The sequence below is a fragment of the Microvirga ossetica genome, from assembly GCF_002741015.1.
Classification (GTDB): Bacteria; Pseudomonadota; Alphaproteobacteria; order Rhizobiales; family Beijerinckiaceae; genus Microvirga; species Microvirga ossetica.
The window spans coordinates 222,844-335,260 of sequence record NZ_CP016616.1 but is presented as its reverse complement, the minus strand read 5'-3'; the positions used below and the strand labels follow the sequence as shown (position 1 = coordinate 335,260).

Below are 112,417 nucleotides of genomic sequence, written 5' to 3'. Positions count from 1 at the left end.
ACACGCTCTTCAGCGACGAGGACGAGGGCGGAGAGAAAGCCGGCAAGGGCGAGTAACGCTCCCTTAAGCGTCTCGTTGCTTGCATGAAATGCACGGCCGCGGATTCGCGCGGCCGAATTGGAGCAGTGAGACAATGAGAGATCCGGTATCGCTCTTTAACAATACGCTCGTCCCGATGGTGGTTGAGCAGTCGAACCGCGGTGAGCGCGCATTCGACATCTATTCGCGCCTCTTGCGCGAACGGATCATCTTCCTCACGGGCCCTGTCGAAGACTACTCGGCCTCGCTGATCGTGGCACAGCTCCTGTTCCTCGAGGCCGAGAACCCCAAGAAGGAAATCTCCTTCTATATCAACTCGCCCGGCGGCGTCGTGACCTCCGGCCTGTCGATCTACGACACCATGCAGTTCATCCGCTGCCCGGTCTCCACCCTGTGCGTCGGACAGGCCGCCTCCATGGGCTCCCTGCTGCTGACCGCCGGCGAGAAGGGCATGCGCTTCGCCCTCCCGAACGCCCGCATCATGGTCCACCAGCCCTCCGGCGGGTATCAGGGCCAGGTTACGGACATCATGATCCACGCCCGCGAGAGCGAGGCCCTCAAGCGCCGGCTGAACGAGATCTACGTCCAGCACACCGGCCAGCCCTACGAGGCGGTCGACAGGGCTCTGGAGCGCGACAACTTCATGACCGCCGAGGCCGCTCTGGAATTCGGGCTGATCGACCAGGTCATCGCCAAGCGTCCCGAGCCTGCCGCCCCTCCGGCCTAACCCTTAAAACCTGGGGACAAATTCCTCCCGGGTGCGTCTTTTTGCCGAGTAACCCCGTTTCTATTGATCACGCGCTCGCAGCGTGATTGCATATGGATTCGGGAGACGAGGCGATTTGGACGATCAATTCTTAGCGACGGAACATTTTGTTAGCTCTGTCGCTCATAATTTAAAGGTGCTGGGCCGGTACAGGCCGCCCCGGCACGAATTGGAGATGTGATAATGACCAAGGCTGGCGGCAACGACTCCAAGAGTACGCTGTACTGCTCCTTTTGCGGCAAGAGCCAGCACGAGGTTCGCAAGCTGATCGCTGGCCCGACGGTTTTCATCTGCGATGAATGCGTCGAGCTGTGCATGGACATCATCCGCGAGGAGTCGAAATCGTCTCTCGTGAAGTCCCGCGACGGGGTACCCACTCCGAAGGAGATCAGCCGCGTTCTGGATGACTACGTGATCGGCCAGGAGCACGCCAAGAAGGTGCTCTCGGTGGCGGTCCACAACCATTACAAGCGTCTGGCCCACGCGACGAAGCACAACGACGTCGAACTGGCCAAGTCCAACATCCTGCTGATCGGTCCCACCGGCTCGGGCAAGACCCTGCTCGCCCAGACCCTCGCCCGGATCCTCGACGTTCCCTTCACCATGGCCGACGCGACTACCCTTACGGAAGCAGGCTATGTGGGCGAGGACGTGGAGAACATCATCCTCAAGCTGCTCCAGGCCTCCGACTACAATGTCGAGCGGGCGCAGCGCGGCATCGTCTACATCGACGAGATCGACAAGATCTCCCGCAAGTCGGACAACCCCTCGATCACCCGCGACGTGTCGGGCGAGGGCGTGCAGCAGGCGCTCCTCAAGATCATGGAAGGCACCGTTGCCTCCGTGCCTCCCCAGGGCGGCCGCAAGCATCCGCAGCAGGAGTTCCTGCAGGTCGACACCACCAACATCCTGTTCATCTGCGGCGGCGCGTTCGCCGGGCTGGAGCGGATCATCGCCGGCCGCGGCAAGGGTACGTCCATCGGCTTCGGCGCCAGCGTGAGCTCGCCTGACGATCGCCGGACGGGCGAGATCTTCCGCGAGGTCGAGCCCGAGGATCTGTTGAAGTTCGGTCTCATCCCCGAGTTCGTCGGCCGCCTGCCGGTCCTGGCGACCCTGGAAGACCTCGATGTCGACGCCCTGAAGACCATTCTGCAGGAGCCGAAGAATGCCCTGGTGAAGCAGTACCAGCGCCTCTTCGAGATGGAAAACGTGCAGCTGACGTTCCAGGACGAGGCCTTGACCCTCATCGCCAAGAAGGCGATCGAGCGCAAGACGGGCGCCCGCGGCCTGCGTTCCATCATGGAAGGCATCCTGCTGGAGACCATGTACGACCTGCCGGGCCTCGATTCCGTCGAGCAGGTGGTGATCGGGTCAGAGGTGGTGGAGGGCAAGGCGAAGCCCCTCTTCATCCACGGCGAGCGCAGCGAACAGGCGGCGAGCGCCAGCGCCTGACGGGGGGCGGGGGCCTCCCATGAACCGTTACCGTTGCGGGCAATTGTCTTGAAACGATTGGCCCGCAACGCCACATTATCTCTTGCGCCGGCGCTATCCGCTCATTGTCAGAGGGAGAGGGCCCGGTGTACCGGATGCAGCCATAAAAAAAGCCTGAGCATTCCGGTTATCCGTCCGACATTCAGCTCATCCGAGGGGATCGCCGGACGCAGTGAAAAGGATGTCGTCTCATGACACAATCGAAGCCACGTCAGCCTGTCGTTCCAGGCTCGACCGGAACCTATGCGGTTCTGCCTCTGCGCGACATTGTTGTCTTTCCGCATATGATCGTGCCGCTCTTCGTCGGCCGCGAAAAGTCGATCCGCGCGCTCGAGGAGGTGGTCAAGGGGGACCGTCACATTCTTCTGGCAACCCAGATCGATGCGACGGATGACGATCCGGCAACGGATGCAATCTACAAGGTCGGCACCCTGGCCAACGTGCTCCAGCTGCTCAAGCTGCCCGACGGCACCGTGAAGGTGCTGGTCGAAGGCGCGAGCCGCGCCGAGGTCAAGGCCTATACCCGCACGGACGAATATTACGAAGCGGAAGCCGAGGCATTGCCCGATTCCCTCGGCGATCAGGTCGAGGCCGAGGCGCTCGCCCGCTCCGTCGTGTCCGAGTTCGAAAACTACGTGAAGCTCAACAAGAAGGTGTCGCCTGAGGTCGTGACCGCGGTGACCCAGATCGACGAGCCCGCGAAGCTCGCCGACACCATCGCTTCGCATCTCGCCATCAAGATCGCCGACAAGCAGGCGATCCTCGAGACCGCCACCGTCGCTCAGCGCCTGGAGAAGGTGCTCGGCCTGATGGAGAGCGAGATTTCCGTTCTCCAGGTCGAGAAGCGGATCCGCACCCGCGTGAAGCGTCAGATGGAGAAGACGCAGCGCGAGTACTACCTCAACGAGCAGATGAAGGCGATCCAGAAGGAGCTCGGCGACGACGAAGGCCGCGACGAGCTTGCCGAGCTCGAGGAGAAGATCGAGAAGACCAAGTTCACGAAGGAAGCCCGCGAAAAGGCGCTCGGCGAGCTGAAGAAGCTGCGTCAGATGTCGCCCATGTCGGCGGAAGCAACCGTCGTGCGCAACTATCTCGACTGGCTGCTCGGCATTCCGTGGAACCGCCGCTCGAAGATGAAGAAGGACCTCAAGGCCGCTCAGGATCTGCTCGATTCGGATCATTACGGCCTCGACAAGGTCAAGGAGCGCATCGTCGAGTACCTCGCCGTGCAGCAGCGCGCCAACAAGCTCACGGGCCCGATCCTGTGCCTCGTCGGTCCTCCCGGCGTGGGCAAGACCTCGCTCGGCAAGTCGATCGCCAAGGCCACGGGCCGCGAGTTCGTGCGCATGTCGCTCGGCGGCGTGCGCGACGAGTCGGAGATCCGCGGACATCGGCGGACCTATATCGGCTCCATGCCGGGCAAGATCATCCAGTCGATGCGCAAGGCCAAGACCTCCAACCCGCTCATCCTGCTCGACGAGATCGACAAGATGGGCATGGACTTCCGCGGCGACCCGTCGGCGGCCCTGCTCGAGGTTCTCGACCCGGAGCAGAACAACACGTTCAACGACCATTACCTGGAAGTCGATTACGACCTCTCCAACGTGATGTTCGTGACGACGGCGAACACGCTGAACATCCCGGGACCGCTCCTCGACCGTATGGAAGTGATCCGCATCGCGGGTTACACCGAGGAGGAGAAGGCCGAGATCGCCCGCACCCACCTGATCCCGTCGTCCATGAAGAAGCATGGTCTGGCGGAGAAGGAGTGGAAGATTGGCGACGAGGCCCTGCTCATGCTGATCAGGCGCTACACCCGCGAGGCGGGCGTGCGTAACCTGGAGCGCGAGCTTGCCAACCTCATCCGCAAGGCCGTGAAGGAGATCCTGATCTCCAAGGTCAAGGCGGTCGAGGTCACGACCGAGAACCTGCCCGAGTTCCTGGGCCCGCCGCGCTACCGCTACGGCGAAGCCGAAACCGAGGACATGGTCGGTGCGGTCACGGGCCTGGCCTGGACCGAGGTCGGCGGCGAGCTTCTCACCATCGAAGGCATCATGATGCCGGGCAAGGGCAAGATGACCGTCACGGGCAACCTGCGTGACGTCATGAAGGAATCGATCTCGGCTGCGGCGTCCTATGTCCGCTCCCGGGCCCTCGATTTCGGCGTCGAGCCGCCCATGTTTGACCGCCGCGACATCCACGTGCACGTGCCGGAAGGCGCGACGCCGAAGGACGGTCCGTCGGCCGGCATCGCCATGGCGACCGCCATCGTCTCCGTCATCACGGCTATCCCGGTTCGCCGCGATATCGCCATGACGGGCGAGGTGACGCTGCGGGGCAGGGTGCTTCCCATCGGTGGTCTCAAGGAGAAGCTCCTGGCGGCTCTGCGCGGTGGCATCAAGAAGGTGCTGATCCCCGAGGAGAACGCCAAGGATCTTGCCGATATCCCGGCCAGCGTGAAGAACGGCATGGAAATCGTGCCGGTCTCCATGATGGATCAGGTGCTCCAGCATGCCCTCATCCGGATGCCGGAGCGGATCGAATGGGATGAATCCGCGATGCTCAAGGACCCTAAGGCCAGCGTCGAGGACGACTCGGCCGGCGTGGTCGCCCATTGAGGCTTTAAAGGTCTAACCTAACGTCACGGCCCCCGAATGCGAATTCGGGGGCTTCTTTTTTGCAACGAAAATCAAAAAAACGCCTCATTTCAGCCACTTCAGGGCTTGCTTACGGACAAGCTTTGGGCCAAACGACGTCCCTGAAACGGTGGACCATTGCTTTTGCGTCCCCGTGATCACTGGAGGACATGACTATGAATAAAGGCGAGCTCGTTGCGGCCGTCGCCGATAAGGTGGGCCTCTCGCGTGGCCAGGCCGGTGAAGCGGTCGACGCCGCCATCGAGGCGATCACCGGCGCCCTGAAGAAGGGCGACGAGGTGAAGATCGTCGGTTTCGGCACCTTCGTGGTGACCAACCGCGCTGCCGGCGAGGCGCGCAACCCGCGCACCGGCGAGAAGGTGAAGGTCCCCGCGTCCAAGACCCCGAAGTTCCGCGCTGGCGCGGGCCTGAAGGACGCCGTCAACGCGAAGTAACCGCTTTTCGGGCGGTTCGAAGACCCTGAGGCATCGGACCTCGCCGTTAAGTGGATTCCACTTTCGGCCCGGATGCTTTAGCAAAGAGGGCCGACGACGCTTGCGTTGTTGGCCTTCTCTTTTTATGTCAGGCCCACCGGGCGGTTAGCTCAGCTGGTAGAGCATCGGTTTTACACACCGCAGGTCGGGGGTTCGATCCCCTCACCGCCCACCATTTCTCTTCTCATAATCGCTTGCCCGTCCTTCAAAGGGCTGCCTTCCAGTTGTTTCCGGGTTGGAACGCCGCACCCTGTCCGATGAACCATCGAGACTTGCCCCGGGTTAGCATACCTCCCTCCAAGGATTGCCCCAGAAACCTAAGCCCGCTCCAGCCTTGACTGGGGTGGGCATTTCGTCTTTGAAGCTCCGATGCCGATGGAGGCTTTACCTTTGTAGGCCCCGAGGTCGCTTCTAGTGCGGAATGCCGCAAATGATCTCATTTTCGCTAGGCCACTCGCAAATGAAGCAACTGCCTCTCCTGCAATAGTGTGCGCCCTCGCACCGCATTATGTCATGAAATTACGTAACTCTAGTTAGCATTAGTATAACAATATCCAACAGAGGGGCGCATCAAAGTTGGCGAACTTAAGGTTCGCATTCTCAGTGGAGGATTTCAGATGGCCGTCATTCGAGTTGAAAACAAGAAGAGCGAAGACGCGTTCGGGACCAAAGGTAACGATACTATATATGGAGACAATCGCTGGAACGGCCTCTGGGGTGAAGGCGGCAATGACCGGATCTTTGGCGGCGGTGGCGACGACTTTCTTTCTGGAGGGACCGGTCGCGACACTCTCACGAGTGGAGCAGGCTTCGACAGGTTCGTTTTTGATGCAAATCCCGACAACGCGAACGTCGACGTCATTACAGATTACAATAAGAAGTATGACTCGATTCTCTTAGCGGATTCTATCTTCAAGGGTACCGGCAAAACCAATGACTGGATGAAGGCAAGCGCTTTCTGGCAGGGCGCGAAGGCGCACGACAGTAATGATCGCATCATTTACAACCCCAAGAACGGTATTGTTTATTATTATTCCGATGGGAGCGGCGCGAAGGAAGCCGTTCCGGTCGTCAAATTGGGAGCAGGGCGGAAGATGTCTGCCGCAGACTTCTTCATTGCCGATCTTTAATCCTCTTTCGCGAGGTTGTACGTGAAGCGAGGCATCCACTTTCTGAGCTTAACGTTAGGCAGCCCCTCGATAGGGGCTGTTTATCGCTCAAACCGAATTTCAGGGTTGCGCGACCGGCCTTAAAAAGTTAGAGCATCCAAGCCTTTCGGCAGTCGGAGCGTAGCGCAGCCCGGTTAGCGCACTAGTCTGGGGGACTAGGGGTCGGAGGTTCAAATCCTCTCGCTCCGACCATTAAACCTCTTTGAGAAATCAAGAGTTCTAGCAGACCCGGCCTGCTTTCGCAGGATTCCGATGATCTGATCTTCCGTAAAATCGCGAGCGCTTCATAATCCGTCCTTGCAGAAGGCCGGATTCCACCTGCGCATGGAGAAAATCTCAGGGGCGGATCGATGATCGATCGCTTCTTGACTGTGAGTTGTGCTCTCGCTGATGATCCAGCCTGTCCTCACCTCGACCGGAGCCTCCACGTTCTAAATGCGAGTTTTGAGAAGCCTAGCGAGTAAGGTAGGAACGGAATGACTCTGCATCAGCACATACAGAAACACTGGAAGACCGCTGCCATTCTCGTCGTGGCCGGCATTCTAGCCTATAGCGTCTCCTACTTCTGGTGATGCGACGATTGCCTCATTCCGCTAGGTTGGATGTCTGACGAAGGCGTGAAGAGCCCACGGCAGGACAGGTTGGGGAGAGAAGTGATGTCCAGACCACCAGGCGGAAGGCGTCCGAGCGATCCGATGAAGGCTGCCGAGGCCGTTTTCAGGAAGCCAGCGGCGAAGCCCGTCGAGGGACCGCCAAAAGCTGCCGCGATCCCAGGCGTGAAGGAGACCGTCGCCCTGCGCATCGACCAGGATGTGCTCGAGTTCTTCCAGGAGGGTGGACCGGGGTGGCAGGACCGCATCAATGCCGCTCTCAGGAAAGCCGCCGGCAAATCCAATGACTGAGATCTGGCAGCTACGCTGAAACCCGATCTGCTCGAGCGGGTTGGCTCACCAACGGACAAGGGGAATGGCGGGCAAACGGAGCCTCGCCGTGGCGATCGAAGATCAACATTTCCGGGGGCTGCGGCTCCCCAATACTCTTGAACTCCCGCCAAGCCATACTGCCTCGATGGTCGGGCATTTTCTGAAGGGGATGTATGCCGATGTCCTCAAGGAGGAGCATCCCCGCCACCTGGCGATGCTGCTGGAGAAGCTCGAGGACGCCGAACGCACCTCGATGAAGGCGAGCGCGCGGTGAAGCTTCGTCATCATGCGTGATTTTGGGGATAAAGCACACTCCGCCATCTGGAACCGTTTGAGGATGGGTCGGAGACGCCATCGGCGCCCGGGAGAAGAATAGGTCTCCCGCCCCATGCTCCTACGACGCAGCGTCCTGACGCCGCCAGGCGTCGACGTCGTCCAGAGATACGTTCGAGCCGCACAGCACGAGGCCGATCACGCTGTCTTCCGGCAAGGACGGCGCGATTCTCTGGGCCGCGGTGAGGACGCAGGCTGCCGCCGGCTCGCAGAGCAGCTTCTCGGTCTGAAGAATCCAGCTCAGGTCCGCAATCGCCGGTTCGTCCTCGACGAGAACGATTTCCTTGAGGAAAAGCTTCGCGGCGGCGAGCGTCCGGTGCGTGGCAAACGGGGCGCCCAGTGTGCGGGCGATCGAAGTCGGCCGGATCGTGACCGGCCGGTCGGCCTTGAGGGCTTCCGTCATGGTCTGCGCGCCCGTGGTCTCGACGCCGTACACGGTCAGGGACGGACGCTTGGCCTTGAGAGCGGATGCTACGCCCGACATGAACCCGCCGCCGCCGATGGACACGAAGACGTGGGTGAGGTCGGGAATGTCGTCCAGGAACTCGAGCCCGAGCGTGCCGTGTCCGGCGATGATCGCCGGATCGTCGTAGGGGTGGACGAAGAGCCGGCCGCGGTTCTGGTATTCCTCCGCCTTCGCGAAGGCTTCCGAAGCATCGTCGCAGAGCTCCACCCGGGCGCCGTATTTCGTGGTCAGCTCAATGTTGAACCGGGGCGTCACCTTCGGCATCAGCACGAGCGCATCGAGGCCGAGGGTTCCGGCGACCCGCCCGACCGCGATGGCGTGATTGCCGCCCGAGACGGTGACGAGGCCGCGCCCGCGCTCTTCTTCGCTGAGCGTCAGCACCTTGTTGAAGACGCCGCGGACCTTGAACGATCCCGCGAGCTGCAGCGCCTCCATCTTCAGCGCCGTGCGCCGACCGAGACGCGCCGAGACTTCCGTGCTCTCGAAGGCGGGCGTCCGCCTGATGCGTCCGGCGACGCGGTCGCGGGCCGCTTCGATGTCAGAGAGCGTCACGTCAAAGGCAGTCATGGTGATGTCCATTCGGCTGAGGCTTTGCATTCGAAAGTAAGACGGTTTCCGATACGGAAGTTTGCCGGTCTCGACCTTCTAGCGCGTTGGGCGAGGTACGTCGTTATCTGCGGTCGATCATGATGGTGCGCGGTCTGCTCCGTCAACGGGTGCGATCGGATAGGACGCCGATAAAACAGCTTGACCGCAGGTTCGATGGGATCGGATGCTCGGGCGCAACCAAGGAGAAGACCTCGATGTCCCTGTCCCCCCGCGAAATGCTCGCGCGTCTGATTGCCTTCCCGAGCGTTTCGACCAGCAGCAATCTCGATATCATCGGGTTCTGCCAGGAGTGGCTGCAAAGCCAGGGAGTCGAGAGCCGGCTCGTCATGAGCCCCGAGGGCGACAAGGCCAATCTCTACGCCACCATCGGGCCGCAGGTCGAAGGCGGAATCGTGCTGTCCGGCCACACGGACGTGGTGCCGGTGGAAGGCCAGAACTGGTCGACCGATCCCTGGACGCTCACGGAGAAGAACGGCCGCCTCTACGGCCGCGGTACGGCCGACATGAAAGGCTTCGACGCTCTCGTCCTGGCGCTGGTGCCCGAGATGGTGCGGGCGCCGCTCAAGCGGCCGGTTCACATCGCCCTGTCCTACGACGAGGAGATCGCCTGCCGGGGCGCACCCTCGATGGTGCGCGAGATGGCGGGTTCGGTCCCGACCCCATCCGCCGTGATCGTCGGCGAGCCGACCCGTCATGCGGTCGTCACGGGCCACAAGGCCTCGGTGCAGCTGCGCACGCAGGTGACAGGGTATGCCGTTCATTCGAGCCGAATCGACCGGGGCGTGAGCGCGGTCATGAATGCCGCCCGCCTTATCGCCTGGCACGACGACGTGATGGAGGAGAACCGTCGCCGGGCCGATCTCAACGATCCTTTTGAGCCGCCCTATACGACGCTGCATTGCGGCGTGGTTGCGGGCGGCAGCGCCGCCAATGTGGTCTCGTCCTCGGCGTGGTTTTCCACCGACATCCGGGCCATCCCGACCGAGAGCCCACTCGACTACGTGGAGCGCTACAAGGCCTATATCCGCGATATCGTCGAGCCGCGGATGAAGGCGATCGCGCCTGAGACCGGGGTTGCGGTCGAGCTGGTCGCCGAGGTTCCGGGACTCAGGCCGGAAACGGAGGGCGCCGCCGAGCGCCTGATGCGGCGGATCACCGGCGACAACGGGACACATGTGGTCGCCTACGGCACGGAGGCCGGCCTGTTCCAGCGGGTCGGCTGGTCGACCGTGGTCTGCGGGCCGGGGGACATCGCCCAGGCGCATCAGCCGGACGAATATCTCGAGATCGGCGAATTCGAAGCCGGCGAGCGGGTCCTGCGCCGGCTGATCGGGGATCTCTGTGCCTAATTGCTGAGCAAGTTGGCCCAAGTCGGGGCTGGACCGTCGGCCACTTTCCTGCCTAACTTCATGCCCGGCGGAAGGAACGCGGCAATGATCCGGGCTTCCGAGAAGAAAGAACACCGCGCACAGACGTGGGCTTCCAGAGGAGAAAGACACAGATGACCATCCGTTCGAAATTTCTTGTCGCGACGGTTGCGACGCTCATGGCCGGCGCCGCCGTACCGGCGATGGCCGTGACCCTGCGCTATGCCAACCAGGGCGACCTCAAATCGCTCGATCCCTATACCCTCAACGAGACCACCACGATCGCCCATCACGGGCACGTCTTTGAGGGCCTGACGAAGCGTGGCAAGGATCTTGCCATCGAGCCCGGTCTCGCCGAGCGCTGGGAAATCAGCGAAGACGGCATGACTTGGCGCCTCTTCCTGCGCAAGAACGTGAAGTTCCACAACGGCAACCCGTTCAACGCCGACGACGTGATCTTCTCGGCCACCCGCGTGCGGGCTCCGGGGTCGAACTTCCAGACCCGCGTTCCGAGCGGTTCCGAATGGGTGAAGGTCGACGACTACACCGTCGACGTGAAGCTGAAGTCGCCGAACCCGATCATGAATGCCCAGTGGGATACCTGGTACATCATGGACAAGGAATGGTCGGAGGCAAACAACAGCGTCGCGCCGACGCCGGCCGCCGCGACGACCCCGAGCTTCTCCTCCCTGAACGCCAACGGCACCGGCCCGTTCAAGATCGAAAGCCACCAGCCGGGGGTGAAGACCGTCTTCAAGCCCAACAAGGATTGGTGGGGCAAGGTCGAACATAACCTCGACGAGATCGTGTTCACCCCGATCGCATCCGATGCCACCCGCGTCGCAGCATTGCTCTCCGGCGAAGTGGACGTGATCGAGCCGGTTCCGCTGCAAGACGTCCAGCGCGTCAACGGCACGGCGAATGCCAAGGTGCTGGCAGGCCCCGAGCTACGCACGATCTTCCTCGGCTTCGACCAGACCCGCGACGAGCTTCTGTTCTCGAACGTGAAGGGCAAGAACCCGTTCAAGGACAAGCGCGTGCGCGAGGCTTTCTACAAGGCCATCGATATCGAGACCATCAAGTCCCGAGTCATGCGCGGCATGTCCACGCCGGCGGCTTTGATGATTGCGCCGCAGCTCTTCAGCCGCGCAGGTGATTTCGTGCGTCCGAAATACGACGTCGACGGAGCCAAGAAGCTCCTGGCCGATGCGGGTTACCCGAACGGCTTCGAGGTCGGAATGGACTGCCCGAACGACCGCTACGTCAATGACGAGGCGATCTGTCAGGCCGTGGTCGGCATGCTCGCCCGCGCCGGCGTCAAAGTGAACCTGATGGCGCAGCCGAAGGCCCAGTACTTCGGCAAGGTGCTGAAATCGGGCAATTACAACACCTCGTTCTACCTGCTGGGCTGGACGCCGGGCACCTTCGACAGCCACAACGTGCTGTTCGATATCGAAGGCTGCCGCAACGACCCCAATTCGTCGCGCGGCGAGTCGAACCTCGGCAATTTCTGCAACAAGCAGCATGACGAGCTGACCGACAAGATCCTGGTCGAGAGCAACAAGGAAAAGCGCGACCAGATGATCAAGGAAGCCTTCCAGACCACCTTCGACGAGTACGGCTATATCCCGCTGCACCAGCAGGCTCTTGCCTGGGGCGTCTCCAACAAGGTGACGATGGTCCAGCGCGCCGACAACCAGGTGCTCTTCTACTGGGCGCAGAAGAAGGAATAGTCCGCGCCTGATCGCTCGTCCCGGGCAGTTCTCTGCCCGGGACAATTTTTTCGAACGTCGCGGGCTGCATGGTGCATCCGCGGCGAAGCGATCAAGAGATTGTGCATGTTCGCTTTCATCATCCGACGAGCCCTCCAGGCCATCGGCGTTCTTCTGGCCGTCGGGATCATTTCCTTTGCGATGTTCCGCTTTGCCGGCGATCCGGTTAACCAGATCGTCTCCCTCGATACCCCCGCTGCCGAGCGCGAGCAGGTGCGTCGCTCCCTCGGTCTCGACGACCCCGTCCCCGTGCAGTTCGCGCGCTATCTCGTGCAGGCCGCCCAGGGCAATTTCGGCATCTCCTATCAGTTCCGGCAGCCCGTTTCGGATCTTCTGGCGGAGCGCATGCCGGCCACTCTCGAGCTCGCCATCTGCGCCACGCTCTTCGCCACCGGATTCGGCGTGCTGATGGGGGTCTATTCCGGCCTGAAACGCGACAGTGCGCTCGCGAAGCTCTTTCAGACCATCTCGCTGATCGGCATCTCGCTCCCGACCTTTCTGATCGGCATTCTGCTGATCTATCTGTTCTCAGTCACGCTCGGCTGGCTCCCGTCCTTCGGCCGCGGCGACACCGTGCGCCTCGGCTGGTGGACGACCGGTCTTCTCACCGTATCGGGCCTCAAGGCGCTGATCATGCCCTCCGTGACGCTCGGCCTGTTCCAGATGACGCTGATCATGCGTCTCGTGCGCGCCGAGATGCTCGAAGTGCTGCGCACGGATTACATCAAGTTCGCGCGGGCGAGGGGGCTCACCACCCGCGCCGTCCATTTCCGGCACGCGCTCAAGAACACGCTGGTCCCGGTCATCACGGTCGTCGGTCTGCAGTTCGGTTCGGTGATCGCGTTTGCCATCATCACCGAGACCGTGTTCCAGTGGCCCGGCATGGGTCTGCTCTTCGTCCAGGCCGTGCAGAACGTCGATATCCCGATCATGGCGGCCTACCTCATGCTGGTCGCGCTGATCTTCGTCGTGATCAATCTCGCCGTCGACATCCTCTACACGATCGTCGATCCCCGTCTGAGAACGTCCATCCGGCAGCCGGCCTGAGGAGGGGAACATGGCAGAAGCAATCGAAGCGGTGCAGGCCTCCCAACCGACGACCTGGGGCGGCCGGTTCCTCGACAGCGACGTCTGGGCGAGCTTCAAGCGATCCAAGCTAACCATGGCCGCGGCCTTCCTGACCGCAATGTTCATGGCGGCGGCGGTCCTGGCCGGCCTTCTCTCACCGCAGGATCCGTTCGATCCCGCGCAGCTCGAGCTGATGAACAGCCGCCTGCCGCCGATCTGGGACGCGGAAGGCCAGATGCCCTTCATGCTCGGCACCGACGAGCAGGGCCGCGACATCTTCTCGGCCATTCTCTACGGTCTGCGGATCTCGCTCGCCGTCGGCTTCCTCGGGGTCGCCTTCTCGGCGACCCTCGGCATCACGCTCGGCCTGATCGCCGGCTATGTCGGCGGCAGCGTCGATGCGGTCATCATGCGCATCGCCGACGTGCAGCTGACCTTTCCGGCGATCCTGATCGCGCTTCTCGTCGACGGCGTGGTCAAGTCCGTGCTCGGCGGCCAGCTCGACGGCGCGACGACGCTCTCTGTGCTCGTCTTCTCCATCGGCCTGAGCTTCTGGGTGCAATATGCGCGCACCGTGCGCGGCTCGGTGATGGTGGAGAAGAACAAGGATTACATCGCCGCAGCCCGCCTCATCGGCCTGCCGGCGCCGGTCATCATGTTCCGGCACGTCCTGCCCAATGTGCTCGGACCCGTGCTCGTCATCGCCACCATCAACCTGGCGCTGGCGATCATCACCGAGGCGACCCTGTCCTTCCTCGGCACCGGCATGCCGGAGACCATGCCGTCGCTCGGCACACTGATCCGCATCGGCAACAACTACCTGTTCTCCGGCGAATGGTGGATCGTCGCCTTCCCGGGCATCGCGCTGGCGCTCCTCGTGCTCGCCATCAACCTCGTCGGCGACTGGCTGCGCGACGCGCTCAATCCGAAGCTGCGATGAGAGAGAAAACTGTCATGACAGAACCAGTCCTCTCCGTCCGGGACCTGCGCGTCGAGTTCGTCACGCGGCGCGGGATTCTGAAGGCCATCGACGGTATCTCCTTCGACATCGCCAAGGGCGAGGTGCTCGGCGTCGTGGGCGAATCCGGTGCCGGCAAGTCCGTAACGGGTTCGGCGGTGATCGGCCTCATCGATCCGCCCGGGCGGATCGCCGGTGGCGAGATCAGGCTGTCGGGACGTCGCATCGACAACCTGCCGCCGGACGAGATGCGAAAGGTGCGCGGCAAGCGCATCGGCATGATCTTCCAGGACCCGCTGACCAGCCTCAATCCGCTGTTCCGGATCAGCGAGCAGCTGATCGAGACCATCCGCACCCATACTGGTCTTTCCGCCTCGGGCGCCCGCAAGCGCGCCATCGAACTTCTGACCGAAGTTGGCATTCCCGCGCCGGAGAGGCGCATCGACAGCTATCCGCACGAGTTCTCCGGCGGCATGCGCCAGCGCGTGGTGATCGCATTGGCCTTGTGCGCCGAGCCGGAGCTCATCATTGCCGACGAGCCGACGACGGCGCTCGACGTCTCGGTGCAGGCGCAGATCATCGCGCTCCTGAAACGGCTCGGACGCGAGCACGGAACGGCGATCATGCTGGTCACCCACGACATGGGCGTTATCGCCGAGACCGCGGACAGGGTGGCCGTGATGTATGCCGGCCGCATCGCGGAAATCGGGCCCGTGCGCGACGTGGTGCAGAACCCGCTGCACCCTTACGCCAAGGGCCTCATGGGCGCGATTCCTTCGCTCGAAAGCGATGCGGCGCGCCTCGTGCAGATCCCGGGCTCCATGCCGCGCCTGTCTGCCATTCCGCCCGGCTGCGCCTTCAACCCGCGCTGCCCTTATGTCTTCGACCGCTGCCGCGTCGAGCGGCCGGAACCGGTCCAGCGCAGCGAGCATCGCGTCGCCTGCCATCTTTACGATCAATCCAACGTCCGGTCGGAGGCCGTCGCGTGACCGAGCGTCCTTTTGTCGAAGTCAAAGACCTGCGCCGCGTCTTCGACGTCTCCAAGCCATGGCTCAACAGGGTGCTGGAAGGCGGCGAGAAGCAGTATCTGAAGGCGGTCGATGGCGTATCCTTCGCCATCGACAGGGGCGAGACCTTCGCGCTCGTGGGCGAATCCGGCTCCGGCAAGTCGACGGTGGCGCGCATGGTGGTCGGTCTGCTGCCGCCCTCCGGCGGTGAGGTGTCGATCGACGGCGTGTCGATGTCGAGCAGGGCCGATATCACTGAGCGCCAGCGCCTCAGGCGGCGCATCCAGATGATCTTCCAGGATCCCTACGCGAGTCTCAATCCGCGCTGGCAGGTGGACCGCATCGTCGCCGAGCCGATCCGCGCCTTCCGCCTGATCGACGGCGAGAAGGACATCACCGCCCGCGTCGGCGAATTGCTGTCGCTGGTCGGCCTGCATCCGGCGGACGGCAAGAAGTATCCGCACGAGTTCTCCGGCGGTCAGCGCCAGCGCATCGCCATCGCCCGCGCGCTTGCGTCCAACGCGGAGTTCATCGTCTGCGACGAGCCGACCTCGGCCCTCGACGTCTCCGTGCAGGCGCAGATCCTGAACCTGATGCGCGATTTGCAGGACCGGCTCGGCCTGACCTATCTGTTCATCAGCCACAACCTCGCCGTGGTGCGCCACATGGCGAGCCGCATCGGCGTGATGTATCTCGGCCGGATCGTCGAGATCTCCCACGGCCGCGAGCTTTTCGCGCAGCCCAAGCACCCCTATACCCGCATGCTCCTCGATGCGGTGCCGGACGTGGGCATGACCGGTCGCCAGCGCATCCCCGTGAAGGGCGAGATCCCGAACCCGATCAATCCGCCCACCGGCTGCACCTTCAACCCGCGCTGTCCTTTCGCGAACGATCGCTGCCGGGCCGAAATTCCGCCGCTGATCGGGGGAGTGGCCTGCCACGCCATCCACGAAGGGCGCCTGTCGATCGACGCGGCGCCCTGACCGGGCATCCTTTGCTTCGTGAGGTGCCTCTTGACCAAGCGTGCAATCGTTCCGCCGGAATTTCGGGCTGCGGCCGAGCAATTGAAGATGTCTCCGGCCATCGTATCCGGCGACCACGTTTTCCTGACCGGGGTCACGGGAAGCGATGCGCAGGGGCATATGCCAGGTGACCCCGAAACTCAGATCAGAAACGCTTTCGAGAAGATCGGCTTGGTCCTGCGCGCGGGCGGCCTGACGTTTCGGTCGGTTGTCGAAATGACGACCTATCATGTCGGGTTGCGCGATCATTTCGACCTGTTCGATGCAATCCGCCTCGAATGCTTCAGCGAGCCTTACCCGGCCTGGACGGCCGTCGAGGTCGCCGGTCTGAGGCGCGAGGGCGCCATTGTCGAGATCCGTGTCATCGCCAGCAACGATCCCGGTGGGTGATCCGTCGACATCTCGGCAGTGGCGGAATCTCACCGCATCATCTCAAGCATGTGTCTTCGAGACCTTTTAGCTACCACGTTTGCGCAGTTTCCCGCCGGTGAAGGCTGCGCCATGATTGGACGTGCCTCGCGCAGATCACCCATGGCTGAATAGCGCGCTCGCCTACGGTAAGGTCTGGTGAATGCTCAATGAGCCCCGCGGTCGGCTGGCATACCTGGATGGAATGCGCGGTGTCGCCATTCTGTTGGTTTTGCTCTTTCATGCTTTCGCACGATGGCCTGACCTGGTGCCGTACGGTGAGCAGTATCAAAGCGTGCCCTTGTTCAGGGTTGGGTTCATCGGCGTAAATCTGTTCTTTATCATTTCCGGATTCGTCATCCTGATGACGCTGGAAAAGTGCGCATCTTTCAAAATATTCTTCGCCCGCAGATGGCTACGGCTCTTCCCGGCGATGCTCATCTGTTCAGCTATCATATTTGCAACCGCGCCGCTTTTCCCTGAGCGTCCTCTTGGCCAACCGATGTGGCGGGACCTGCTGCCGGGGATGACGTTCATTGATCCGGCAATCTGGCAAAAACTCATCGGTGGAAACCAAGGTGCGCTGGAAGGTGCGTTCTGGTCGCTTTACGTAGAAATGAAGTTTTATGTTGTTTTTGGATTGATCTACTTCGTGCTTGGACGAGCCATCGCCGTCTGGGGTTTGATCATCCTCTTCGTGCTTAGCATTGCGACTCATCTTTTGACCGGTTCTTCGTCATTGCTGGTAGTCTTGGGAAAAGGACTTGGGCTCCTCGGCGCTGAATATTATGGATGGTTTGCGGCCGGTGCGCTGTTCTTCCTCTATGTCAGGGATAAGCGGTTGGTCTGGCTCGTCAGCGGGCTGGGCTTGGGCTTTGCGAGCGCGGCCGAAATGGGCGGTATCGAAACTCAGATCGCAGCGGTGCTCGTAACGGTCCTCTTTGCGGCGGCTTTGGTCAGCGACTCGGTACAATCCGTGTTGAGCTGGAAGTGGCTGCTAATCGTAGGCTTCGCGAGCTACCCGTTATATCTCCTTCATGAAAACGTTATGATTGCGACGATTATTAAGCTCGGCGTCGCCGCGCCCTCTCTGCCGATGTTTCTCTATCCAATCCTGCCGATTGCCGCTCTGACGATGCTGGCATGGATTGTTGCCGCGCATCTGGAGCCGCGGCTTAAGAGAGGACTGCGACAGGCCTTTCGTCCCCGTGAGACCATGACCGCGTGAACCGGACAAGGGGTTGCAGTACTTCGCCAAACGCTACCGCGTTCCAAATATCTTGCCAGTGCCCATGAATAGTTGACTCGGTCAACAATATGCCTGACTCTGGTCCGCCAGGGAGGCGCCGATGTCTCACATGCCGCAGCTGCCGACGGACGACGAGATCGAGCAAGTCCGTCGCTTTAACCGCTTCTATACTCGCCAGATCGGATTGCTGAGCGAAGGGCTTCTCGAAAGCGAGTTCTCGCTCACCGAAGCGCGGGTGCTCTACGAGCTGGCGCATCGCGGCCCCGTCATCGCCGCCGATCTCGGGCGCGATCTCGGGCTCGACGCGGGCTATCTCAGCCGTCTCCTGAAACGCTTTTCAACGCGCGGCCTGATCGAGCGCATGGCCCTCGAAGGGGATCGGCGTCAGGCGCTGCTGTTGCTGACCGATGCGGGACATGAAGCTTTCGCACCGCTGAACCAGGCGTCCGCCGCACAGGTCGCATCGATGCTGTCGGACCTGTCCATCGGCGAGCGGCGGAAGCTGATGCGGGCCATGCAGATTGTGCAGAATCTGATCGGCGATACGCCGGAGCCGGCAATCCCCTACATCCTGCGCTCTCACCAGATTGGCGACATCGGCTGGATCGCGCGCCGTCAGGGGCTGCTCTACGCCCAGGAATACGGTTGGGACGAGACCTTCGAGGCGCTTGTCGCCGAGATCGCCGCCGCCTTCGTCAAGAATTTCGACCCGCAATGGGAGCGCTGCTGGATCGCCGAGCGGGAAGGGGAGGTCGTCGGCAGCGTCTTCATCGTGCATCACTCGGACGAGATCGCGAAGCTGCGCCTGCTCTATGTCGAGCCGTCGGCGCGGGGGCTCGGTATCGGCGGCCGCCTCGTCGACGAGTGCATCGCATTCGCGCGCGCGAAGAGCTACAGGACTCTGACCCTGTGGACCAACGACGTGCTCGTAGCGGCGCGCAAGATCTATCAGGCGGCGGGGTTCCGGCTGGTGAAGGAAGAAGCGCACCGTTCCTTCGGCAAGGATCTCATCGGCCAGACCTGGGATCTCGACCTTTGAGGCGGCAGGAAACCCTCGCATTGGCGGCCGCGGCGGCAACCGGGATCCAGGTCGGCGCGGCGCTGGTGGCGACGCGCTTCGTGGTCAATGACATCGGCCCGGCTTCCCTGGCCTTCCTGCGCTATGCGGTTGCCGTTCTCTGCCTGATCTCGCCATTGCTGATGAGCGCGCGGACGCGGTTCGCCCCGCGCGACCTGGTTGTCGTGATAGCCCTGGGGATCGTCCAGTTCGGCATTCTCATCGCGCTGCTCAATCTCGGGCTCCACTTCATCTCGTCCACCCGTGCCGCGCTGCTGTTCGCTACGTTCCCGCTGATGACCATGGTCATCGCAGCTCTTCTCGGTCGTGAGAATCTGACCGGCACGAAGGCCGCCGGAGTTATGCTGACCATCGTCGGCGTCGCCGTCGCGCTGGGAGAGCGGCTGTTGACGGAGAGCGCGTCAGGCGAATGGCTCGGCGCCGTCCTAGTGCTGACGGCCGCGCTTTGCGGCGCCGTCTGCTCCGTGCTCTACCGACCTTATCTGGCACGCTATCCCACCCTGCCGGTCGGCTTCTGGGCGATGCTTTCATCGGTAGGGTTTCTCTCAGGCCTCGCGGGGATGGAAGGTCTCTTCACGGAGCCGCCGCGCCTCGATCCGAAGGGTTGGACCGTCGTTATCTGCATCGGCCTGTCGAGCGGCATCGCCTATGTCCTCTGGCTTTGGGCGCTCAAGCATGCGTCACCGACGCGGGTGACCGTTTTCCTGTCCCTTAGCCCCGTGACGGCGGCGCTCCTCGGCGTCTGGATTCTCGGCGAGCCCTTTACACTCGGCGTGTTGCTGGGACTGGCCGGCGTCGTCGGCGGATTATGGCTCGCCACGCGGTCTACGCCGGATCCGGCACGATGAGGGCCGCGTTCGAGCTCTGTTCTGAAAGTGTTTAAGCAATATTTGACATAACAAGACAGGCGTTCTCTAGGGTTATTAAAGATCTGAAGTCTCGATGAAATGGTCTCGCACCATGTTCATTTGGCATCAATACCTTATATTTTCACGATTTGAAGCTTGGCGGTCCATAAGCTTTGCTTTTGACCGTCCGACAATCACAACCTTGTGTGGTGAAATTACGTTGGGAAACGATCAGCACTGACCGCGTTTAGCCTCTGTCCGCGTGGTGATGAGCCATGTCGAAATAACGCACAGGAGGCATCCATGAAAAAGCTCGCGATTTTTGCCGGCGCCGGTCTAATGGCTTTCGGCATCATTGGCACCGCATCGGCTCAGCCATCGCCCATTTCCGGTACTCCCGGCTCTCTCTTCCCGGACGCCGCTCCGCATGAGATCCGTTACTTCAACGGTGTGCCCTGCCGGACGATCCTGGACCCAAGTAACCGGAATTCGCGCATTCCTATTGCGTGCGCCGGCCAGGTCAGCGGAATGGTAGGACCCGTTACCGGCAGCGACGTCGTAACGACAGGCAGCATCGGTCCCGCTCCGGTCGGCCCGATGATGGTTGCTCCGGCTCCGGGTCTAGCGGCGGATCCCTATGCCGCTCCGCATGAGATCCGTTATTTCAACGGCGTGCCGTGCCGGACGATCCTCGACCCGAACACCCGGACTACGCGCATTCCGCTTGCCTGCGCCCAGTAAGCGCCGGCTGCGTGAAAGGGCGCGGGTCTGACGACCCGCGCTTTTTTTATGACCCAAGTCCCACGAAGATTAGCGCCGCATACCTATTCCGCCGCCTGTCGCAACGGCAGGAAGCCGATGGGCTGACGCTGCGGGCCCGTCTGCTTCAAGGTCCGCACCATATCCTCATATTCCCGCTCCATCTCGGGCGTGACCGATGGCCGGGTCTCCCGCAGAGCCTGCTCGAAATGCGCCATGGTGACGTTCTGTGCATCGAGCGACTCCCGAAGCGCGAGGAGGCCGGCCCGGCGGGTCAGATCCTCGAGGTCGGCTCCCGTGAACCGGCTTGTCCGCTCCGCGATCATATCGAGATCGACGTCGGGTGCGAGCGGCATGGACTTGGTATGGATGCCGAGGATGTGCCGGCGGCCGAGAGCGTCGGGAACCGGCACGTAGATCAGTTCGTCGAAGCGGCCGGGCCGGAGGAGGGCGGGATCGATCAGGTTCGGCCTGTTGGTCGCTGCCAGGACCACGACGCCCTGCAGTTCCTCAAGGCCGTCCATCTCGGCCAGGATCGTGTTGACCACCCGTTCGGTCACGGCTGGCTCGCCGAGACCACCGCCGCGGATGGGAGCAAGGGAATCGATCTCGTCGATGAATATCACCGTCGGGGCGACCTGCCGGGCGCGGGCGAAAAGGCGGGAGACCTGCTGCTCGGATTCGCCATACCATTTTGACAGGAGGTCGGAGGATTTCGTCGCGACGAAATTGGCCTGCGCCTCGCGGGCGACGGCCTTGGCGAGCAGGGTCTTGCCGGTTCCGGGCGGCCCGAAAAGCAGGAAGCCCTTGGCCGGGCGGATGCCGAGGCGGCTGAAGGATTCCGGGCTCTTGAGCGGAAGCTCCACCCCCTCACGCAGGCGCGTGCGCGCTTCCTCGACGCCGCCGATATCGTCCCAGGTCACGTTCGGCACCTGGATCATGATCTCGCGCAGGGCCGAAGGCTGGACGCGCTTCATGGCATTGAGAAAGTCCTGCCGCGTGACCTGAAGACTCTCGAGCACGTTCGACGGAATGCCGTCTCGAAGGTTGATGCCTGGAAGGACCCTGCGGAGGGAGTCCATTGCCGCCTCGCGGGCGAGAGCGGCCAAATCCGCGCCGACGAAGCCGTAAGTCGTGCGCGCGATATCGTCCAGGCTCACATCCTCCGCCAGCGGCATGCCGCGGGTGTGGATGGCAAGGATCTCCCGGCGTCCCGGTTCGTCCGGTACGCCGATGACGATCTCCCGGTCGAAGCGGCCTGGCCTTCGGAGAGCTTCGTCGATGGCGTCGCGCCGGTTGGTCGCCCCGATCACCACGATGTTCTGGCGCGGTTCCAACCCGTCCATGAGGGTCAGGAGCTGCGCCACGATGCGCCGTTCGACCTCGCCTTTCGTCTCCTCGCGTTTCGGCGCGATGCTGTCGATCTCGTCGATGAAGATGATCGCCGGGGCGTTCTGTTGCGCTTCCTGGAACACCTGCCGCAGACGCTGTTCGGATTCGCCGTAGTGCTGGCCCATGATCTCGGGACCGGCGATGTGGAAGAACTGCGCCTCCGTCTCGTTGGCGACCGCCCGTGCCAGCCGGGTCTTGCCGGTGCCCGGAGGGCCATAGAGCAGCACACCCTTCGGCGGGTCGATGCCAAGGCGCTGGAAGAGCTCTGGATGGCGCAGCGGCAGCTCGACCATCTCACGCACCTGATCGACGGTGCTGCCGAGGCCGCCGATGTCGTCATAGGTCACATCGGCCCGGCGCGCCTCCCGCGGCTCCTCGAACTGCGGGCGCAGCTCGATCTCGGTCTCTGCCGTCAGATGAACGATGCCACGCGGCTGGGTCGAGACCACGACGAGGCGGATCTCCTGCAGGCCGTAGGCCGGGATGTTGAGAAAGCCGCGCATCTCCTCCGGCACTCTCGGATCGGCGGAGCGCTGCGAATAGACAGAGGTGGAAATCACGTCACCCGCCGTCACCGGGCGCTGATGGAAGGTGCGCTTCAGGGCATCGCCGGAACCCTGAAGACGCAGGCCCTTCTGAGCAGGCGCGAGCACGACCCGCGTCGCGGGGCGAACCTCGGCTCGCTTCACCTCCACATGATCGCCGCTGCCGACCCCGGCATTGACGCGCTGCAGGCCGTCGAGGCGGATGATGTTGAGCCCCTCGTCCTCCGGATAGGGCGTGACGGCGATGGCGGTGGTGTGACGCTTGCCGACGATCTCGATCGCCTGGCCTTCCTGCATGCCGATCTCGGCCAGCGCCTGACGGCTGATGCGCGCGATGCCCCGGCCCGAATCGTCAGGCCTGGCATTCGCGACCTGAAGACGTACGCTCTGCCCTTCCTCTGCCATGGCTCATGTCCCCTTGTTCGAACGGACGATCGTGCGATGGCAGGTAAGGGGGAAGAGGCTTGGAACTCACGTCTTCCAGATGCCACGCATCGAGGGCTTCGCAGGCTGCATCAGGCAGCGAAACTGCAGGGCAAACGCAAGATGACTCGAATTGTTGCAGGTGGCCCCGGGGGAGAGGTCCGTCGTCTAGGACGAGATCCCCCTCGGCGATGCCCAGAGCCTCCTGAGCGAAGCCTCCACGTCGTCTCCGTCGTCGGGCCCACCGAGCAACGCTCGCGGTGTGGGCAGGAAGGGAGCGATGGTGGGAAGCTTGGGCGATGCATCGGCCTCGTCCGCCTTGGAATCGGCTGACGGGGGATCGATCAGTTCCCAGCTGTCGAAGAGATCCATCGATGAGTGGCCGGGCAGATTCGGGCCGAGATAGGGGACGATCTCGATCCAGGGGCGGCCGCTCGGCCGGGCAACGACCTTGGTCACGCGCCCGAAGAAGCTCGTGAGGGGGCAGCGGACGAAGTCGCCGGGAATGGGCATGCGCGCCTTCTCGAATTCCAGGGCCGTCTCGGCTTCCTCGAGCTCGGACCTGAGCCGGGCCACGCGCTCCACCAGCTCGGCAACGCGTTTAGTACAGGAATTGTCATGCTCGTGCTTGAGCGCCGAGACCAGCGACAGGCTGTTATCCGAACCGATATCCGTCACCGACAATGCCCTCATCCGGGCTCCTCCATCCGTTCATTCGATTGTGGTGCGTCTGGCTCAGAGAGCAAGGCGCCCAGATGGCGCAGATGGAACTCAACCTCGGTTCAAGAGGGTTATTGGAAGGGACGAGCTTGAGAATTGGAGGAGGTATGGGTCCGACGAGCCTCTGGAGGATGTGTTTGGCGGGCCTCGTGGCTGTCGCTGCGATCCCCGTTGCCATGGCGCAGGAGCCGACACCGCCTTTGCCTCCGCCCCGGCCGGATCGCCTACCCGCTTCTGTTTCCGAACCCCGGGCGGAGAAGCCGCTGCCGAACGAAAGCGTTGCCGCCCGAAAGGTCGACCCGGAAAAGGAACGGGCCGAGGAGGCATGTCTCGGCCGCTTGAAACAGCTCGGACTGAAATTCGAGAGCCGCCCTCCGGTGCAGGAGAAAAGCTGTGGGATCGAGAACCCCGTGCTTGTCTCAGGCTTGCCGAACGGCGTCGGCGTGGCGCCTGCATCGCTCATGGGCTGCCCCGCGGCGGAAGGCATTTCCCGCTGGATGGGGGAAGTGGTCACCCCCGAAGCGGAGCGTCAGTTGCAGAGCGCGCCGACCAGGCTTCTCATCGGCACGTCCTACGAGTGCCGGGACCAGCGCAACGGCGAGAAGCTGAGCGAGCACGCCTTCGGCAACGGGCTCGACGTGATGGGGCTCGAATTCGCGAAGCGGGCGCCGGTGACGATCGGCAAGCACGGGGAGAATTCGCCAGAGGCCACTTTCGAGATGGCCATTCGCAAAGGCGCCTGTCCGATCTTCAACACGGTGCTGGGGCCGGGATCCGACGCTGCCCATGGCGATCATCTGCATCTCGATCTGCGGCAGCGAAAGGGCGATTATCGGATCTGCCAATAGGCCCTGCTGGAACAGGCGAGCCGCCACGGCTTTGTCGTGCATGACTTTATCCTGCATGACCTTGCTTCCGGAGACTTCCATGAAAATTGTTGCGTACGCCGTTCTCGGGCTCGTCGGGCTCACGGGCTCCGTTCTTGCCGAAGGCCCGAAATTGGACCTGGACTCCGTGAATGGAGCGACCTGGCCGGCGAAGGGCGGCAAGAGCAAGGAGATCGACCCGGTTCTCGTCAAGGCGCAGGTCCTGCTCGACCGGGCGCGCTTCTCGCCGGGCGTGATCGACGGTCATGACGGCGACAACCTGAAGAACGCAATCAAGGCCTTCGAGAAGGCGCACGATCTCAAACCTGACGGCGCTCTCGACGAGGCGGTCTGGGCGAAGCTCAATGAGATCTCCGCCAACCCGGTGCTGGTCGAATACAAGATCGCGGCCGAGGATGTGAAAGGCCCCTTCTTCGAGATCCCAGACAAGATGGAGGATCAGGCAAAGCTCGATCGGCTCGGCTATTCAGGCCTGGAGGAACTGCTGGCCGAGAAGTTCCACATGGATGTAGACCTGCTCAAGGCGCTCAATTCCGGCAAGCCCCTCGACAAGGCCGGCTCATCCATCCTCGTCGCGAATGTCGCTGGCGAGGCCGATCAAGCTAAGAAAAAGGAAAAGGTGGCCAAGATCGAGATCGTCAAGAGCGAGCACGTCCTGCGTGCGCTGGACAAGGATGGCAAGGTGATCGCGGTGTATCCGGCCTCCATCGGCAGCGATGAGAAGCCCGCTCCCGATGGAAACCACACGGTGCGCGCGGTCGCGGCGAACCCGAGCTACACCTACAACCCGGACTACGCTTTCAAGGGCGTGAAGGCCAAGGAGAAGTTCGAAATCAAGCCTGGACCGAACAACCCGGTCGGCAGCACATGGATCGACCTGTCGGTGGAGACCTTCGGCATCCATGGCACGCCCGCGCCCGAGAAGGTCGGCAAGGCCTATTCGCAGGGCTGCGTGCGGTTGACGAACTGGGATGTGGAAGAATTGTCGAAGATGGTGGAGAAGGGGACGCCGGTTGCCTTCATGGAATGAACGAGCGTCCCCGATCCGAAAGGGTCAGTCGTCGTTGGCGGAGCTCAGCTGATCGGGCCGCATGCCCTCGTCCACTTCGGAATCGTGCGCCCTGACAAGCCATTCCAGTTGGTCCTGCACGAAGTCGGGATCGCTGTGGAAGCGCATGGCGCAGGCTACCAGGAAGATCGCAATTTCCGGCAGTTCCTTCTCGCCCAGATCCGGAAGAACCAGCTCGAGCTCGGTCATGTTGCCGGAGGTCAGGATGGCGGCCTCATCGGGAGGGATGACCGTGCCGATTTCAGAATCTTGAGCCATTGAGCCGATCGAAGCCTTTCGCGTGAGAGAAGTTCATTGGGTTTCAGGAACGGCGGTACGCAACCACCGCACTGCCGTTGTTCTAAGGCGAGACCCGTCGAGGTAAAGGCGGGCGTGGGTCCAGACAGAAGAAAGCCCTGCCGCGGGATTGCGGCAGGGCTTTGGATTTGCGGGAAGCGCAGGGCTTACGGATAGGTGCAGACGTAGCGCATTCCGCTATTGGCCATGAAGGTCCCGGTTCCCGGATCGTATGAACGATACTTGCGGGCGCAATAGGCGGCAACCTGCGGGTTGACGACACCGGGAGGCGGAGGAGCGGCCGGCTGAGCCTGGGCCTGACTCGCGATTGCGCCGCCGATCAGGGCGCCGGCCGCAAGCCCGGCAACGCCGGCCGCGACGGCCGCACCATTGTCACGGCGGTAATAATACCCGTCGCGGTAATAGGGGCGGGGAGCATATCCACGACGGTAATAATATTGCGCGTAGCTTTCATTCGGATAAGCCTTCTCGACCTGTGGCAGATAACGGCCCTGGATCGGGCTCGCGACTGCGGGCAATGCGGACAGAAGCACGGCCGCCCCGACCAGAGTCGTTACGAAGTTACGCATATTGGGCTCCTCGTTTGCGGAATGTCGGGCGTCGCGCCCTTCCTGAAGTGGCATGCATTATAGCGTCGCCCGCCAAGCTTGAAAAGCTTGCGACAGGGCGCCGATAGAGGCGGGCGTTAAATCGTCGGGAAACCTCCCGGGTTCTACCGGAGTATCATTGGCGTCCGACGGGAATTACAGCGGATCGCTTCGAGATAACGAATGTCTTTTTGGATAAGTTCGCTCTCGCGATCTCAGCATTGCTTGAACGAAAGTCTTTTCCGCAGAACCTAGCGGGCGGCTTCACTGGAAAGACGGAAAATATCTCAAGGGAAGTCGATACGTCGTTTCCCTCAGCCGGTACTGGATTTTTTGCATGAAATCGCGGAAGGTGACGACGTTCTATTATAATCTGTCGTGAAATAGGAAATCATGCTGCGCTCTGCCGTTCTTTTGTCCTTCTTCGTTTTTGTCGGATTGGGATCGCTGTCCTACGCAGCCGAGCCTTTGCCGCCGGCAAAGGGGCCGGTGATCCTGACGATTTCGGGAAAGATCGAGCAGACGAACAGCACCGCGGGCGCGCAGTTCGACAAGGAGATGCTCGAAGCTATCGGTCGCGCATCCATCACCACCCGCTCGGAAGTGTCGGACGTTCCGCAGGTCTTCGACGGCGTCCCGCTGCGGGCGGTCCTGGATCGGGTAGGGGCGAAAGGCAAAGCGATGAGAGCCACTGCCTTGAACGATTATGTCAGCATGGTCCCGTTGGAGGACCTGCAGTTCGAGCCCATCATTGCAATGCGAGTCGATAATCGTTTGCTGACGGTTCGCGACAAGGGGCCCCTGTGGATCGTCTATCCGAGAGATGCCCACAAAGTCCTTCAGGACACACGTTACGATGCTCGATGGGTCTGGCAGCTCAGTAAGCTGAACATCGAATAGTCATGAGACTGAACCTGCATAGCTACAAGGCTGCCCTCGTCACGCTGGCCGCAATGGCCAGCCTGATCGTCTGCCTCGGGTTTACGGTCGCGCGGCTGTTCGAGTTGGAACGCGAGTTCCGGATGGACAGGACGTACAGCAATCATTGGTACGTCACACAGGCGCAGTTCGAGGCCGCGATTTTCGCCGAAAGCCTCGCGCGGGCCGCTGCGCACGATACCTTTGCCAACCCGGAGCAGGCTCCGTCCTTTCGCGCCGACATCCTGATCAGCCGTCTGGCGATTCTTCTGGAGGGGCCACAGGGCCTACTGATGCAGCAGCTCGGGTTCGAATCGGATCTCAAGCACGCCTATCTTCAGTTGACGATGGCGGATACCGTCCTCCAGGACAGCATCGATAGCCAGGCCACGATGCAGCTGCGGGAGCAGATACGGGAACTTGCCTACAAGCTCAGGGATGCCGCCAACAGGATCGTCTGGCTGAGCCGCGAAGAGTCCGTCACAAAACGCTCCAGTTATCTGCAGGTCGTTTTCGAGAGCTTCGCCTATCTCTCGGGTATCGTGCTCTGCGCCGCCTTCCTGATGGTGCGGCTTTTCAAGGGCGTTCAGGAGGCAAGCCAGGCCAAGCAGCTGCTCAAGCAGGAGCAGGAGCTGTCCGATCTCGTGATCAGCAACATCAGCAACCAGGGCATCGTCATGTTCGACGGCCAGCTGAGATGCCTGCTCTGGAACCCGGGCATGGAGGACCTTCTCACCATCAAGCCCGATCAGGCGGTTGGCCTGCGGATGCAGGATCTGGACCGGCTTTTCGCGAAGGACGACGTTGTCGGAGCGCTGACCCAGGCGACGGATGGAACGAGTTCGATCCTCGAAGACGAATCGATTTCCTCTGACGGGCATGAGCGCTGCCTGGAAATCAACTGTTTCCCCGTCTTCATGGCGGAACGCAAGCTCGGCATCGCCTTCATCCGCGACGTGACCGAGCAATGGCTTGCCCGCAAGCAGGCGGAGCGACAGAACTTCGACCTGGAGATCAAGGTCCTGCAGAGAACGGCCGCCCTGCGCCAGGCCGAGCGCCGGCTGATCGCCGCCATCAATTCCGCCTCCGAAGGTTTCGCGGCCTTCGATTGGACGGGCAAGCTGCTTTTCGCCAACGACCAGATCTGGGCGGCAGCTCCCGTTTCCCTGTGGTGCCGGGAGGAGATGAGCCTCACCGCGTTCCTGCAGTGCTTTGCCATGTGCGAAGGCGCGGACCGGCGGCTCGTCAACGCTCAATCCCCCTTCGAAGAGCTCGAGTTCGACCTCCTGATGAAGAAGGATACGTGGTCGCGACTCTCCCTGACGAAAGCCGATGGCGCCACGATCTTCGTGCGCCTGACGGACATCACCGGCTACAAGCAGGTAGCGAGGGCTCTCGAATCGGCGCTCGCGCGCGAGCGCGAAACGACGAATGCCTATCGCAGCTTCGTCTCGATGGTATCGCATCAGTTCAGGACGCCGCTGGCGATCCTGGATTCGAGCGCCCAGCGCATCCTTCGCCGCGGCCAGGCCATGACGCAGGACGAGCTCGTCACCCGCATTCAGAAGATCCGCAATGCCGGAACCCGGCTGACGCGGCTCGTGGACAGCGTTTTGAACGCCGCCAAACTGGATGCGGGAACGATCGAGCTCAATCCGGCCTCCTACAATCTCGTCGATCTGGTGATGGATATCTGCGAGCGGCAGAAGGAAGTCAGCGCACAAGCCGATATCCGTTTCGAGGTTCCGGATCTTCCGGTCCGCGTTTACTGCGACGGCATGCTCATCGAACAGGTTGTCGTCAATCTTTTGTCGAATGCCATCAAGTATTCGGGCAATACACCTGTGGTCGAGATCAAGATTTGGATGGACGGCTCGCGGCCTTTCTGCTCTGTACGCGACTGGGGTATCGGAATTCCAGCCGATGAATTGCCGAAGATCTTCGACAGGTTCTATCGCGCACGCACGGCGTCTGGCATCGCCGGAACGGGGATCGGGTTAAACTTCGCCCAAAGGATCATGCATCTGCATGGGGGTGAAATTCAGGTTGAGAGCTACGAGGCTGCCGGCTCCTTGTTCACGTTCGACCTGCCGATCGCCAATGCCGATCAAACGCAACAGGCAGCATGAGTGATTAACTCCCATGACGACAAAAAAACGATTCTTTGCGTCGAAGACGAAGACGATCTGAGGGGCGACATTGCCGAGGAACTGGAGGCTGCGAACTACCGCGTGCTCCAGGCTGCCAATGGCAGCGAGGCACTCAGCCTACTTGAGAAGCACCGTCCCGACCTCGTCCTCTGCGACATCACCATGCCCGGCCTCGGCGGTTACGACGTGCTCAAGGCCTTGCGCGAGCAGGGGACCATGGCAGACGTGCCGTTCATTTTCCTGACGGCCCTGGCCGAGCGGAACGACGTTCTGACCGGCAAGCAGGCCGGCGCCGACGACTATCTCGTCAAGCCGATCGATTACGAGATTCTTCTGGCGACCGTCGCCGCGCGTCTCGATCAGGTGGTCCGCGTCCAGACGAGCGCCGTGCATCGCGCCGAGGAGTCCTGGCAGGAAATTCTCAAGTCCTCGAAGGGACGCACTGTCGATGCCCTTTACAAGGCAACCTTCGCGTTCGACCGGTTCCTGGTCGGCGTGGTGATCGTCGACGAGACCGGGGCAGTCCGCGTCATGAACAAGGAGGCGCAGCGCATCCTGGCCGAAGAGGATGGCTTAAGCGTCGTTCAAGGCATCCTGAAGGGCGCCGCCGTCAAGCAGAACGGCAAGCTCTACTCGGCGGTCGAGAAGGCGTTCGAGGAAGAGGCCCTGGACGAGATCGTCTCGTTCCCGCGCAATTCGGGCGGGCGGCCCTACCTCGTGCTCATTCCGGGCCAGCGCTTTTCCGTGGAGGAACGGCCGGAGGCCGTCGTGCTGCTCGTCATCGATACGGAGCAGCGCGCCAAGGTCTCGGGCGATACTCTGGTCCGGCTCTACAACCTGACGCCCTCAGAGACGCGGGTCGCGCTGATGCTCATCGACGGCAAGCGTCTCGATCAGATCGCCGAGGAGCTTGAGGTCGCCCAGACCACTGTCGTCTTCCACCTGAAGAACCTGTTCCGCAAGACGGATACCAATCGGCAGGCGGATCTGGTGCGGGTGCTGCTGTCGGTGCCGCTGCGCAGCGCCGGCACGTGATTATCGTTAGGTAAACAGGCGTTAAGAACCTGCTCACCATTCCGGCAAAAATGGCCCACGCCCAAGCTTTGCCACAATCCGTTCAGCTTTCAGTGAGGTTTTGAACAGTATATCTCATGACATGAAGAGGAAGGCAGGTTGCCTCCCTCCTGTCGAGGTGACGATCATGAAGATCTTCCGTCTTGTTTCCGGTACCGCCGCGGCTCTCGCCCTGGTCACGGGCCTGGCGGCCGCCCAGCCGGCCGCTGCCCGCGACCGCCTTTCTCCGGGTGCGGCCGTGGCTCTCGGTGCGTTGGGAGGTCTCGCCGTGGGAGCCGCCGTCGGTGCGGCCGTCGCTCAACCTCAGCCGCCCGTGGTCTATCGCGCCCCGCCGCCGCCCCCGCCGCCGGTTTATGTGGAGGAGCGGGCGCCGGTGTATTACGAGCGCCCCGTCCGCGAGGTCTATGTGGAGCGTTGCTCCACCGAGCGCTACCGGGAATGGGTTCCCGGATGGGGCTGGGAGCACCGCAGCCGCCGGGTCTGCCGCTAGTTTCGGAAAGGCCCGCTTCCTGCGGGCCTTTTCTTTCGACAGGTCGGGAAACCTGGATTCCGCGGTTACGTTGACGGCATGACATCTCATGCGAGTCGAACCATGACCAGCACACCCAAAGACCAGCCTGCTTCCGACCAGCCGAAGCTGAATCCCGGTGATCAGGCCGAACCGGGAACGCCCGGAGCCAGTGAGAACATTTGCCCGGAATGCAAGGGCAGCGGCCGCATCGGAGCCGCCCCGTGTCCGATCTGCGGCGGCACGGGCACGATCATCGAAGGGATCGGCGGCGGTTAGAGCATTTTTCGCGAAGTGGCTCCGGTTCGCCGTCAAAAGATGCGGCAAATCAACGAAGAGAGATGATTCCACCCAAGTGCAAACAGATCTACGACTTATCCGGCTTCGCCATCCACCGAACGAGCGGCATGATCGGCACCACCCAGATCAGGCCGAGAACGATATAGGCGACGGTCTGCACCAGCTTGGGCGCCTGCGTGATCCGGCCCTCGGCGATGGCCATCGCGAACAGCGCATAGAAAATGATGAAGGTCAGCATCGCCACTGTCCCGATCAGCTTGCGCGCGCGAATGCCCATGGCGGAAACCCTCGATTGCTTCATAGGACGCTCCGTCGCCGCGGTGCGTCACCGGCATGAATTGCCTCCCAGAGGCACAGCCTCTATGTGACGTCCATATCCCGGGTTCAAGCCCTAATCGACGATGAGAACGAGCATGGCTGTCGCAGCCTCCTCCACCGAGGGCATGCCGCTGGCGCGCGGGCATCGAGCCCGATCCTTGTCCGCTGTCCGCATCTGGATCTACAGCCTTGCCGCCCTGGTCGTGCTGATGGTCGCCGTCGGAGGCGCCACCCGCCTGACCGGCTCCGGCCTCTCGATCACGGAATGGAAGCCCGTGACCGGCGCCATTCCTCCCCTGACCGAGCAGGCCTGGCTCGCCGAGTTCGAGAAGTACCGGCAGATTTCGCAGTACGAGCTGGTCAACAAGGGCATGACCCTGTCCGAGTTCAAGTTCATCTATGGCTGGGAATGGGGCCACCGGCAGCTCGGCCGCCTGATCGGCCTCGTCTTCTTCCTGCCGCTGGTCTGGTTCTGGGCGCGGGGGGCGATCAAGGGCAGGCTGGCTCTGACCCTCCTAGGGATCGGCGCCCTCGGGGGTCTGCAGGGTGCTATCGGCTGGATCATGGTCGCATCAGGGCTCGAGCCAGGCATGACGGCTGTCGCCCCGATCAAGCTCGCCCTGCACCTGACGGTCGCCAGCATCATCCTGGCCTGCCTCGTCTGGGTGGCGGCCGGGCTGAAGGACCGCTCCGAATTCATCGATCGGGAGGTTTCTGCCGGCCATGCTCCGCGCCTCCTCGTCGGGCTGATTCTGTTCCAGATCGCCCTCGGCGGCCTCGTCGCGGGATCGAAGGCCGGCCTGACCTACAACACCTGGCCGCTGATGGATGGCGCTCTCGTCCCGCCGGCTTCGGCTCTCTTCGCCGTCAAGCCGTGGATCGAGAACTTCGTCGACAACGTTGTGCTGGTGCAGTTCAACCATCGTCTCGTGGCCTACGCCATCGTGGCCTTCGCCCTGTGGCATGCCTGGACGATCCGGCGGCAGGCTGCGGCCTCGAAAACCGCGAAGCGGGCAACAGCGATGGCAGGGCTGACGTTGGCGCAGATGGTGCTGGGGATCGCGACGCTGCTGCTCGTCGTGCCGCTCTGGGCGGGATTGGCGCATCAGGTCTTTGCCATGGCGGTGCTTGCGATGGCGGTCGTCCATGCGCGCGTAAGCGCCGTCTGACCAAAAGAAAAGGGCGGCCCCGAGGGCCGCCCCATTCATGACTGCTACAGGCGATTAGCGGATGACCTGGACGACGCGGCGGGTGCCGGGATCGACCAGAACGGGGACGTCGTTGACGACCGTATAGCGATAGTTGCTCACGCCGTACTCGGCGGGAACCTGGTAATACTGCACGCCGGAGGCCGGAAGCGTCGCGCCGACGCGAACCTCTTCCTGATAGCGGTAGGACGGCACGCCCTGGGTCACCACATACTGACGGAATTGCGGCTGCTGCTGATCGGCCAGGCCGCCCACGATAGCGCCCGTCACGCCGCCTACGGCAGCACCGATCGGGCCGCCCACGATGGCGCCGCCGACAGCACCGGTTGCAGCGCCGGCCGCTGCACCACCCGACTGGGCGAAGGCGCCGACCGGGGCGAGGGCGACAAGAACAGCGCCTGCAAACAAGATCTTCTTGGACATGTGTCAGCTCCTAGATTGTGAAGTCTGGGGCTTAACGGCCAAGCAGAACAGTGGTTCCGAGTCTAAAAAACGTTTCAAATCGGGAACTAAACCCCTGTATCGCCAAGCTTGAATAGCTTGAAATGCGCTTGGAATCACAAAGCCTGCATTTCCCATCGGAAGCTCGATCAGCCGGCGCATCGTTCGAAAAAGAGCGGTGAATGCTGCTGAAAACGAAAAATCGCGGTGGGAACAGGGCTTGAATTAGGAAATCAGTACTTGCCCTGCTACAGGTGAACAATATTAAGATGGGATCAACCCTCAAGCGCAGTGCTGCAGGAACAGGCTGATAAGGAGTCAGGCATGAATGTGCTGGTCTTTGCTTCGCGGAAGGGCGGCTCGGGAAAGAGCACGCTCGCTGCTCATCTCGCAAGTTATATTGCCAACCCTTCGCGTCGGACATTGCTGATCGACAACGATCCGCAGGGCTCCCTGTCGCTCTGGCACAAGATCCGCAGCCAGGAATATCTTGGCCTTAGGCACAACGTCCGCAACATCGCCGATGCGATCCGGGACGCGAAGCGCGAAGGCTACGAGTGGGTGCTGGTCGACACGCCTCCGAACAAGTCGTCGATCGTAGCGGAGGCGATCAAGCAGGCAACGCTCGTGATCATTCCCACCCGCGCGAGCCTGTTCGACATTGCGGCCTTGCAGGACACGGTCGCAATCGCGCGTGAGATGCGCAAGCCTTACGCTGCCGTGATCAATGCCGCTCCGGCCAAGCATAGCGATGCCGAGGCTCATGTGGTCGCCGATGCCCGCGGCGCGCTCAACGCGCTCCAGGTTCCCGTCTGGGCCGGCCAGATCACGCATCGTCCCGAACTGACGCTCTCCCTCTCGACGGGCGAAGGCGCGCGGGAATACGATGCGAGTTCACAAGGCGCCGACGAGATCGGACGTCTCTGGACCGCCCTCGAGCGCTCGCTCGCCGCGATCCACAACACCTACAAGAAATCCGGCGCATCGCGCGCGGCGTGAGGTTCGGCTTCATCGCGACATAAAGGGCGGCTCTCAGGCCGCCCTTTTTGCTGTCCGATCGTCTTGCGATAACACTTGCCTGTCATCACCGGGCTTATTGTTCAGCCCGGAGACATGGTCGCCGGGTGTTCGGAGACATGGCCGCCACCTCAAACTGTCATGGATGCGTCTAAAGGAGGCGGTCCATGCCGTGGCAAGAGGTGTCGAAGATGGATCGGCGACGGGAATTCGTTGCGCTCGCCCTGGCGGAGGGGGCCAACCGGCGCGCACTGTGCCGGGGCTTCGGCATTCATCCGAAGACGGGCTACAAATGGCTGAGGCGCTGGGCCGCCGGGGAGGCCCTGGAGGAGCGTTCGCGCCGGCCGCGGCGCAGCCCGCGCCGGACGGATGCGGCGGTTGAGACGCGCATCCTGGCGGTGCGGGATGCCCACCCGGCCTGGGGCGCGCGCAAGATCGCGCGCTGCCTCGAGCGGGAGGGCGTGGCTTCGCCCGCGGTGTCGGTGGTGCATGAGATCCTGCGCCGGAGCGGGCGGATCGTGCCGCCCCGCGGCGGCCCGCCGGCCGGCCTGCGCTTCGAGAAGCCGGCGCCGAACCTGCTGTGGCAGATGGACTTCAAGGGCTGGATCCGGCTCGCCGACGGCAGCCGCTGCCATCCGCTGACCGTCATCGACGACCACTCGCGCTATGCCGTGGTGCTGGCGGCCTGTAGCGACGAGACGGGGGCGACGGTGCGTGCGCATCTGGAGCGGGCGTTCGGCCGCTACGGGCTGCCGCAGGCGGTGTTCGTGGACAACGGCACGCCCTGGGGCGCTGCCGCCGGAGCGCCCTGGACACGCTTCGGCGTCTGGCTGCTGAAGCTGGGCGTGGCGGTGCTGCACAGCCGGCCCTACCACCCGCAGAGCCGGGGCAAGAACGAGCGCTTCCATCGTACGCTCAAGGCCGAGGTCTTCGCCCTGCGCGCGTTTCGCGACCGGACGGCGGTGCAGCATGCGCTCGACGCCTGGCGCCAGACCTACAACCTGGAACGGCCGCATGAGGCGCTGGGCCAGGCGGTGCCGGCCAGCCGCTACCGTCCCAGCGCGCGGGCCCTGCCGGCAAAGCTGCCGGCGGTGCAGTATGCGCAAGGCGAGACCGTGCGGCGGGTCCTGTCCGGCAAGGATTACGTCACCTTCCGCGGACGGCTGTGGAAGGTGCCGACGGCGTTCCGCGGCGAGACGGTCGCGATCCGGCCCCTCGCTGCAGACGGCCGGTTCGGCGTCTTCTTCGCCACCCAGCAGATCGCCAGCATCGACTTGACCGACCGCAAAAGTGGCGCTCATCTCTCCGAACAGGTGACGGCTATCTCTCCAGACTGAACAACAAGGCCGGTGATCCCGATCCGAAGTGCACCGAGCCTCATAAATGCGAGATGGCCGGGACAAGCCCGGCCATGACGTGGTGAACCTTTGAAATGGCAGACGCGAGTTACGCCGCGTCGAGAGCCTGATTGAGATCGTCGATCAGGTCGTCCTTGTCCTCCAGGCCGATGGACAGGCGCACCACTTCCGGGCCGGCGCCGGCCTGGGTCTTCTGCTCGTCGGTGAGCTGGCGGTGCGTGGTGGAGGCAGGGTGGATCACCAGGGAGCGGGTGTCGCCGATATTGGCCAGGTGCGAGAACAGCTTGAGGTTCGACACCAGCTTCACGCCGGCCTCGTAGCCGCCCTTGAGGCCGAAGGTGAACACCGCGCCTGCGCCCTTGGGGCAGTATTGCTTGGCGAGGTTGTGGTAGAGGTCGTCGCGCAGGCCGGGATAGCTGACCCAGGACACCTTGCTGTGGTTCGAGAGATGCTCCGCCACGGCGAGCGTATTGTCCGAGTGGCGCTGCATGCGCAGGGGCAGGGTCTCGATCCCGTTGAGGATGAGGAAGGCGTTGAAGGGCGAGAGCGCCGGTCCGAGATCGCGCAGGCCGAGCACGCGGCAGGCGATGGCGAAGCCGAAATTCCCAAAAGTCTCGCCGAGCACCATGCCGCCGTATTCCGGGCGCGGCTTCGAGAGCATGGGATAGCGGTCGTCTCCCGCGAAGTTAAACGAGCCGCCATCCACGATCACGCCGCCGATGGAATTGCCGTGGCCGCCGAGGAACTTGGTGGCGGAATGGACGATGATGTCGGCGCCGTGCTCGAAGGCCTTGATCAGGTAGGGCGTCGCCATCGTGTTGTCGACGATGAACGGGATGCGGTGCTTCTTGGCGATCGCCGCGATGGCCTGAAGATCGACGATCACGCCGCCGGGATTGGCGATGGATTCGACGAAGATCGCCTTGGTCTTCGGCGTGATGGCGGCCTCGAAGCTCGACGGGTCGTCGGCATTGGCCCAGGCGACGTTCCAGCCGAAATTCTTGTAGGAATGATTGAACTGGTTGATCGAGCCGCCATAAAGCTGCTTGGCGGCGACGAACTCGTCGCCGGGCTGGAGCAGGGTGTGGAACACCAGGAACTCGGCCGCATGGCCAGAGGCCACCGCAAGAGCGGCGGTGCCGCCTTCCAGCGCCGCCACGCGCTCTTCCAGCACGGCGCAGGTCGGGTTGCCGATTCGGGAATAGATGTTGCCGAAGGCCTGCAGGCCGAACAGGGAGGCCGCATGATCCACGTCGTCGAAGACGAAGGACGTGGTCTGGTAGATCGGGGTCGCCCGCGCTCCCGTCGCGGCATCAGGGGCCGCTCCGGCATGGATGGCGAGCGTGTTGAAGCCTGGCAGGCGGTCGGTCATGGCGGGCGTCCTCTCGGAGAAAAAGTGCGTTCTATTTATCGAACGGATCGTTCTTTCGTCAAGGAGGGTGTGCGATTGCTCGCATGTCATCCCCGGCGGCCATAGGCCGGGAAGGGGATCCACGACCAAGCGCAGCGCTATGGATTCCCTTCCCCCTCCGCTACGCTCCGGCCGGGAATGACACTCATCGCATCAAGGCCGGTTGAGGCTGAGTTTCTGAAAACCCTTGCCGGAGAGAACCGGCTTCTTGGAGCTGAGCATCCGCGAGTTCACGCCCTGCCAGGAGATCTCGCCGGAGAGGCGGCCGAACTCGATCTTCGGGCAGCGGTCCATGACGACCCTCAGGCCCTTCGCCTCGGCCATGGCGGCAGCCTCGTCGTTGCGGACGGAGAGCTGCATCCAGAGGACCTTGGGCAGCGGCTCAAGAGCAAGGGCCTCGTCCGTGATAGGACCGGCGGCCTCCGAATTGCGGAAGATCTCGACCATATCGATGGGGAAGGGAACCTCCTTCAGGGAGGCGTAGACCTTCTTGCCCAGCAGCTCGCCTCCGGCGAGGCCGGGATTGATCGGGATCACGTCATAGCCGCGCTCCAGCAGGTACTTGGTGACGATCCAGCTCGGGCGGGCCGGGTTCTGCGAGGCGCCGACCAGCGCGATGGTCTTCACGGTGTTGAGGATGACGCGGATGTATTCGTTCGGATAATTGTCGTGATTCATGTGGGGAACGTATGGGATAGGGCAGGGCAGTTCAATGAGCATCGCATATTCATGGCATCGCACCATCCCATCATGACCCGGGACGAGCTGACGTCCTTCCTCGACCGGGAGTTCCCGCAGATGCATGCGGGCGGCCGCAGCTACTTCGTCGACGAGGTCGGCCCGCTCTCGGCCCGAATGCGGATGGATTATCACGAGCGCCACCTGCGGCCCGGCGGTACGATCTCGGGCCCCGCCATGATGGCCCTGGCGGATCTCGCCCTCTATGCGGCGATTCTCGCCCATGTCGGGCCGGTGGCGCTTGCCGTGACCACGAGCCTCAATTTCAACTTCCTGAGAAAGCCCGAGCCGCGCGCGCTCATTGCCGATTGCCGCCTGCTGAAGCTCGGCAAGCGGCTGGCGGTGGGAGAGGTCTCGATCTTTTCGGAGGGCATTCCGGAGGTGGTCTGTCATGCGACCGGGACCTATTCGATCCCGGATCGCCGCTAGTGCTGCGGCACGGCTCAAGCCTTCGGCGGCACGAGCGCGTCGTCGATCTCGCGCGCCCGGATCGCCGCCGGGCGGTTGCCGATCCGCTTCCAATAAGCCTCGAAGGCGGGGCGCTTTTCCAGGGTGCCGAACATCATGCCCCAGCCGATCTGGGATCCGACATAGACATCCGCCGCCGTGAATCGATCCCCGGCGATGTATTCGGTTTGCGAGACGGCCTGTTCCAGAGCGTTCAGGACATCGTCGATGCTGCCATAGCCGATGGCACGCTGCTTGTCGGTCGGGACCTCGAAGCCGAAGGCCTTGTTGCTCAGCGCGGCCTCCATCGGGCCAGCGGCAAAGAACATCCAGCGATAATAGGTGCCTCGCGAGGAATCTTGAGGCGCCGGTGCGAGGCCAGCCTCGGGAAAGGCATCGGCCAGATAGGCGCAGATGGCGGCGCCCTCGGTGACGACCGTTCCCTTGTGCAGGATCGCGGGCACCTTGCCCATGGGATTGACGGCAAGATAGGCGGGAGCCTTCATCTCTTTACCGAAGCCCAAAACCTCCGTCCGGTAGGCGCAGCCGGTTTCCTCCAGCATCCACCGCACGATGCGGCCGCGCGACATGGGATTGGTGTAGAAGACGAGTTCGTCGGCCATGGGCTTCCTCTCACTGGATGTCGTGAATCGCTGGGACGATACACGATGATCGTGCCGCCCGGCGACTCGGGATCCGGGCCAGCGTTCAGATCACGAAGAAGTCCGTGGCCTTGAGGACGGGCTTGTTGGTGAGCGTGGCAAATTTGACCTGCGCCATCTTTCCGGTGCCGTCGGCATCGTAGAAGAGCGCGCCCGTTTTCTTGTCGTAGACGATGCGGTCGTTCGCATCATGGGCCGCCTTGCCGGCATGGAAGAACCCGGCCTTCATCGCAGCGGGCTTCATCGGGGTTCCGCCCTTGCCGAGCGCCTTGAAGATCGCGTTGTCCAGGTGGATCGAATCGTCCCTCGCATTGAAGTCGATGATCGTATCGATATTGGTCGATCGGTTCGGCGTCGTGTCGAAGACGAAGATGTCCCGTTCCTTGCCGCCGCTGAGTCGGTCGAGGCCGAGGCCGCCCTTGAGCTAGTCGTTGCCCGATGCGCCGGACAGCGTGTCGTTGCCTTCGCCGCCGTCGAAGCGGTCCGCCCCGATGCCGCCGATCATCCGGTCGTCGCGGATTCCGCCGATTCCGACTTCGGGAACGAGATCGGTGACCGTGATGGTGAAACTTTTCTCGAAGGTCAGGCCGCCGATATCCTCGACCCGCACCACGACTTTGTGCGTGCTTGCCTGCTCGTAATCGAGCCCGACGCCATTGGCCACGCCGAGATGCGGAACACCGCTGCGGTAGACGATCCTGAAGAGCCCGCCGGCATTGTCGACGAGAGTATAGGTGAAACGGTCCCCTAAATCCTTGTCGTCGACGGCGAGGGTGCCGACAGACGTGAGATTCGGCGAGAGCTCCTGCACGGTCGATCCCATCAGCGAAAGGCCTTTCGGGGCGGCGTTGGTGTAGGTGCCGGTATCGTCGGTGACGGTCTCGATTCCGGCCTTGAAGAGCGCGCCGCGCTCCGGCCATTGAAAGACGCCGCGGACGAGCGTGACGTGATCGTCGAGGCCGTTCGGACCGCGCACGAGAAGAGCCGTATCGTGATCGTCCAAGGTCAGTTGAGTGCCGGCCGGATCGAAGAGCTCGACGGCTTCCACATTCGTGACGGCGATCCCGGTAAGATCGAAGCTTCGTCCCACGAGCACGAGGGCATCGCTGCCGGCGCCGCCGTCATAGGTCTTGAAAGCCGACAATCGTGCGCGGTCCACCACGAAGCGGTCGTCGCCGGCCGAGCCGCGCAGGATCTCGAAATTGACCAGGGTCGTGGGCGCACGCAGGTCGAGGAGGCCGGCGGAGATCATCTCGATGGTGTCCGTGCCGGCGCGGCCGTCGAGAAGGTCCCCGGCCGACAGGCCGCCCGCTCTGGTCTTCAGGACCTCGTCCGCGCTTGTCCCGATGGCGGAATCCGCGGTGGCGCCGAGGACTTCCGCCGATGCGTAGCGGGTCTGGTAAATAGCATGGTCGATCCCATTTGCTCCGACGGAGGTGACCACCCAGCCGCCGTCATCGAGGGCGGTCGTCGCCTGCCGGAACCGAGCATGCGCGGCCGGAACGGTCGCGCGCCAGTCGAGTGGGGCGCCATCCTGGTTCGTGAATTGCGGATTGCCGGCAGAATCGTATTTCTGCTGGTAGATGGAGTGGACCGTTTCATCCTGACCGCGGGACCCCCAGGTCACCACCCATCCGCCATCGGCCAGCGCCATCACGACGGGATTGTTCTGCGTGTGGTTCGAGTAGACGTTCACCACCCGGTCCTGAGGTTGTCCGCCTCCATCCTTGAACAGCGCCTCGCCATTCTCGTCATAGCGCTGCTGATAGATCGTGCTCCCGCCGACATTCACGAGAACCCAGGTCACCAGCCATCCACCATCCGCCAACGCAGCAACCGAAGGAGCATAAGGGCCGCCGTCAGAGGACCTGCTCACCGGGCGGCCCTGCGGCTGCCCGTTTCCGTCCGTGAATTGCGGCACGCCATTCTTGTCATACCATTGCTGGTTGATGCCGGGTCTTCCATCCTGCTTGGCGCCAGCCCATGTCACGATCCAGCCGCCATCGGCGAGGGTCGTCACCGACGGACGGCTTACTGCGGCATAAGCAAATGGCTCGACCTGCTGGGCCTGCGGCTCTCCTGTTCCATCCTTGAACAGCGGCTCGCCGTCCGCGCCGTAGCGCTGCTGGTAGACGCCGGAACTGCCGTCCTGATTGCGGCCGATCCAGGCCACGATCCAGCCGCCGTCGCCGGCGGGGAGGGCCGTTACGGTCGGGTTGTGATCCGGATCGCCGGCGGTGCCGGCGCTGACGAGCCGGTCCTGTTGCCGACCGCCCTGATCCTTGAACTGAGGTTCGCCAGCCGCATTGAAGCGCTGCTGGTAGATGTCGTGATTAGCCCCCTCCGGTCCTGTGAATGCCGTCCAGGTAACGACCCATCCGCCATCCGCCAGAATCCTGACCGATGGGATGACATGGTCGGCACCGGTTTCAACATTGACCTGACGGACCTGCGGCCGGCCGCTCTGGTCCTTGAACTGGGGCTCGCCGTCGGCGTCGTATTTCTGCTGGAAGACATCGACGCCTGTGCCTGCGACAGGCCTGGCGGTCCAGGTCACGAGCCACCCGCCGCCGGCCAGTTTCGTAACCGACGGTGCATCCGGGCCGGCATTGGTCTGTAGGGCGCTGACGCGCTCTTCGGCGCTTGCTGAGAAGATCGTGAAAGCCATGGCCCATCCCCCGTAGTCAGGCCGCCGAGATTCAATTCTCGTTAGGGTATGTTACTACGTATCTTGCTCGGGCGCCATGCTTCTATGATCGCTCCCGCCCCCAAGGCAGGTCCCGCGACTTTTCCTGTCACGCCTGCAATGAGCGGAACCCGGGCGACTGAACACCCGTTTATATGAGGTATTGAATTACCTCATATACGGTATTAAAATACCACTATTAATTAAGCATCTGTTTTTTAATGGAAATTCCATACTGCTTGTCTGTCTCTCTTATATTGACTTGCGCTGACAAAATCACTAAACACCCCTCACTCGCCGCCGCATCTCGCGGCGGTTTGTCGTTTTTCAGAACCTGAGCCGGAAGGCTCTATTGGGAACCAGCGCAATGAAGATTACGACTTCGCTGAAGCCCGCCGAGGTCGAGAAGAAGTGGGTTGTCATCGACGCGAAAGGTCTCGTCGTTGGCCGTCTCGCTTCGATCGTTGCCATGCGTCTGCGTGGCAAGCACAAGGCGAGCTATACGCCCCACGTCGACTGCGGCGACAATGTCATCGTCATCAACGCCGATAAGGTGGTGTTCACCGGCCGCAAGCGCGAGCAGAAGGTGTACTATCACCACACCGGCTATCCGGGCGGCATCAAGGAGCGCACCGCGCGCTTCATTCTCGATGGTCGCTTCCCCGAGCGCGTGGTCGAGAAGGCTGTGGAGCGCATGCTCCCCCGCGGCCCGCTTTTCCGCCAGATCATGGGCAACCTGCGCGTCTACGGAAGCGCTGAGCATCCGCATACCGCTCAGCAGCCGGAAGTGCTGGATGTCGCTGCCCTCAACCGCAAGAACGTGAGAGCTTAATCATGGCGACCCTCCAGTCTCTCGCCGATCTGGGCCAGAACGCCCAGACCGCCGCTCCGGAAGCTCCGAAGCATGTCCAGAAGCTCGACTCGCTCGGCCGCGCCTATGCCACCGGCAAGCGCAAGGACGCAGTCGCCCGCGTGTGGATCAAGCCCGGCTCCGGCAAGATCGTGATCAACGGCCGCCCGGTCGAGGTGTACTTCGCCCGCCCCGTGCTGCGCCTGATCCTGTCGCAGCCGCTGCAGGTCGCCCAGCGCGACGGCCAGTACGACATCACCGTCAACGTCGACGGCGGCGGTCTCTCCGGCCAGGCCGGCGCGGTCCGTCACGGCCTCTCCAAGGCGCTGACCTACTATGAGCCGGAGCTTCGCGGCCCGCTCAAGAAGGAAGGCTTCCTGACCCGCGATCCGCGCGTCGTCGAGCGTAAGAAGTACGGCAGGAAGAAGGCCCGCCGCAGCTTCCAGTTCTCGAAGCGCTAAGGCTCCTTCAAGCAGGTTTTCGGAAAGGGCGGTCCTCGGGCCGCCCTTTTCACATCCATGCCAGGCGCTCCTCTTCCGCCCCCGCTCCACAGGGAGAGTGCGCGGGCCACCGCATCGGGGCCCGCGACGTTTCTTGACAAGCCGAGCCGTCTCGCCGCATAGATCCAGCATGTTCATCGTTTCAGACATCCGACGTCGCCCCTTCGCCGCGCCCGCGCGCCTGCGATGACGGCTGCCCGTCCGTCCGTCTTGCAAGCCGCGCCCTCTGCGCGGCTTTTGTTTTTCTGAAACCTTGTGGGCCTTGGGCGTTTCGCCCTATCTCAGACCCGACGACAAAAATGGATCGACCATGACCGCGACCCTCGACAGATCCTCAGGCTCTGGCCTCAAGACGAAGACCGTCTTCATCGACGGCGAGGCGGGCACGACCGGCCTCGGCATCCGCGAGCGCCTGATGGACGTTCCCGGCGTCGCGATCCGGAGCATCGACCCGGAGCGGCGCAAGGATCCCGCCGCCAAGCGGGAGATCCTGGCCGAGGTCGATCTCGTGGTGCTCTGCCTTCATGACGACGCGGCCCGGGAGACCGTAAGCCTCGTGGAGGACTTGCGCGGCCACAAGCCCCGCATTCTCGATGCCAGCACGGCGCACCGGGTCAGCCCCGGTTGGGAATATGGCTTTGCCGAGCTGGAGCCGGCTCAGCGCAATGCCGTCGCCAACGCCGATAGGGTCGCCAATCCCGGCTGCTATCCGACCGGCGCCATCGCCCTCATCCGGCCGCTGGTGGATGCCGGGCTGATCCCCGCCGATTACCCGATCAGCGTGAATGCGGTCAGCGGCTATAGCGGTGGCGGGCGCTCGATGATCGAGGCCTACGAGGCCGGCACGGCGCCGTCTTTTGAGCTCTATGGCCTCGGCTTCGAGCACAAGCACGTGCCCGAGCTGCAGAAATATACCGGGCTGACCCGGCGGCCGATCTTCATCCCCTCGGTGGGCAATTTTCGGCAGGGCATGCTTGTGAGCGTGCCGCTTCATCTCGATCTGCTGCCCGGCAAGCCGAAGGCAGCGGATCTCGAGGCGGCGCTGCTGGGGCACTACAAGGCCGGCGGGCTCGTGAGCGTGATCCCGAGCATCAGGGACAGCAAGAGGATCGAGCGGATCGAGCCTGAGGCGCTCAACGACACGGACCGGCTGGAGCTCTTCGTGTTCAAGCACGACAGCTACAACCACGCCCTGCTGGTCGCCCGCCTCGACAATCTCGGCAAAGGCGCCTCGGGTGCTGCGGTGCAGAACATCCAGCTCATGCTGGGTCTGATCTGAGATTAGTGCTTTCCGACGTCATCCCCAGGCTTGTCCCGGGGATTTCGTTTCCACACTCTCTCCCCCTCATCCTGAGGAGGTCGCAGAGCGACCGTCTCGAAGGAGATTCCAGAGAGCAATGGATCCTCCTTCGAGACGCTGCTTTCAGCAGCTCCTCAGGATGAGGTAATGTTTGGTTCAAATGTACGGATGGCCGGCACAAGGCCGGCCATGACGCCAGGGGCGCCTCAGTGCCCCTTCCAGCTCTTGCTGGCGTCCACCTGATGCCCCTCGAAGGCGACGAAGCGCTGGCGCTGCTCGCCGAGGCCCTCGATGCCGAGTAACACCACGTCTCCGGCCTTGAGGAAGCGCGCGGGCTTCATGGCCATGCCGACGCCGGGCGGGGTGCCGGTGGTGATGACGTCGCCGGGCTCCAGGATCATGAAGTGCGAGAGGTAGGAGACGATCTGCGCGACGTTGAAGATCATGGTCTTCGTCGAGCCGTCCTGCACGCGCTCGCCGTTCAGGTCGAGCCACATGGACAGGTTCTGCGGATCGGGGATCTCGTCCTTGGTGACGAGCCAGGGGCCGAGCGGGCCGAAGGTCGGGCAGCCCTTGCCCTTGGTCCAGGTGCCGCCGCGCTCGAGCTGGTATTCGCGCTCCGACACGTCGTTGCAGACGCAGTAGCCGGCGATGAAATCCAGCGCTTCGTTGGCGCCGATATAGGAGGCGCGCTCGCCGATGACGATGGCCAGCTCCACCTCCCAGTCGGTCTTCTGCGACCCGCGCGGGATGACGACGTCGTCGTTGGCGCCGACGATGCAGGACGGAGCCTTGTTGAAGACGATCGGCTCTGCCGGGATCGCAGCGCCGGTCTCGGCGGCGTGATCCGCATAGTTCAGGCCGATGGCGATGAAATTGCGCACCTGTCCGACGCAGGCTCCCAGGCGCTGCCCCGACGGGGCGAGGGGGAGGCTACCGGGGTCGGTCTGGCGGATGCGATCGAGGGTCTCGGCAGACAGGCTCTTTCCGGCAATGTCGGGAACCAGACCGGATAGGTCGCGAATCTGTCCTTGGGAATCCACCAGCCCGGGCTTCTCCTGTCCGGCTGCCCCAAATCTCACCAGCTTCATCAAGCGCTCCTCTCGTTGCGGCATGGGCATAATTGGCGCGAATGCGCCCCGCTACAATGCATGTTCTTGACGCAAATATGTTGCCGTTATGCCACGAGCGCGCACAAAAGGACGAATTTCCACGTCTCGCTGGGCTTTTGCCAAATCCAAGTCGAAAGCCAACTATACATCGGTTTACATATGAACCTTTTGCAGATGCTGTGCGACTGCTCAAAAGTAACAAAGTATTTTTAAGTTGAACAAAGTAACGAAGCTTGGCTTTTAGACAATTTTAATGCCTCGCCCGAGCCTAATGAAGAGATTGCGGCCAAAATTAAGCATTGGCACATTGCAGCCAGAGCGGGATTCTCCCGCACAAGAAGCATAAGGGCAGGAAACCCTCCATGAGTCATCTCTCTCGTTCTTTGTCCCTGGCTGCGGTCTCCCTTGCAGCGCTCATCGCCGCGCAGGGCGGCGCGCAGGCCGGTGGCTTCGCCCTCCGTGAGCAGAGCGCCACGGCTCAGGGATATTCCTTCGCCGGTGCCGCGTCCGGTTCGGGCTATCTGTCCTCGATGTTCTGGAACCCGGCCGTCATCACGATGATGCCGGGCGTTTGGAGCGAGGGCCATGCCTCGCTGATCATCCCGCGGGTCGACATCAACCCGCTGCCCTCCGTCCCGACCTTCGCGCTCGGCGGCTCCGGCGACATCGGTCAGGATGCCATCCTCGCGTCCAGCTACTATTCCTACCAGCTCAACGACATGTTCTGGGTCGGTCTGTCGGCCACCTCGCCCTACGGCCTCGTGACGGATCCGCGCGAAACCTGGTCGGGCCAGCTCTATTCGCGTTCGTCCAGGATCTTCTCGGTGAACCTGAACCCCGTCCTCGGCATCAAGATCAATGATTGGCTGTCGGTCGCGGCCGGTCCGTCGCTGCAGTATTTCGACATCCGTCTCAAGCGCGCCGCCGGCATCACGCCGGGCGCCCCGAGCGTCATTCTCGACGGCGACAACACCGGCTTCGGCTTCACGGCCGGTGTCACCCTGACGCCGTTCGTCGGCACCACGATCGGTATCGGCTACCGCTCGCGGATCGACCACGAGCTCGAGGGAACCGTTACAGCTCCGGCGGGCGTTCTCGCTCCCATCGCCGCGCAGGTTCCGATCACCGCCGACCTGACAACGCCGGACCAGGTCACCGTCGGCATTTCGCACGCCTTCACGCCCGCTTTGACCGTGCATGCCGGCTTCGAGTGGACGAACTGGAGCGTTCTGAAGACGCCGCTCGTCATCGGACCCGGCGGCCGCGTGGTCACGGATCTGCCGCTCAACTACGACGACGGCTATTTCTACTCCCTCGGCTTCGACTACAAGCTGAACGACCAGCTGACCGTGCGCGCCGGCGTGGCCTACGAGGACTCGCCGATCGACACGCGCGTCCGCTCTACCCGCCTGCCCGACAGCAATCGCATCTGGGCGTCGATCGGCGCGACCTATCAGTGGAACGACAAGCTGTCGTTCGACGTCGCCTACTCGCATATCTTCGCGAGCGAAGGCGATATCCGCATCGTTCCCGGACAGCAGGATTTCGAGGGGCTGCCCTTCCTCGCCGACGTCGATTCCGCAGTCGACATCGTCTCGGCTGCCGTGCGCTATCGCTGGGACGATCCGAAGGTCGCCATCCCGGCTGCTCCGATCGTGCGCAAGTACTGATCGTCTCCACGATCCGAAAAATGGAGAAGGCCGGCATCGCGCCGGCCTTTTTCTTTTGGCTTTGTCCGAAAGGGAGCGCTTTACGACTTCGTCAGAACGTAAGTGCCCGGCGCATCCCCGAGCGGCTTCAGCTTGCCGCCTCCCGGCTTCCGCGCTGCCACCATGCGGGGAGCGTGGGCCTTGATCCATTCTAACCAGTACGGCCACCAGGAGCCCGCCGTCTCGGTCGCGTTCTTCATCCAGTCTTCCAGTTCGTCTGTCACCGGGCCGCCGGTCCAGAATTGGTATTTCGGCTTGCTCGGCGAGTTGACGACGCCGGCGATGTGCCCTGATCCCGCCAGAACGTAGTCGACCGGCCCGCCGAAGGCTTTCGAGCCGAGGAACACGGAGCGGGCAGGGGCGATGTGGTCTTCCTTCGTCGCAAGGTTGAAGATCGGCACCTTGACCTTCTTCAGATCCAGCGTCACGCCCGCAAGCTCCATCTCGCCTTTCGCGAGCCTGTTCTCGAGGTAGCAGTTGCGCAGATAGAAGGCGTGGTTGGCGGCCGGCATGCGGGTCGAGTCCGCGTTCCAGTAGAGCAGGTCGAACGGGAAGGGCGACTGGCCCTTCATGTAGACATTGACCACGTAAGGCCAGATCAGGTCGTTGGGACGCAGCATGTTGAAGGCGTTGGCCATGCGCGAGCCTTCGAGATAACCCCGCTGCTTCATGACGGCTTCGAGACTGCGAACCTCCTCTTCGCCGGCAAAGACCTTGAGGTCGCCGGCATGGGTGAAGTCGACCTGCGCGGTGAAGAATGTGGCGCTGTCGATGCGCTTGTCCTTCTTGGCCGCCATGTAGGCCAGCGTGGTGGCAAGCAGGGTGCCGCCGACGCAATAGCCGATGGCTGTCACCTTCTTTTCGCCGGTCGCCTGTTCGATGGCATCGAGCGCCGCGAAGATGCCGTCCTGCATGTAATGCTCGAAACCCATCTCCGCATGCTGCTCGGCCGGGTTGATCCAGGAGATGCAGAACACGGTCAGCCCCTGCGAGACCGCCCAGCGGATGAAGCTCTTTTCCGGGTTGAGATCGAGGATATAGAACTTGTTGATCCAGGGCGGCACGATCAGAAGCGGCCGCTTCAGCACCTTCTCCGTCACGGGAGAATATTGGAGCAGCTCGATCAGATCGTTGCGAAAGACCACCTTTCCGGGCGTGGTGGCGATGTTTACGCCGACCTTGAAGTTGCTCGGATCAGACTGGCGGATCCTCAGCTCGCCGCGGCCCGCTTCGATGTCCTCGGCGAGCATCGCCATGCCGCGCACGAGATTGGCGCCGTTCTCCCGCAACGTCTCCCGGATGAGCTCGGGATTTGTCAGGAGGAAGTTCGAGGGCGAGAGCGCGCTTGAAATCTGCTTGAGATAGAATTGCGCCTTGTGACGCGTGCGCTCGTCGAGCCCGTTTGCGTCCTCCACAAGATCCTCCGCCCAGCGCGAGGAGATCAGGTAAGCCTGCTTCAGGAAGTCGAAGACGGGATTGTCGGACCATTCCGGGTCCTTGAAGCGGTTATCCCTGGGTTCGGGCTCGGCCACCGGTTCGGCGGATTCGCCTTGTGCCCGTTTCAGGGTGGAGGCCCAAAGATTCAGGAATTGGCTGCCGAGGCGGGATTGCGCCTCGAAGGCCCGCTGCGGGTCGCTCATCCACACTTCGGCCACCCGGCCGAGGGATTTGAGCGCTTCGGAGGCATCGCTCGAGGCCGGCGGCTGGCCCTCCTGGACGGGCTTGAGGTAGGCCGCGGCAGCCTTGCCTGCTCCCTCGATGAAGCGGGCCATGTTGCGGGAGAGCTCTTCGAAATCCGGGGTGGAGGATTGAAGCTTCTCCTCACCGTATGGCTTGTCCATAAGGCGAACTCCCTCTATCGCAGCAGCATTGCCCGCAAGCCGCATTTCCGACATCTTAACGTTCGACCTGTCGGATATGCCAGCGTCAAGTTGCAGCTCTTAGGTATCACAATGCGTATGACGCTTCTTTCGATCCGCCGCAGTTCCGCTATTGCCCTCGCGATGCTGGCGGCGTCCGGCATTGCCGGTTGCAACGGCAGCTTCAATCCTATCCGGGATGTGGCGACCTCCGTGGGGGCGGGCCCGCAATTGGCGACGTCGCCCGACTTCGTCGCCCGCTCCAGGCCGGCCAACCTGGAGTACATGCCCATCGGCACTCCGGCTCCGGGCCGCCCAACGCCGGCGCGCACGGCCGATGAGATCAAGGCTGCGGAGGCGGAGCTCGATGCCCTCCGTACCCAGAATGAGGCCGCCGGCGCCGCGGCTGCGGAACTCGGCAAAACGCCGCCGCCGGAGCCGGTCCGGCTTCCGGCCAACACGTCGCAGCCGACGCGCCAGAAGATTAATTCCAAGAGAACGCCTTAGAATCTATACCGGAATCCCCGATTCCGCCCGAGGACGAGAACGATGCCTGACTTTTACCGGATTAAGCGCCTCCCGCCTTACGTCTTCGAGCAGGTCAACCGCATCAAGGCCGCCGCCCGGGCCAACGGGGCGGACATCATCGACCTCGGGATGGGCAATCCGGACCTCCAGGCGCCCCAGCATGTCATCGACAAGCTCGTCGAGACCGTGGGCAAGCCGCGCACCGACCGCTATTCGGCCTCCAAGGGCATCGGCGGCCTGCGCCGCGCCCAGGCCGGCTATTACGAGCGTCGCTTCGGCGTGAAGCTCAATCCCGACACGCAAGTCGTCGCGACGCTCGGCTCGAAAGAAGGCTTCGCCAACATGGCTCAGGCCATTACCGAGCCGGGCGACGTGATCCTGGTGCCGAACCCGAGCTACCCGATCCACGCCTTCGGCTTCCTGATGGCGGGCGGCGTGATCCGCTCGGTCCCCGCCGAGCCGACCCCCGAATTCTTCGTCGCCGCTGAACGCGCCGTGGCCCATTCGATCCCCAAGCCGGTGGCGCTCGTCGTCTGCTACCCGTCGAACCCGACCGCCTATGTGGCCTCCCTCGACTTCTACCGGGATCTCGTCGCCTTCGCGAAGAAGCACGAGCTGATCCTTCTGTCGGACCTCGCCTATTCGGAGGTTTATTTCGACGAGTCGAACCCGCCGCCCTCGATCCTGCAGGTGCCCGGCGCGATGGATGTGGCGGTAGAGTTCACCTCCATGTCCAAGACCTTCTCCATGGCCGGCTGGCGCATCGGCTTCGCGGTCGGCAACGAGCGCCTGCTGGCGGCGCTCGCCCGGGTGAAGTCCTATCTCGATTACGGCGCCTTCACGCCGGTGCAGGTGGCGGCCACCGCCGCCCTCAACGGGCCGGACGAGTGCATCCGCGAGATGCGCGCCACGTACAAGCGCCGCCGCGACGTGATGGTCGAATCCTTCGCCAAGGCGGGCTGGCAGGTGCCGGTGCCCACAGCATCGATGTTCGCCTGGGCGCAGATCCCGGAAAAATTCCGCGCGATGGGCAGCCTCGAGTTCTCCAAGCTCCTGGTGGAGAAGGCCGATGTGGCGGTCGCGCCCGGCATCGGCTTTGGCGAGCACGGCGACGACTACGTGCGCATCGCGCTTGTGGAAAACGAGCAGCGCATCCGCCAGGCGGCCCGCAACATCCGCAAGTTCTTCGACAACGCCGACCACACGCTTCACAACGTGGTGCCGCTGGTGCGCCGGGGGTGATCTTCGCGAGAGGGCGCGGCACACCATCGGAGTGCTGGGTCGGCATGGACATGGAACCTTGGGGGTCGTAAAAGCGGCCCGGCAAATCTCAAGGAGCTGTTGTTCGTGACACGTCCCCTTCGGGTCGGCATTGCCGGCCTCGGCACCGTCGGCGCTTCTGTTATCCGCATTCTCGATCGCCAGAACGAGGCTGTCGCCAAGCGCGGCGGCCGGCCGGTTGAGATCGTGGCCGTCTCGGCTCGCGACAGGAGCAAGGACCGGGGCTTCGATCTCGCCAGCTTCGCGTGGTTCGACAGCCCGGTGGAGCTGGCCCGCTCGGCCGAGGTGGATTGCGTGGTCGAGCTGGTGGGCGGCGCGGACGGTGCAGCGCTGGAGACAGTGCGCACGGCCCTGTCGCTCGGCAAGCACGTGGTCACGGCCAACAAGGCGCTGCTGGCCAAGCACGGCCTGGAACTCGCACGGTTTGCCGAGGAGAAGGGCGTGTCGCTCGCCTTCGAGGCCTCCGTCGCCGGCGGCATTCCGATCATCAAGACCCTGCGCGAGGCGTTGCCGGCCAACCGGATCTCGCGTCTCTACGGCATCCTCAACGGCACCTGCAATTATATTCTCTCCCGCATGGAGCTGGAGGGGCTCACCTTCGCCGAATGCCTGGCGGACGCGCAGCGTCTCGGCTATGCGGAGGCCGACCCGACCTTCGACGTGGAGGGTTTCGACACCGCCCACAAGCTCGCCATCCTGACGAGCCTCGCCTTCGGCACCGAGATCGACGCCGAGGCGATCTATGTGGAGGGCATCTCCTCCATCGCCCCGCTCGACCTCGCCATGGCGAAGGAGCTGGGCTTCCGCATCAAGCTTCTGGGCGTCGCCGAGCGCACTAAGACCGGCATCGAGCAGCGCGTTCACCCGACGATGGTGCCCCGAACCTCCTCCATCGCCCAGGTGATGGGCGTGACGAATGCCGTCACCATCGATGCGGATGCGGTGCGCGAGCTGACCTTGATCGGACCCGGGGCAGGGGGCGATGCCACCGCCTCCGCCGTCGTGGCCGATATTGCCGATGTGGCGACCGGCAACGTGCAGCCGCTCTTCGGCGCCCCGACGGACCAGCTGGAAAAGGCGCAGCGGGCGCCGATGCAGCGGCATGAGGGCGGCTATTACGTGCGACTGACCGTGCACGACCGTCCCGGCGTCGCGGCCGGCGTTGCGACGCGCATGGCCGAGGCCGACATTTCGCTCGAGAGCATCCTGCAGAAGCGTTCCGAGATCGCGGCGACGAAGGATCCGCACGGCCGGTCCGGCGCGCCGGTTCCGCTGGTTCTGATCACCTACGCGGCCACCGAAGCCTCGATCCGCTCGGCCTTGGAAAAAATCACGGGGGATGGTCTTATCGCCGAGCCGCCCCAAGTCATTCGCATCGAACGCGAGTAACCTCACGCAGGGCCGACAGGCCCGCTGCTGACCTCAATAGGGGAGACGACAAGTCCATGTCGCAGGGCATTACCGTCCAACCGGGCCAAATCATTGAACGCATCCTGACCCTGGAGCTCGTCCGCGTCACGGAGCGCGCGGCTGTGGCCTCCGCCAGGCTGCGCGGCCGCGGCAACGAGAAGGCCGCCGACCAGGCCGCCGTGGACGCCATGCGTCGTGAGCTGAACAAGCTTCCCATCGACGGCACGGTGGTGATCGGCGAGGGCGAGCGCGACGAGGCGCCGATGCTCTTCATCGGCGAGAAGGTCGGCAACAAGCACGGCCCGAAGGTCGATATCGCGGTCGATCCGCTCGAAGGCACGACGCTCTGCGCCAAGGATATGCCGGGCTCCATCGCCGTCATGGCCATGGCCGAGGCCGGCACCCTGCTGGCCGCTCCGGACGTCTACATGCACAAGATCGCCGTCGGCCCCGGCTACCCCACCGGGGTCATCGACCTCGATGCGAGCCCGGAGGAAAATCTGCACAACCTCGCCAAGGCGAAGGGCGTGAAGGTGAACGAGCTCAACGCCCTGGTGCTCGACCGCCCGCGCCATGCGGAGCTGATTGCCGCCATCCGCAAGACCGGCGCGGGCGTCCGCCTGATCTCGGACGGCGATGTGGCCGGCGTGATTTTCACCACCAAGCCCGCGGAGACCGGCATCGACATCTATCTCGGCATCGGGGCAGCGCCTGAGGGCGTGCTGGCGGCCGGCGCCCTGCGCTGCATCGGCGGCCAGATGCAGGCCCGGCTCATCCTCGACACGGAGGAGAAGCGCTCTCGCGCCCTCCAGATGGGCGTCACCGATCCCAACAAGAAATACGACATGACGGATCTCGCCCGCGGCGACGTGATCGTGGCGGCGACGGGTGTGACCGACAGCGCCCTCACCAGAGGCGTCCATTTCGGCAAGGAAGTGATCACCACCGAGACGGTGGTCTACCGCTCCGCCACGGGCACCGTGCGACGCATCTACGGCGAGCACCGCGAACTGGCGAAGTTCCACCTGGACTAGCTTTTCAGGCACACACCACGATCCATATTGCGTCATGGCCGGGCTCGTCCCGGCCATCCACGTTTTAGGTTCGGTCCAAAAGGCGTGGATACCCGGCACAAGGCCGGGCATGACGGAGGAAATCCGTGGGATGATGGCAATCAGAACGCCGTGGAAACCAACATGATCGAGATTCGCCCCTTCAGTCCCGATGACCGTAAAGCCTGGGAGCCTCTCTGGCAGGGCTACCTGACCTTCTACAAATCCTCCCTGCCGGCCGAGGTCACCGAGACGACCTGGCGCCGGTTTCTCGATCCCTCCGAGCCCATGCATGGGCTTGCCGCCGTTCTCGACGGGCGGATCGTCGGCATCGTCCACTACATCTTTCACCGCTCCACATGGACGACGAGCGATTACTGCTACCTGCAGGACCTGTTCACGGCGGAAGAGGCGCGCGGGCACGGCGTCGGCCGCGCTTTGATCGAGGCGGTCTACGAGAAGGCGAAAGCGGCCGGCGCGAGCCGGGTCTATTGGCTGACGCACGAGACGAATGCGACGGCGCAGATCCTCTACGACAAGGTCGCAGCCCGCAGCGGCTTCATCCAGTATCGGCAGCTGTTCGGCTGATGAGCGTTGTCATCCTCAGGCCAAGCCGCAGGCGAGGGAAGACGATCAACCGACGCGCGCTGCGGCTGGATTCCCTTCCCCTCCGCTGCGCTCCGGCCGGGAATGACAAGGGGAAGGCGCAGTATCACCGGGTGTTTTGACCACAATTCGCGGGTAAGACTCCCGCTGTGACCGAATCATCTCCTCTCCTCCTGCCCAAGCCCTTCCTGGGCGTCACCAATTCCGCCCTCGGGCGCACCTGGGTCGAGCGCTGCGATGCCGCCCAGAGCACGATCGCTCTCGCCATCGCGCAGACCCATGGCCTTCCCGACGTGCTCTCCCGCGTCCTTGCCGGGCGGGGCGTCGGCATCCACGACACCGAGGGCTTTCTGAACCCGCGGCTGCGCGATCTCATGCCCGATCCGCATGTGTTGACCGACATGGAGGCGGCGGCGTCTCGGCTCGCCGATGCGGTCGCCCGCAACGAGAAGGTCGCGATCTTCGGCGATTACGACGTGGACGGCGCCTGCAGCGCGGCATTGCTTGCGGAGTACCTAGGGGCCTGCGGTCTCGACTACGCGATCCATATCCCGGATCGGATCACTGAGGGCTACGGCCCGAATGTCGATGCCATCCGGGCGTTGAAGGAGCAGGGCGCCGATATCCTGGTCACCGTCGATTGCGGGACGGCGAGCATCGAACCCCTGGCCGAGGCCCGGCGTCTCGGCCTCGATCCCATCGTCCTCGACCACCACCAGGCGCCCGAGCGGCTGCCGGAGGCGCTCGCCATCGTGAACCCGAACCGGCAGGACGACCTGTCGGGCCTCGGCCATCTCTGCGCGGCCGGCGTGGTCTTCCTGTTCCTCGTCGCCCTCAACCGCGCCTTACGTTCGCGCGGCTACTTCCAGGGGCGGCCCGAGCCCGACCTGATGGCGAGCCTCGATCTGGTGGCCCTGGCGACGGTGGCGGACGTGGTGCCCCTGACCGGCCTGAACCGGGCCTTCGTCCGGCAGGGGCTTGCCATCATGAAGAGCAGGCGTCGGGTGGGCCTCGCCGCGCTTCTCGATTCGGCGGGCCTCGCCGGTGCGCCGGAAAGCTGGCATCTCGGCTATCTCGTCGGTCCGCGCATCAATGCCGGCGGCCGTATCGGCGATGCCGCATTGGGCTCGAGGCTGCTGCTGACGGAGGATCCCGTCCAGGCTGCGAAACTTGCCGCCGAGCTCGACCGGCTCAACCGCGAACGTCAGGCCATCGAGGTCGTGGCGGTGGCCGAGGCTGAGGCGCAGGCGATGTTCGCCCTCGAGAAAGCGCCGGATCGCCCCGTCCTCGTGACGGCTTCTGCCCAGTGGCATCCCGGAGTCGTGGGCCTGATCTCCGCTCGGACGAAGGAGCGGTTTCGCCGCCCGGCTTTCGCCTTCACCCTCAATCCGGACGGGACCGCGACCGGATCCGGTCGATCCGTGCCCGGCGTCGATCTCGGGTTCGCCGTGCGCGCCGCGGTCGAGGCAGGGCTCGCCATCAAGGGCGGCGGCCATACCATGGCGGCCGGGGTGACGATCCAGGCGGCCGATCTGGAGCTTTTTCAAGCTTTCGTCACCGAGCGGCTCAGCGAGCCGGTGAGCGCCACGCGATTGCGGGATAATTTCGCTGTCGACGCCACCCTGACCGCGGCCGGCGCCCAGCCTGCCGTGGTGAGCGCGCTCGAGCGGGCAGGTCCTTTCGGCCAGGGGCAGCCCGAGCCTGTCTTCGTGTTCCCGCAGCACCGGGTCATCGAGGCGCGGGAGGTCGGCAGCGGCGGGCATATGCGGGTCAAGCTGCGCGGCGGCGATGGCAGCTTCATCGGCGGAATCGCGTTCCGCGCGGCCGGCCAACCGCTCGGGAATGTCCTGTCCCACGGAATCGGCAATCCGCTCCATGTGGCCGGGACTCTGGCCGTCGATCGCTGGGGCGGCAACGAGAAAGTCGAGGTTCGGATCACGGACGCGGCACGGCCGGAATAATTGAAATCTGGTGCTTGCGATGCGTCACGAACCCATCTATAGGTTCGCCCACTTCGGCGGCACCGCCCCGAAATTGCGCCCTTCGTCTAGCGGTCTAGGACGTTGCCCTTTCACGGCAAAAACACGGGTTCGAGTCCCGTAGGGCGCGCCACTCTATAACAATCCTTAAAAAATAAGTAATCTCAAGGGTTTGAAGGTGGCATCGAGCCTGGGTGTCCCCCACTCTTAAATGAATGTGTCCCCCAAAATCTGAGGGTTTCACAGCAGGAAGTGCTCACGCTTCGCTGTCCAAATCGGTATGTATCCACCGTCAGTCTTTCGGGAGGATCAAGATGGTCGATTGCCTTATCTGGGGAACTGTTGCCGACACCGCCAACGGATTTGGCGATGGTGTTGAGGTTAGTTCTCATAGGGCTGGGGGACGCTATCGGATATCGGGCAGCGCAATTCCCATGGTTGCGCGATTGACCGACGGAGATAAGGCGAAGCTAACTTGGTGGCTTACGGAGGAGAGGCGGCTAGGTACGTCATCGCCGCTGGTGACCACTTCGGTGGTCGATCAAGTTCGCTCTAGTTCAAACCCTTCGCTAATAGAGCGTCGTGATCGTGCGCTCGACTTCTTTGCTGAACGCGGTATCGCAGGGGCTGTCCGAATCGCCGGACACATCACTGATGATTTGAGGCGAGACAAGGAACTGCTGGCCGCTGTGACAGGTAGCACAAACGAACAAGAGGTGTCCGAACTCATCCGGTTCCTTGAAGAAGATGCGCTCGTGCAACCGGAAGGCAAAATAATTTACAGGCTGACCTTCGCAGGATGGCGCTACATCGAGCAGCGGCGACTGCGGCAGACTGCATCTAAGCAAGGTTTCGTCGCTATGTGGTTCGATGATTCGATGATCGATGCCTATGTACGCGGATTCAAACGCGCGATTGACGATAGCGGCTATTCAACAATGCGGATCGATGGAAAGGAACACATCAACAAGGTTGATGATGAAATCATTGCCGAAATCCGCCGTTCGCGCTTCGTCGTGTCGGATTTTACCTCCAAGCCCGACCAACCGCGAGGTGGAGTGTACTTTGAGGCCGGATTCGCCTTCGGATTGAACATTCCTGTAATTTGGACCTGTCGGGAAGATCTGATTGGGAAGGTCCATTTCGATACAAGGCAATTCAACCACATCCTTTGGACCACCCCGGAGGATCTTTATGAGAAGCTCAAGAATCGGATCGGGGCAGTCATTGGTGATGGTCCGTTGCTTAGGCAGTCATAGGGCTTCACCAGCGACTTTTGGTCAGCTCTCAGGGCTTGCCCTCCCTCGTCTCTGGATAGGCATTTCCGGTCGCCCCCTCATGTCACTGAGGGCGATCTTGCCTCGGAAGGTACTCGCACCCTCCCGACCATGAATGCCCGTCTGCGACAGTACCCTCCCCAAAGAAAGAGAGCCTCAGGACAGGGAACCTGAGACTCTCTATAGGCATCTTGGAGGACCATGAAGGCTTTCGCCGTAGGGATAACTCCGCTCTGGCGCTCTCGGTCCACCGGGGCTGACCAATTTGTCTTCCACTAGGATTACAAAAACCCCCTTCACTAGGAAGACCAGGAAAACCCCGACCACTAGGATTACAAAACCCCTTGTACTAGGAAGACTCGATTACCCTCCCACTAGGAATTACAAAAAACCCCACCACTACGAAGACGACCAGATCCATGGGGGGACTATAGGGGGGAACTATAGGTTACCTTTTAGAGTGTCTCTCTGGATTCCCTAATGATGAACCTGAAGGTTCTCTCTTCAGAAGACCATTAGGATGACCAGAGGTGTTCCCATAGTTCATTATCTTCATTGATATAATTGATGGTCTTACCTCTTAAAGAAAACCCATAGGAGTCCCTGAAGGTAGCCTATGGATAACCTGAGGGTGACCTTCTGAGGATCAGAATGTTTCATTGAAAAAATGTAAGAGGGTATCGATAGATTTGCTGCGGGAAGTTCCCCCCGGTGGCCGCGGGCTTTCCATAGGCTGAAGGACAACAGGATTGGTCTGTCAGCCCTCAGTCCTGGCTAGGGCTCTCTTCACTGCGGTAGCTGTCCACGCTCCACCTCTCGGGGTGGTGTGTCCTAGTTCGTTCAGCCTCACTGCAATCCCATTCAGGCTCTCGACCTCCTGTTGAATCCTCCTGATCACGGGAAGGATTGCATGGGCCTGATGGTCAGCCTTCAGGGTCCTGACCTCGGTGGCCTTGCTGTGATCCGGTGGGGAGGATGGTCGATAGCCTCGGTCCCCTCCGAGCTTCTGACCTCGGGCCTTGGCTGCTGCCAGTGCTGCCTTGGTCCTGGCGCTGATCCTCTCAGCCTCGTCCTCGGCCACTAGCGCCATGATGCCGATAGTCAGCCGATTGGCGTTAGGCATGTCGCAACACACGATCTCCACCCCGGCGTCCCTCAGGGAGAGCAGGAAGGCTGCATTACGGGAGAGTCTGTCGAGCTTCGCAATCAAGAGCGTTGCTCCAGTCCTCTTGCACCGTTCGATAGCTTCCTGGAGCTTCGGTCGATCACTACGCTTGCCGCTCTCCACCTCCACATAGGGAGGCTGCATCAACTCATCTCCTGGCCTCAGGAAGGCGTGGATAGCTGCTTGTTGAGCCTCTAGGCCCAAGCCAGACTTCCCTTGCTTGTCTGTCGATACACGGCAGTAGGCCACATACACGGTCATCAGGTTCTCCCCGGATTGAGCCAACCGTGACTGTTCCCATGTGATTTGTCAACACTGATCAACGTCCGTTGAACGGTGATGATAAACTAATCCCCTTCAGGTCCCTTGATTGGTTGCAGCCTGAAGGGGCCCTCTGACCACCCCTGCTGATCTCATCTCCACCGGAGTCCCACGTTCCCCGGTCTAATCACGCAGCAGGGGTGGTCCTTTCCCATCCCAACCCCAAGCCGAAAGAACTCCAATGATCGAAATTACTGTGCAGCCTGTTGGTCAGCGCAATGGCAAGTACGTCCCTGCCTTCCAAGCCTTTCTTGGTCAGCGTCTCATCTGCGAGTCTCGGACACCGCTACTGAGCGCCTCTCGAATCCTCCTGACAGAAGGCGTGAATCCAGAGACGCCTATCAGCATGAGCCACCAAGGCTCCGCTGTGGTCTCCATCCGGACAACCGTAGGGACTGCTGCCGGTCTGACGGTGGTCGAGAAGGATAGTGAGGCTCCACGCTTCGCTCCGTACCGTCCGATGTCTGATCAGAGTGTCGTTTCCCTCCGCTCCCCTTCGTCACACACGGCGATTGTTGGCCGGGATGATGGATTCCCCCTCCAGAGAGAAAACCCCTTCTCTGACGATCATGTTCGAGCATCGGTCTGAGGTGGCCTGTCTCTTCACTTTTTCCCACTTTGTAGAATTAGAAGCTAAATCCAATGAAATCTAAAGAAACGTTCCATGAAACCGTCAAGCGGGTGGAAGACGGTAAGACCGTGGTAGGCGTCCTCCTCAGCAACAGCCCGTTGGTTGCCTGGGTGATGGAAGATGACTACGCCCGTATCGTCTCCACCTATGGAATCTCGTCGTGGTTCTTGAATAGCAGCGGCAACGGATACTCGTATGTGCGTATCGTCCACAACGGGAATAACGTTCAAGTAGCCAGACTCGTCCTTGGAGACCATCGCAAGGCCAACGTTCGTCTCCATGATCGAAACCCCTGCAATCTCAGGCGTAGCAACCTCTACTTCGGTAGGGCTCGCGGTGGTGGTGAGAGGGTCCGCAACAAGGAGCCCAAGGCTAACCATCTCGGCAGCGGTCTGCGCATCTCCGTAGGAGACTCTCATGCTTGATGAGAGCCAAGTCTCCAAACCTCGTCGTATGAACGATGAAGGCCCCATGTTGAGGCGTGAATGTACCCGGATGGTGCGTCCTAGCCTTCACGTCGAGGGTGACCACGCGAGCAACTACGTGGCCGACATCGAGGACATGATCAGCCAGCCTGAGTTCCTTGAGGAGAAGGACGTTAAGCGTCTCGCCTATCTCGCCCGTAAGGGTCCTGTTCCTGATGATAGTGAACCGAGTGGGTTTGCCTTGATCCTCACAGGGAAGAAGTGGGGCTCCTTCGTGGGAACCCGTAGGCGCTTCCTCCAGGCCCGTCGTGACCAATTCCTTCAGACACTCCGCAACCGTACCCCCAACATTTCAAAGCCGGATTACTAAGCCATGAGTTACGCCAGTTATCAGGTTGCCACGGATGGCGACCAACCAGATACGTCTAACCACATCTCCCCTGAGGATCGCTCCATCACCATCCGTACCGGAGGGACTGTCTCTTACTCGGGAGGAGAAGCGACCAACCTGAGTGCCTATAACAGCCTGAACCTCGCTGATACCGACCCCTCTGGCGGTCTTCAGGCTCGAACAGCAACCGGCTCACCGCGTTACGGTACTCTTCAGCCGACAGACATCATCCAGATTGCTGGGACCGAAACCACCGTCGCGAACGCGGAAGCCTTGGGCTTGGTGGAACGGGATCAGCACGGTCGCTATATCGCCACCCCTGATGGTCCCTCCAGGGCGCTCGCTAACGAACCCCAAGAGGAAGCCCCGCAGGAGGATCAGGGAGAAGCCCTTAGCGACGCCACGGTGGAAGCCGATCTAGCCGCCCTTGTCCAAGCCTCTACTGCCTCCACACAGTTCGCAATCCTCGGCCAGTTGGTTAGCGACGGAGAAGTGAACCCCAACACGATGAGCCGTGTCTCCTCTGAACTCGGTATCCATCCCCAGGAGGCTGAAGCTCGCTTGGGTAAGGTTATCGAGGGCTTCAAGGCACAGGCTGTCAGCACCTTCCACCAAGCCGGTATCGAAGACCCTGAAGGCTTCATCTCATGGGCGCAGCATAACCGACCTGACGACTTTAAGGCAGCGATGCACAGCCATGGCGTTGAGCGGACCACGAAGGCGTATCAGCCGCTTGTGAGTGAATACCTCGCAACCATTGCCGACAGAGACCCTGAGGCAGTCCTAGAGGCTCAGTTGGGTAGCGGCATCACGGCGACCAAGCAGGGGAATACCGTCATCCTGACAATCCCTGGAGTTGGTCAGGTCGATTTCAAGACGGCAGTTAGAGAGCGACTGATCACGGTTCGTGGCGCTTAAGCCCAATCAGTTTCGGTACTGGGCCCTGTTTAGCAGGAAACTCACGGCTGGATAAATTCAGTACGTTGAACATGCTCCCAGACGTAACCCATCTTTATGGGCTTGTGTCTGGGGATTATTTACCTCCAGAATGTTTCACTGATCCTTCAGTGGGGCATCGGCGATGGGTTTCGGTCGTAATCTGTTTATGTACACGTTTGCCGCCCTCCTCATCGGGATATGCACTGGTCAGAAAGCTTCTGCATCCGACGAAGGCACTTTCAAATCCCTATACAGGCAGTGCTTGAAAGCGAAGGTATGTGCAACCGGAGATAAAGAATTCTGCGATGGTGAGGCATTGCGGTGCCGTGATTACGTTGATGGGATTGGCGTAGCTATGGGAACTGCCTGTTTGGCACTTCGTAGCGGTTTCCCAACTCCTGAGTTCGTCACCGCAGCACCCGGAGCGAGTAGCGACTACATAGAAGCTATCGTCCGGTACGGTGATAAAAGCGAGATCAGTCTCCGTGAGGATAGGGACGCAGTGGCACTCATCGCTATCAGCACCGGCATGCCGTGCAATCCACGGCGCAATAGGATCAACTGATTGGCGTCACGCCTTTTTTGGGGGGCCTTACAGCCTCCACACAGGCCCTCAACGCCTTCATATCGGCCCTGCCCGGATACCTGCCCATCGTCATCGGGAGGGGGCCGTCTTCCTTCGAGTGGCCCACGACATCTGCAATGGTCCATGCAGTGAAACCTGTGGCGCCTTCCTCAAGAGCCTGAACCGCTTTCCTGATGAACCATCGACGGTAGGAGTGAAGGTCCACACGGGACTGCCTAGATCCCTCTGGCGTGTCATCAACTTCCAGATCCCTACGGGCGCGGGTGAAAGCCTGCGTAATAGGGGCTCCACGACCACGGGCATCGGTCTTCTGCTGTGGAAGTTCGTGAAAGAGATAGGCAGATGAAGACTTGCCCTCACAACGCCTTACAAGGATTTCCTTTAAGGCAGGATGAGCAGGGATCTCACGAATGGCATTGGCGGTCTTCGTGCCAGGGACCTTAATTGTACACTCTGTAAGATGCCTGACCTGAAGGTTGGCAATCTCATCACGACGCATCCCAGTAAGGGCAGCGATCATGCAGAAGTCCGATAGAGGTTGCTTGGTGATCCCCTCGATGAGCGTCTTTACCTCCCCATCTGTGAAGGGCCTTTTGTCTCCCTCTCCAGGCTCCCTCTGGGCCTTCCGGCGTTCCCTCATCCTGTCTTTGAGGGACTGACCTGCCCAAGGGTTCCGATCATCCTCCAGATGTCCCCGCTGGTGCAGCCAGGACCAGTAAGAACGTAACCCTGTGATTGCCTTATTGGCTGTCGCAGGGGCAACACCTTGGCTGATGAACCTCTCAGTCACGAACCTGCCAGCAACTTTCTTGGTGATGTTCTCGACTGAGGCGGCGACCTTCGCTTGGTGACACCACTCTTCAAACAGGCGGATACCATGACGGAAGGCGGCTTCAGTCCTACCCGCGTATTGCTTCTCCTTCAGCCAGTCATCAACGAGATATGCGAGGGGCGTTGCTCTTCCTTGGGCGATGGCAGCGAACAGTGACGACCTTATCGGTCCATGTACCTTCTCGATCTCCTCAGCACGGTCGATCATGACCAGATCGAGTATGGCGTCTTCAGACTCGATCTCACCCTCTGCAACCTTCTCCTGCTCGGCCTCAATCGACTCGCGCCACGAGAAGGCTTCCTTGATGAGATCATCGCCCTTCTTGCCAGTCTTGATCTCGTTAAGGTGCTTCTTCAGGCGAGCAATGACGGCCCACTTAAGAGCCTCAGCGTCCCTAGGGTTGGCCGTTGGAAGGGTCTCCTTAAGTTTGCCTACACCTACAGCCTTCACCAAGGAGGGAGGCACCCTCACGACCACGCGAATCTTGTTGCCATGCCACTCCAGATGGCTCCCAAGAGAGGTTCTTTGAGGCTTGCGCATAGGGGCTCCCGAGCAGGTGAGGGAAGGGTGGGTGTCCCCCACATGTCCCCCAAAGGTGTCCCCCAAATAGCACCTACTAAACCCTTATTTCAAGCCACAAAAGGCGTTGATCGTGCCTTGGGTTGACCTCCCGTAGGGCGCGCCACCTTACAATCTCGAAAATCCATATCCTTCTCAATCCCGGACAGTTCGATAGCCGTGCCGTTGCATGTCGGCGTCAGATCGGACTGCCTTTGATCCGCTTGACCATTTCCCAGCTGTCGCCGGTCGCGATCATGCAGGCTTTGCCACCCGGCATGGTCAGCAACATCGCCCAGGAACCGTGCGAGGAGGCGAAGATCTCCATGACCTGCAAAGGCCGGGCGAGGCCCATGCCGACGGGGCTTTCTGTATTGATCGGCAGCCGGCACCCAAAAAGCTCCACTGGGGCTGTGTGGAAATACCGCTATTCAAGCGAGTTCAGATAAGCTAACGGCTCTGCTATAAAGTGTCGTGTCAGGGCGCTCTTTTGACGATGTGGACATTCCAGAACTTCATTCGCAAATTCACCATGCCGACGATCACGAGCCAGGGGGATCTCGTGCGTTACGTCGTGAAGGTGACGATCTTTGCGCTTGTCATCTCGCTTGCCGCCGACCTGACCACGCAGATTGTCTTCTTCACCTCATGGACGGCAGTGCTGCGAACCGCCATCGTCACGACCTTGACCGTCGGAGTGATCGCGATCCCAGTCTCCTGGATCTTCGGGCGGGCGCAGCGCGATCTGCAGGAGGCGAAGCGTCGCCTCGAAGCGATCAGCCGCACCGATCCGCTTACCGGCCTGCCGAACCGGCGCGCCCTGATCGAGGCCGTCAGCTCGCCGACCCCGCCGAGGACGGCGATGGTGATCGCCGACATCGATCAGTTCGACGCGATCAACGACAATCACGGCCTTCGAACCGGCGATGTCGTTCTCCAGACGCTGGCCAGGACGATCGAGGTGCATCTCTCCGATTATGGCCTCGTCGGCCATATGCGTGGCGAAGAGTTCGCGCTGATCTCGTTCGAGACGCCCGTCGAGCGGATCGTGAACGTCGTCACGGACCTGCTGCGCGCCGTGGAGAGGACGCCGATCATCACGCCGACCGGCGCGGTCCAGGTGACGATGTCCGCCGGAATCGCCATCCGCGGCCCCGAGGACACCTTCGAGAAGCTTTATGGCGATGCGGATGAAGCGCTTTACGAAGCGAAACGGGCTGGCCGGAGCCAGCTCAAGCTTTCCGGTCAGGCGAGGCAGGCGGCTCTTTCCGGCGAAGCGGCCGGCCGGATGAACCTGATTCTAAAGCTGTGAGGCGATGTCCAGTTGCTCCTTTGCATTGTGCCCCCGCCGGGTCATCATGCGGGGCAGCAGTGATAGTCAGGGCAGACCGCCCGTTGAACCTGCTGCCTGCCAAGGCGTTTCGCTCGCCATAGATCTTGTTGAAGCTGGAATCCCATGCCGCGCTATTTCTTCAACATCCGGGACGGCTACGACGTCGATGAGGACGAGGAGGGTATCGAGCTGCCCGATCTCGAAGCGGCCCGTGCCGAGGCGCTGGCCACCGTCGAGGAACTCCGGGACGAGTTGGCCGATGCCGGCAACATCGAGCTCGAGATCACCGATGAGACCGGGAGGCGCCTTCTGACGGTTCCGTTCTTCCGCGGCGGTCAGGGCGGGCGCCGCCGCTAGAGCATCGGACCCAAAAGTGGACCCACTTTTGGGGTCAATTCCGATGCTCCTTCCCTTGGTTGGCGCATCGTTGAACGCGGAAAACCGGATCCACTTTTCCGCACGATGCGCTAGTCATCTCTGCGCAGGAAAGGCCCGGCACGAAGGCCGGGCCCTGCTGGCCGAAAGGCGCGGGTGCGATCAGCACTCGGTTTTCTTCGTCGTCTTCGTATCGCCGAACTCGTTGGTCTTCTGCTTGGTCTCCGTGGTGCAGCCCACGCTGCCCGTGGAGGTCGTCACGGAGGTGGAGGAGGTCGTGCTCGGCTCGGTCTTGCGTTCGATGGTGGTCTGGCTGCCCAGGATGCCTTCTTCCTTCTTGATGGTGGTCGTCGTGTCCTGGGCGAAGGCGACCGTGCTGAGAAGCGTAGCGGCGAGGATGATGGCAGTCTTCTTCATCGTGAAACTCCAACGTTAAGCATATCCCGGTGAGAACGGCTTTCTCTGTCCGGGGTTCCTGCCTCACGGCTTCCGATGATTTTTGGCTCAACTCGCCCGCAAGACCTGCCAGGCGGTTGCGAAGGCGCGGGCATTGCGGCCGATCTCCTCGACCGACATCGACGGAGTGAAGAGGGCGGAGCCCAGCCCGAAGCCGTTGGCGCCCGCATCGAGATAGGACTTCATGTTGTCCGGCTTGATGCCGCCGACAGGGAGCACGATGGTCTCCTTCGGCAGCACGGCCCGCCAAGCTTTCACCACGGCGGGAGGGATCGCCTCCGCCGGGAAGATCTTGATGGCGTCCGCTCCTGCCTTCAGCGCGGCGAAAGCCTCCGTGGGCGTGGCGACCCCGGGGGTGCAGACGAGATCCTGCTCCTTGGCGAGCCGGATCACCTCGAGATCGGCATGCGGCATCACGATCAGCCTGCCGCCCACATCGCGAACGCCGTGCACCTGCTGAGGGTCGAGGACCGTGCCGGCGCCGACGAGCACGTTCTTCGGCATGGCGCCGGCCAGGATCTGGATGCTGCGGAACGGGTCGGGCGAGTTCAGAGGCACTTCGATGATGCGGAAGCCGGCCTCGACGAGGATATGCCCGACCGCTTCGGCGTTCTCGGGCTTCAGACCTCGAAGGATGGCGATCAGAGGAAGTTCGGTCAGATAATCCTGCAGCACCACATCACCTCCAGCCCCGCCGCCGGGCGGGCATCGGCCTCGTCGATCCGGTGCTCTAGTTGGCAAAGACGGAACCGGGTTTCAACCTTTTGTCGCACGCGGCGCGAGAAATTGCGCGAGGTGGGAAACGGCGCTGCGGAGCGTGTCCCGCCCGTCAGTGCTGTGCTCGATGAACCAATCTTCGAGGGCAACGCCAGGGTACAATTCCTCGACACCGGCGAAGAACTGCATGAGCTTCAGGGAATCGAAGCCGAGAGCATAGGTCAATGACGTGTCGAGGCTGAGCGGCTTCTCGCCGTTGTTATCGAGAGATTGGCAAAGCGCCATGATACGCCTTGCGACTTCCCCCTCCAGAGTAGAGGTCACCGAATTTGCCCCGATTTAATTGACGTAGAGTCATATCGAGAAAAGGACATTTTTCAACAATGAAATGATATAAATCCTTGAGTAATTAATAAGAATTAAATGATTTAAGTGGAATATTATACCGCATTGTATTTCTTTGATTGCGGGGTAGGCGGTGGGATCAATTTCTGGTTCTCCAACCGTCGGCGCCCCTCGAAAATCCGCACCTGCCTTTAGGCGCAATTGCGTCGCCCGCGGTTCGTGGATACAGACCTGATACACTGCCATCGGATCCGTTCGGTCCTCAGGGTCTCGTTCGAGCTTAAAACATGAAGCCGCCCTCGAAGCTGCCGAGCCGCAGCGCCAAGCCCGCTCTCGACCGGATCGACCTTCTGATTCTCGATGCCCTTCGCGACAACGGCCGCATCACCTATCAGGCCCTGTCGGAACGGGTCGGGCTGTCGGCACGTCCCTGTCTCGAGCGTGTCAGGCGGCTCGAACAGAAGGGCGTGATCCGGGGCTATACGGCGCAGATCGATCCGTCCGCCCTCGGGCATGACATCATCGCGCTGGCCGGGATCAGCATGCGGGATCCGTCGACGGGAACGCGCCAGCGCCTCGAGCGGGCCCTCGCGGCCAATCCGTCCGTGATCGAGCTCCAGGTCGTGAACGGCGAATACGATTATATCGCCTGCATCGTGGCGCCGACATTGGCGGCCTATGAAACATTGACCGAGGCGTTCCTGGCCGATCCGGGCTTCGGGATAGGGCGCATTCACACCACCTTCGTCCTGAAGACCCTCAAGGATTTCGAGGGCTATCCGGTGCCCGACAACCGGGAGTGATCCATTTGGATCCCTTGACGACAGAAACGGCTGCGCCTGTGGAAGTTTTCAGCCTCAACAGAGACGCGTGAGCCATAAGCTTGTCTATGGAGGATCCCATGGACTTCATTGCGCTCGAACGATCGGTCACCGCCGCCAATTACGATCCCTTGCCCGTCGTCCTGACGGAAGCGAAGGGCGTCTGGGTCACCGACACGGAAGGCCGGCGCTATCTCGACATGATGAGCGCCTATTCCGCCGTCAGCCTCGGCCACGGGCACCCGCGCATCCTGATCGCGATGGTGGAACAGGCCTCCCGGCTGGCCGTCACCAGCCGCGCCTATCATACCGACGTTCTCGGTCCCTTCCTGGAGCGTCTCGTTCAGGTCTCCGGCCTCGACATGGCCCTGCCCATGAACACCGGCGCGGAAGCCGTGGAAACCGCCATCAAGGCCGCCCGCCGCTGGGGCTATTCCCGAAAGAAGATCGCGAGGGATCGAGCCGAGATCATCGTCGCCGAGAACAATTTTCATGGCCGGACGACCACCATCGTCGGCTTCTCCTCGGATGAATCCTACCGCGAGGGCTTCGGCCCCTTCGCCGGCGGCTTCAAGCCGGCGCCGTTCGGCGATGCTGCCGCTATCGAGCGCATGATCACCGAAAACACCTGCGCCGTCCTGATCGAGCCGATCCAGGGCGAGGCGGGAATCGTCGTCCCACCGGAAGGCTATCTCAGGGATCTTCGCGCCATTTGCGACCGGCACAACGTTCTTCTGATCCTCGACGAGGTTCAGTCGGGCCTCGGGCGGACCGGGCGATGGTTCGCCCATCAGCATGAGGGCATCAAGCCGGACGGCCTAATCCTCGGCAAGGCCCTGGGCGGCGGCGTCTATCCGGTCTCGGCCTTCGTGGCCACGCACGACGTCATGAGCGTGTTCAACCCCGGCTCGCACGGCTCCACCTTCGGCGGCAACGCTCTGGCGGCCCGGATCGGGCTTGAGGCGCTCGCCATCATCGAAGAGGAGCATCTCGTCGAGCGCAGCGCCGAGATGGGATCCTATCTCCAGGATCGCCTGCGCGCCATGCGCAGCAACATCGTGAAGGACGTGCGCGGCCGCGGCCTCTGGGTCGGCGTCGAGGTCGATGCGAATGTGGTCTCGGCGCGCGCCGTCTGCGACTCGCTTCTCGAAAACGGAGTGCTCTCGAAAGACACCCACGGAACGGTGCTGCGCTTCGCACCGCCTCTCACGATCACCCGCGAGGAGATCGACTGGGGGATGGAGCGGATCGAGCGGGTCTTCGCCCGCGCCGTTCATTGATCTACGGGGACGACGAGCGATGACGCAGAGCCTCAAGAAAAAGACGGGTCTCGCAAACCGCGAGCAGCGCCTGGAGGCCTACCAGCCCCTGTCCGGCATGGTCGTGCCGCGCTTTGCCGGCATCTCGACCTTCATGCGTCTGCCCCATCTCGCGCCGACGCAGGCCCCGGGCGAGATCGATATCGCCATCATCGGGATTCCATTCGACGGAGCCACCACGAACCGCCCCGGCGCACGCCTCGGACCGCGCCAGGTGCGCGAGGCGTCCTCGCTCATGCGGCTCGTCAATTACGGCACCCTCGTCGCGCCCTACGATCTTTGCGCCTGCGCGGATGTGGGCGACGTGTCGGTCAATCCCATCGACGTGCAGGATACCCTGCGCCGCATCGAGGCGGAGATGACTTGTCTGCACCAGGGCGGCGTGACGCCGCTCTCCATCGGCGGCGACCACATCATCTCCTATCCGATCCTGCGGGCCTTGGGAGCTGAGCGGCCTGTCGGCATGATCCACGTGGACGCGCACAGCGATACCGGCGACACCTATTTCGGCGGCCAGAAGCTCACCCACGGCACGCCGTTCCGCCGGGCGATCGAGGATGGCGTGCTCGATCCGAAACGCATGGTTCAGATCGGTATCCGCGGCACGATGTATTCCGCGGATGAGCGCCAATGGGCTCTCGATCAGGGCATCCGCATCATCGACATGGAGGAGGTGGCGGAGAGGGGAATTCCCTATGCTGTCGCCGAGGCCCGCCGCATCGTCGGCATGGAGCCGACCTATTTCACGTTCGACATCGATTCCATCGATCCTGCCTTTGCGCCCGGTACGGGCACGCCGGAAATCGGCGGTTTCACCAGCCGCGAGGCGCTGCAGCTCGTCCGCGGCTTCCGTCACCTCAACCTCATCGGTGCGGACATGGTGGAAGTCTCGCCGCCGCTCGACCAATCCGGAGGCAGGGCGCTCGTCGGCGCGTCCATCGCCTTCGAGCTGCTTTGCCTGTTAGCCGAGGCGCGCAGCGAGCAGCGCTCGAGAGCGCTGCGGCTCAATGTGGCTTAAGACGCGTATCCGCTGTCATTCCGGGGCGAGTGAAACGAGAGCCCGGAATCCATAAACGCTGACAAAGCAGGATAAAGCGACACGATTGCCGCACTGTTCCTGCTGTATTTCGTTGTGTTTATGGATTCCGGGCTCTGCTGCGCAGCCCCGGAATGACAGTGCTCGGTTATAAACCAATCGCGATTCACGACGGCGGATTTTGGCGCATGCATTGCTGTGCGGCACGCGAGATGCGGGTATTGTCCTCTGCGGCGGCCGTGCCGGCGATAAGCCGTTGCCAGAGATCCCGCTCGGGCACCTGCTGAACGATGCACGAGCAGACTGAAGGGCAGAGGGCCGGGTTCCCGTTCTGCGCCAGACAGATCCTTTGGCAGGCGGCCGACGTGCTCGGTCCGACAATCTGTGCAACGCCGTAGAGAATGCCGATCAGAACGATCTGATGAATCAGATAGATCGGCAGGCTCTTGCGCCCGGCCCAGACCAATCCCTGGGAGAGCACATCCTCCGCGCGCCAGCGGGCGAGGCCCATCGTCTCTCGCCGTGGCAGCATCAGCCGGCCGGCGGCCACTCCGATCAGTGCGAGGCCGAACCAGGGAAAGATCGGCACGTAATCGTTGGTGACCGGATCGGACGCGCCTAGCCCGAGCCAGTCAAGCCAGGGTGCGTCGAGAGCGGGGTTCGTGAAAATCCGTGGCGCCACGAGGCAGAAGACGGCGGCTGCGAGGGTCAGTGCCGGGTGCAGCCTCAGGAACGGCAGCGCCAGAACGCTCGACACGGCGATGCAATGAAGGATGCCGAAGAAGATATAGCTTTCGGGAAAGGCAAAGTACGTCACGACGGTCACGGCCAAAGCGGCGCCGCCGACTTTCATCAGCCGCCTGAGAAACGGCACTCGGTGGAAGCCCTGGGCGTGCGCGAGCGTCAGACCGAAGCCCGCAAGGACAAGAAAGGAACCGGCGATCCCGCGCGCGAACCAGCGCCATGCCGGGACCTGCAGGATGTTCGTTGCGATCAGTTGCAGGAAGCTCAGGTCCCAGCTGAAATGGTAGACGATCATCGCGACGATCGCGAGTCCGCGGGCGACGTCGATGGCATCCCAGCGCTGGGATGCAGCGGCTTTGGCTTCCGAGGAGGAGAGGGCAGTCAAATCTGCTTGTGTCATGGACGGGGGCATTCCCTCCGGGTCGCGAGGCGTTAAGTGGGTGAAATGACCGAGAGCCTTTCTGCGTCAATCGCCACATTTCAGGACATGATTCAAGAGGCGGGTATCATTGCCGGCTTCACGGGAGCGGGGATCTCGACCGAGAGCGGCATCCCCGACTTCCGGTCGCCCGGTAGCCCATGGATGCGCCACAAGCCGATCTCCTTCGAACTCTTCGTGCAAAGCGCAGAAGCCCGGCGGGAGGCGTGGCGGCGCAAATTCGCGATGGACGATCTTTATCGTGGGGCGCGCCCGAGCCAGGGCCATCTCGGTCTCGCCGCTCTCGCAGCAACTGGCCGGATGCCGGCGGTGATCACGCAGAATATCGACGGCCTCCATCAGGAATCCGGCCTCATGGAAGATCAGGTCATCGAGCTGCACGGCAACGGTACCTATGCCAGATGCCTTGCCTGCAGCCGACGCCATGAACTCGACTGGGTGAGACAATGTTTCGATGCGGATGGGGGGCCGCCAGACTGCATCGCCTGTGGCGGGATCCTGAAGTCGGCAACCATCTCATTCGGTCAGGCCATGCCTGAGGAGGCCATGCGCCGGGCGCAGAAGCTTGCGGCGTCCTGCGACGTTTTCCTTGTCGCGGGCTCGTCGCTGATCGTTTATCCGGCTGCGGCCTTTCCAGCCTTCGCCAAGGAAAACGGAGCGCGGCTGATCATCGTCAATCGGGAGCAGACCCCCCTCGATCATGCGGCGGATCTGGTGATTCATGCGGAAATCGGCCCGATCTTCTCAAAATTTATCACGTAAATTCAAGAACATGCAGTTTGCTGAAAATTTCATCGCCTGTTGAGTCGCGTTTCCGGCTTCCCCTGATTCAGGACGATGTTATCCTCTTATTAAGAATCGGGTTCATGATTCGAGTTTGGGTAATTTCATGACTGGCGATTACGGCTCCAATTCTTTTAGTCTCCGCGAGGAGAATTCCTCTTTAGATCATGGTCGCCGCGAGGTTCCTCAGCCGGCCAATGAAGAGGGGGCTCTTGAGCTCATTCAGGTCAGCGGCCGGATCAAGTGGTTCGATGTGGCCAAGGGGTTCGGCTTCATCGTGCCCGACGATGGCAAGCCTGACGTTCTGCTCCATGTGACCTGCCTGCGCCGCGACGGCTATCAGGCGGCCAACGAAGGCGCTCGGATCGTAGTCGAGGCGGTACAGCGCCCGCGCGGGCTCCAGGCTTTTCGGATCGTCTCGCTCGATGAATCAACTGCCCTGCATCCCTCGGAACTGCCGCTTCCCCGCACCCATGTTCAAGTGGTGCCGACGAGCGGTCTGGAGCCGGCCGTGGTGAAGTGGTTCAACCGCCTGCGCGGCTTCGGCTTCCTCACGCAGGGCGAAGGCAAGCCGGATATCTTCGTGCATATGGAGACCCTTCGGCGCTACGGCATTGCCGAGCTCAAGCCGGGCGAGCGGGTCTTCGTCCGCTTCGGCGATGGTTCCAAGGGCCTCATGGCCGCCGAGGTCCGCCTGGCCGATATGGCCCTGCCGCACTCCCACTAGCGAGCGTATCCGTGCTGTCGCGTTTTCGGCCTGCGTTTCCGGCCCTAGGCCTTCTCGTCCTGCTTGCCGGTGCAGTCTACGCCCAGGCTTTTGAGACCCTGTCCATCGCCATGCAGGGCGGGCAGCGACAGAGCTTCCGCGTCGAGGTTGCGCGCAACGATGCCGACCGGGCGCAGGGCCTGATGTTCAGGCGCTCCATGCCGGCCGATCAGGGCATGCTGTTCGATTTCGGCCGGATCGAACCCGTCGCCATGTGGATGCAGAACACGTACCTGCCCCTCGACATGCTGTTCATCCGCGCCGACGGCACGATCGCCCGCATCGCGGCAAATACCGAGCCGCTGTCGACCCGTACGATTCCCTCCGGCGAGCCGGTTCTGGCGGTCTTGGAGCTGAATGCCGGCACGGCGGCCAAGCTCGGGATCAGGCCCGGAGACCGGGTGGAGCACCCTGTCTTCAAGCGCTGAGCAGCAGCGCCTTACGCGAGCGCCGAGGTTGCCACTTGGTTGCGGCCGTCGTTCTTCGCCTGATACAGCAGATCATCCGCACGCCGCAGCAGCGCCGAAAGATCCCTCTCATCGGGATCGCGTTCGACCACGCCGAAGCTCGCAGTCACCAGTCCGGGCGTGAGGCGCGCAATGGAGCGTGTCGCAAGACCTTCCTGGATCCGGCGTGCAACCTCGACGGCCCCGTTCAGCGGAGTGTTAGGCAGCACGATGCAGAATTCTTCGCCGCCCGTTCGTGCGAACAGGTGAGAGGATTGCAGCCCGCTCTTCACGAACCGCGCCACACCGACAAGGACCGCATCGCCCTTCGCATGGCCATGCTGATCGTTGATCGCCTTGAAGCGGTCGAGATCGAAGAGGATCGCGCAAATCGGGGATTGGTTGCGCTGTGCGCGGGCGATCTGCTCCTCCGCACGACTGACAAGCCAGCGGCGGTTGCCGACCTCGGTCAGGGGATCGGTCTCCGCCGCCCGGGCGAGGTTGGTGAGAGTCAGATCCAGCTCCTCGATGGCGTCCTGGACCTGCTCGAGCATGTATCCCGCCTCATCCGACAGGCCTCGGGGCAGGGCGGGCACCTGCTTGTTCTGCCGATAATCTCCAAGCGCTCGGGCCACGACACGGACAGGAGCCAGCATCCCGTTCACCAGGAGGAAGGTCAGTCCCGTACCGGCGAGGGTCGCAAGCAGGAGCACAAGGAGGTCGTCCCAATGCTCGCCCCCAAGCGAAGGATTGGCGAGCAGGATCCAGAGCACGAACGTGATGAGAGGAACATGTGTGCCGAAGAAGCAGATCAGCAGGATTCGACCGGCATAGCTGCGCGGGCGACTGAGCTTGTTGAACAGTCGGTAGATCTTCATCTGTCCTCTCGTTCGGCCCAAGATCTCCACCGCGGTAAATTTCCCTAACGGAAGATGCCCATTAGCCGGTTCGCCGCATTTTGGGAAGATTGTCGAGTTGGAACTAATCCACAAACCTTGCGCCGTAATGCGTTCCGGTATTCCAGACCAGCCGGACTCTGGCCCGCGCGTCCTCAGCCGGAATCTGGAGTTCGAATTCGAGCGGAACCTCGGCCGGGGCAGGGATGATGAGGCGTACGCCCGTCTCCGATAGGTCCCAGACCGTGCAGGCGAGCGGTGCCCGGGCGTCCTTGTCGTCGATCCGCCCCTCCAGATAGGTGGAATGGCGCGGTCTTGATCTGCGCTCGGGCGTCCAGGGGCTCATGCGTGCAATCCCTAAGGCGAAGGAATGCTTTCAATAGACGGCGAAGCTGGCGCGAGGGTTTTGTCGAGTGGCGCGAGGCGGCGGACAGATCGTCTCGCCCTTCAGAGCGGCGCGAGCCCGCACCGGGACACCGATACACAAAAAAGAAAGCGCCTCCCGAGGGAAGGCGCAAAGTTGTGACCCGTAGGGGCAGCCTTGGGTCATGGTCTCTCAATGACCGGGCTTGTGAAGAAAAGCTAGAGCATCGGCTGTTCTGATTGAATCGGAGGCTATGCGGCGTGACGGCTTTGTGATTCCCTTATCTCGGCCCTCTTTAGAGGAGATGAGCGATGACCAAGTCCTACTCGCTGGATCTGCGGCAACGGGTGGTGCGCTTTGTTGAGGCGGGGCATTCCTGCCATGAGGCCGCGCGCCATTTTGAGGTGTCGGTCGCGTTTGTGGTGCGGCTCATGGCGGCGTATCGGGCCACCGGCAGCCTGGCGCCCAAACCAGAGGGCGGCTGGCGCTACTCCAAGCTCGACCCGCATCGCGAGTTTCTGATCCGTCGCGTCGCCGAGAGGAACGACATCACCATGCCCCAGCTCGCGGCCGAACTGCTGGCCTTGGGCACCAAGATCACGCCGGCGTCCATCGCGCGCTGGTACATCCGCCACGGCTATAGCGTCAAAAAAAACTTTGCGGGCCAGCGAACAAGAACGCTCCGACGTGCGCCAGGCCCGCGAGCATTGGCACACAAAACGCCAGCCGCGCATGCGCCAGGAGCCGCACCGGCTCGTGTTTCTCGATGAGACCGGCACATCCACCAAGATGACGCGCCTGCGCGGCCGCTGCCTCAAAGGGCAGCGTCTGTATGCAAGGGCACCATTCGGCCACTGGCTGACCCAGACCTTTGTCGCCGGGCTGCGCTACTGTGGTCTGACGGCGCCTTGGGTGATCGATGGGCCGATGACCCGTCAGATCTTTGAGACTTATGTGGAGACCCAGCTTGCTCCGACCTTGTCCAAGGGCGACGTGGTGATCCTCGACAACCTGCCGGCGCACAAGAGCGAGACGGCGGCGCAGTGTCTGAAGCAACGCGGCGCCTGGTTCCTGTTCCTGCCTGCTTATTCGCCCGATTTGAACCCAATTGAGCAACTCTTCGCCAAGATCAAAGCACATCTGCGCAAAGCCGAAGCCCGCACCTTTGACGCGCTCTGGCGGGCCATCGGGGACATCTGTGATGGGGTCGAAGCTGAGGAATGCCGCAACTACTTCACTGCCGCAGGTTATGGATTCGTCTGAACAGCCGATGCTCTAGACGCCAGTTGCTGCTCTTCGGAGGGAGGGCATACCTCGGACGATCAAAGCTTTTGCTTCAATCAAAGCTTTCCCATCGGGTGAGAATACAGGCCGACAGGGACATGAACACATTCGGCCAAGGCCACTCGTGAAATTTTTTCCTAGTGTCCTGAATATAATACATTTTAGATCTTCGATTTATATTTCCCTGATGCCGCGATGCAGGCTGCACGCGCGGGCGGCGTTGACCGCCCGCGCTGCTTGCCGTTCGACGAAAAGGGTTTCGAACGGCGATCAATGGCCGCCGCCCACTCGCGAGGGTGGCGGACGGCAGCTACCTGCGCCAGAACATGATCGCGAGTGACGTTGATTCAGATGATGAAGAAATCGGCTGCCGTCATCTTGAGATGCTTTGAGAGCTGGGCGAATTCCACCGCCTTGCCCTTGCCTGAACCGTCGGCGTCGTAAGACAGAACGCCGGTCTTGTCATTGTAAACAATGTAGTCGTTCTTATCCTTGGCCTTCGAGCCGATGGTGAAGAAGCCCTTGCTTAACTTGGCCGGATCTGACCCGGTCCCGTTCGTTCCGAGCTTTTTGAACACCGCGTTGTCCAACCAGAGCGAGTCGGACTTCACGTTGAAGTCTGTGATCCTGTCCTTGTTGGTCGTCGTATTGGGCTTGGTGTTGAACACGAAGGCATCTTTACCCGGCCCGCTGGAGAGTGTGTCGTTTCCGAGACCACCCCAGATTTTGTCATTCCCGGCGTTGCCCTTGATGAAATCGTTTCCGGAAAAGCCTCTGATGAGATCATTTCCAGCGGCAGCCTTTATGACGTCGTGGCCAGCAGTGCCCTTGATGACGTCGTTGCCGGCAGTGCCGGTCAGTTCCTGGCTTCCGTCCGTCGTCAGGCTCGATGTCGGAGTCGGAGCAGGCGTCGAACTAGGTGTCGAACTGGGCGTCGGACGTGTGATGGCGTCGGCGCTGCTATGGATCGTGTTGGACGAAATCGTCGAGTTGATGAGGCCCGTGTTGGCGCCGTAGGTGCTGTAGTGCACGTCGCCGACGCCAGCCAGCACGTTGTTGGTGATCACGATGCCCGACGACGGCAGCATGCGGTCGCCGTTCTCGTTGCAGATCTGGATCCCGGCAGCCGGCTTGCCGCCGCGGTAGAAGGCGGTGTCGTAGGAATGCGACACGGTGTTGTACTGCACCACCGCATCCTGGGCGTTGTCGAGATAGACGCCGACGCTGTAGCTGTCATAGACCTTGTTGCCGGTGATCTTGGCGCCCTTGGTGAACATCGCACCGACGCCTTCACCCCAGTTGTCGTAGACGTTGTTGTTGCTGATCGTGCTGTTGTCGGACATGGCGAGGCTGATGCCCTGGGCCCAGCCGCCGGACCAGGTGCGGCTCATGTTCTCCTTGACGTTGCGCCAGACCTCGTTGCCGTCGATCACGTTGTTGTACGACTGGCCGACGCTGCCCCCGGCATAGACGCCGGCGCGGAAGCTGTCATGGACGTTGTTGCCGATCACCTTGGAATCGTGCGAGCCCCACAGGCCGATGCCGGTGCGGGTCGCGTTGACGACCTCGAAGCCCTGGAAGGTGATGTAGTCGCCGCTGATCACGACGAGATCGGTGTTGGCCGGGGTGCCGGCGCCGTCGATGACCACCTTCGCCCCGTCGACGGGCTTGAAGGTGATCTGGCCCGAGGCGGTGCCGTTCTTGGCGATGCTGACGGTGCCGTTGTAGGTGCCGGCGCCGACCAGCACGGTGTCGCCGGCCTGGGCCAGCTGCGCCGCCTTGGTGATCGATTTCACCGGGCTGCCGGAGGCGCCGGAATTGGAGTCGCTGCCCGTCGTCGAGACATAAATAGTGGCCATAGCTTTGCTTGCTTTTTTCTCGTTTCAAACATGCAAGGGAATATTTGTGAAAGCGTAGAATAAACTTCCTACGCATGTCTTAAGCAGGGGGATTTATTGGCTCAGGCAGGACGCTCTGAACCTTTGCTAATACTAGGAATGTTGACGCGGTAGGATTGGTAGGAAAATACGCCTTTTACTACTATTCCAAAAACCATCTTCCAGATGAAAACGTGCTATTTGTCTTTCGGGAAATCAGGGATAGAAGGGTGTACTTCGAAAGATTGATGTTAGTCTTTGATTTCTGAATTGGGCAAAAGCGTGGCCACGCTGCTATTAAGCTGTGTTGCAGTCAGGCCGCCCGCTAACGCCTTGAGACCGACCCTGGGCGTTTGGTTCTGCAATGGCGATGGAAGCGGCCTGTTCTCTCGGTCGCGGCATCGCGGGTTCGCCTTAGAACCAACCAAGGACTTTTCCTGGTACTCCCCGTTCCAACGGGCAATCGGGACAAAAGCATTCCCGTCCCACCGGGGAACCGTAGGGCTTGCGGACCGGTTCTCAAATCGATAGAGAAACCAAGCTGTTGAGGATCACGGGGTGTAGCGCAGTCTGGTAGCGCATCTGCTTTGGGAGCAGAGGGTCGCGGGTTCAAATCCTGCCGCCCCGACCATCTTCACCGGAAGTGTCTTGGAAAGAGTCCGAAACCGATGCCTGCACGGATCTACAAGCCCGCCAAGTCTGCAACCCAGTCCGGATTGGCCCGGACGAAGCAATGGCTTCTCGTCTTCGAGCAGGACAAGCCCCGCGAGATCGAGCCTCTGATGGGCTGGACCAGCTCGGGCGATACCCGCCAGCAGCTCCGTCTGTGGTTCGACACCAAGGAAGAGGCGATCGCCTACGCCGAGCGCGAGGGCGTTGCCTACCGGGTCGAGGAACCGCAGGAGGTGAAGCGGCGGATGGCCTCGTATTCCGACAATTTCAAGTTCAACCGCGTCGGCCCCTGGACCCACTAGGTCGCGGCCCACGGATCGATGGCTCCGTAGCTCAGCTGGATAGAGCAGCCGCCTTCTAAGCGGCAGGTCGTAGGTTCGAGCCCTACCGGAGTCGCCATCCCTTCCGAGAGAAGCTCTCGCCTGCCCGAGACCGACCCCGCGGGAACGGTCGTGCTTTCCGTTCATTGACATGAATCATGTCGACCGCCCGAAGGCGGCGAGCGGGAGGGACTGTCCGGATGAACGACGACGCGAAGATCAAGCCCTATACGGGTCCTGCCGGAGGCTGGGGCTCCGTAAAGTCGGTCGAAAGCATCCTCGCGCGCGAGGGGCGGCTCATCAGCGGCAACGCGCTGCTGCTCAAGCAGAACAAACCTGACGGCTTTGCCTGTGTCAGCTGTGCCTGGGCCAAGCCCGCCAAGCCCCATCCTTTCGAATATTGCGAGAACGGCGCCAAGGCGACTGCGTGGGAACTCACCACCAAGCGCGTGACACCCGAGTTCTTCGCCGGGCACACCCTCTCGGAGCTCCGGACCTGGCCCGACCATGATCTCGAAGAGGCCGGACGTCTCACGCATCCGATGCGCTACGACCGGGCAACGGACACCTATGTGCCGGTCGCCTGGGACGAGGCGTTCCGCGAGATCGGGCAGGCACTGAAAGGCTTCGATCCGCGCCAAGTGGTGCTCTACGCCTCCGGCCGCGCGTCCCTCGAGACGTCCTACATGTGGGCGCTGTTCGCCCGGCTTTACGGCACGAGTAACCTGCCCGATTCATCGAATATGTGCCACGAGAGCACCTCGGTCGCTCTGCAGGAAAGCATCGGCGTGCCGGTGGGCACGGTGATCCTCGACGATTTCGAGAAGACGGATTGCATCCTGTTCTTCGGCCAGAATGTCGGCACCAATAGCCCGCGCATGCTGCATCCTCTCCAGGACGCCGCGAAGCGCGGTGTGCCGATCATTACCTTCAATCCGCTGAAAGAACGCGGCCTCGAGCGCTTCACCAATCCGCAGGCGCCGACCGAGATGCTGACTGGGTCGGAAACGTCGATTTCGTCGCAATATCATCAGCTGAAGATCGGTGGCGACATCGCGGCGATCATGGGACTGGCCAAGATTCTGATCGAAGCTGACGACCAGGCTCGGGCGGAGGGCAGGAGCCCTGTCCTCGATCACGACTTCATCGCAGAGCACACACACGGTTTCGAGGCCATTGCGGAAGCCGCCCGGCAGGCGCAATGGCCCGAACTGGAGCGCCGCTCGGGCCTCCGCCGCGCCACCTTGGAGGCGGCCGCGAACATCTATGCGCGCGCGAATGCGGCGATGGGCATCTATGGAATGGGGCTCACGCAGCACAAAGCCGGCGTCGAGAACGTTCAGATGCTCGCCAATCTCCTTCTGCTGCGCGGAAATATCGGCAAGCCGGGAGCCGGCATCTGTCCGGTGCGCGGTCATTCCAATGTCCAAGGGCAGCGCACGGTGGGCATTTCCGAGAAGCCGGAGCTCGTGCCGCTCGACAAGCTCAAGGAGCAATACGGCTTCGAGCCGCCGCGCTGGAAAGGCATGACGACGGTCGAAGTCTGTAAGAGCATCATCGACGGCGAGGTGAAGGCATTCGTTGCCCTCGGAGGGAATTTCGTGCGGGCGGCTCCGGAAACGGCGGCGCTGGAGGAAGCCTGGACGCGACTGCCCCTCTCGGTGCAGATCTCGACCAAGCTCAATCGCAACCATCTGATCCCCGGCGAGGTCACTTACATCCTGCCTTGCCTCGGGCGAATCGAGATCGACGAACAGGAAACCGGACCTCAGGCGGTGGCGGTCGAGGATTCGACAGCGTGCATCCACGGATCCAAAGGCGTGGCGAAACCCGCAAGTCCTGATCTTCTGTCGGAGCCGCGCATCGTCGCAGAGATTGCGAAGGCGACGCTGCCCGCGAACGACAGGGTTCCCTGGGATGAATGGGTGGCCGATTATTCCCGCGTTCGCGATGCGATCGAGGAAACCTATCCGGACAATTTCCGCGGATTCAACGAACGCATGTGGCAGCCCGGCGGCTTCCATCGCCCGATCGCAGCGCGTGAGCGGATCTGGAAGACGAAGACCGGCAAGGCCAACTTCATCGTGCCCAAGAGCCTGGAAGCGGATCTCGGCATTGCAGAGAACGATCCCGATGTCTTCCAGCTCATGACCGTACGCTCCAACGACCAGTTCAACACGACCGTCTATGGCTATCACGACCGGTTCAGGGGCATGAAAGGCACGCGCATGGTGCTCTTCATGAATCGCAGCGACATAGCTCGCCTGAAGCTGGAGGAGGGCGACCTGGTGATGCTCACCACCGCCGTCGACGATGGCGTGAGGCGTCAGGTGAGCGGATTGCGCGTGACGCCCTACGAGATTCCCGAAGGCTGCTGCGCGTCCTATTATCCGGAGTGCAATCTGCTGATCCCGGTCTGGCATCACGCGGACAAGAGCAAGGTGCCGGCGGCGAAATCCATTCCGATCCGGATCGAGCTTCTGCAGCGCCGACAGCCGGAGGCAGCCGAATGACCTTGCACCTGTCACCCGTCATTCGATTGCCGCGCATGAGCGTGGCGCAAGATGCCTGCGCTGCCGGGGAACGCATGGTGCCTGAGGAAATGCCCGTTGCGCTGACCTACAACGGGTCGACGCATGCGGTGATGATGGCAAGCCCCTCCGATCTGGAAGATTTCGCCCTCGGCTTCAGCCTGTCGGAGGGCATCGTTTCCGATCCCGCCGATCTTTCGTCCATGGATATCGTCGAGCACGATATCGGATGCGAGGTCAGGATGTGGCTGTCTGATCGCTGCGGCAGCGCCTACCGGATACGCAGGCGCGCATTGGCGGGTCCCGTCGGTTGCGGCCTGTGTGGCGTGGAGTCCCTTGCAGAGGCCATACGTCCGGTCAATCGGGTCGCAGGCTCGCTTCGGTTGCAGCCTGGCGCCATCAAGAGCGCCATGGACGATCTGTCCGAGGCTCAACGCCTGAACCGGGAGGCGCGAGCCATTCATGCCGCGGCTTTCTGGCGTCCGAGTGAAGGCGTGGTCGCCATTCGGGAGGATGTCGGCCGGCACAATGCGCTCGACAAGCTCGCCGGAGCCCTGGCCAGAGTATCGGAGCCCTGTTGCGACGGACTCGTGCTGCTGACGAGCCGCGTCTCGGTCGAGATGGTGCAGAAGACCGCCCGCATGGGATCCCCGATTCTGGCCGCAATTTCCGCTCCCACGGCTCTGGCCGTGCGCGTGGCGGAGAGCTGCGGCATCACTCTGGTGGCCATCGCCCGGGGCGACGCCTTCGAGGTGTTCACCCATCCTGAGCGCATCGACCTTCGGGCGTCCTAAGGGAACGAAGCTGCGCTGAACCGATTGTGTCAACAGCGAAGCTTCACTCAGGCGGCGAGTCTGACCGAACAGGGAATGCGCAGCACGGGCGATGGCGCAACTTTTCACACCGGCGGCCACCACTCTGTTTCGCGTGGCGATCGTGCTCACGTGCCTGAGCATCGTGTCGGGAGCCGCGCTGGCCTATGTCTGGGCGCGATCCGGCAGCACATGGAACGTCGGCAAGCCGGCGCCGCAGCCGGTCCCGTTCCGGCATGATCTCCACAGCGGATCGCTCGGCATCGACTGCCGCTACTGCCATTCGACCGTGGAGCGTGCGGCGGATGCCGGAATGCCCTCGGCCCAGACCTGCATGTCGTGTCATTCTCAGGTCCGGGTGGGCGCGAGCGTGCTCGAGCCGATCCGTTCGAGCTTCCTGCTCGGGCAGCCTATCGCGTGGAAATCCGTGCACCGCCTGCCTGACTACGCCTATTTCAACCATGCCGCCCATGTCACCAAGGGCGTGGCTTGCGAGACCTGCCACGGGCGAGTGGACCGGATGTCGAAGACCGTGAAGACGCAGACCTTGTCGATGGGATGGTGCCTCGACTGCCACCGCGATCCGGTCCCGCAGCTACGGCCGCAGGATGCCGTGTTCGACATGGGTTATGAGCCGCATGGCACGAACCTGCCTGACGACGTGCGCGCGTTTTACCGGGAGGCCTCCCGGCGTCTCACCAGCTGCAACACGTGCCACCGGTAGAGCCGATGATTGAGGGAGCGCCATTCGACCTCGAAGCCATGAGAGCCCGCCTCGCCACGGAGGACGGGCCGAGACTCTGGCGCAGCCTCGAGGAACTGGCGGAGCGGCCGGAGGTACGCCGTTACGTCGAAGCCGAATTTCCCGATATCGTCCAGGCCGCGACGATCGACCGGCGCACGCTGCTGCAGCTCATGAGCGCCTCGCTGGCGCTCGGAGGGCTCGCCGCCTGTGATAGCAGCGATGCGATCAGGAATGCTCCGCTCCTCTCGCAGAGCCACGCCATGCCCGGATATACTCCAGGCGTGCCGCTCACCGTGGCCACGTCCCTGCCGCTGAACGGCTATGGCCGGGGTGTCCTCGTGAAGACGCAGGAGGGGCGGCCGATCAAGATCGAGGGCAATCCGCTTCATCCCGCAAGCCTTGGTGCAACGGACGTCTTCGCCCAGGCCGAGATCCTGTCGCTCTACGATCCCGACCGGTCCGATGCACCGCTTCAGAACGGCATGCCGCGCAGCTGGCAGGAGCTGACGGGCTTCATCCGCCCCGTGCGCAACGAACTCGTCGTTGCCGAGGGAAGGGGGCTGCATATCCTGATGCCGCCGACCTCTTCGCCGACACTGATAAGGCTCGTGGCACAGGCGCGGCAGCTCTTTCCACATGCAAGGTGGCACAGCTTCTCACCCATCGACGATGACAGCCGGCGCCGCGCCGCTATGGCCGTTTTCGGGCGTGAGGTCGATCTCGTTCATAATCTGACCCAGGCCGACGCCATCGTGACCCTCGGAGGCGATCTCTTTGCCGAGGATCCGGGTCATCTGCGCTACGCCGCCGATCTTCAGGTGCGCCGGAGAATGCAGGAGCGCGAGCTTCCGCACCTCTTTGCCGTCGAAGCGCGCCCGAGCCTGGTCGGCACCCGCGCGGACGAGCGCATTCCGCTTCGGCCGCGGGATTTCGAAGCCTTCGCGCAGGCCCTTGCGGCGGCGCTCGAAACCGGTTCCGCCCCGCCCGGGAGCCATTCGTCTATACCCCGGATCGCCGATGAATTGCGGAAGGCCGATTCGCGCAGCCTCGTGACCGCGGGGCGCGAGCAAACGGCCGCCGTTCATGCCCTCGTGCATGCGATCAATATGCGGCTCGGCGCGTTCGGCACAACCGTTCGCGCCATCGAGTCGGTGCGGCCGCTCGCCAGCGACGTCGGGACGCTCGCGGATCTGGCGGAGGGCATCGCGGCTGGGCAGGTGACCCATCTCGTCGTTCTCGGCGGCAACCCGGTCTACACGGCGCCGGCGGATATCGATCTTGCCGCCCTCATCCGCCGCGTTCCGCTGTCGCTGCATCTGGGCCAGCATCGCGACGAGACGGCGTCCGTCTGCCACTGGCATGTTCCGGAGAGCCATCCCCTCGAAAGCTGGGGCGATCTGCGCGCCTTCGACGGCACCGTTGGGCTGCGGCAGCCGGTGACGATGCCGCTGAAGCCGGGACTGAGCGCCGAGGAATTGCTCGGCCTGATGGCAGGGCAGAATCTCGACGGCCAGGGGCTGGTCCGGGCGACGTGGCGCGAGGTCTGGGGCGAGGGTTTCGAGGAGCGCTGGGCGCGTTCGCTCGAAGACGGGGTCGTGGAGAATTCCGCATCGCCCTCCGTCGATGTCGCCATCCGCACCGACTGGAAGCCGGAATCTGCCGCTCCGGCGCCAGCAGCCGGCCTCGATGTGCTGTTCGCTCCCGATCCCTCGGTATGGGACGGCACTTATGCCAATAACGGCTGGCTGCAGGAACTGCCGAAGCCGCTGACGAAGCAGGTCTGGGGCAATGCGGCTCTGATCGCTCCCGAGACGGCGGCGATCTTCGGCCTGTCCTCCGGCGACGCCATCGACCTGAGCGTCGAAGGCCGCGTTCTGCGCGCGCCTGTCTGGCTCATGCCCGGCCATGCGCCGGGGGCAGTGACTCTCACCCTCGGCTATGGGCGCCTGCAGGCGGGAAGGATCGGCAACGGCATCGGGTTCGACGCCTACGCCATCCGGCCCTCGCAGAGGCCGTGGGTCACGACGGGCGAGATCAAGGCCGCCGGTCAGCGCATCCCGCTCGTATCGACGCAGCAGCACCATTCGATGCAGGGCCGCGACATCGTGCGCCTCGTGGCACCCGGCCAGAACCTTGTACCCGACAGGGAAAACCCGTCGCTCTATCCGGACTGGCCCTATGAGGGCCACGCCTGGGGCATGGCGATCGACCTCGACGCCTGCATCGGCTGCAACGCCTGCGTCATCGCCTGCCAGGCCGAGAACAACATCGCCGTGGTCGGGCCGGAGGAGGTGGCGAAGGGCCGGGAAATGCACTGGCTGCGGGTCGACCGTTATTACGGCGGCGATCCGGCTAGTCCCGACACCTATTTCCAGCCGGTGCCCTGCATGCATTGCGAAAAGGCGCCGTGCGAGGTGGTCTGCCCGGTCAATGCGACGGTGCATTCGTCGGAGGGGCTCAACGACATGGTCTACAACCGCTGCATCGGCACAAGGACCTGCTCGAACAACTGCCCCTACAAGGTGCGCCGCTTCAACTTCCTCGACTATCAGGGCACCGACTTCACCGCGCCGCCGGATCTCATGAACCCGCAGGTGACGGTCAGGGATCGTGGCGTGATGGAAAAATGCACCTATTGCATCCAGCGGATCGGCACGGCCCGGGCCGATGCGCGCATCGAGGATCGGCCATTGCGCGACGGCGAGGTGGTGACGGCGTGCCAGCAGGCTTGCCCGACGAAAGCCATCGTCTTCGGCGACGTGAACGATCCCAACAGCGCGGTGAGCCGGCTCAAGCAGAGCCCGCGAAACTATGCGCTCCTCGGCGCCCTGAACACGAAGCCGCGCACGACCTATCTCGCCCGCATCGAACAACCTCGCGAGAACGGATAGTCCGATGAGCGAGGCCCAAGCCGTCACGAGCCCGGTCGCGGAAGTCCCGCTCTCCCGCCGCTTCGGCCGGGTCTGGTGGTTCGCGCTCCTGGCATCGGGCGCTCTAGTTCTGCTGCTCGGCTATACGCTGGTCTCGGTCGCGATCCTGGGTGTGGGCGTCTGGGGCGTGAACATCCCCTTCGTCTGGGGCTTCGACCTCATCAACTATGCCTGGTGGATCGGCATCGCCAACGGCGCGAGCCTGTTCGCGGCGATCCTGGTCCTGAGGCGTCACGATCTGCGCACGGCGGTGAACCGCTTCGCGGAAGGCGCAGCGTTCTTCGCCGTGATCTGCGCGGGGATTTTCCCGATCTTCCATCTCGGGCGGCCGTGGCTGTTCTACTGGACTTTTCCCTATCCTGCGACCTTCGAGGTCTGGCCGCAGTTCCGCAGCACGCTGACGTGGGATTTCTGGGCGATCAGCACCCACGCCATCGTCACCAGCCTTTTATGGTATGTCGGCCTGATCCCCGATCTCTCGACCCTGCGCGACCGGGCCCGGCGCAAATCGGTGCAGCGGATCTACGGTGTCTTTGCGCTGGGCTGGCGCGGTTCGGTGCGCCACTGGGCCTATCACCAGCGCGCCTACAGGCTCGTCGCCATCCTTGTCCTGCCGCTGATCCTGATCATGCAGAGCACGGTGGCGTTCGAGTTCGCGGTGACCCTGGTGCCCGACTGGCACGAGACTCGCCAGCCGCTGCACTTCGTAGCCACCGGCCTGGCGCAAGGGCTTTCCATCGTGCTCCTTGTCGCCGTGTTGCTGCGCTGGGGTCTGAGGCTCGGACGCTATATCGACGAGGACGATATCGACCTTCTCGGGAAGCTCGTTCTCGCGAGCGCCCTCGTGTCGGGCTATCTCTTTCTCGACGAGGTCGTTTCCGCCTTGCTCGCGGAGCGGATGACCCAGGAGGCTACCTTCAACCGCATGACCGGGGATTATGCCGGCCTGTACTGGACGGCCATCGTCTACAGCATCCTGATCCCGCAGCTGTTCTGGTTCAAGACTGCGCGCAACAGCACCGTTGCCGGCGTCTTCGTCGGCCTCTCCATCGGGATGGGCATCTGGTTCGACCGTTTCTCCATCATCGTCGGTGGTCTGCAAACCGATTACCTGCCTTCGATCTCGAGAACCTACAGCCCGACCCTGGAGGAAACCGGCCTGTTCCTCGGCACCATCGGCCTGTTCACGGCGCTCCTGCTGCTTTTCGTCCGCTTCCTGCCGGTCGTGTCGATGTTCGAAACCCGCCATGACGAGCATCTGGAGAAGTCCTCATGACCCAGCCGGCTTACGGGATCATGGCGGAGTTCCGCCGACCGGAAGACCTGATCGAGGCGGTCAGGGCGGCAAGGCGTGCTGGCTTCACGAAGCTCGATGCCTTCAGCCCATTCCCTTTGTCCGAGCTCGCAGACGAACTCGGCGTCCGCACGACGATCATTCCATGGATCGCCTTTCTGGCGGCCCTGGTCGGCGCCGGTCTGCAATACGGGTCGCAATACTGGATGAACGCCGTCGATTATCCCCTGAACGTCGGCGGCCGACCCCTCGACAGCTGGCCCGCTTTCATTCCCTCCACCCTGATCGTTGCGATCCTCTGGGCCGGTGCCGCGACCCTGATCGGCCTGCTCGTGATCCTGCGGCTGCCGCGCCTGCATCATCCCGTCTTCGCGGTGCACGGTTTCCGGCGTGCATCCGAGGACCGGTTCTTCCTCTGCATCCTGGCTGAGGATCCGATTTTCGAGATGCACGGGACGAGGACGTTTCTGGAAACGCTTTCGCCACTGGCGGTGCAGGAGGCGTCAGGATGCGACTAGCGCTCGGTTTCATCGGCCTGTCCCTGCTGGCGGCCTGCGATTCCGGAACCGAGCAGCGGGACGCGGTCGCCTCGACCCGCGCCGTGCAGAGAGCCTATGTCCCGCTTCCTCCCGGCACCATTTCCAGAGGATCGGCCGCGCGGCAGGCGGCCCTCGCACCTCCCGGGCCTGCGGTCACGCCCGAACTCCTGGCGCGGGGCGAAGGCCGGTTCCGGGTGTTCTGCACGCCCTGTCACGGCCCGAGGGGGCGAGGGGACGGGACGGTCGTATCCCGCGGTCTCCCCTCGCCTCCATCCTATCTCGACGAGCGTCTTCGCCTGTATTCGCCGGAACAGATCGTCGGCGTGATCACCCGGGGACGGGGTCGGATGTTTCCCTATGCGGACCGCGTTCTGCCGGAAGACAGGTGGGCCATCGCTCACCATGTGAAGCGGTTGCAGGCTGAGGGTGGGGCCGATCCATGAGCGCGATGGAGGCTCTCTATCTCGTCTTCGTGTCCCTGTCCGGACTGGCGATGGGCAGCCTTGCCGCGCTGATGCTCGGCCATCTCATGGACGAACACTGGCTTGCGCCCGTGCGGGCCGAGCTCGAGGCTGCTGCGCTGACCCTGCCTCTGCTGATCCTGTTCGGAATCCCGCTCGCCTTCGGTCTCGAAAGCCTCTTTCCCTGGGCGAGCCAGAGAACCGATCTGCCGCCGCTGCGTGCTGCCTTCCTGAGCCCGGGCTTCTATCTTCTGAGAAGCGCCTTCTACCTTCTCGCCTGCACCGGGCTGGCGTTCTGGCTGGTGCGCACCCGGCAGGTCCGGAAGGTAAGCGCCATCGGCCTTGCCCTGCTGACACCGATCATGAGCTTTGCGGCCTATGACTGGGTTCTCTCGCGCGATCCGCATTGGTGGTCGACCCTGTTCGGCTTCGCCTATGGGCTCAATCAGATTCTCGCGGCGCTTGCATGCGCGATTTTGGTGACGCTGCTCGGGGCGGAGCACGCTTCGCCGACGCGCATGAAGAGCCTGGAACGGGCGCTGCTGACACTGGCTTTGCTGACAATCTGGACGTGGTTCTCGCAATTCGTGATCGTCTGGCTCGCCGACTTGCCCGCCGGAGCGGGATGGTACCTGCAGCGTTCCGATCCGCAGAACCTGCATCTGGTGACCGCCTCCCATCTGCTGATGCTGATCGCTATCGTGGTGCTGGTGCCCTCGGGCGTGAGCCGTCTCGGCATGATCATCGGGAGCGCGTTGGCGCTCCTGTATCACGGCACGCATATGCTCTGGATTTTGCAGCCCAAGGGGACGCCATCCTGGCTCGAACTCGGCCTGATGCTCGGAGCGGCCGCCCTGTGGACCGCCGCCTATGTCGTCGCAATGCGCTCGCGTCCGACCTATGCGGAAGAGGCGTTGGCGGAGCCCTAGCTGCCCGACTGTGCTGTCGAAGGTTGATTGGGTACGATGCGGCGCGTGCGCGGCGCCGTCTCGGATGGCGGCGAAGCAGGGTGCGGCAGGTCGGCAGCGACTTCGTTGTCTCCGCGCAGCGGGAGCGGAGGATCGGGCGGATAGACCCGGACCCCGCCGTCGCCGAGCGTATAGAGATAAGCCGCGATGTGCCGCGCCTCCGCCTCCGTAACGCCCTGGGACGGCATGCCCGTCCGCGGCTTGAGCGCCACGGGATCCATCAGCCAGGCGATCAGGTTGCTCGGCGTGTTCGGCAGGAATCCTGCAAGGAGATGCTGCTGGGCGTAGCCCTCGAGGCGCGGGCCGACCTGGCCTCTGGCCCCTCTGACGCCCTCGACGATATGACAGGTGCCGCAGCCATAGGACTGAATGAGCCCATGCCCGCGCTCGGGATCGCCGCCGGATATCGCGAGGATCGAGGCCTGATCCTGCGCTTCGCCGCAGGCGGACAGTCCCGTGAGGAGCGGGACGATCAGGGAGCGGACGAGGGCGGATGGAGTCATGGGCTCTGCTTCAGGAGGCTCGACGGGGGAACCGGCAGATGCCGCCTCCGTTCCCTGCGCGGCGTGACAAGGCGCAGCGCCATGGCGAGCCCGGTGAGGAGATAGATCCCGCACATCGGAAGCGACATGATAGCGCCTGCCAATTGCTGATCTTCCAGAGCCGTCAGTCCCCAAACGGCCGTATTGGGCGTGTGATAAAGGGCTTCGCGCGCGAAGCTGAGGAGTGCGCTCAGGAGGCCGCTCTGCAGCAGCGTGATGAAGCAGGCGATGAGCGCGCCCGCTGCGGCCTCGCGTCCCGAGCGGGCCTTGATCACCCCGCGCCAGAATAGGAGCGCGGTGCCGAAGAACAGCACATGCTCCAGCCAGTGAACCAGGTTGGATTCCAAGGCGGCATCGAAGAGCGCCGGGCTGTGCCAGATCCACAAGGTGCCCATATGGATCAGTGCCGCGGGGACAGGTCTTGCGCAGGGAGCAAGGAACGCCAACACCGATCGCGTTCCCCTCTGGCGCGCAAGGCCGCGCCGCCAGGATTCGGGGAGGGCCCAGAGCCACGCGACTTCGGGCTTGCCGAGCACAAGCAAGGGGGGAGCGATCGCGATCAGGAGAATGTGCTGCACCATGTGCGCCGACAGAAGCAGCTTCGAGAGCCCCTCCAGCGGCGACAGGAGGGCGACGATCAGCAGTACGATCCCCGCGCCGAAGCAGAGGACCTGCGGCGGACCGAAACCGGGCGGGAACCGTCCGAGGTCCGACCTCAGCCGCCATGTGCCTCGGGCGAAGAGCAGGCTCGAGACGAGGAGGGGGATTGTGACCAGCGGATCGGCCTGCCAGGAATGCCAGAGGTCTGCCGGCCCGTGAGGCGCGGTTCCGTGGGCGAGGGCAGGACGGTTCGTCAGGAAGGCCAGGGCGGATGCGAGGCCGAGAGCCGCTTTGGGAGGTCCAGGGTAGAACTTCTCGAGGGAACCAACTCTCACGGCCAAGCTTATCCGTTCAATGCATGCAAGACCGATGTAGGGCGGATGGAGTTCGAGGCGACCCGGCATTGCCCTCGATGGCGGCTGCGCACCTGGGCGAGGCGTTCGGGCGCGCTCTCGTGCGCGCTGGCCGTCGCGGGCTGCAGCGGCGTCCAGTCGGCGCTCGATCCGGCGGGCGACGACGCGCTGCGGATCTACGGGCTCACCGTGATCATGACGGTGGGCGCGACCCTGATCTTTTTCGCCGTCACCGGACTGCTGATCTACGCCATCTTCGCGCCGCCCGAACGCCGGGCCTGGCTCGGCGGCCGTAACACCATCGTCTTGGGCGGATTGGCCTTTCCGATTATCGTCCTGTCGATGCTGTTGCCCTATGGGCTCATCGTCATGCGCGACACCGACGTGCCGAAGGCGGGTGCGCTCCCCATCGAGGTGATCGGCGAGCAATATTGGTGGCGGGTGCGCTACCTGGGCGAGGGCGGGCGTCCCGCATTCTCCACCGCGAACGAGATCGTCGTGCCGGTCGGCAGTCCCATTGCCCTGTCCGTGACGGCGGCGGACGTGATCCACAGCTTCTGGATTCCGAACTTCGGCGGCAAGATCGACATGATCCCCGGGCGGCTCAACCGCCTCAACTTCACGGCCGAACGGCCCGGCATCTATCGCGGCGTCTGCGCCGAATTCTGCGGCGATCAGCATGCGCGCATGGCCTTCGACGTGGTCGCGCTCGAACCGGCTGCCTTCGAGGCGTGGCGCGAAAACCAGGCGAAGCCGGCGCCGGAGCCGGACCTGTCACTGCTCGTGCGCGGGCGTGAGCTGTTCCGCGCCGGCGGCTGCGGCTCGTGCCATGTGGTACGCGGCACGGAAGCCGATGGGCGTTTCGGGCCGGATCTGACCCATGTGGGCAGCCGCCGCACCATCGGCGCGGGACAGTTTCCCAACAATATCGGCACGCTCGCGGGCTGGATCGCCAACACGCAGCACATCAAGCCGGGCGTGCGCATGCCCTCTTACGGGTCGTTCACGGGCGAGGATCTGAGAGCTCTCGCCGGCTATCTGGAGAGCCTGAAATGAACGCACCCGAGCGCCCCGAAGCCTTCGAGCGCCGGGAGCCCGAGCTGCCGAATGCCCTGCCGCGTCCGGCGGGCGAACTCGAGGCGCTCAAGCGGGCCTGGAAGTCGCCGCGCGGCATCAGCTTCATCACCGACGTCAACAACACCTATGTCGGCCTGTGGTATGTGGGCACGGCCTTCCTGTTCTTCATTCTGGCCGGGATCCTGGCGCTGATCATGCGCGCCCAGCTGGCGGTGCCGGAAAGCGACCTCGTCGGCCACGATCTCTACAACCAGCTCTTCACCATGCACGGCACGGTGATGATGTTCCTCTTCGCCGTGCCTGCGGTGGAGGCGGCGAGCGTCTACCTTCTGCCGAACATGCAGGCTGCGCGCGACCTGCCGTTTCCGCGCCTCTCGGCCTATGCCTTCTGGGCCTATTTCGTCGGCGGACTCGTGTTCTTCGGCACGATCTTCTTCGGCCTTGCCCCCAACGGCGGCTGGTTCATGTATCCGCCTCTCACGAGCACCAAATACTCGCCCGCCGACAACGCCGACTGGTGGCTCCTCGGCATCGGCTTCATCGAGATCTCGGCCATCGCGGGGGCCATCGAGATCATCGTCGGCGTGATGAAGACCCGCGCCGTCGGGATGAGCCTCGACAAGCTTCCGGTCTATTCCTGGGCCATGCTGGTCTTCGCGGTCATGATCGTCATCGGCTTTCCGGCGATCATTCTCGGCACGCTGCTGCTCGAGATGGAGCGCGCCTTCGACTGGCCGTTCTTCATCGCCGAGAGGGGCGGGGATCCGCTGCTGTGGCAGCACCTGTTCTGGTTCTTCGGCCACCCGGAGGTCTACATCATCTTCCTGCCGGCGACCGGCATGGTCTCGATGATCGTGCCCGCCATGGCGCAGACGCCGCTCGTCGGCTACCGGCTGGTCGTGCTCGCACTGATCGCCACGGGCTTTCTGTCCTTCGGCCTGTGGGTCCACCACATGTTCGCGACGGGCCTGCCGAAGATGTCCCTGAGCTTCTTCTCTGCGGCGAGCACGGCGGTGGCGGTGCCGAGCGGCATCCAGGTCTTCGCCTGGATCGCTACCATCGCATCGGGTCGGATGAAGCTCACCACGCCGTCGCTTTTCGTCATCGGCTTCCTGTTCATCTTCACGCTGGGCGGCCTCACCGGCGTGATGGTCGCCATGGCGCCCTTCGACTGGCAGGCGCATGACAGCTACTTCGTGGTGGCGCATCTCCACTACGTGCTCATCGGCGGCATGGTGTTCCCGCTCTTCGCGGCCTTCTATTACTGGATCCCGGTGGCGAGCAAGCACGCCCTGTCGGAGCGCCTCGGGCGCTGGGTGTTCGGGCTCATGTTCCTCGGGGTCAACGTGACCTTTCTGCCGATGCACATCACCGGCCTCATCGGCATGCCGCGGCGGGTCTACACCTATCCGGTCGGCATGGGGTGGGACGCACTCAACCTCGTCTCCACCATCGGCTCGTTCATGATCGCCGCCGGTGTGGCGATCTTCCTCTACGATCTCGCCCGCAAGTTCCGGTTCGCGAGCGAGGACAATGCGGGCAATGTCTGGAATGCGGGAACGCTCGAATGGCTGCCGAACGGGCAATACGCGACCCGCAGCATACCGGCCGTCGTCAGCCGCGAGCCGTTATGGGATCAGCCGAACCTTTCGAAGGATGTGGAGGAGGGGCGCTATTACCTTCCCGGCACGGCGACGGGCGGGCGCGAGGCGCTGGTGACGAGCCCGTTCGACGCGCGCCCGCAATACATCCTGCAGATCCCGGGAGCCGGATGGCAGCCGCTTCTGGCGGCGGTCTTCACGGCCGCCTTCTTCCTGCTTCTCACCGTGAAACTGGTGATCCCCTCGGTCGTCTGCGGCGTGCTCGCCATCGGCTGCGTCATCTGGTGGCTGTGGGAAACCGATCCCGGTCCGACCCGCCCGCCCGCCGATATCGGCGGCGGGATCGTGCTGCCTGTCTATGTCGCGGGACCGATGAACCATTCCTGGTGGGCGATGATCGTCCTCATGGTGGTCTCAGGCATGGTCTTCACCTGCATGATCTTCTCCTACCTCTTCCTGTGGCTGGTCAACCCGAGCGCCTGGCCTCTCCAGGGCTTCACGCTTCCGCACTGGGTCTGGCCCGCCACCGCCGCGGCGCTCTATGTCGCGAGCGCTGCCCTGATCGCCCGCGCAGGCGGCAGGCTGCGGGGGGAGGATCGCCACAGCCCGCGCTCCGTGCCGGTTCTCATGGGCGTTGCCCTCGTGCTGGTGTCGGCGGCGTCCGCCGCCGATCTCGCGGCGCAGTGGCGGGCGGGTTTGAGCCCCTCGGCCCATGCCTATGCCTCCGCCGTCTACGCCATCGTGTCGTACCAGATCTTCTTCGTGCTCACGACGCTGATCATGGGCCTCTATACGATCGCCCGCTGGCTCACCGGCAAGCTCGACAGCGTGCGCCGGACGACCTTCGATAACACCATGCTCTTCTGGTACTACACGGTCGGCCAGGGGCTCGTCGGCATCGCGGTGGTTCACGGCTTCCCGCGCCTGACCGGAGGCGCCTGACGATGACGGCGCTCCGGACAGGGCAGGTCCTTCTGATGCTCGCCGGCCTCATCGCCTGGGCCCTGCAGTTCACGCTCGTCTACGGCGCGACGTCGACCCTGTGCGGCCGGGAATGGGCGAATGCGACGCTTCTCGGCCTGGGCATCGTTCAGGCGAGCATCCTGATCGCGACCCTCGCGGCGCTCGCCGGCACTGGGGCCGCGTTCGCATGGTCGCTGTGGGAATACCGATGGACGGAGGCACGGCAGACCTCCCCCGCGGACCGATTCATGATCCAGACAGGTGTCCTCATCAATGGCTTCTCCCTGATCGTGATCCTGTGGCAGGGCATCCCCGCCTTCATCCTTCCGGCCTGCGCTTAGACGCAGGCAGCATGAGGTTCGACGATGATCGACTGGCAGCAGATTTTCATACCGACCAACTCGATCCTCGAGGTCATCGTGCGGGGCACCTGCACTTACATCATGCTGTTCCTGATCCTCCGGTTCCTTCTCAAGCGGCAGACCGGCGTGATCGGCGTGGCGGACCTGCTGGTGATCGTCCTGATCGCCGACGCGGCCCAGAATGCCATGGCGAACGAGTACAAGTCGATCACGGAGGGGGCGATCCTGGTTCTCACCATCGTGTTCTGGAACTTCGCTATCGACTGGCTCGGCTACCGATTCCCCACCTTCCAGCGCCTGACCCGTCCGCCGCCGCTGCCGTTGATCGAGGACGGAAAGATGCTGCTGCGCAACATGCAGAAGGAGATGATCACGACGGAGGAGCTGAACAGCCAGCTTCGCCAGCAGGGGATCGAGCATTGCTCCGAGGTGAAGAAGGCCTTCATCGAAGGCGACGGCTCGATCAGCGTCATCCGCAAGGACAAGGGGGAAACCGGTCGAGAGACGGGTCCTTTGAAGGAAATCGCCTGATTGACTCGCCTCACCGGCGCGACATCTGCCGCACCGCACGCAATCATGGCTTGAGCCGTCGCCAGGAACCTCGACAGATTTGAATCGTTAAAAAACGTTCGCCGTCGCGTATCGCCCAGATGGCCACCTTTGCCCCGGTTCGAGCGATCCGGCGAGATCTTGTTACCTTTCATATCAGGGGAGACTCGCAGTGAGTGCAAGCCAGACGAGCGCGGCTCTGCCTGAGAAAGTTTCCGTGGCCATCACCGTCAACGGCGAGCGCCGTCAGGCGGACGTTTTACCCTGGACCGTGCTGCTCGATTTCCTGCGCGACCATCTTGGGCTCACCGGCACGAAGAAGGGCTGCGATCACGGGCAGTGCGGAGCCTGCACGGTCATCGTCGACGGCAAGCGCATCAATTCCTGCATGTCCTTCACTGTCATGAAGGATGGGGCGTCGGTCACCACGATCGAGGGCCTTGCCTCCGGCGGAATGCTCCATCCGCTGCAGCAGGCATTCATCGACCATGACGTCTTCCAGTGCGGCTATTGCACCCCGGGACAGATCTGCTCCGGCGTCGCCCTGATCCAGGAGGGCAGGGCGACGTCGCGGGATGAGATCCGCGAGCTGATGAGCGGCAATCTCTGCCGCTGCGGCGCCTATACCAACATCGTGGACGCCGTCGAGCAGGTTCTCGGGTCGAAGGGGGAGGCCGGGCGATGAACCGATTTTCGTATCTGCGCGCGGCAAGCGTGGAAGAGGCCGTTCGCGAGGTCGCGGGCGATCCGACGGCCCGCTTCATCGCCGGCGGCACCAACCTCATCGACCTGATGAAGTACAATGTCGAGCGGCCGGACCGTCTCATCGACATCACCCACCTCCCGCTGAACGGGATCGAGGAGACCGATGGCGGTGGGCTCAAGATCGGCGCTCTCGTGACCAACGACGAAGTGGCCTACGATTCCCGCATTCAGGACCGGTATCCGCTGCTTTCGAGCGCGATCCGTGCGGGCGCCTCACCGCAGCTGCGCAACGCGGCCACCACGGGCGGCAACCTGCTGCAGCGCACCCGCTGCTACTACTTTTACGACACCGGCACGCCCTGCAACAAGCGCGAGCCCGGCTCGGGCTGCCCCGCAGCCTTCGGACGCAACCGCATCCATGCGATCCTCGGCACGAGCGAGCATTGCATCGCCACCCACCCGTCGGACATGGCAGTCGCCATGGCGGCCTTGGAGGCCATCGTGCATGTGGCGGGGCCGAACGGGGAGCGAACCATTCCAATTGCCGAGTTCCATCGCCTGCCGGGCGACCGGCCGGAGATCGACAACACCCTGCAGCATGGGGAGATCATCACGGCAGTCGAGCTCCCGGCGCAGGATTTCAGCCGGAACTACACCTACCTGAAGGTGCGCGACCGCCTCTCCTATGCCTTCGCGCTGGTCTCGGTCGCAGCCGCCTTGCGCCTGGACGGAGAAACCGTCACCGATGCGCGGCTTGCGCTCGGCGGGGTCGCCCATAAGCCCTGGCGCATTCCGGAAGCCGAGGCGATGCTCCGCGGAAAGACGGCTTCCGCCGATCTCTTCGGCGCCGTCGCCGACCGGGTCCTCGATGGCGCCAAGGGTTACGAGGACAATGCGTTCAAGATCGATCTCGCGAGACGCACGATCGTGAGGGCCCTCTCCCAGGCGGCAGATGGCAAGCCCCAGTCGCAGACCGACAAGCGGATCCAGTGAAGACCATGCCCATGCAACACACAAAGGGCCTCATCGGCACCCCTCAGAACCGGGTCGACGGACGCGCGAAGGTCACCGGACAGGCGAAATACGCCGCGGAATTCGATACGCCGGATCTCACCTACGGGATCGTCATCTCGAGCAGCATCGCCAAGGGCCGCATCGCGTCCATCGATGCATCGGCGGCGCTCGCCGTGCCGGGCGTTCTGAACGTGTTCACGCACGAGAATCGTCCGCGGACGGCGTTGCTCGACCGCAGCTTCCGCGACGAGGTCGCGCCTCCCGGCTCGCCGTTCCGGCCGCTCTACGACGCCGAGGTCAAGTATAGCGGGCAGCCGGTCGCGTTGGTCGTGGCCGAAGCGTTCGAGATCGCCGCCTATGCCGCATCTCTCGTAGAGGTCGCCTACACGGTCGAGACCCACATGACGGATCTCGACATCAGCCGCCGCGAGGCTTATTTGCCGCCGAAAAAGCGTTCGGGCGTCAACCCGCCGCCGAGCCCGACCGGCGACCCCGAGGGCGCTTACGCGCAGGCACCGGTGAAAGTGCAAGGCGAATATCGCATCGCCATCGAGCACCACAACCCCATGGAGCCTTTTGCCTCGACCGTCGTCTACGAGCAGGACGGGACGCTGACCATCCATGACAAGACGCAGGGCGCTCAGAACAGCCAAGGCTATGTGTCGAACGTCTTCGGCCTGTCGAAGGATCAGGTCCGCGTGATCTCGCCCTTCGTGGGCGGCGCGTTCGGCGTCGGCCTGCGTCCGCAATATCAGCTCTTCCTCGCCGTCCTCGCGGCTCTCGAGCTGAAGCGCTCGGTGCGGGTGGTGCTGACCCGCGATCAGATGTTCACGTTGGGCTACAGGCCGCAGGCGATCCAGACGATTTCCCTCGGCGCCAATCCGGACGGGACGCTTCAATCCATCATCCACGATGCCGTGCAGGTGACCTCGACGTTCGAGGATTACCAGGAGTCCATCGTCAACTGGTCGAACCTTCTCTACCATTGCGACAACGTCAAGCTGACCTACCAGCTTGCGCAGGTCGACACCTACACGCCGTGCGACATGCGGGCTCCCGGCGCCGCCACGGGCGTCACGGCGCTCGAGACCGCCATGGACGAGCTGGCCTATGCCGCCGGCATCGATCCCATCGCGCTGCGGCTGAAGAACTACACGGAGACGGATGAGCCGGACAAGAAGAGCTTCAGCAGCAAGGAACTCCGGGCCTGCTATCAGCTCGGCGCGGAGCGCTTCGGCTGGAGCAGGCGCAATCCCGAACCGCGCTCCATGCGCGAGGGCCGCGAGCTCGTCGGCTGGGGCATGGCGACCGGCGTATGGGAGGCGATGATGGCAAAGACTGCCGCCCGCGCGGTCCTGACCCGGGACGGCCGATTGGAGGTCTCCTGCGCCACCGCCGATATCGGCACCGGCACCTACACGATCCTCACGCAGATCGCCGCAGAGACGACGGGCCTTCGCATGGAGGACGTGACGACGAAGATCGGCGACTCGAGTCTGCCGCGATCCCCGGTCGAGGGCGGCTCCTGGACGGCGGCCTCCGCCGGAACGGCCGTGCAGACGGCCTGTCAGTCGCTGCGGGAGCAATTGTTCAAACTCGCCCGGCAGATGGATGCCTCGCCGCTTGCCAACGCCAGCTTCGAGCAGGCCACGTTCGCCGATGGAGAGATCCACCTGACCAACGATGCGAGCGCCCGCGTCACCTTCGCTGCCGCCATGCAGGCCGGAGGCGTCGAGCAGGTCGAGGCGGATGGGAAGTCGGGACCGAGCCTCATGGACGCCGCGCGCTATGCCGGCTACACGCATTCGGCCATCTTCGCGGAGGTGAGGGTGGACGAGGAGCTTGGGATCGTCCGCGTGACGCGTATCGTGAACGCGGTCGCCGCCGGGACCATTCTCAACCCCAAGACGGCGCGCAGCCAGATCATGGGCGGCGTGGTGTTCGGGATCGGCATGGCTCTCGAGGAGGAATCCATGCTCGACCACAATCTCGGGCGCTTCATGAACCACAATTTCGGGGAGTACCACGTGCCGGTGAACGCCGATATCTATGATATCGACGTGATTTTCGTGTCCGAGCACGAGGACAAGCTCAACCCGATGGGCATCAAGGGCGTGGGCGAGATCGGCATCGTCGGAACGGCGGCGGCCATCGGCAATGCGATCTATCACGCGACGGGCAAACGCATCCGCGAATACCCGATCACCCTCGACAAGCTTCTCGGATAGTCCCTGTCATGATCACATCCGACGCCGAGATTCTGAAGCAGGCCGAAGCCTGGAAGCGCGCCGGCAGGGGCGTCGCCATCGCGACCGTCATGGAAACCTGGGGTTCTGCCCCGCGCCCGGTGGGCAGCCATCTCGTGGTCGACGACGGGGCCAATTTCCTGGGCTCCGTCTCGGGCGGCTGCGTCGAGGGCGCGGTCATCACGGAGGCGATCGACGTAATCGGGAGCGGACAACCGCGGATGCTGGAATTCGGGGTCGCCGACGAGACGGCCTGGCAGGTCGGCCTCACCTGCGGCGGGCGGATTCGGATCTATGTCGAGCGGGTGAATTAGGGCCAGGCCCCGGACCCGCCGACGATCGTGAAAGCGCCTCCATGAATCTGGATCTTCTCGCCGCCCTCAACGAAGAGCGCGCCTCCCGCCGGGCAGTTGTTGTCGTGACCGACATCGCATCGGGCATGCAGCGTCTCGTCAGGGAGGCGGAGGTCGGTCACGATCCTTTGAGGAGCAGCCTGCAAGAGCATCTCGGCCTGCGCAAGAGCGGCCTGATCGGGGAGGGCGAGAGACAGTTCTTCCTCGACGTGCACGTTCCGCCCATCAGGCTGCTCGTGGTCGGAGCGGTCCATGTCAGCCAGGCGTTGGCGCCGATGGCGGCCGGGCTCGATCTCGACGTGACGATCATCGATCCGCGCGGCGCCTTCGCCACGCCGGACCGTTTCCCGGGTGTTCCGTTGCTGCACGAATGGCCCGACGAGGCCCTGCCGCGCATCGGGATCGACCGGCATACGGCGCTTTTGGCCCTCACGCACGACCCGAAGATCGATGACCGTGCGCTGACCGCGGCGCTGCAATCGGAATGCTTCTACATCGGCGCTCTCGGCTCGCGGAAGTCGCATGCGCAGCGGACGGAACGGCTGCGCGCCGCCGGCTTCGGGGAGGCGGAACTCGCCCGTCTGCACGCCCCGATCGGTATCAATATCGGCGCGATCTCGCCGGCTGAAATCGCGGTCTCGATCCTCGCCGAGATCGTCGCCACGATCCGGAAGGACCGGAAGCGGGAGCGGGAAGGCGCTTCCGCATGAGCGAGATCGCCGCCATCGTCCTCGCGGCTGGACAGGGCAGCCGGTTCGGACCGGAGCCGAAGCTTTTGGCGCCGTTCGAGGGAAAGCCGCTCGTCAGGTATGTCGTCGAAGCGGCTGCCGTGTCCTCGGCCGATCCGGTCATCGTCGTCACGGGTCATCGGGCAGGCGAGATCGAAGCGGCCGTCAAGGACCTTCCGGTCCGGTTCGTCCGCAACGAAGCTTCCTCCGACGGTCTGTCGACGTCGCTGAAGGCGGGGTTCGCAGCGCTGCCGGCCGAGGCGCAGGCGGCCATCGTTCTTCTCGGTGACATGCCGCTGATCGCCGCCGAGCTGATCGATGACCTCATAGCGGCATGGGAGCAGCATGGCAGACCCATGGCCCTGATCCCGATCTTCGAGGGACGGCGCGGGAATCCGGTCGTGCTGTCACGAAACCTCGGAGACGCGATCCTGACCTTGCAGGGCGATGCCGGCGCGGGCAGCATCCTGCGCCATCATCCCGGCGCGGTCGAATGGCCGCTTGATAATGCGGCCATCGTTCGAGACATCGACAATGCGGATGATCTCGAGGCGCTGAAGAGCTGAGAGTCGGGTGCACGACGTGAGAAGCCCGACCCCAGCGGCTTATCGGAAAATCGTGTCGATGCGTTCGCGCAGGGTCGTCAATTCGTGAACGAACGGCTCCCGCATGTCGCGATGCTGCCGCCGGAGTCTCACGATCATTGCGCTCTTCTCCGCGTCGTCGGCCGCGCTTTGCCTGATGCGGTTGAGGTTCTTCTCATGGGCGAAATCGAGATCGGCCAGCTCGGCGAGAATATTCTGGAGCAGGGGAAGAATGTCCGAAGAATAGAAACCATCCGCATTCGGTACGCGGTGACCAAGCGGGTATTTGACATGAACTGCCATAGCGTCCTCCGTTTGCATTCTAACGTGCACGGTGTTCTGGACCGCCTTCAACGATGCGTGTGAGTTATCTCGCTACTTTGGTCAGGATAGGGCAGCTTGGCCGCGTCTCAGCGCGGGCGCAGCCGATTGATCGCCTCTTTGTGCGCTGCAGGGTCGACATCGTACTCTGCGGCAAGCCTTTCGATCTCGGCCCGCCTCTCGTCGGCGCTCAGCCTGGGGTTGAGGCTTGCGACCGCCGCCAGAAAGGATGCGCCTGCGAAGACGGGATCGCGGCGCCTGGCCGTCTGCTCGCGCTCCTTCTTCAACTCCGCCTGCCGCAGCTTGTAGGTTTCGAGCGGACCGAATGCGCGCAGCGCCCGGTTGCGCAGAGCCTGGATGGGAAGGCTGTTCTCCTCGGCGATGTCCGACAGAACCTGTTCCGGTTCCTCTCCCGCAAGGAGGGCCTCTGCCAGTTCTTCGAGCGCGGAAACGAACGGATCCATCATAGCCCTTTCATGCTTCGTCTTTAAGGCGGTTCCCTTTCAACGGATGGCGATCCGTTGGGTTCGAGGTCAAGTGTTGCCGTCGGGCTGGCATGACCGATAATCCCTGTCACCGATTCTCGCCCGCCCGCAATCACGAAACTGAACGGAACGATGCCATGGCCGAACGGATGCCCGAGCAACCCGATCCCTATCTCTGGCTCGAGGATGTCGAGGAGAAGGAGGCGCTCGGCTGGGTGAGAGCCCATAACGAGATGACCAGGGCCGCCCTGTGCGATGACGCCTTCGAGGCGGACAAGAAGACGCTGTACGAAATCTCGACCCGGCCCGACAACATTCCCTTCATCACGCGGCGGCGCGGCCAGCTCTACAATTTCTGGCAGGATGCCGCCCATGTGCGCGGCCTGTGGCGCCGCACCTCGATGGACGAGTACCGCAAGGCGGAGCCGTCCTGGGAAACGGTGCTCGATATCGATGCGCTGGCTCAGGCCGAGGGTGAGGATTGGGTCTGGAAGGGCTGCGGCACACTTCAGCCCGAGCAGCGCTATGGGCTCGTGAGCCTGTCGCGCGGCGGGGCGGATGCTGTCGTGGTGCGGGAATTCGACCTCGTCGAGAAGCGTTTCGTCGGCGATGGCTTTGCCTTGCCCGAGGCCAAGGGCGGCGCGACCTGGCTCGACCGGGACCGCCTGCTCGTCTCGACGACGCTCGGCGAGAACGCCGCCACGGCGTCTGGCTATCCGCGCACCGTACGCCTCTGGCGTCGGGGCTCGGATTTCATGACGGCGCCGCTGCTCTTCGAAGGCGAGACCGGCGACATCTACATCTCGGCCTCCGTCGACCTGGAGCCCGGCTACGAGCGCACCTTCTACCGCCGGCAGATCACCTTCGAGGAAGGGATCAGCTATCTGGCGCAGGAGAACGGTGACCCGGTTCGCATCGACCTGCCGCTCGATTGCCATTTCGACGTGGAGAAGGACTGGCTCGTCGTCAAGCTGAAGAGCGACTGGACCCTGCCGGAGCGCACCTACAGGGCCGATGCCCTGCTCGCGATCGGCTTCTCGTGCTTCCTTGCCGGCGATCGCAGCTTCGAAACGCTGTTCGAGCCCGGCCCGCGGCGTGTCCTTTCCGGGTTCTGGTGGACGAAGTCCCGGCTCGTGCTGAGCGTGCTGGACAATCTGGCGAGCCAAGTCTGGCTCGCGACCCCGGGAGCGTCCTGGAACCTGGAACGCTTGGAGGGATTGCCCGAAACCGCTGCCGTCTACGCCATGTCGCTCGATGCGAGCCAGCTAGAGCGCACGGACGAGTTTCTCCTCTCGATCTCGAGCTTCATCGAGCCGACGAGCCTCGCGCTGGTGACGGAGGACATGCGGATCGAGGTTCTCAAGGAAAGCCCTGCCGCCTTCGATGCCTCGGGCATCGAGGTGACGCGGCACGAGGCCGTTTCCGTCGATGGCGAGCGCATTCCGTATTACCGGATCGGGCCGAAGGATCAGGCCGGTCCGCGTCCGACGGTGCTCTACGGCTATGGCGGGTTTTCCGTCTCGATGACGCCGGGCTATCTCGGCGGCATCGGCAAGACGTGGCTGGAGCGGGGCAATGTCTGGGTGGTGGCCAATATCCGCGGCGGCGGCGAATTCGGAGCCGCGTGGCACAAGGCGGGCATGCGGGAGGGCAAGCGCCTGTCGCATGACGATTTCGCCGCCGTCGCCCGCGACCTTGCGGAGCGCCGCGTCACCACGCCGGCGCAGCTTGCGGCCTATGGCGGCTCGAACGGCGGCCTCCTCGTCGGCAACATGCTGACCCGCTATCCCGATCTCTTCGGGGCGATCTGGTGCGCGGTGCCTCTCCTCGACATGCGCCGCTACACGCGTCTGCTGGCCGGGCCGAGCTGGGTGGCCGAATATGGCGATCCCGACAGGCCCGAGGACTGGGCCTATATGGCGGGTTTTTCGGCCTACCAGAACCTGGAAGAGGGGCAAAGCTACCCGCCCGTGCTCCTGGTCACCTCGCGGCGGGACGACAGGGTCCATCCGGGCCATGCCCGCAAGATGGCGGCGAGGTTAGAGGCCCTGAAGCAGACGGTCTTCTTCTACGAGCCGGATGACGGCGGCCATGGCACGGCCAACAAGGAACAGGCGGCCTTTCTCACAGCCCTGGGCCTGTCCTTTCTCAGGAAGACGCTGACCGGCGAGGGAAAAGCCTGACGCGCTTGCTAGCTTGATTTTGCGCTCCGCCGTCAACACATAGGAGGAGAAAGAGCCGACAGCTCAATGCGTTAAGTCTTGATCCGCGCCCCTCGGGGCAGCGTCCGGCGGCAGCGAGCATCGTCACCCGCAAACATCTTTGCCCTTTCTGCGTTCAACCTGGCATGAAGCCGGGACGGCAGGGGGCCTGTACGAACGGAGCCGGAGCGGCGGGAAAGCCCGCCCCGGCCGATGAAAGTCTAAATGCCTAAAAAGTCGAAAAACCTCGTCACCCTCAACCACCTGCCGGGCATCCTGCTCGCCAGCGAGGCGGAGTGCGAGCGCTGGGTCGAGGCCGGGCTGATCCCGGTAGCCGAGCGCAGGACCTTCCAGAAGCGCGGGCGCAAGTTCGATGCGCCGATGTTCGACCCGGACGTCGTGGCGGAGTTGGCATCGCAAATTCCGGTCTGGCGGGCCGGGGAGGGCGGGATCTCGGAGGCTCAGGCTTCCCGGCCGCGAAAGGACGGCGGGGACCAGCCTCTCGACGAGGCCGCCCACCGGCGCCGTCAGAGCATCCTCGCGCCGGTCCGCCGAAACACAGGAATCTACGTCGCTGAGGACATTCGCAAAATCGAGAGCGGGCGCTGGAAGCCTGAGCGCGTGTTCGCCGGCTATCGGGCGGTGTTCGGCAAGCCGATGCAGATCCTGCCGGACAGCGCGCCCATCGACATCGCCATCGAATTCGCCTTTGCCGAGCCGCCGGAGGTCGCAGCCATCGCGCTGTCGCCGGCGCGTGTGGGACATCCTGAGCTTGCTTCCGCCTCAGAGGTGCTCGAAGCGAGGCTCATAGATCTGCAGGACGCCACCTTCGAGGCCTGCGAGCAGGAACTGGTGGGCTGGCGCGACGAGCTCGCGACCTATCTCGACGCGTATGAGGATGCGGACGAACGCCAGGCGGTTCTCGGCGGCATCCGTGCCGCCCTCGACAAGCTCGACCGCATCCATGCCTCCGACAAGGGTGGACCGGCCGCGGCCGGGCGCAAGCTGCGTCAGAAGCTCGACGAGTATCGTTCCAAGGCCGCTGCGAGACGCCTGCGCCACCTGCGCGAGGCGCAGATCCGCGAGGCTTCCGGCTATGAGCGCTACGCGGCAATCTTCCCCGTCGCCCGCTCCCTGAACCGCCGCTTCCTATTCCTCGCGGGGCCGACCAATTCGGGCAAGACCTACGAGGCGTTGAAGCTCGCCCGCGAGGCGGAGACCGCCGAGATGCTCTCGCCCCTGCGCCTGCTGGCGCTCGAGCATTACGAGCGCATGAGCGAGGACGGTCTTGCCGCGGGCATGATCACCGGCGAGGAGCGCGTGCTGCCCGAAGGCGCGACCCATATCGCCCGCACCATCGAGACGCTGGATCTGCACCGGGTCGTCGATGTCTGCGTCATCGACGAGGTCCAGATGCTGGGCGATCCGAGCCGCGGCTGGGCTTGGACCCAGGCCATGATCGGCGCTCCCGCCCGCCTCGTGGTGCTCACGGGCGCACCGGAGGCGATCCCGCTCGTCGAGCATCTGCTCGCCATGACCGGAGAGCCCCTGGAGGTGAAGATCCTCAAGCGCAAGGGCAGGCTGCGCGTCGAGGGCGTTCCCGCCAATCTCAACAAGCTGATCCGCGGCGACGCGGTTGTGGCCTTCACCCGCCGCGATGTCCACGACCTGCGCATGCGCCTCGTGCAGGCGGGTCGCACCGTCGCGACCGTTTATGGCGCGCTTGGCCCCGAGGTGCGCCGGGCCGAGGCCGCACGCTTTCGCAACGGCGAGGCGGAGATCCTGGTCGCCACCGACGCGATCGGCATGGGCCTCAACATCGGGCCGCTGCGGCGCGTCGTGTTCTCGACCCTGCGCAAGTACGACGGCATCCGCGACCGCCAGCTCAGCGCCATGGAGATCAAGCAGATCGCCGGCCGGGCAGGGCGCTTCGGCCATCACGACGAGGGACTGGTGACGGCCCTGCAGGAGGTCGGCGCCTATGCCCCGGTCGAAACCGTGATTCGCAATGCGCTCAACGGCGATGCCGCCAAGTTGCGCGGCAAGGCCTATGTCCGGCCGAACCAGGAGACGGTGCTTTCGGCGAGCGAGGTGCTGCAGACCGACCGCCTTGGCCGCGTGCTCCGGCACCTGTACGACACGCTCGTCGCCGGCCATCCGGATCTGCGCATGGCCGACATGGACGAGATGATCGAGCTTGCGACGCTGCTCGACACGGTCGATCTGCCGATCCTCGACCGCCTGTCCTATGCGATGGCGCCGGTCGACGGGCGCGAGAAGCTCGCCGTCGAACTACTCCTCGACTGGGCGCGGCAGCACGCGCGCTTCGGGCAAGTCCAGGCTCCCGATTTCAACGTGAACACCGATCTTTTGAAGCTCGAAGCGCGCGTGAAGATCGCGACCTCATGGCTCTGGCTTGCGCAGCGCTACCCACAGGTGTTCGAGGAGGTGGAAGAGGTCGTCGCGTTGCGGGCGAGCCTCAACGCGAAGATCGAGGAAAAGCTGGTCGCGACCTCGGTCTCGCATCGCCGGAAGCCGGACGAGAAGTCGAGGCGTGAGCGAAGCGCGAAGCCGCAACGGCAGAAGAAGAACCGACGCGGCCGGGACGAGGCTGAAGTGGTCGAGACCGAGTCATATCGTGTCAGGGGGCGGTAACTTCAGAAGCAGATCGATCAACCTCTGACCTCATCCTGAGGAGCAGCGAAGCTGCGTCTCGAAGGAGGATCCAGCGCGCACTGGAAACGCCCTGATCCTTCGAGACACCGCCTACGGCGGCCCTCAGGATGAGGGCTCAACAGGAGTCACTTTGATCCAGCCTTATGCGGCCAGCTCCTGCTCCACCAGCGCGACCCAGAAGGCGACGCCGGTCGGGATCGCCTCGTCGTTGAAGTCGTAGGCCGTGTTGTGATGGAGCGCGCCGTCGACGGCGGGGCCGTTCCCGAGCCAGACATAGGCACCCGGCGCCGCCTCACCGAAGAAGGCGAAATCGTCGCCCGCCGTCGAGGGCTCGAAATCGGTCACGATCTTCTTTCCGCACACGGCCTGCGCCGCCTTCAGCGCGCGGGCGGTCGCATCCGCTTGGTTGATGACCGGCGGAATGCGCCGGCGGAACTCGTAAGACGCCTCGATCCCGAACATGGCCGCGACGCCACGCGCGAGCCGCTCGATCTCCGTCTCCAACTGGTTGCGCACCTCGGCGGAATAGGCCCGCGCCGTTCCGCCGATCTCCACGATATCCGGAATGACGTTGAGCGCCCGCGGGTCGCCCGCCTGCACGGAGCAGGCGCTGACCACCGCCGGCTGCAGCGGATTGACCACACGGCCGACGATGCTCTGCAGGGCGGAGAGGAAGTGCCCGCTCGCGGTGATCGGGTCCTTGCCGAGATGCGGCTTGGCGCCGTGGGTGCCGATGCCCTTGAAGGTCACATGCCACGTGTCCGACGAGGCGAGCTGCGGGCCCAATGTCACCGCCATCTCGTCGATGGCGAGCCCCGGCATGTTGTGCAGACCGTAGACCGCATCGCTGGGAAAGAGGTCGAACAGCCCGTCCTCCACCATCCTCTGCGCGCCGCCCCGGCCTTCCTCCGCCGGCTGGAAGATGAAATGCACCGTACCGGAGAAGTTTTTGGTGCGGGCGAGATGCCGGGCCGCGCCAAGCAGCAGGGTCGTGTGCCCGTCATGGCCGCAGGCATGCATCTTGCCGGAAAATTTCGACTTGTAGGGGCGCTCCGCCTGTTCCGGCATGGCGAGAGCATCCATGTCGGCGCGAAGGCCGATGGTCCGCGTGCCGCTGCCGACCTGCAATGTGCCGACGACACCCGTCTTGCCCAGGCCCCGATGGACGCGAAGACCGGCCTCTTCCAGCAGAGTGGCGACGATGCCGCTCGTCCGTTCCTCTTCGAACCCGAGCTCCGGATGGGCATGCAGGTCTTGGCGGAGGCCGCGCAGGAATGATAGGTCGGCCTGGATGAGGTCCTGATGGGGCATCGTGCTGTCGTCCTGGGGCAATTGCAGCCCGTTCGATAGCGCGACGACGATTGCGCCACAATCACCTCGGGCGCAGCAGGGGAAAGAAACGAGCGATGCAGCCGCATGATTTCTGGCAGGAGATCCACCCGCCCGCGACCTTCGCCAGCGATCCGGCCGAGGGGCACCGCGGCTTCTATCCGGCCGCGTTCGAGGATGGGCGCCAGCTCCGGCTGCCGATCCGCGAACTGGCGGACGGCGAGCATGCGCTGGCATCACTCATCATCAATCAGGCCGGTTTCGCCGTCGAGGATGCGCTCTGCGGCGCGCTTGCCGACAAGGTTCGCTCCTTCGACCCGGAGGTGGTGATCGGGCTTCCGACCCTCGGGCTCACGCTCGCGAGCGGGACGGCGAAGAAGCTCGGTCACAGCCGCTATGTCCCGCTCGGAACCTCGCGCAAGTTCTGGTATCGCGAGGAACTTTCCGTTCCGATGACCTCGATCACCAGCCCGGAGCAGGTCAAGCGGCTCTATCTCGACCCGCGCATGCTGCCTCTGATCGAAAACAGGCGGGTCCTGCTCGTGGACGACGTGATCAGCAGCGGACGGTCCATCGTTGCGGCCCTGAAACTTCTGGAATCCTGCGGAGTCAGGCCCGTCGCCATCGGCGCGGCGATGCTGCAGACGGATGCCTGGCGCGAGCCGCTCGCTGCGCTCGACGGCCGATGGTCGGATCGCGTCGTGGGCGTGCTCCGGACCCCGCGCCTGAGGCGGACGGCAGCCGGCGGCTGGGCCGCCGTATAGCCGTCTTCGAATTGCAAGTTTTTTGGGCAAAATGGCTGTAAGGTGGGCGCTGTCCTTGCGGAGCAGGGCTTTCCCAAGGCCACGGTTGTGTTAATGCGTGGTGTCCATAGGGCGCGCGCCGCCTTCGAGAAGGGTATCGGCACCATACCCTTTGGCTGTGAAACATTGAAACCTGGGAGACCTTGAGATGGTAGGGCGTTGGCACAAACCGATAGCGAGCATGGCCTTTGTTCTGGCGGCTCTGTCCGCGGCTCCGGCCATGGCCCAGAACAAGACCCTCACGATCTCCTGGTGGGGCTTCAACGGCGACAAGCTCGAAGAGATCATCCTCAAGCCGTTCCGCGCCCAATGCGGCTGCGAACTGGTCTTCGAGACCGGCAACAACGCTGACCGCCTGAACAAGATCAAGATCCGCGGCGGCAGCGGCGTGGATGTGGTCTACCTGACCGACAGCTATTCCCAGATCGGCATTCAGGAGGGCCTGTTCCAGCCCGTCGACCGCGCCAAGATCCCGAACATCAACGGCATCTACGAGCTCGCCAGGGAGCCGCAGGGCAAGTTCGGCCCTGCGTACACTATCGGCCGTGTCGGCATCATCTACGACAGCGCCAAGGTGTCGTCCCCGATCACCTCCTGGAACGATCTGTGGCGCGAGGATCTCAAGCGTCGCGTTTCGCTCCCGGGCATCACCACCACCGCCGGCCCGATGACGGTTCTGGTTGCCGCCAGCAAGGCGGGCGTCGACCCGTACAAGGACGAGAAGGCCGCCTTCAAGGCCCTCGAGCAGCTCAAGCCTAACGTAGTGAAGAACTACAACACCGGTTCCGAGCTCGTGAATCTGTTCTCGACCGGCGAGGTCTCCGTCGCCATGGCGCAGGACTTCACCCTGGCTCAGATCCAGGCCGCCGTCCCGACGGTGCGCTGGGCCGAGCTGAAGGAGGGCGACTACGCCACCCTCAACACGGTGAACATCGCCAAGGGTGCGGCCAATCCCGAGCTGGCGCATCAGTTCATCAATTTCATCCTCGATCCGAAGATCCAGCAGACCCTGGCCGAGCGCGGCGTGGATGCTCCGGTCGCGACGGCGGTGCAGCTGACGCCCGAGCAGGCTTCCCGCTGGACCTACGGCCCGAAGATGATCGCGTCGCTCAGGCGCCTCGACTACGAGAAGCTCAATGCGGCCAAGAACGACTGGCTCGACGCCTGGAGCGAAGTCTTCGGGAAGTAATCCAGCCATCATGACATCGAGACGTTTCTGGCGCCGGAACGGCGCAACCGGGTGGGCGCTGTCGGCGCCCGCCACACTCGCCGTGATCGGCTTCCTGATCGTGCCCATCGCGGCCGTGATCGCGGGAACCTTCATGGATCCGCGCGGGGCCTTCGCTCCGTATATCGCCTATTTCAACAGTGGCTTCCGCACGACCGTCCTGTTCCGGACGCTGCAGATCTCGGCGTTCACGACGATCATCTCCCTGATCTTCGGCTTCATGACCGCCTACGTGGTCTCGCGTGCGCCCGGAAAGCTGAAGAGCCTGCTCATCGTGGCGGCGGTGTTTCCGCTTTTGACCGGCGTCGTGGTCCGCGCCTTCGCCTGGCTCATCATCCTGGGCCGCAACGGCATTCTCAACCAGACCCTGCTGTCGCTCGGCATCGTCAACGAGCCCCTCGAGATGCTCTACACGCAAGGGGCCGTCATCGTCGGCATGGTCTATCTCTTCGTGCCGCTGATGGTGCTCTCCCTCGTCGGCGTGCTGGAGAACATCCCCAAGGACGTGCTGCAGGCCTCCTCGTCGCTCGGGGCGTCCCCGGTGGCGACGTTCTGGCAGGTGCTGCTGCCGCTAGCCGTGCCTGGCCTCATCGTCGGCGCGGTGCTCGTCTTCACCGGCAGCTTCACGGCCTATGCGACGCCGCAGCTCCTCGGCGGCGAGCGCCAGACCGTGCTCGCGACCCTGCTTCAGCAGCGCGCCATGGTGTCCTTCGACTGGGTCGGCGCCTCGACGATCGCGACCATCATGACGGTGATCACGATCTCCATCGTTCTCGCGATGAGCCATATCGCCCGCCGCATCAACCCCATGGCCACGTGATGTCCGACAGACCTCATCCCATCCTCATCGGCATCGCGGCGCTGGTCTATCTGTTCCTCATGCTGCCCCTCGTCATCGTCGTCGGCGCAGCCTTGAGCGACACCACCTACCTGACCTTCCCGCCACAGGGGCTTTCCCTGCGCTGGTTCCAGAACATCTTCGAGATCAGCGCCTTCCGCCGCACCATCGTGACGAGCCTGCAGATCGCTCTTCTCGGAACGCTGATCGCGCTGCTGATCGGCATTCCGGCAGCCTATGCGCTCAACCGCTTCCGGATCGAGCTGCCGAAATGGCTCGGGACGCTGTTCGTGCTGCCGATCCTCGTGCCCGAGATCGTGTTCGGCTTCGCCCTGCTGAAGTCGCTGACGGTCGGGACCGGCGCGCCGATCTTCCTGTCCCTTCTCATCGGTCACACGCTGATCGTGCTGCCTTACGTGGTGCGCGTGATCAGCGCGAGCCTCGCCTCCTTCGACTTCTCCATCGAGGAGGCGGCGATCAGCTTAGGCAGCGCCCCGGCGAAGACCTTCTTCACCATCGTGCTGCCGAATGTGCGGGCAGGGGTGATCGCGGCCTTCATTCTTGCCTTCATCACCTCGCTCAACGACGTGTCGGTCTCGCTCTTCCTCACGGGTCCTGGCATCAGCACCCTGCCGATCCAGATCCTCGCCCATGTGGAGCAGTTCTTCGATCCGACCGTCGCTTCCGTCTCCGTGCTGCTGATGTTCCTGACCGTGGCCGTGATGGCCATCGTGGAGCGAACCCTCGGCCTCACCTTTCTTGCGAAGTAGCTTTCCGTGACACAGCCACTCGACATCAACGCCGTCTCCGCCCATTACGGGACGACCAAGGTTCTCGAAGACCTCTCGCTCTCGGTCCAGGCCGGTGAGCTCGTCTCGCTTCTCGGAGCCAGCGGCTGCGGCAAGACCACCACCTTGCGCCTGATCGCCGGCTTCCTCTCGCCGACTGCCGGATCGATCGCGCTCGGCGGGCGCGACCTGACGCGGCTGCCGACCCACAAGCGCGATATCGGGCTCGTGTTCCAGAACTACGCCCTGTTCCCGCATCTCTCCGTCCTCGACAACGTCGCTTTCGGCCTCAAGCAGCGCGGCATCGGCACGGACGAGCGCCGCAGGCGGGCCATGGCGATGCTGGAGCGCGTCGGCCTCGCCGCCCTGGCGGATCGGGCGCCCGGCGCGCTCTCGGGCGGTCAGAAGCAGCGCGTCGCTCTCGCCCGGGCCCTCGTGATCGAGCCGCCGCTGCTGATGTTCGACGAGCCGCTCTCCAATCTCGACGCCAAGCTGCGGGTCGACATGCGGGTCGAGATCCGCCAGCTCCAGCGCGCCAACGGCACCACCTCGGTCTATGTCACGCACGACCAGGAGGAGGCCTTCTCGATCTCCGACCGCGTCGCGATCATGAATACGGGGCGGCTGATGCAGTTCGACCGGCCGGAGGTGCTCTACCGGCGCCCTGCCAACACTTTTGTGGCCCGCTTTGTCGGCTTCGAGAACATCATCCCGCTCAAAGTGGTCGCCCGCGACGGCGATGTCGTCACCGCCGAGACGGCGGGAATGCGGCTGCGGCTGTCGCAAGCTGCGTTCGGCACCATACCGGATACGTTCCTGCTGGCGACACGGCCGGACGGCCTTGTGGTATCGACCGATCCGGCCGCCGAAGGGCTCCCGGCACAGCTCGGCCTGCGGACCTATCTCGGCCGCGCCTACCAGTATCAATGCGAGACGCCTGCCGGCCACGTGGTCGCCAACGGCAACCTGACGAACCCGCTCGAGGCCGGCACGAACGTGAAGCTCGTGCCCGTGCCCGAACAATGCACGATCCTTGCGGCCGAGGAAGTCCGCTGATGGCGTCGATCCTGATCACGAACGCCTGCCTGCTGCCCATCGACGAGGCGATGAGCGTCGTCGAGGGCGGGTGGATCCACATCGAGGGGGGCACGATCCGGGCGCTCGGCGCCGGCGAGCCGCCGCAGGTGGACGAGGCCGAGATCGTCGATGCGGGCGGCGACGTGGTCATGCCGGGCATGGTCAATCCCCATGCCCATCTGGCGATGACCCTGTTCCGCGGCCTCGGCGAGGATGTGGACGACCGGCTGTTCCGCTATGTGCTGCCTATGGAGCGCAAGTTCGTGACGCCGGAGATGGTGCGCGTGGGCACGCTCCTCGGCGCGCTCGAATCCATCGAGGCCGGCGTCACCACCGTCGCCGACATGTATTATTACGAGACCGAGGTCGGGCGGGCTTTGGATCAGGCGGGCTTGCGCGGCGTCGTCGGCCAGACGCTGGCGACCTTCGATCCCCCGGATCACAAGAAGATCGACGAGGGTTTCGCGCTGGTCGAGGAACTCGTCGCCGAGTTCTCGGGACACGAGCGGATCGTTCCCTCCATCGCTCCCCATGCGCCTTATTCGACCGATGTCGATGTGATGGCCCGCGTCGCCCGCTGGGCCGAGGCGCATCCCGGCGTGCCGGTACAGCTCCATCTCGCGGAGATGGACAGCGAGATGGAATGGTGCCGCAAAAACTATGGCTTGCGGCCCGTGGCCGTGGTCGAGAAGGCGGGCCTCCTGATCCCCGGCCTGATAGCAGCCCATTGCCTGCACATCGACCCGTTCGAGATCGAGCGCATGGCGAAGGCCGATGTGCGCGTCGCCCACA

The 112,417-nt window shown here is 63.1% G+C and carries 108 protein-coding genes, 5 tRNA genes and 1 pseudogene (2 of these 114 running past the window's edge); 84 read left to right on the top strand and 30 right to left on the bottom strand.

Features of this window, described 5'->3' with window-relative positions; translation table 11 throughout:
- The 10 genes from tig to BB934_RS01450 form a co-directional block, all read left to right on the top strand.
- Positions 1 to 56 carry the final stretch of a trigger factor gene (gene tig, locus BB934_RS01500; protein WP_099512579.1) on the top strand. The gene continues 1,312 nt to the left of window position 1, outside the view, so only the last 56 of its 1,368 coding nucleotides appear in the window; the start codon falls outside the window, past its left edge; its stop codon occupies positions 54 to 56.
- Positions 57 to 133: 77 nt separating this feature from the next.
- On the top strand, positions 134 to 766 hold the full coding sequence (locus BB934_RS01495; RefSeq protein ID WP_099508055.1) for an ATP-dependent Clp protease proteolytic subunit: 633 nt from the start codon (positions 134 to 136) through the stop codon (positions 764 to 766).
- 222 nt (positions 767 to 988) lie between these two features.
- Positions 989 to 2,257 carry an ATP-dependent Clp protease ATP-binding subunit ClpX gene (gene clpX / locus BB934_RS01490; protein ID WP_099508054.1) on the top strand — a complete coding sequence of 423 codons (1,269 nt, stop codon included), beginning with the start codon at positions 989 to 991 and terminating at the stop codon, positions 2,255 to 2,257.
- A 230-nt stretch (positions 2,258 to 2,487) separates the two neighbouring features.
- The gene (lon, locus tag BB934_RS01485; RefSeq protein WP_099508053.1) at positions 2,488 to 4,914 is read left to right on the top strand and encodes an endopeptidase La; all 2,427 of its coding nucleotides are present in this window, start codon (positions 2,488 to 2,490) and stop codon (positions 4,912 to 4,914) included.
- A gap of 194 nt (positions 4,915 to 5,108) precedes the next feature.
- Positions 5,109 to 5,387 carry an HU family DNA-binding protein gene (locus tag BB934_RS01480; protein ID WP_099508052.1) on the top strand — a complete coding sequence of 93 codons (279 nt, stop codon included), beginning with the start codon at positions 5,109 to 5,111 and terminating at the stop codon, positions 5,385 to 5,387.
- A gap of 138 nt (positions 5,388 to 5,525) precedes the next feature.
- A tRNA-Val gene (locus BB934_RS01475) sits at positions 5,526 to 5,601 on the top strand.
- Between the two features lie 442 nt (positions 5,602 to 6,043).
- On the top strand, positions 6,044 to 6,556 hold the full coding sequence (locus tag BB934_RS46715) for a calcium-binding protein (RefSeq protein ID WP_157933964.1): 513 nt from the start codon (positions 6,044 to 6,046) through the stop codon (positions 6,554 to 6,556).
- A 153-nt stretch (positions 6,557 to 6,709) separates the two neighbouring features.
- A tRNA-Pro gene (locus BB934_RS01460) sits at positions 6,710 to 6,787 on the top strand.
- A gap of 464 nt (positions 6,788 to 7,251) precedes the next feature.
- Positions 7,252 to 7,497, top strand: a complete 246-nt coding sequence (locus BB934_RS01455) for a BrnA antitoxin family protein (RefSeq protein ID WP_099508049.1) — start codon at positions 7,252 to 7,254, stop codon at positions 7,495 to 7,497.
- A gap of 88 nt (positions 7,498 to 7,585) precedes the next feature.
- Positions 7,586 to 7,792 carry a hypothetical protein gene (locus BB934_RS01450; RefSeq protein ID WP_157933963.1) on the top strand — a complete coding sequence of 69 codons (207 nt, stop codon included), beginning with the start codon at positions 7,586 to 7,588 and terminating at the stop codon, positions 7,790 to 7,792.
- A 120-nt stretch (positions 7,793 to 7,912) separates the two neighbouring features.
- Here the strand turns inward: BB934_RS01450 and BB934_RS01445 are convergent, their stop codons facing one another.
- The gene (locus BB934_RS01445; protein ID WP_157933962.1) at positions 7,913 to 8,884 is read right to left on the bottom strand and encodes a threonine ammonia-lyase; all 972 of its coding nucleotides are present in this window, start codon (positions 8,882 to 8,884) and stop codon (positions 7,913 to 7,915) included.
- A gap of 236 nt (positions 8,885 to 9,120) precedes the next feature.
- Between BB934_RS01445 and argE the strand changes: the two genes are divergently transcribed.
- From argE to BB934_RS01390, 11 genes are all read left to right on the top strand, one after another.
- Positions 9,121 to 10,275: an acetylornithine deacetylase gene (argE, locus tag BB934_RS01440; RefSeq protein ID WP_099512578.1), complete on the top strand. Its 1,155-nt coding sequence runs from the start codon at positions 9,121 to 9,123 to the stop codon at positions 10,273 to 10,275.
- 152 nt (positions 10,276 to 10,427) lie between these two features.
- On the top strand, positions 10,428 to 12,026 hold the full coding sequence (locus BB934_RS01435) for an ABC transporter substrate-binding protein (RefSeq protein WP_099508046.1): 1,599 nt from the start codon (positions 10,428 to 10,430) through the stop codon (positions 12,024 to 12,026).
- Positions 12,027 to 12,131: 105 nt separating this feature from the next.
- Entirely contained in the window at positions 12,132 to 13,112 is a 981-nt protein-coding gene (locus tag BB934_RS01430; protein WP_099508045.1) for an ABC transporter permease, read from the top strand.
- A gap of 10 nt (positions 13,113 to 13,122) precedes the next feature.
- Positions 13,123 to 14,073 (top strand): ABC transporter permease, encoded by a 951-nt coding sequence (locus BB934_RS01425; RefSeq protein WP_099508044.1) that lies wholly within the window; start codon positions 13,123 to 13,125, stop codon positions 14,071 to 14,073.
- A gap of 14 nt (positions 14,074 to 14,087) precedes the next feature.
- Entirely contained in the window at positions 14,088 to 15,080 is a 993-nt protein-coding gene (locus tag BB934_RS01420) for an ABC transporter ATP-binding protein (RefSeq protein ID WP_099508043.1), read from the top strand.
- The gene (locus BB934_RS01415; protein WP_099508042.1) at positions 15,077 to 16,081 is read left to right on the top strand and encodes an ABC transporter ATP-binding protein; all 1,005 of its coding nucleotides are present in this window, start codon (positions 15,077 to 15,079) and stop codon (positions 16,079 to 16,081) included. The genes BB934_RS01420 and BB934_RS01415 overlap by 4 nt, the downstream gene beginning before the upstream one ends.
- A gap of 30 nt (positions 16,082 to 16,111) precedes the next feature.
- A complete protein-coding gene (locus tag BB934_RS01410) occupies positions 16,112 to 16,510 on the top strand; it encodes a RidA family protein (RefSeq protein WP_210422124.1) in 399 nt (132 codons plus the stop codon).
- A 223-nt stretch (positions 16,511 to 16,733) separates the two neighbouring features.
- Positions 16,734 to 17,756, top strand: a complete 1,023-nt coding sequence (locus BB934_RS01405; RefSeq protein WP_157933961.1) for an acyltransferase family protein — start codon at positions 16,734 to 16,736, stop codon at positions 17,754 to 17,756.
- 121 nt (positions 17,757 to 17,877) lie between these two features.
- Complete coding sequence (locus BB934_RS01400) at positions 17,878 to 18,816, top strand: bifunctional helix-turn-helix transcriptional regulator/GNAT family N-acetyltransferase (protein WP_099508040.1); 939 nt, start codon at positions 17,878 to 17,880, stop codon at positions 18,814 to 18,816.
- Entirely contained in the window at positions 18,813 to 19,703 is an 891-nt protein-coding gene (locus tag BB934_RS01395; RefSeq protein ID WP_173909411.1) for a DMT family transporter, read from the top strand. Before BB934_RS01400 ends, BB934_RS01395 begins: the two co-directional genes overlap by 4 nt.
- Before the next feature lie 303 nt (positions 19,704 to 20,006).
- Positions 20,007 to 20,444 (top strand): hypothetical protein, encoded by a 438-nt coding sequence (locus BB934_RS01390; RefSeq protein WP_099508038.1) that lies wholly within the window; start codon positions 20,007 to 20,009, stop codon positions 20,442 to 20,444.
- An 83-nt stretch (positions 20,445 to 20,527) separates the two neighbouring features.
- Here BB934_RS01390 and BB934_RS01385 read toward each other — a convergent pair whose 3' ends face one another.
- Both BB934_RS01385 and BB934_RS01380 read right to left on the bottom strand, forming a co-directional pair.
- Positions 20,528 to 22,804, bottom strand: coding sequence for a CDC48 family AAA ATPase (locus BB934_RS01385; protein WP_099508037.1), 2,277 nt, complete (start codon positions 22,802 to 22,804; stop codon positions 20,528 to 20,530).
- A gap of 186 nt (positions 22,805 to 22,990) precedes the next feature.
- Positions 22,991 to 23,515, bottom strand: a complete 525-nt coding sequence (locus tag BB934_RS01380) for a hypothetical protein (protein ID WP_157933960.1) — start codon at positions 23,513 to 23,515, stop codon at positions 22,991 to 22,993.
- A 164-nt stretch (positions 23,516 to 23,679) separates the two neighbouring features.
- On the opposite strand from BB934_RS01380, the gene BB934_RS01375 reads away from it, so the two are divergent.
- Positions 23,680 to 24,390 carry an extensin-like domain-containing protein gene (locus BB934_RS01375; protein WP_157933959.1) on the top strand — a complete coding sequence of 237 codons (711 nt, stop codon included), beginning with the start codon at positions 23,680 to 23,682 and terminating at the stop codon, positions 24,388 to 24,390.
- 79 nt (positions 24,391 to 24,469) lie between these two features.
- The gene (locus tag BB934_RS01370) at positions 24,470 to 25,459 is read left to right on the top strand and encodes a L,D-transpeptidase family protein (RefSeq protein ID WP_099508034.1); all 990 of its coding nucleotides are present in this window, start codon (positions 24,470 to 24,472) and stop codon (positions 25,457 to 25,459) included.
- A 24-nt stretch (positions 25,460 to 25,483) separates the two neighbouring features.
- On the opposite strand, the gene BB934_RS01365 is transcribed toward BB934_RS01370, so the two are convergent.
- Positions 25,484 to 25,756, bottom strand: a complete 273-nt coding sequence (locus BB934_RS01365) for a hypothetical protein (protein ID WP_099508033.1) — start codon at positions 25,754 to 25,756, stop codon at positions 25,484 to 25,486.
- A 185-nt stretch (positions 25,757 to 25,941) separates the two neighbouring features.
- Positions 25,942 to 26,364 (bottom strand): BA14K family protein, encoded by a 423-nt coding sequence (locus BB934_RS01360; RefSeq protein WP_099508032.1) that lies wholly within the window; start codon positions 26,362 to 26,364, stop codon positions 25,942 to 25,944.
- A 411-nt stretch (positions 26,365 to 26,775) separates the two neighbouring features.
- On the opposite strand from BB934_RS01360, the gene BB934_RS01355 reads away from it, so the two are divergent.
- The 5 genes from BB934_RS01355 (at position 26,776) to BB934_RS01335 (ending at position 31,311) form a co-directional block, all read left to right on the top strand.
- Positions 26,776 to 27,282 carry a putative pterin-binding protein gene (locus tag BB934_RS01355; RefSeq protein WP_099508031.1) on the top strand — a complete coding sequence of 169 codons (507 nt, stop codon included), beginning with the start codon at positions 26,776 to 26,778 and terminating at the stop codon, positions 27,280 to 27,282.
- A gap of 2 nt (positions 27,283 to 27,284) precedes the next feature.
- On the top strand, positions 27,285 to 29,429 hold the full coding sequence (locus BB934_RS01350) for a sensor histidine kinase (RefSeq protein ID WP_099508030.1): 2,145 nt from the start codon (positions 27,285 to 27,287) through the stop codon (positions 29,427 to 29,429).
- A complete protein-coding gene (locus tag BB934_RS01345; RefSeq protein ID WP_099508029.1) occupies positions 29,430 to 30,485 on the top strand; it encodes a response regulator in 1,056 nt (351 codons plus the stop codon).
- Positions 30,486 to 30,651: 166 nt separating this feature from the next.
- Positions 30,652 to 31,014: a hypothetical protein gene (locus tag BB934_RS01340; protein ID WP_237050136.1), complete on the top strand. Its 363-nt coding sequence runs from the start codon at positions 30,652 to 30,654 to the stop codon at positions 31,012 to 31,014.
- A gap of 102 nt (positions 31,015 to 31,116) precedes the next feature.
- On the top strand, positions 31,117 to 31,311 hold the full coding sequence (locus BB934_RS01335) for a hypothetical protein (RefSeq protein WP_099508028.1): 195 nt from the start codon (positions 31,117 to 31,119) through the stop codon (positions 31,309 to 31,311).
- A gap of 88 nt (positions 31,312 to 31,399) precedes the next feature.
- Here BB934_RS01335 and BB934_RS01330 read toward each other — a convergent pair whose 3' ends face one another.
- Positions 31,400 to 31,633: a DUF2842 domain-containing protein gene (locus BB934_RS01330; protein ID WP_237050135.1), complete on the bottom strand. Its 234-nt coding sequence runs from the start codon at positions 31,631 to 31,633 to the stop codon at positions 31,400 to 31,402.
- A 112-nt stretch (positions 31,634 to 31,745) separates the two neighbouring features.
- On the opposite strand from BB934_RS01330, the gene BB934_RS01325 reads away from it, so the two are divergent.
- Positions 31,746 to 32,819: a COX15/CtaA family protein gene (locus BB934_RS01325; RefSeq protein WP_099508027.1), complete on the top strand. Its 1,074-nt coding sequence runs from the start codon at positions 31,746 to 31,748 to the stop codon at positions 32,817 to 32,819.
- A gap of 54 nt (positions 32,820 to 32,873) precedes the next feature.
- Here the strand turns inward: BB934_RS01325 and BB934_RS01320 are convergent, their stop codons facing one another.
- Complete coding sequence (locus tag BB934_RS01320) at positions 32,874 to 33,281, bottom strand: DUF1236 domain-containing protein (RefSeq protein ID WP_099508026.1); 408 nt, start codon at positions 33,279 to 33,281, stop codon at positions 32,874 to 32,876.
- Between the two features lie 342 nt (positions 33,282 to 33,623).
- Between BB934_RS01320 and BB934_RS01315 the strand changes: the two genes are divergently transcribed.
- Both BB934_RS01315 and BB934_RS01310 read left to right on the top strand, forming a co-directional pair.
- Entirely contained in the window at positions 33,624 to 34,298 is a 675-nt protein-coding gene (locus BB934_RS01315) for a ParA family protein (RefSeq protein ID WP_099508025.1), read from the top strand.
- Positions 34,299 to 34,483: 185 nt separating this feature from the next.
- On the top strand, positions 34,484 to 35,653 hold the full coding sequence (locus tag BB934_RS01310; RefSeq protein ID WP_099508024.1) for an IS481 family transposase: 1,170 nt from the start codon (positions 34,484 to 34,486) through the stop codon (positions 35,651 to 35,653).
- Positions 35,654 to 35,762: 109 nt separating this feature from the next.
- Here the strand turns inward: BB934_RS01310 and BB934_RS01305 are convergent, their stop codons facing one another.
- Positions 35,763 to 37,046, bottom strand: coding sequence for an O-acetylhomoserine aminocarboxypropyltransferase (locus tag BB934_RS01305; protein ID WP_099508023.1), 1,284 nt, complete (start codon positions 37,044 to 37,046; stop codon positions 35,763 to 35,765).
- A gap of 192 nt (positions 37,047 to 37,238) precedes the next feature.
- Complete coding sequence (locus tag BB934_RS01300) at positions 37,239 to 37,763, bottom strand: CoA-binding protein (protein WP_099508022.1); 525 nt, start codon at positions 37,761 to 37,763, stop codon at positions 37,239 to 37,241.
- A gap of 51 nt (positions 37,764 to 37,814) precedes the next feature.
- Between BB934_RS01300 and BB934_RS01295 the strand changes: the two genes are divergently transcribed.
- Positions 37,815 to 38,252 (top strand): PaaI family thioesterase, encoded by a 438-nt coding sequence (locus BB934_RS01295; protein ID WP_173909409.1) that lies wholly within the window; start codon positions 37,815 to 37,817, stop codon positions 38,250 to 38,252.
- A 14-nt stretch (positions 38,253 to 38,266) separates the two neighbouring features.
- On the opposite strand, the gene BB934_RS01290 is transcribed toward BB934_RS01295, so the two are convergent.
- From BB934_RS01290 to BB934_RS01280, 3 genes are all read right to left on the bottom strand, one after another.
- On the bottom strand, positions 38,267 to 38,893 hold the full coding sequence (locus BB934_RS01290; protein ID WP_099508021.1) for a glutathione S-transferase family protein: 627 nt from the start codon (positions 38,891 to 38,893) through the stop codon (positions 38,267 to 38,269).
- Between the two features lie 85 nt (positions 38,894 to 38,978).
- Positions 38,979 to 39,176 carry a calcium-binding protein gene (locus tag BB934_RS01285; protein WP_099508020.1) on the bottom strand — a complete coding sequence of 66 codons (198 nt, stop codon included), beginning with the start codon at positions 39,174 to 39,176 and terminating at the stop codon, positions 38,979 to 38,981.
- 180 nt (positions 39,177 to 39,356) lie between these two features.
- Positions 39,357 to 41,600, bottom strand: coding sequence for a cadherin repeat domain-containing protein (locus BB934_RS01280; RefSeq protein WP_099508019.1), 2,244 nt, complete (start codon positions 41,598 to 41,600; stop codon positions 39,357 to 39,359).
- A gap of 385 nt (positions 41,601 to 41,985) precedes the next feature.
- Here BB934_RS01280 and rplM point away from each other — a divergent pair, with 385 nt between their 5' ends.
- The 3 genes from rplM (at position 41,986) to argC (ending at position 44,247) form a co-directional block, all read left to right on the top strand.
- Entirely contained in the window at positions 41,986 to 42,450 is a 465-nt protein-coding gene (rplM, locus tag BB934_RS01275) for a 50S ribosomal protein L13 (protein WP_099508018.1), read from the top strand.
- A gap of 2 nt (positions 42,451 to 42,452) precedes the next feature.
- Entirely contained in the window at positions 42,453 to 42,929 is a 477-nt protein-coding gene (gene rpsI / locus BB934_RS01270) for a 30S ribosomal protein S9 (protein WP_099508017.1), read from the top strand.
- Between the two features lie 349 nt (positions 42,930 to 43,278).
- Positions 43,279 to 44,247 (top strand): N-acetyl-gamma-glutamyl-phosphate reductase, encoded by a 969-nt coding sequence (argC, locus tag BB934_RS01265; RefSeq protein ID WP_099508016.1) that lies wholly within the window; start codon positions 43,279 to 43,281, stop codon positions 44,245 to 44,247.
- Between the two features lie 227 nt (positions 44,248 to 44,474).
- On the opposite strand, the gene BB934_RS01260 is transcribed toward argC, so the two are convergent.
- Complete coding sequence (locus BB934_RS01260) at positions 44,475 to 45,359, bottom strand: fumarylacetoacetate hydrolase family protein (protein ID WP_099508015.1); 885 nt, start codon at positions 45,357 to 45,359, stop codon at positions 44,475 to 44,477.
- 383 nt (positions 45,360 to 45,742) lie between these two features.
- Here BB934_RS01260 and BB934_RS01255 point away from each other — a divergent pair, with 383 nt between their 5' ends.
- The gene (locus tag BB934_RS01255; RefSeq protein ID WP_099508014.1) at positions 45,743 to 47,050 is read left to right on the top strand and encodes an OmpP1/FadL family transporter; all 1,308 of its coding nucleotides are present in this window, start codon (positions 45,743 to 45,745) and stop codon (positions 47,048 to 47,050) included.
- A gap of 80 nt (positions 47,051 to 47,130) precedes the next feature.
- Here BB934_RS01255 and BB934_RS01250 read toward each other — a convergent pair whose 3' ends face one another.
- A complete protein-coding gene (locus BB934_RS01250) occupies positions 47,131 to 48,930 on the bottom strand; it encodes a PHA/PHB synthase family protein (protein WP_099508013.1) in 1,800 nt (599 codons plus the stop codon).
- 111 nt (positions 48,931 to 49,041) lie between these two features.
- Between BB934_RS01250 and BB934_RS01245 the strand changes: the two genes are divergently transcribed.
- The 8 genes from BB934_RS01245 to BB934_RS46710 all read left to right on the top strand — a co-directional run bounded on the left by BB934_RS01245 (position 49,042) and on the right by BB934_RS46710 (position 57,063).
- On the top strand, positions 49,042 to 49,455 hold the full coding sequence (locus BB934_RS01245) for a hypothetical protein (RefSeq protein ID WP_157933958.1): 414 nt from the start codon (positions 49,042 to 49,044) through the stop codon (positions 49,453 to 49,455).
- Between the two features lie 42 nt (positions 49,456 to 49,497).
- On the top strand, positions 49,498 to 50,718 hold the full coding sequence (locus BB934_RS01240; protein WP_099508011.1) for an LL-diaminopimelate aminotransferase: 1,221 nt from the start codon (positions 49,498 to 49,500) through the stop codon (positions 50,716 to 50,718).
- Positions 50,719 to 50,823: 105 nt separating this feature from the next.
- Positions 50,824 to 52,146 (top strand): homoserine dehydrogenase, encoded by a 1,323-nt coding sequence (locus BB934_RS01235; RefSeq protein WP_099512574.1) that lies wholly within the window; start codon positions 50,824 to 50,826, stop codon positions 52,144 to 52,146.
- Positions 52,147 to 52,202: 56 nt separating this feature from the next.
- Positions 52,203 to 53,201, top strand: a complete 999-nt coding sequence (glpX, locus tag BB934_RS01230) for a class II fructose-bisphosphatase (RefSeq protein WP_099508010.1) — start codon at positions 52,203 to 52,205, stop codon at positions 53,199 to 53,201.
- Between the two features lie 162 nt (positions 53,202 to 53,363).
- Positions 53,364 to 53,807, top strand: a complete 444-nt coding sequence (locus tag BB934_RS01225) for a GNAT family N-acetyltransferase (RefSeq protein ID WP_099512573.1) — start codon at positions 53,364 to 53,366, stop codon at positions 53,805 to 53,807.
- Positions 53,808 to 53,974: 167 nt separating this feature from the next.
- Positions 53,975 to 55,786, top strand: a complete 1,812-nt coding sequence (gene recJ, locus BB934_RS01220) for a single-stranded-DNA-specific exonuclease RecJ (protein ID WP_099508009.1) — start codon at positions 53,975 to 53,977, stop codon at positions 55,784 to 55,786.
- A 75-nt stretch (positions 55,787 to 55,861) separates the two neighbouring features.
- Positions 55,862 to 55,937, top strand: a tRNA-Glu gene (locus tag BB934_RS01215).
- Positions 55,938 to 56,118: 181 nt separating this feature from the next.
- Positions 56,119 to 57,063 carry a hypothetical protein gene (locus BB934_RS46710; protein ID WP_157933957.1) on the top strand — a complete coding sequence of 315 codons (945 nt, stop codon included), beginning with the start codon at positions 56,119 to 56,121 and terminating at the stop codon, positions 57,061 to 57,063.
- A 775-nt stretch (positions 57,064 to 57,838) separates the two neighbouring features.
- On the opposite strand, the gene BB934_RS01200 is transcribed toward BB934_RS46710, so the two are convergent.
- On the bottom strand, positions 57,839 to 58,507 hold the full coding sequence (locus tag BB934_RS01200) for a recombinase family protein (protein WP_099508006.1): 669 nt from the start codon (positions 58,505 to 58,507) through the stop codon (positions 57,839 to 57,841).
- Positions 58,508 to 59,200: 693 nt separating this feature from the next.
- On the bottom strand, positions 59,201 to 59,617 hold the full coding sequence (locus BB934_RS01195) for a hypothetical protein (protein ID WP_099508005.1): 417 nt from the start codon (positions 59,615 to 59,617) through the stop codon (positions 59,201 to 59,203).
- Here BB934_RS01195 and BB934_RS01190 point away from each other — a divergent pair.
- A complete protein-coding gene (locus BB934_RS01190) occupies positions 59,616 to 59,993 on the top strand; it encodes a hypothetical protein (protein WP_099508004.1) in 378 nt (125 codons plus the stop codon). The two genes, BB934_RS01195 and BB934_RS01190, sit on opposite strands and share 2 nt — an antisense overlap.
- 3 nt (positions 59,994 to 59,996) lie before the next feature.
- Positions 59,997 to 60,932 carry a hypothetical protein gene (locus BB934_RS01185; protein WP_099508003.1) on the top strand — a complete coding sequence of 312 codons (936 nt, stop codon included), beginning with the start codon at positions 59,997 to 59,999 and terminating at the stop codon, positions 60,930 to 60,932.
- A gap of 578 nt (positions 60,933 to 61,510) precedes the next feature.
- Here the strand turns inward: BB934_RS01185 and BB934_RS01180 are convergent.
- Positions 61,511 to 62,911, bottom strand: coding sequence for a tyrosine-type recombinase/integrase (locus tag BB934_RS01180; RefSeq protein WP_099508002.1), 1,401 nt, complete (start codon positions 62,909 to 62,911; stop codon positions 61,511 to 61,513).
- 217 nt (positions 62,912 to 63,128) lie between these two features.
- Positions 63,129 to 63,284 carry a hypothetical protein gene (locus tag BB934_RS46705; RefSeq protein ID WP_157933956.1) on the bottom strand — a complete coding sequence of 52 codons (156 nt, stop codon included), beginning with the start codon at positions 63,282 to 63,284 and terminating at the stop codon, positions 63,129 to 63,131.
- Positions 63,285 to 63,425: 141 nt separating this feature from the next.
- Between BB934_RS46705 and BB934_RS01175 the strand changes: the two genes are divergently transcribed.
- The gene (locus tag BB934_RS01175) at positions 63,426 to 64,241 is read left to right on the top strand and encodes a GGDEF domain-containing protein (RefSeq protein ID WP_099508001.1); all 816 of its coding nucleotides are present in this window, start codon (positions 63,426 to 63,428) and stop codon (positions 64,239 to 64,241) included.
- A 144-nt stretch (positions 64,242 to 64,385) separates the two neighbouring features.
- Positions 64,386 to 64,619, top strand: a complete 234-nt coding sequence (locus BB934_RS01170) for a DUF6894 family protein (protein ID WP_099508000.1) — start codon at positions 64,386 to 64,388, stop codon at positions 64,617 to 64,619.
- Positions 64,620 to 64,799: 180 nt separating this feature from the next.
- On the opposite strand, the gene BB934_RS01165 is transcribed toward BB934_RS01170, so the two are convergent.
- From BB934_RS01165 to BB934_RS01155, 3 genes are all read right to left on the bottom strand, one after another.
- The gene (locus tag BB934_RS01165) at positions 64,800 to 65,054 is read right to left on the bottom strand and encodes a hypothetical protein (RefSeq protein WP_099507999.1); all 255 of its coding nucleotides are present in this window, start codon (positions 65,052 to 65,054) and stop codon (positions 64,800 to 64,802) included.
- Between the two features lie 87 nt (positions 65,055 to 65,141).
- Positions 65,142 to 65,768, bottom strand: a complete 627-nt coding sequence (locus BB934_RS01160; RefSeq protein ID WP_099512572.1) for a 2-dehydro-3-deoxy-6-phosphogalactonate aldolase — start codon at positions 65,766 to 65,768, stop codon at positions 65,142 to 65,144.
- Between the two features lie 81 nt (positions 65,769 to 65,849).
- Complete coding sequence (locus BB934_RS01155; protein ID WP_099507998.1) at positions 65,850 to 66,095, bottom strand: acyl carrier protein; 246 nt, start codon at positions 66,093 to 66,095, stop codon at positions 65,850 to 65,852.
- Between the two features lie 347 nt (positions 66,096 to 66,442).
- On the opposite strand from BB934_RS01155, the gene BB934_RS01150 reads away from it, so the two are divergent.
- The 3 genes from BB934_RS01150 to speB all read left to right on the top strand — a co-directional run bounded on the left by BB934_RS01150 (position 66,443) and on the right by speB (position 69,313).
- Entirely contained in the window at positions 66,443 to 66,958 is a 516-nt protein-coding gene (locus tag BB934_RS01150) for an Lrp/AsnC family transcriptional regulator (protein ID WP_099507997.1), read from the top strand.
- A gap of 98 nt (positions 66,959 to 67,056) precedes the next feature.
- A complete protein-coding gene (rocD, locus tag BB934_RS01145; RefSeq protein ID WP_099507996.1) occupies positions 67,057 to 68,256 on the top strand; it encodes an ornithine--oxo-acid transaminase in 1,200 nt (399 codons plus the stop codon).
- A 19-nt stretch (positions 68,257 to 68,275) separates the two neighbouring features.
- Complete coding sequence (gene speB, locus BB934_RS01140) at positions 68,276 to 69,313, top strand: agmatinase (protein WP_099507995.1); 1,038 nt, start codon at positions 68,276 to 68,278, stop codon at positions 69,311 to 69,313.
- 184 nt (positions 69,314 to 69,497) lie between these two features.
- Here the strand turns inward: speB and BB934_RS01135 are convergent, their stop codons facing one another.
- Positions 69,498 to 70,475, bottom strand: coding sequence for an acetyltransferase domain-containing protein (locus BB934_RS01135; protein ID WP_157933954.1), 978 nt, complete (start codon positions 70,473 to 70,475; stop codon positions 69,498 to 69,500).
- A gap of 45 nt (positions 70,476 to 70,520) precedes the next feature.
- Between BB934_RS01135 and BB934_RS01130 the strand changes: the two genes are divergently transcribed.
- From BB934_RS01130 to BB934_RS01120, 3 genes are all read left to right on the top strand, one after another.
- Positions 70,521 to 71,276, top strand: coding sequence for an SIR2 family NAD-dependent protein deacylase (locus BB934_RS01130; protein ID WP_237050279.1), 756 nt, complete (start codon positions 70,521 to 70,523; stop codon positions 71,274 to 71,276).
- 127 nt (positions 71,277 to 71,403) lie between these two features.
- Entirely contained in the window at positions 71,404 to 72,024 is a 621-nt protein-coding gene (locus tag BB934_RS01125; RefSeq protein ID WP_237050134.1) for a cold-shock protein, read from the top strand.
- A gap of 59 nt (positions 72,025 to 72,083) precedes the next feature.
- Positions 72,084 to 72,491: a DUF192 domain-containing protein gene (locus BB934_RS01120; protein ID WP_237050278.1), complete on the top strand. Its 408-nt coding sequence runs from the start codon at positions 72,084 to 72,086 to the stop codon at positions 72,489 to 72,491.
- Between the two features lie 11 nt (positions 72,492 to 72,502).
- Here BB934_RS01120 and BB934_RS01115 read toward each other — a convergent pair whose 3' ends face one another.
- Both BB934_RS01115 and BB934_RS01110 read right to left on the bottom strand, forming a co-directional pair.
- Positions 72,503 to 73,387, bottom strand: coding sequence for a GGDEF domain-containing protein (locus BB934_RS01115; RefSeq protein WP_099507993.1), 885 nt, complete (start codon positions 73,385 to 73,387; stop codon positions 72,503 to 72,505).
- Positions 73,388 to 73,490: 103 nt separating this feature from the next.
- Positions 73,491 to 73,751, bottom strand: coding sequence for a PilZ domain-containing protein (locus BB934_RS01110; protein ID WP_099507992.1), 261 nt, complete (start codon positions 73,749 to 73,751; stop codon positions 73,491 to 73,493).
- 329 nt (positions 73,752 to 74,080) lie between these two features.
- On the opposite strand from BB934_RS01110, the pseudogene BB934_RS01105 reads away from it, so the two are divergent.
- Positions 74,081 to 75,032, top strand: a pseudogene (locus tag BB934_RS01105) (IS630 family transposase).
- Between the two features lie 368 nt (positions 75,033 to 75,400).
- Here BB934_RS01105 and BB934_RS01100 read toward each other — a convergent pair.
- Positions 75,401 to 76,912, bottom strand: coding sequence for a right-handed parallel beta-helix repeat-containing protein (locus BB934_RS01100; protein ID WP_099507991.1), 1,512 nt, complete (start codon positions 76,910 to 76,912; stop codon positions 75,401 to 75,403).
- 572 nt (positions 76,913 to 77,484) lie between these two features.
- Between BB934_RS01100 and BB934_RS01095 the strand changes: the two genes are divergently transcribed.
- The 11 genes from BB934_RS01095 to BB934_RS01045 all read left to right on the top strand — a co-directional run bounded on the left by BB934_RS01095 (position 77,485) and on the right by BB934_RS01045 (position 88,163).
- Positions 77,485 to 77,561 (top strand) — tRNA-Pro (locus BB934_RS01095).
- Between the two features lie 37 nt (positions 77,562 to 77,598).
- A complete protein-coding gene (locus BB934_RS01090; protein WP_099507990.1) occupies positions 77,599 to 77,904 on the top strand; it encodes an ETC complex I subunit in 306 nt (101 codons plus the stop codon).
- Positions 77,905 to 77,924: 20 nt separating this feature from the next.
- A tRNA-Arg gene (locus BB934_RS01085) sits at positions 77,925 to 78,001 on the top strand.
- A gap of 121 nt (positions 78,002 to 78,122) precedes the next feature.
- Entirely contained in the window at positions 78,123 to 80,435 is a 2,313-nt protein-coding gene (locus BB934_RS01080; RefSeq protein ID WP_099507989.1) for an FdhF/YdeP family oxidoreductase, read from the top strand.
- Positions 80,432 to 81,247, top strand: coding sequence for a formate dehydrogenase accessory sulfurtransferase FdhD (gene fdhD, locus BB934_RS01075; RefSeq protein WP_099507988.1), 816 nt, complete (start codon positions 80,432 to 80,434; stop codon positions 81,245 to 81,247). Before BB934_RS01080 ends, fdhD begins: the two co-directional genes overlap by 4 nt.
- 91 nt (positions 81,248 to 81,338) lie before the next feature.
- A complete protein-coding gene (locus tag BB934_RS01070; RefSeq protein WP_099507987.1) occupies positions 81,339 to 81,989 on the top strand; it encodes a cytochrome c3 family protein in 651 nt (216 codons plus the stop codon).
- Positions 81,990 to 81,994: 5 nt separating this feature from the next.
- Complete coding sequence (locus BB934_RS01065) at positions 81,995 to 84,901, top strand: TAT-variant-translocated molybdopterin oxidoreductase (protein ID WP_099507986.1); 2,907 nt, start codon at positions 81,995 to 81,997, stop codon at positions 84,899 to 84,901.
- Positions 84,902 to 84,905: 4 nt separating this feature from the next.
- Positions 84,906 to 86,216, top strand: a complete 1,311-nt coding sequence (nrfD, locus tag BB934_RS01060) for an NrfD/PsrC family molybdoenzyme membrane anchor subunit (RefSeq protein WP_099507985.1) — start codon at positions 84,906 to 84,908, stop codon at positions 86,214 to 86,216.
- Positions 86,213 to 86,752, top strand: coding sequence for a DUF3341 domain-containing protein (locus tag BB934_RS01055; RefSeq protein ID WP_099507984.1), 540 nt, complete (start codon positions 86,213 to 86,215; stop codon positions 86,750 to 86,752). The genes nrfD and BB934_RS01055 overlap by 4 nt, the downstream gene beginning before the upstream one ends.
- Entirely contained in the window at positions 86,743 to 87,216 is a 474-nt protein-coding gene (locus tag BB934_RS01050) for a c-type cytochrome (RefSeq protein ID WP_099507983.1), read from the top strand. Before BB934_RS01055 ends, BB934_RS01050 begins: the two co-directional genes overlap by 10 nt.
- Positions 87,213 to 88,163, top strand: a complete 951-nt coding sequence (locus tag BB934_RS01045) for a hypothetical protein (protein WP_157933953.1) — start codon at positions 87,213 to 87,215, stop codon at positions 88,161 to 88,163. The genes BB934_RS01050 and BB934_RS01045 overlap by 4 nt, the downstream gene beginning before the upstream one ends.
- Here the strand turns inward: BB934_RS01045 and BB934_RS46700 are convergent.
- Positions 88,160 to 88,705, bottom strand: a complete 546-nt coding sequence (locus BB934_RS46700) for a c-type cytochrome (protein WP_210422123.1) — start codon at positions 88,703 to 88,705, stop codon at positions 88,160 to 88,162. The two genes, BB934_RS01045 and BB934_RS46700, sit on opposite strands and share 4 nt — an antisense overlap.
- A complete protein-coding gene (locus tag BB934_RS01035) occupies positions 88,702 to 89,679 on the bottom strand; it encodes a cytochrome c oxidase assembly protein (RefSeq protein ID WP_157933952.1) in 978 nt (325 codons plus the stop codon). The genes BB934_RS46700 and BB934_RS01035 overlap by 4 nt, the downstream gene beginning before the upstream one ends.
- A gap of 45 nt (positions 89,680 to 89,724) precedes the next feature.
- Between BB934_RS01035 and coxB the strand changes: the two genes are divergently transcribed.
- From coxB to BB934_RS00985, 10 genes are all read left to right on the top strand, one after another.
- On the top strand, positions 89,725 to 90,753 hold the full coding sequence (gene coxB, locus BB934_RS01030) for a cytochrome c oxidase subunit II (protein ID WP_173909408.1): 1,029 nt from the start codon (positions 89,725 to 89,727) through the stop codon (positions 90,751 to 90,753).
- Positions 90,750 to 93,317 carry a cbb3-type cytochrome c oxidase subunit I gene (locus BB934_RS01025; protein WP_099507981.1) on the top strand — a complete coding sequence of 856 codons (2,568 nt, stop codon included), beginning with the start codon at positions 90,750 to 90,752 and terminating at the stop codon, positions 93,315 to 93,317. The genes coxB and BB934_RS01025 overlap by 4 nt, the downstream gene beginning before the upstream one ends.
- 2 nt (positions 93,318 to 93,319) lie before the next feature.
- A complete protein-coding gene (locus BB934_RS01020; protein WP_099507980.1) occupies positions 93,320 to 93,679 on the top strand; it encodes a hypothetical protein in 360 nt (119 codons plus the stop codon).
- A gap of 24 nt (positions 93,680 to 93,703) precedes the next feature.
- A complete protein-coding gene (locus BB934_RS01015; RefSeq protein WP_099507979.1) occupies positions 93,704 to 94,231 on the top strand; it encodes a DUF421 domain-containing protein in 528 nt (175 codons plus the stop codon).
- A gap of 190 nt (positions 94,232 to 94,421) precedes the next feature.
- Positions 94,422 to 94,934 carry a (2Fe-2S)-binding protein gene (locus tag BB934_RS01010; protein ID WP_099507978.1) on the top strand — a complete coding sequence of 171 codons (513 nt, stop codon included), beginning with the start codon at positions 94,422 to 94,424 and terminating at the stop codon, positions 94,932 to 94,934.
- Positions 94,931 to 95,947 carry an FAD binding domain-containing protein gene (locus BB934_RS01005; protein ID WP_099507977.1) on the top strand — a complete coding sequence of 339 codons (1,017 nt, stop codon included), beginning with the start codon at positions 94,931 to 94,933 and terminating at the stop codon, positions 95,945 to 95,947. The genes BB934_RS01010 and BB934_RS01005 overlap by 4 nt, the downstream gene beginning before the upstream one ends.
- Positions 95,948 to 95,958: 11 nt before the next feature.
- Positions 95,959 to 98,196, top strand: coding sequence for a xanthine dehydrogenase family protein molybdopterin-binding subunit (locus tag BB934_RS01000; RefSeq protein ID WP_099507976.1), 2,238 nt, complete (start codon positions 95,959 to 95,961; stop codon positions 98,194 to 98,196).
- A gap of 8 nt (positions 98,197 to 98,204) precedes the next feature.
- The gene (locus tag BB934_RS00995; protein WP_099507975.1) at positions 98,205 to 98,528 is read left to right on the top strand and encodes an XdhC family protein; all 324 of its coding nucleotides are present in this window, start codon (positions 98,205 to 98,207) and stop codon (positions 98,526 to 98,528) included.
- A gap of 41 nt (positions 98,529 to 98,569) precedes the next feature.
- The gene (locus tag BB934_RS00990; protein ID WP_099507974.1) at positions 98,570 to 99,277 is read left to right on the top strand and encodes an XdhC family protein; all 708 of its coding nucleotides are present in this window, start codon (positions 98,570 to 98,572) and stop codon (positions 99,275 to 99,277) included.
- Positions 99,274 to 99,861 carry a nucleotidyltransferase family protein gene (locus tag BB934_RS00985; RefSeq protein ID WP_099507973.1) on the top strand — a complete coding sequence of 196 codons (588 nt, stop codon included), beginning with the start codon at positions 99,274 to 99,276 and terminating at the stop codon, positions 99,859 to 99,861. Before BB934_RS00990 ends, BB934_RS00985 begins: the two co-directional genes overlap by 4 nt.
- Positions 99,862 to 99,900: 39 nt before the next feature.
- Here the strand turns inward: BB934_RS00985 and BB934_RS00980 are convergent, their stop codons facing one another.
- Both BB934_RS00980 and BB934_RS00975 read right to left on the bottom strand, forming a co-directional pair.
- Positions 99,901 to 100,182, bottom strand: a complete 282-nt coding sequence (locus BB934_RS00980) for a hypothetical protein (protein ID WP_099507972.1) — start codon at positions 100,180 to 100,182, stop codon at positions 99,901 to 99,903.
- A 107-nt stretch (positions 100,183 to 100,289) separates the two neighbouring features.
- Positions 100,290 to 100,667 carry a hypothetical protein gene (locus BB934_RS00975; RefSeq protein WP_099507971.1) on the bottom strand — a complete coding sequence of 126 codons (378 nt, stop codon included), beginning with the start codon at positions 100,665 to 100,667 and terminating at the stop codon, positions 100,290 to 100,292.
- A gap of 155 nt (positions 100,668 to 100,822) precedes the next feature.
- Here BB934_RS00975 and BB934_RS00970 point away from each other — a divergent pair, with 155 nt between their 5' ends.
- Positions 100,823 to 102,868: a prolyl oligopeptidase family serine peptidase gene (locus BB934_RS00970; protein ID WP_099507970.1), complete on the top strand. Its 2,046-nt coding sequence runs from the start codon at positions 100,823 to 100,825 to the stop codon at positions 102,866 to 102,868.
- A gap of 243 nt (positions 102,869 to 103,111) precedes the next feature.
- Complete coding sequence (locus tag BB934_RS00965; protein ID WP_099507969.1) at positions 103,112 to 105,541, top strand: helicase-related protein; 2,430 nt, start codon at positions 103,112 to 103,114, stop codon at positions 105,539 to 105,541.
- 162 nt (positions 105,542 to 105,703) lie between these two features.
- Here the strand turns inward: BB934_RS00965 and BB934_RS00960 are convergent, their stop codons facing one another.
- Entirely contained in the window at positions 105,704 to 106,873 is a 1,170-nt protein-coding gene (locus BB934_RS00960) for a M20 aminoacylase family protein (protein WP_099512566.1), read from the bottom strand.
- 95 nt (positions 106,874 to 106,968) lie between these two features.
- Between BB934_RS00960 and BB934_RS00955 the strand changes: the two genes are divergently transcribed.
- The 6 genes from BB934_RS00955 to BB934_RS00930 form a co-directional block, all read left to right on the top strand.
- Positions 106,969 to 107,655 (top strand): phosphoribosyltransferase, encoded by a 687-nt coding sequence (locus tag BB934_RS00955; RefSeq protein ID WP_099507968.1) that lies wholly within the window; start codon positions 106,969 to 106,971, stop codon positions 107,653 to 107,655.
- Between the two features lie 187 nt (positions 107,656 to 107,842).
- Positions 107,843 to 108,883, top strand: a complete 1,041-nt coding sequence (locus BB934_RS00950) for an ABC transporter substrate-binding protein (protein ID WP_099507967.1) — start codon at positions 107,843 to 107,845, stop codon at positions 108,881 to 108,883.
- Positions 108,884 to 108,893: 10 nt separating this feature from the next.
- Positions 108,894 to 109,742 (top strand): ABC transporter permease, encoded by an 849-nt coding sequence (locus BB934_RS00945; RefSeq protein WP_099507966.1) that lies wholly within the window; start codon positions 108,894 to 108,896, stop codon positions 109,740 to 109,742.
- A complete protein-coding gene (locus BB934_RS00940) occupies positions 109,739 to 110,530 on the top strand; it encodes an ABC transporter permease (protein WP_099507965.1) in 792 nt (263 codons plus the stop codon). The genes BB934_RS00945 and BB934_RS00940 overlap by 4 nt, the downstream gene beginning before the upstream one ends.
- A gap of 6 nt (positions 110,531 to 110,536) precedes the next feature.
- The gene (locus BB934_RS00935) at positions 110,537 to 111,604 is read left to right on the top strand and encodes an ABC transporter ATP-binding protein (RefSeq protein ID WP_099507964.1); all 1,068 of its coding nucleotides are present in this window, start codon (positions 110,537 to 110,539) and stop codon (positions 111,602 to 111,604) included.
- A protein-coding gene (locus BB934_RS00930) for an amidohydrolase family protein (protein ID WP_099507963.1) crosses the window boundary here: on the top strand, positions 111,604 to 112,417 show its 5' portion. 512 nt of this gene lie beyond the right edge of the window; 814 of the gene's 1,326 nt are visible here — the first part of the coding sequence; it begins with the start codon at positions 111,604 to 111,606; the stop codon falls past the right edge of the window. Before BB934_RS00935 ends, BB934_RS00930 begins: the two co-directional genes overlap by 1 nt.

What these genes read in the sequence shown, in the direction of transcription:
- BB934_RS01495 (WP_099508055.1), top strand. Translation starts at nt 134, where the DNA reads ATGAGAGATCCGGTATCGCTCTTTAACAATACGCTCGTCCCGATGGTG.
- clpX (WP_099508054.1), top strand. Translation starts at nt 989, where the DNA reads ATGACCAAGGCTGGCGGCAACGACTCCAAGAGTACGCTGTACTGCTCC.
- lon (WP_099508053.1), top strand. Translation starts at nt 2,488, where the DNA reads ATGACACAATCGAAGCCACGTCAGCCTGTCGTTCCAGGCTCGACCGGA.
- BB934_RS01480 (WP_099508052.1), top strand. Translation starts at nt 5,109, where the DNA reads ATGAATAAAGGCGAGCTCGTTGCGGCCGTCGCCGATAAGGTGGGCCTC.
- BB934_RS46715 (WP_157933964.1), top strand. Translation starts at nt 6,044, where the DNA reads ATGGCCGTCATTCGAGTTGAAAACAAGAAGAGCGAAGACGCGTTCGGG.
- BB934_RS01455 (WP_099508049.1), top strand. Translation starts at nt 7,252, where the DNA reads ATGTCCAGACCACCAGGCGGAAGGCGTCCGAGCGATCCGATGAAGGCT.
- BB934_RS01445 (WP_157933962.1), bottom strand. Translation starts at nt 8,884, where the DNA reads ATGACTGCCTTTGACGTGACGCTCTCTGACATCGAAGCGGCCCGCGAC.
- argE (WP_099512578.1), top strand. Translation starts at nt 9,121, where the DNA reads ATGTCCCTGTCCCCCCGCGAAATGCTCGCGCGTCTGATTGCCTTCCCG.
- BB934_RS01435 (WP_099508046.1), top strand. Translation starts at nt 10,428, where the DNA reads ATGACCATCCGTTCGAAATTTCTTGTCGCGACGGTTGCGACGCTCATG.
- BB934_RS01430 (WP_099508045.1), top strand. Translation starts at nt 12,132, where the DNA reads ATGTTCGCTTTCATCATCCGACGAGCCCTCCAGGCCATCGGCGTTCTT.
- BB934_RS01425 (WP_099508044.1), top strand. Translation starts at nt 13,123, where the DNA reads ATGGCAGAAGCAATCGAAGCGGTGCAGGCCTCCCAACCGACGACCTGG.
- BB934_RS01420 (WP_099508043.1), top strand. Translation starts at nt 14,088, where the DNA reads ATGACAGAACCAGTCCTCTCCGTCCGGGACCTGCGCGTCGAGTTCGTC.
- BB934_RS01405 (WP_157933961.1), top strand. Translation starts at nt 16,734, where the DNA reads ATGCGCGGTGTCGCCATTCTGTTGGTTTTGCTCTTTCATGCTTTCGCA.
- BB934_RS01400 (WP_099508040.1), top strand. Translation starts at nt 17,878, where the DNA reads ATGTCTCACATGCCGCAGCTGCCGACGGACGACGAGATCGAGCAAGTC.
- BB934_RS01390 (WP_099508038.1), top strand. Translation starts at nt 20,007, where the DNA reads ATGAAAAAGCTCGCGATTTTTGCCGGCGCCGGTCTAATGGCTTTCGGC.
- BB934_RS01385 (WP_099508037.1), bottom strand. Translation starts at nt 22,804, where the DNA reads ATGGCAGAGGAAGGGCAGAGCGTACGTCTTCAGGTCGCGAATGCCAGG.
- BB934_RS01380 (WP_157933960.1), bottom strand. Translation starts at nt 23,515, where the DNA reads ATGAGGGCATTGTCGGTGACGGATATCGGTTCGGATAACAGCCTGTCG.
- BB934_RS01370 (WP_099508034.1), top strand. Translation starts at nt 24,470, where the DNA reads ATGAAAATTGTTGCGTACGCCGTTCTCGGGCTCGTCGGGCTCACGGGC.
- BB934_RS01365 (WP_099508033.1), bottom strand. Translation starts at nt 25,756, where the DNA reads ATGGCTCAAGATTCTGAAATCGGCACGGTCATCCCTCCCGATGAGGCC.
- BB934_RS01360 (WP_099508032.1), bottom strand. Translation starts at nt 26,364, where the DNA reads ATGCGTAACTTCGTAACGACTCTGGTCGGGGCGGCCGTGCTTCTGTCC.
- BB934_RS01355 (WP_099508031.1), top strand. Translation starts at nt 26,776, where the DNA reads ATGCTGCGCTCTGCCGTTCTTTTGTCCTTCTTCGTTTTTGTCGGATTG.
- BB934_RS01350 (WP_099508030.1), top strand. Translation starts at nt 27,285, where the DNA reads ATGAGACTGAACCTGCATAGCTACAAGGCTGCCCTCGTCACGCTGGCC.
- BB934_RS01340 (WP_237050136.1), top strand. Translation starts at nt 30,652, where the DNA reads ATGAAGATCTTCCGTCTTGTTTCCGGTACCGCCGCGGCTCTCGCCCTG.
- BB934_RS01335 (WP_099508028.1), top strand. Translation starts at nt 31,117, where the DNA reads ATGACCAGCACACCCAAAGACCAGCCTGCTTCCGACCAGCCGAAGCTG.
- BB934_RS01330 (WP_237050135.1), bottom strand. Translation starts at nt 31,633, where the DNA reads ATGAAGCAATCGAGGGTTTCCGCCATGGGCATTCGCGCGCGCAAGCTG.
- BB934_RS01325 (WP_099508027.1), top strand. Translation starts at nt 31,746, where the DNA reads ATGGCTGTCGCAGCCTCCTCCACCGAGGGCATGCCGCTGGCGCGCGGG.
- BB934_RS01320 (WP_099508026.1), bottom strand. Translation starts at nt 33,281, where the DNA reads ATGTCCAAGAAGATCTTGTTTGCAGGCGCTGTTCTTGTCGCCCTCGCC.
- BB934_RS01315 (WP_099508025.1), top strand. Translation starts at nt 33,624, where the DNA reads ATGAATGTGCTGGTCTTTGCTTCGCGGAAGGGCGGCTCGGGAAAGAGC.
- BB934_RS01310 (WP_099508024.1), top strand. Translation starts at nt 34,484, where the DNA reads ATGCCGTGGCAAGAGGTGTCGAAGATGGATCGGCGACGGGAATTCGTT.
- BB934_RS01305 (WP_099508023.1), bottom strand. Translation starts at nt 37,046, where the DNA reads ATGACCGACCGCCTGCCAGGCTTCAACACGCTCGCCATCCATGCCGGA.
- BB934_RS01300 (WP_099508022.1), bottom strand. Translation starts at nt 37,763, where the DNA reads ATGAATCACGACAATTATCCGAACGAATACATCCGCGTCATCCTCAAC.
- BB934_RS01295 (WP_173909409.1), top strand. Translation starts at nt 37,815, where the DNA reads ATGGCATCGCACCATCCCATCATGACCCGGGACGAGCTGACGTCCTTC.
- BB934_RS01290 (WP_099508021.1), bottom strand. Translation starts at nt 38,893, where the DNA reads ATGGCCGACGAACTCGTCTTCTACACCAATCCCATGTCGCGCGGCCGC.
- BB934_RS01285 (WP_099508020.1), bottom strand. Translation starts at nt 39,176, where the DNA reads ATGAAGCCCGCTGCGATGAAGGCCGGGTTCTTCCATGCCGGCAAGGCG.
- BB934_RS01280 (WP_099508019.1), bottom strand. Translation starts at nt 41,600, where the DNA reads ATGGCTTTCACGATCTTCTCAGCAAGCGCCGAAGAGCGCGTCAGCGCC.
- rplM (WP_099508018.1), top strand. Translation starts at nt 41,986, where the DNA reads ATGAAGATTACGACTTCGCTGAAGCCCGCCGAGGTCGAGAAGAAGTGG.
- rpsI (WP_099508017.1), top strand. Translation starts at nt 42,453, where the DNA reads ATGGCGACCCTCCAGTCTCTCGCCGATCTGGGCCAGAACGCCCAGACC.
- argC (WP_099508016.1), top strand. Translation starts at nt 43,279, where the DNA reads ATGACCGCGACCCTCGACAGATCCTCAGGCTCTGGCCTCAAGACGAAG.
- BB934_RS01260 (WP_099508015.1), bottom strand. Translation starts at nt 45,359, where the DNA reads ATGAAGCTGGTGAGATTTGGGGCAGCCGGACAGGAGAAGCCCGGGCTG.
- BB934_RS01255 (WP_099508014.1), top strand. Translation starts at nt 45,743, where the DNA reads ATGAGTCATCTCTCTCGTTCTTTGTCCCTGGCTGCGGTCTCCCTTGCA.
- BB934_RS01250 (WP_099508013.1), bottom strand. Translation starts at nt 48,930, where the DNA reads ATGGACAAGCCATACGGTGAGGAGAAGCTTCAATCCTCCACCCCGGAT.
- BB934_RS01245 (WP_157933958.1), top strand. Translation starts at nt 49,042, where the DNA reads ATGCGTATGACGCTTCTTTCGATCCGCCGCAGTTCCGCTATTGCCCTC.
- BB934_RS01240 (WP_099508011.1), top strand. Translation starts at nt 49,498, where the DNA reads ATGCCTGACTTTTACCGGATTAAGCGCCTCCCGCCTTACGTCTTCGAG.
- glpX (WP_099508010.1), top strand. Translation starts at nt 52,203, where the DNA reads ATGTCGCAGGGCATTACCGTCCAACCGGGCCAAATCATTGAACGCATC.
- BB934_RS01225 (WP_099512573.1), top strand. Translation starts at nt 53,364, where the DNA reads ATGATCGAGATTCGCCCCTTCAGTCCCGATGACCGTAAAGCCTGGGAG.
- BB934_RS46710 (WP_157933957.1), top strand. Translation starts at nt 56,119, where the DNA reads ATGGTCGATTGCCTTATCTGGGGAACTGTTGCCGACACCGCCAACGGA.
- BB934_RS01200 (WP_099508006.1), bottom strand. Translation starts at nt 58,507, where the DNA reads ATGACCGTGTATGTGGCCTACTGCCGTGTATCGACAGACAAGCAAGGG.
- BB934_RS01190 (WP_099508004.1), top strand. Translation starts at nt 59,616, where the DNA reads ATGCTTGATGAGAGCCAAGTCTCCAAACCTCGTCGTATGAACGATGAA.
- BB934_RS01195 (WP_099508005.1), bottom strand. Translation starts at nt 59,617, where the DNA reads ATGAGAGTCTCCTACGGAGATGCGCAGACCGCTGCCGAGATGGTTAGC.
- BB934_RS01185 (WP_099508003.1), top strand. Translation starts at nt 59,997, where the DNA reads ATGAGTTACGCCAGTTATCAGGTTGCCACGGATGGCGACCAACCAGAT.
- BB934_RS01180 (WP_099508002.1), bottom strand. Translation starts at nt 62,911, where the DNA reads ATGCGCAAGCCTCAAAGAACCTCTCTTGGGAGCCATCTGGAGTGGCAT.
- BB934_RS46705 (WP_157933956.1), bottom strand. Translation starts at nt 63,284, where the DNA reads ATGGGCCTCGCCCGGCCTTTGCAGGTCATGGAGATCTTCGCCTCCTCG.
- BB934_RS01175 (WP_099508001.1), top strand. Translation starts at nt 63,426, where the DNA reads ATGTGGACATTCCAGAACTTCATTCGCAAATTCACCATGCCGACGATC.
- BB934_RS01170 (WP_099508000.1), top strand. Translation starts at nt 64,386, where the DNA reads ATGCCGCGCTATTTCTTCAACATCCGGGACGGCTACGACGTCGATGAG.
- BB934_RS01165 (WP_099507999.1), bottom strand. Translation starts at nt 65,054, where the DNA reads ATGAAGAAGACTGCCATCATCCTCGCCGCTACGCTTCTCAGCACGGTC.
- BB934_RS01155 (WP_099507998.1), bottom strand. Translation starts at nt 66,095, where the DNA reads ATGGCGCTTTGCCAATCTCTCGATAACAACGGCGAGAAGCCGCTCAGC.
- BB934_RS01150 (WP_099507997.1), top strand. Translation starts at nt 66,443, where the DNA reads ATGAAGCCGCCCTCGAAGCTGCCGAGCCGCAGCGCCAAGCCCGCTCTC.
- rocD (WP_099507996.1), top strand. Translation starts at nt 67,057, where the DNA reads ATGGACTTCATTGCGCTCGAACGATCGGTCACCGCCGCCAATTACGAT.
- speB (WP_099507995.1), top strand. Translation starts at nt 68,276, where the DNA reads ATGACGCAGAGCCTCAAGAAAAAGACGGGTCTCGCAAACCGCGAGCAG.
- BB934_RS01135 (WP_157933954.1), bottom strand. Translation starts at nt 70,475, where the DNA reads ATGACACAAGCAGATTTGACTGCCCTCTCCTCCTCGGAAGCCAAAGCC.
- BB934_RS01130 (WP_237050279.1), top strand. Translation starts at nt 70,521, where the DNA reads ATGACCGAGAGCCTTTCTGCGTCAATCGCCACATTTCAGGACATGATT.
- BB934_RS01125 (WP_237050134.1), top strand. Translation starts at nt 71,404, where the DNA reads ATGACTGGCGATTACGGCTCCAATTCTTTTAGTCTCCGCGAGGAGAAT.
- BB934_RS01115 (WP_099507993.1), bottom strand. Translation starts at nt 73,387, where the DNA reads ATGAAGATCTACCGACTGTTCAACAAGCTCAGTCGCCCGCGCAGCTAT.
- BB934_RS01110 (WP_099507992.1), bottom strand. Translation starts at nt 73,751, where the DNA reads ATGAGCCCCTGGACGCCCGAGCGCAGATCAAGACCGCGCCATTCCACC.
- BB934_RS01100 (WP_099507991.1), bottom strand. Translation starts at nt 76,912, where the DNA reads ATGGCCACTATTTATGTCTCGACGACGGGCAGCGACTCCAATTCCGGC.
- BB934_RS01090 (WP_099507990.1), top strand. Translation starts at nt 77,599, where the DNA reads ATGCCTGCACGGATCTACAAGCCCGCCAAGTCTGCAACCCAGTCCGGA.
- BB934_RS01080 (WP_099507989.1), top strand. Translation starts at nt 78,123, where the DNA reads ATGAACGACGACGCGAAGATCAAGCCCTATACGGGTCCTGCCGGAGGC.
- fdhD (WP_099507988.1), top strand. Translation starts at nt 80,432, where the DNA reads ATGACCTTGCACCTGTCACCCGTCATTCGATTGCCGCGCATGAGCGTG.
- BB934_RS01070 (WP_099507987.1), top strand. Translation starts at nt 81,339, where the DNA reads ATGGCGCAACTTTTCACACCGGCGGCCACCACTCTGTTTCGCGTGGCG.
- BB934_RS01065 (WP_099507986.1), top strand. Translation starts at nt 81,995, where the DNA reads ATGATTGAGGGAGCGCCATTCGACCTCGAAGCCATGAGAGCCCGCCTC.
- nrfD (WP_099507985.1), top strand. Translation starts at nt 84,906, where the DNA reads ATGAGCGAGGCCCAAGCCGTCACGAGCCCGGTCGCGGAAGTCCCGCTC.
- BB934_RS01055 (WP_099507984.1), top strand. Translation starts at nt 86,213, where the DNA reads ATGACCCAGCCGGCTTACGGGATCATGGCGGAGTTCCGCCGACCGGAA.
- BB934_RS01050 (WP_099507983.1), top strand. Translation starts at nt 86,743, where the DNA reads ATGCGACTAGCGCTCGGTTTCATCGGCCTGTCCCTGCTGGCGGCCTGC.
- BB934_RS01045 (WP_157933953.1), top strand. Translation starts at nt 87,213, where the DNA reads ATGAGCGCGATGGAGGCTCTCTATCTCGTCTTCGTGTCCCTGTCCGGA.
- BB934_RS46700 (WP_210422123.1), bottom strand. Translation starts at nt 88,705, where the DNA reads ATGACTCCATCCGCCCTCGTCCGCTCCCTGATCGTCCCGCTCCTCACG.
- coxB (WP_173909408.1), top strand. Translation starts at nt 89,725, where the DNA reads ATGGAGTTCGAGGCGACCCGGCATTGCCCTCGATGGCGGCTGCGCACC.
- BB934_RS01025 (WP_099507981.1), top strand. Translation starts at nt 90,750, where the DNA reads ATGAACGCACCCGAGCGCCCCGAAGCCTTCGAGCGCCGGGAGCCCGAG.
- BB934_RS01020 (WP_099507980.1), top strand. Translation starts at nt 93,320, where the DNA reads ATGACGGCGCTCCGGACAGGGCAGGTCCTTCTGATGCTCGCCGGCCTC.
- BB934_RS01015 (WP_099507979.1), top strand. Translation starts at nt 93,704, where the DNA reads ATGATCGACTGGCAGCAGATTTTCATACCGACCAACTCGATCCTCGAG.
- BB934_RS01005 (WP_099507977.1), top strand. Translation starts at nt 94,931, where the DNA reads ATGAACCGATTTTCGTATCTGCGCGCGGCAAGCGTGGAAGAGGCCGTT.
- BB934_RS01000 (WP_099507976.1), top strand. Translation starts at nt 95,959, where the DNA reads ATGCAACACACAAAGGGCCTCATCGGCACCCCTCAGAACCGGGTCGAC.
- BB934_RS00995 (WP_099507975.1), top strand. Translation starts at nt 98,205, where the DNA reads ATGATCACATCCGACGCCGAGATTCTGAAGCAGGCCGAAGCCTGGAAG.
- BB934_RS00990 (WP_099507974.1), top strand. Translation starts at nt 98,570, where the DNA reads ATGAATCTGGATCTTCTCGCCGCCCTCAACGAAGAGCGCGCCTCCCGC.
- BB934_RS00985 (WP_099507973.1), top strand. Translation starts at nt 99,274, where the DNA reads ATGAGCGAGATCGCCGCCATCGTCCTCGCGGCTGGACAGGGCAGCCGG.
- BB934_RS00980 (WP_099507972.1), bottom strand. Translation starts at nt 100,182, where the DNA reads ATGGCAGTTCATGTCAAATACCCGCTTGGTCACCGCGTACCGAATGCG.
- BB934_RS00975 (WP_099507971.1), bottom strand. Translation starts at nt 100,667, where the DNA reads ATGATGGATCCGTTCGTTTCCGCGCTCGAAGAACTGGCAGAGGCCCTC.
- BB934_RS00970 (WP_099507970.1), top strand. Translation starts at nt 100,823, where the DNA reads ATGGCCGAACGGATGCCCGAGCAACCCGATCCCTATCTCTGGCTCGAG.
- BB934_RS00965 (WP_099507969.1), top strand. Translation starts at nt 103,112, where the DNA reads ATGCCTAAAAAGTCGAAAAACCTCGTCACCCTCAACCACCTGCCGGGC.
- BB934_RS00960 (WP_099512566.1), bottom strand. Translation starts at nt 106,873, where the DNA reads ATGCCCCATCAGGACCTCATCCAGGCCGACCTATCATTCCTGCGCGGC.
- BB934_RS00955 (WP_099507968.1), top strand. Translation starts at nt 106,969, where the DNA reads ATGCAGCCGCATGATTTCTGGCAGGAGATCCACCCGCCCGCGACCTTC.
- BB934_RS00950 (WP_099507967.1), top strand. Translation starts at nt 107,843, where the DNA reads ATGGTAGGGCGTTGGCACAAACCGATAGCGAGCATGGCCTTTGTTCTG.
- BB934_RS00945 (WP_099507966.1), top strand. Translation starts at nt 108,894, where the DNA reads ATGACATCGAGACGTTTCTGGCGCCGGAACGGCGCAACCGGGTGGGCG.